Annotated in this window: 91 protein-coding genes (1 of these 91 running past the window's edge); 31 read left to right on the top strand and 60 right to left on the bottom strand. The window is 72.6% G+C overall.

Annotated features, from left to right (window positions below; genetic code table 11):
• The 30 genes from FXF51_RS20360 to FXF51_RS20225 all read right to left on the bottom strand — a co-directional run.
• Positions 1-2368: the 5' portion of a DUF4157 domain-containing protein gene (locus FXF51_RS20360; protein WP_148436100.1), read on the bottom strand. 1157 nt of this gene lie to the left of the window's left edge; the window shows 2368 of its 3525 coding nt (coding positions 1-2368); the start codon lies at positions 2366-2368; the stop codon falls past the left edge of the window.
• 1 nt (position 2369) lies between these two features.
• On the bottom strand, positions 2370-5447 hold the full coding sequence (locus FXF51_RS20355; protein ID WP_148436099.1) for a hypothetical protein: 3078 nt from the start codon (positions 5445-5447) through the stop codon (positions 2370-2372).
• Positions 5444-6742, bottom strand: coding sequence for a hypothetical protein (locus tag FXF51_RS20350; RefSeq protein ID WP_148436098.1), 1299 nt, complete (start codon positions 6740-6742; stop codon positions 5444-5446). The genes FXF51_RS20355 and FXF51_RS20350 overlap by 4 nt, the downstream gene beginning before the upstream one ends.
• Position 6743: 1 nt before the next feature.
• The gene (locus FXF51_RS20345) at positions 6744-7892 is read right to left on the bottom strand and encodes a hypothetical protein (protein ID WP_148436097.1); all 1149 of its coding nucleotides are present in this window, start codon (positions 7890-7892) and stop codon (positions 6744-6746) included.
• Complete coding sequence (locus FXF51_RS20340; RefSeq protein WP_148436096.1) at positions 7889-9991, bottom strand: ATP-binding protein; 2103 nt, start codon at positions 9989-9991, stop codon at positions 7889-7891. Before FXF51_RS20340 ends, FXF51_RS20345 begins: the two co-directional genes overlap by 4 nt.
• Positions 9984-11597 carry a hypothetical protein gene (locus FXF51_RS20335; protein ID WP_187414466.1) on the bottom strand — a complete coding sequence of 538 codons (1614 nt, stop codon included), beginning with the start codon at positions 11595-11597 and terminating at the stop codon, positions 9984-9986. Before FXF51_RS20335 ends, FXF51_RS20340 begins: the two co-directional genes overlap by 8 nt.
• Entirely contained in the window at positions 11594-13939 is a 2346-nt protein-coding gene (locus tag FXF51_RS20330) for a phage tail protein I (protein ID WP_148436094.1), read from the bottom strand. The genes FXF51_RS20335 and FXF51_RS20330 overlap by 4 nt, the downstream gene beginning before the upstream one ends.
• Positions 13939-16266: a putative baseplate assembly protein gene (locus FXF51_RS20325; protein WP_148436093.1), complete on the bottom strand. Its 2328-nt coding sequence runs from the start codon at positions 16264-16266 to the stop codon at positions 13939-13941. Before FXF51_RS20325 ends, FXF51_RS20330 begins: the two co-directional genes overlap by 1 nt.
• A gap of 1 nt (position 16267) precedes the next feature.
• On the bottom strand, positions 16268-16720 hold the full coding sequence (locus FXF51_RS20320) for a GPW/gp25 family protein (RefSeq protein ID WP_222871380.1): 453 nt from the start codon (positions 16718-16720) through the stop codon (positions 16268-16270).
• Positions 16717-18405: a hypothetical protein gene (locus FXF51_RS20315; RefSeq protein WP_148436092.1), complete on the bottom strand. Its 1689-nt coding sequence runs from the start codon at positions 18403-18405 to the stop codon at positions 16717-16719. Before FXF51_RS20315 ends, FXF51_RS20320 begins: the two co-directional genes overlap by 4 nt.
• Positions 18402-19049 (bottom strand): phage baseplate assembly protein V, encoded by a 648-nt coding sequence (locus FXF51_RS20310; RefSeq protein WP_148436091.1) that lies wholly within the window; start codon positions 19047-19049, stop codon positions 18402-18404. The genes FXF51_RS20315 and FXF51_RS20310 overlap by 4 nt, the downstream gene beginning before the upstream one ends.
• 15 nt (positions 19050-19064) lie before the next feature.
• A complete protein-coding gene (locus FXF51_RS20305) occupies positions 19065-20147 on the bottom strand; it encodes a phage late control D family protein (RefSeq protein WP_148436090.1) in 1083 nt (360 codons plus the stop codon).
• Complete coding sequence (locus FXF51_RS20300; protein ID WP_148436089.1) at positions 20140-20325, bottom strand: hypothetical protein; 186 nt, start codon at positions 20323-20325, stop codon at positions 20140-20142. Before FXF51_RS20300 ends, FXF51_RS20305 begins: the two co-directional genes overlap by 8 nt.
• Positions 20322-21614, bottom strand: a complete 1293-nt coding sequence (locus FXF51_RS20295) for a hypothetical protein (protein ID WP_148436088.1) — start codon at positions 21612-21614, stop codon at positions 20322-20324. The genes FXF51_RS20300 and FXF51_RS20295 overlap by 4 nt, the downstream gene beginning before the upstream one ends.
• Positions 21614-22132 (bottom strand): phage tail protein, encoded by a 519-nt coding sequence (locus FXF51_RS20290; RefSeq protein WP_148436087.1) that lies wholly within the window; start codon positions 22130-22132, stop codon positions 21614-21616. The genes FXF51_RS20295 and FXF51_RS20290 overlap by 1 nt, the downstream gene beginning before the upstream one ends.
• Positions 22125-24212 (bottom strand): phage tail sheath C-terminal domain-containing protein, encoded by a 2088-nt coding sequence (locus tag FXF51_RS20285; RefSeq protein ID WP_148436086.1) that lies wholly within the window; start codon positions 24210-24212, stop codon positions 22125-22127. Before FXF51_RS20285 ends, FXF51_RS20290 begins: the two co-directional genes overlap by 8 nt.
• On the bottom strand, positions 24209-24673 hold the full coding sequence (locus FXF51_RS20280; protein ID WP_148436085.1) for a phage tail protein: 465 nt from the start codon (positions 24671-24673) through the stop codon (positions 24209-24211). Before FXF51_RS20280 ends, FXF51_RS20285 begins: the two co-directional genes overlap by 4 nt.
• 26 nt (positions 24674-24699) lie before the next feature.
• Positions 24700-26538, bottom strand: a complete 1839-nt coding sequence (locus tag FXF51_RS20275) for a phage tail sheath subtilisin-like domain-containing protein (RefSeq protein WP_148436084.1) — start codon at positions 26536-26538, stop codon at positions 24700-24702.
• A gap of 15 nt (positions 26539-26553) precedes the next feature.
• Complete coding sequence (locus tag FXF51_RS20270; protein ID WP_148436083.1) at positions 26554-27402, bottom strand: hypothetical protein; 849 nt, start codon at positions 27400-27402, stop codon at positions 26554-26556.
• A complete protein-coding gene (locus tag FXF51_RS20265) occupies positions 27399-27989 on the bottom strand; it encodes a DUF4255 domain-containing protein (protein WP_148436082.1) in 591 nt (196 codons plus the stop codon). Before FXF51_RS20265 ends, FXF51_RS20270 begins: the two co-directional genes overlap by 4 nt.
• A 43-nt stretch (positions 27990-28032) precedes the next feature.
• Positions 28033-28785 (bottom strand): BTAD domain-containing putative transcriptional regulator, encoded by a 753-nt coding sequence (locus FXF51_RS20260; RefSeq protein WP_148436081.1) that lies wholly within the window; start codon positions 28783-28785, stop codon positions 28033-28035.
• Entirely contained in the window at positions 28772-28912 is a 141-nt protein-coding gene (locus FXF51_RS60865; RefSeq protein WP_187414465.1) for a hypothetical protein, read from the bottom strand. The genes FXF51_RS20260 and FXF51_RS60865 overlap by 14 nt, the downstream gene beginning before the upstream one ends.
• 301 nt (positions 28913-29213) lie before the next feature.
• Complete coding sequence (locus FXF51_RS20255) at positions 29214-30503, bottom strand: ArsB/NhaD family transporter (protein ID WP_148436080.1); 1290 nt, start codon at positions 30501-30503, stop codon at positions 29214-29216.
• Entirely contained in the window at positions 30500-30628 is a 129-nt protein-coding gene (locus tag FXF51_RS62695; RefSeq protein WP_262379684.1) for a hypothetical protein, read from the bottom strand. Before FXF51_RS62695 ends, FXF51_RS20255 begins: the two co-directional genes overlap by 4 nt.
• Positions 30629-30978: 350 nt before the next feature.
• A complete protein-coding gene (locus FXF51_RS20250; protein ID WP_148436079.1) occupies positions 30979-31923 on the bottom strand; it encodes a DUF6777 domain-containing protein in 945 nt (314 codons plus the stop codon).
• A gap of 108 nt (positions 31924-32031) precedes the next feature.
• Positions 32032-33417, bottom strand: coding sequence for an FAD-binding oxidoreductase (locus FXF51_RS20245; protein WP_222871379.1), 1386 nt, complete (start codon positions 33415-33417; stop codon positions 32032-32034).
• Positions 33418-33453: 36 nt separating this feature from the next.
• Complete coding sequence (locus FXF51_RS20240) at positions 33454-34521, bottom strand: class I SAM-dependent methyltransferase (RefSeq protein ID WP_222871378.1); 1068 nt, start codon at positions 34519-34521, stop codon at positions 33454-33456.
• Positions 34518-34952 (bottom strand): cupin domain-containing protein, encoded by a 435-nt coding sequence (locus tag FXF51_RS20235; protein ID WP_148436078.1) that lies wholly within the window; start codon positions 34950-34952, stop codon positions 34518-34520. The genes FXF51_RS20240 and FXF51_RS20235 overlap by 4 nt, the downstream gene beginning before the upstream one ends.
• A 25-nt stretch (positions 34953-34977) precedes the next feature.
• Positions 34978-36183 carry a cytochrome P450 family protein gene (locus FXF51_RS20230; protein ID WP_148436077.1) on the bottom strand — a complete coding sequence of 402 codons (1206 nt, stop codon included), beginning with the start codon at positions 36181-36183 and terminating at the stop codon, positions 34978-34980.
• Between the two features lie 187 nt (positions 36184-36370).
• Positions 36371-38353 carry a SpoIIE family protein phosphatase gene (locus FXF51_RS20225; protein WP_187414464.1) on the bottom strand — a complete coding sequence of 661 codons (1983 nt, stop codon included), beginning with the start codon at positions 38351-38353 and terminating at the stop codon, positions 36371-36373.
• A gap of 208 nt (positions 38354-38561) precedes the next feature.
• Here FXF51_RS20225 and FXF51_RS20220 point away from each other — a divergent pair, with 208 nt between their 5' ends.
• Both FXF51_RS20220 and FXF51_RS20215 read left to right on the top strand, forming a co-directional pair.
• Positions 38562-39341 carry an SDR family NAD(P)-dependent oxidoreductase gene (locus FXF51_RS20220; protein WP_148436075.1) on the top strand — a complete coding sequence of 260 codons (780 nt, stop codon included), beginning with the start codon at positions 38562-38564 and terminating at the stop codon, positions 39339-39341.
• Positions 39342-39521: 180 nt separating this feature from the next.
• Positions 39522-43196, top strand: a complete 3675-nt coding sequence (locus tag FXF51_RS20215) for a helix-turn-helix domain-containing protein (RefSeq protein ID WP_148436074.1) — start codon at positions 39522-39524, stop codon at positions 43194-43196.
• Between the two features lie 117 nt (positions 43197-43313).
• Here FXF51_RS20215 and FXF51_RS20210 read toward each other — a convergent pair whose 3' ends face one another.
• The 5 genes from FXF51_RS20210 to FXF51_RS20190 form a co-directional block, all read right to left on the bottom strand.
• Complete coding sequence (locus FXF51_RS20210) at positions 43314-46043, bottom strand: S8 family serine peptidase (protein ID WP_148436073.1); 2730 nt, start codon at positions 46041-46043, stop codon at positions 43314-43316.
• Position 46044: 1 nt separating this feature from the next.
• Positions 46045-47232 carry a hypothetical protein gene (locus FXF51_RS20205; RefSeq protein WP_148436072.1) on the bottom strand — a complete coding sequence of 396 codons (1188 nt, stop codon included), beginning with the start codon at positions 47230-47232 and terminating at the stop codon, positions 46045-46047.
• Positions 47233-47241: 9 nt separating this feature from the next.
• The gene (locus tag FXF51_RS20200; protein WP_148436071.1) at positions 47242-48372 is read right to left on the bottom strand and encodes a peptidase S8; all 1131 of its coding nucleotides are present in this window, start codon (positions 48370-48372) and stop codon (positions 47242-47244) included.
• Positions 48369-50615, bottom strand: a complete 2247-nt coding sequence (locus FXF51_RS20195) for a hypothetical protein (RefSeq protein WP_148436070.1) — start codon at positions 50613-50615, stop codon at positions 48369-48371. Before FXF51_RS20195 ends, FXF51_RS20200 begins: the two co-directional genes overlap by 4 nt.
• 156 nt (positions 50616-50771) lie before the next feature.
• Positions 50772-53576: an ATP-binding protein gene (locus FXF51_RS20190; protein ID WP_148436214.1), complete on the bottom strand. Its 2805-nt coding sequence runs from the start codon at positions 53574-53576 to the stop codon at positions 50772-50774.
• Between the two features lie 147 nt (positions 53577-53723).
• Here FXF51_RS20190 and FXF51_RS20185 point away from each other — a divergent pair, with 147 nt between their 5' ends.
• Positions 53724-54194 (top strand): hypothetical protein, encoded by a 471-nt coding sequence (locus FXF51_RS20185; protein WP_148436069.1) that lies wholly within the window; start codon positions 53724-53726, stop codon positions 54192-54194.
• A gap of 124 nt (positions 54195-54318) precedes the next feature.
• Here the strand turns inward: FXF51_RS20185 and dgoD are convergent, their stop codons facing one another.
• The 6 genes from dgoD to FXF51_RS20155 are packed head-to-tail and all read right to left on the bottom strand — an operon-like array spanning position 54319 to position 60644.
• Positions 54319-55464 carry a galactonate dehydratase gene (gene dgoD / locus FXF51_RS20180; RefSeq protein WP_148436068.1) on the bottom strand — a complete coding sequence of 382 codons (1146 nt, stop codon included), beginning with the start codon at positions 55462-55464 and terminating at the stop codon, positions 54319-54321.
• Between the two features lie 11 nt (positions 55465-55475).
• The gene (locus FXF51_RS20175) at positions 55476-56228 is read right to left on the bottom strand and encodes an SDR family NAD(P)-dependent oxidoreductase (protein WP_148436067.1); all 753 of its coding nucleotides are present in this window, start codon (positions 56226-56228) and stop codon (positions 55476-55478) included.
• A 52-nt stretch (positions 56229-56280) separates the two neighbouring features.
• Complete coding sequence (locus FXF51_RS20170; protein WP_148436066.1) at positions 56281-57519, bottom strand: cellulase-like family protein; 1239 nt, start codon at positions 57517-57519, stop codon at positions 56281-56283.
• Between the two features lie 14 nt (positions 57520-57533).
• Positions 57534-58430 (bottom strand): carbohydrate ABC transporter permease, encoded by an 897-nt coding sequence (locus FXF51_RS20165; RefSeq protein WP_222871377.1) that lies wholly within the window; start codon positions 58428-58430, stop codon positions 57534-57536.
• A complete protein-coding gene (locus FXF51_RS20160) occupies positions 58427-59308 on the bottom strand; it encodes a carbohydrate ABC transporter permease (RefSeq protein ID WP_148436065.1) in 882 nt (293 codons plus the stop codon). The genes FXF51_RS20165 and FXF51_RS20160 overlap by 4 nt, the downstream gene beginning before the upstream one ends.
• 1 nt (position 59309) lies before the next feature.
• Positions 59310-60644: an ABC transporter substrate-binding protein gene (locus FXF51_RS20155; protein ID WP_222871376.1), complete on the bottom strand. Its 1335-nt coding sequence runs from the start codon at positions 60642-60644 to the stop codon at positions 59310-59312.
• Positions 60645-60810: 166 nt separating this feature from the next.
• Here FXF51_RS20155 and FXF51_RS20150 point away from each other — a divergent pair, with 166 nt between their 5' ends.
• On the top strand, positions 60811-61530 hold the full coding sequence (locus FXF51_RS20150) for a FadR/GntR family transcriptional regulator (protein WP_148436064.1): 720 nt from the start codon (positions 60811-60813) through the stop codon (positions 61528-61530).
• Positions 61531-61552: 22 nt separating this feature from the next.
• Here the strand turns inward: FXF51_RS20150 and FXF51_RS62690 are convergent, their stop codons facing one another.
• Genes FXF51_RS62690 through FXF51_RS20135 form a run of 3 tightly spaced genes read right to left on the bottom strand, consistent with a single transcriptional unit; the run spans position 61553 to position 65683 of the window.
• Complete coding sequence (locus FXF51_RS62690) at positions 61553-62713, bottom strand: sugar kinase (RefSeq protein ID WP_187414463.1); 1161 nt, start codon at positions 62711-62713, stop codon at positions 61553-61555.
• A complete protein-coding gene (locus FXF51_RS20140) occupies positions 62706-63344 on the bottom strand; it encodes a bifunctional 4-hydroxy-2-oxoglutarate aldolase/2-dehydro-3-deoxy-phosphogluconate aldolase (protein ID WP_148436063.1) in 639 nt (212 codons plus the stop codon). Before FXF51_RS20140 ends, FXF51_RS62690 begins: the two co-directional genes overlap by 8 nt.
• Positions 63341-65683 carry a beta-galactosidase gene (locus tag FXF51_RS20135; RefSeq protein WP_262379681.1) on the bottom strand — a complete coding sequence of 781 codons (2343 nt, stop codon included), beginning with the start codon at positions 65681-65683 and terminating at the stop codon, positions 63341-63343. The genes FXF51_RS20140 and FXF51_RS20135 overlap by 4 nt, the downstream gene beginning before the upstream one ends.
• A gap of 85 nt (positions 65684-65768) precedes the next feature.
• Here FXF51_RS20135 and FXF51_RS63785 point away from each other — a divergent pair, with 85 nt between their 5' ends.
• Entirely contained in the window at positions 65769-65924 is a 156-nt protein-coding gene (locus tag FXF51_RS63785) for a nitroreductase/quinone reductase family protein (protein WP_187414462.1), read from the top strand.
• On the opposite strand, the gene FXF51_RS20125 is transcribed toward FXF51_RS63785, so the two are convergent.
• Positions 65914-69645, bottom strand: coding sequence for an RICIN domain-containing protein (locus tag FXF51_RS20125; protein WP_148436061.1), 3732 nt, complete (start codon positions 69643-69645; stop codon positions 65914-65916). The genes FXF51_RS63785 and FXF51_RS20125 overlap by 11 nt on opposite strands.
• Before the next feature lie 175 nt (positions 69646-69820).
• Positions 69821-70165, bottom strand: coding sequence for a hypothetical protein (locus FXF51_RS20120; RefSeq protein WP_148436060.1), 345 nt, complete (start codon positions 70163-70165; stop codon positions 69821-69823).
• A 195-nt stretch (positions 70166-70360) separates the two neighbouring features.
• Here FXF51_RS20120 and FXF51_RS20115 point away from each other — a divergent pair, with 195 nt between their 5' ends.
• Positions 70361-72346: an AAA family ATPase gene (locus FXF51_RS20115; RefSeq protein ID WP_187414461.1), complete on the top strand. Its 1986-nt coding sequence runs from the start codon at positions 70361-70363 to the stop codon at positions 72344-72346.
• Positions 72347-72414: 68 nt separating this feature from the next.
• Here the strand turns inward: FXF51_RS20115 and FXF51_RS63780 are convergent, their stop codons facing one another.
• Complete coding sequence (locus tag FXF51_RS63780; protein ID WP_411268367.1) at positions 72415-72513, bottom strand: hypothetical protein; 99 nt, start codon at positions 72511-72513, stop codon at positions 72415-72417.
• 333 nt (positions 72514-72846) lie between these two features.
• Between FXF51_RS63780 and FXF51_RS20105 the strand changes: the two genes are divergently transcribed.
• Both FXF51_RS20105 and FXF51_RS20100 read left to right on the top strand, forming a co-directional pair.
• Positions 72847-74094, top strand: a complete 1248-nt coding sequence (locus FXF51_RS20105; protein WP_187414460.1) for an MFS transporter — start codon at positions 72847-72849, stop codon at positions 74092-74094.
• 203 nt (positions 74095-74297) lie between these two features.
• Positions 74298-75458 carry a ThiF family adenylyltransferase gene (locus FXF51_RS20100; protein ID WP_148436057.1) on the top strand — a complete coding sequence of 387 codons (1161 nt, stop codon included), beginning with the start codon at positions 74298-74300 and terminating at the stop codon, positions 75456-75458.
• Between the two features lie 39 nt (positions 75459-75497).
• Here FXF51_RS20100 and FXF51_RS20095 read toward each other — a convergent pair whose 3' ends face one another.
• On the bottom strand, positions 75498-76682 hold the full coding sequence (locus tag FXF51_RS20095) for a DUF2786 domain-containing protein (protein ID WP_187414459.1): 1185 nt from the start codon (positions 76680-76682) through the stop codon (positions 75498-75500).
• 177 nt (positions 76683-76859) lie between these two features.
• Between FXF51_RS20095 and FXF51_RS20090 the strand changes: the two genes are divergently transcribed.
• Both FXF51_RS20090 and FXF51_RS20085 read left to right on the top strand, forming a co-directional pair.
• Entirely contained in the window at positions 76860-78113 is a 1254-nt protein-coding gene (locus FXF51_RS20090; RefSeq protein WP_148436055.1) for a hypothetical protein, read from the top strand.
• Positions 78114-78312: 199 nt separating this feature from the next.
• A complete protein-coding gene (locus FXF51_RS20085; RefSeq protein ID WP_148436054.1) occupies positions 78313-80580 on the top strand; it encodes an ATP-binding protein in 2268 nt (755 codons plus the stop codon).
• Here FXF51_RS20085 and FXF51_RS20080 read toward each other — a convergent pair.
• Positions 80564-81520 (bottom strand): alpha/beta hydrolase, encoded by a 957-nt coding sequence (locus tag FXF51_RS20080; protein ID WP_148436053.1) that lies wholly within the window; start codon positions 81518-81520, stop codon positions 80564-80566. The genes FXF51_RS20085 and FXF51_RS20080 overlap by 17 nt on opposite strands.
• Before the next feature lie 196 nt (positions 81521-81716).
• Between FXF51_RS20080 and FXF51_RS20075 the strand changes: the two genes are divergently transcribed.
• From FXF51_RS20075 to FXF51_RS20065, 3 genes are all read left to right on the top strand, one after another.
• The gene (locus FXF51_RS20075) at positions 81717-82442 is read left to right on the top strand and encodes an alpha/beta fold hydrolase (protein WP_148436052.1); all 726 of its coding nucleotides are present in this window, start codon (positions 81717-81719) and stop codon (positions 82440-82442) included.
• 1 nt (position 82443) lies between these two features.
• Complete coding sequence (locus FXF51_RS20070) at positions 82444-83229, top strand: LysR substrate-binding domain-containing protein (RefSeq protein WP_148436051.1); 786 nt, start codon at positions 82444-82446, stop codon at positions 83227-83229.
• Between the two features lie 86 nt (positions 83230-83315).
• On the top strand, positions 83316-83747 hold the full coding sequence (locus FXF51_RS20065) for a hypothetical protein (protein ID WP_148436050.1): 432 nt from the start codon (positions 83316-83318) through the stop codon (positions 83745-83747).
• Between the two features lie 13 nt (positions 83748-83760).
• Here FXF51_RS20065 and FXF51_RS20060 read toward each other — a convergent pair whose 3' ends face one another.
• Complete coding sequence (locus tag FXF51_RS20060; protein WP_148436049.1) at positions 83761-84792, bottom strand: NAD(P)H-dependent flavin oxidoreductase; 1032 nt, start codon at positions 84790-84792, stop codon at positions 83761-83763.
• 174 nt (positions 84793-84966) lie between these two features.
• Between FXF51_RS20060 and FXF51_RS20055 the strand changes: the two genes are divergently transcribed.
• Positions 84967-86505: a long-chain-fatty-acid--CoA ligase gene (locus tag FXF51_RS20055; protein WP_148436048.1), complete on the top strand. Its 1539-nt coding sequence runs from the start codon at positions 84967-84969 to the stop codon at positions 86503-86505.
• A 19-nt stretch (positions 86506-86524) separates the two neighbouring features.
• On the opposite strand, the gene FXF51_RS20050 is transcribed toward FXF51_RS20055, so the two are convergent.
• Positions 86525-87445 (bottom strand): helix-turn-helix transcriptional regulator, encoded by a 921-nt coding sequence (locus FXF51_RS20050; protein WP_262379703.1) that lies wholly within the window; start codon positions 87443-87445, stop codon positions 86525-86527.
• An 82-nt stretch (positions 87446-87527) separates the two neighbouring features.
• Entirely contained in the window at positions 87528-88508 is a 981-nt protein-coding gene (locus FXF51_RS20045; RefSeq protein ID WP_148436046.1) for an aldo/keto reductase, read from the bottom strand.
• Between the two features lie 114 nt (positions 88509-88622).
• Here FXF51_RS20045 and FXF51_RS20040 point away from each other — a divergent pair, with 114 nt between their 5' ends.
• From FXF51_RS20040 to FXF51_RS20030, 3 genes are all read left to right on the top strand, one after another.
• Positions 88623-89213, top strand: a complete 591-nt coding sequence (locus tag FXF51_RS20040) for a TetR family transcriptional regulator (RefSeq protein ID WP_148436045.1) — start codon at positions 88623-88625, stop codon at positions 89211-89213.
• 158 nt (positions 89214-89371) lie between these two features.
• Positions 89372-91741: a DUF4132 domain-containing protein gene (locus FXF51_RS20035; RefSeq protein WP_148436044.1), complete on the top strand. Its 2370-nt coding sequence runs from the start codon at positions 89372-89374 to the stop codon at positions 91739-91741.
• A gap of 98 nt (positions 91742-91839) precedes the next feature.
• Entirely contained in the window at positions 91840-93282 is a 1443-nt protein-coding gene (locus FXF51_RS20030) for a beta-propeller fold lactonase family protein (RefSeq protein ID WP_148436043.1), read from the top strand.
• 31 nt (positions 93283-93313) lie between these two features.
• Here the strand turns inward: FXF51_RS20030 and FXF51_RS20025 are convergent, their stop codons facing one another.
• From FXF51_RS20025 to FXF51_RS20015, 3 genes are all read right to left on the bottom strand, one after another.
• Positions 93314-94159, bottom strand: a complete 846-nt coding sequence (locus tag FXF51_RS20025) for a BTAD domain-containing putative transcriptional regulator (RefSeq protein ID WP_148436042.1) — start codon at positions 94157-94159, stop codon at positions 93314-93316.
• A 110-nt stretch (positions 94160-94269) separates the two neighbouring features.
• Complete coding sequence (locus FXF51_RS20020) at positions 94270-95388, bottom strand: lactonase family protein (protein WP_148436041.1); 1119 nt, start codon at positions 95386-95388, stop codon at positions 94270-94272.
• Between the two features lie 43 nt (positions 95389-95431).
• The gene (locus tag FXF51_RS20015; protein WP_148436040.1) at positions 95432-96412 is read right to left on the bottom strand and encodes a GntR family transcriptional regulator; all 981 of its coding nucleotides are present in this window, start codon (positions 96410-96412) and stop codon (positions 95432-95434) included.
• A 112-nt stretch (positions 96413-96524) separates the two neighbouring features.
• Here FXF51_RS20015 and FXF51_RS20010 point away from each other — a divergent pair, with 112 nt between their 5' ends.
• Together FXF51_RS20010 and FXF51_RS20005 are read left to right on the top strand one after the other, a co-directional pair.
• A complete protein-coding gene (locus FXF51_RS20010) occupies positions 96525-97628 on the top strand; it encodes a hypothetical protein (protein ID WP_148436039.1) in 1104 nt (367 codons plus the stop codon).
• A 50-nt stretch (positions 97629-97678) separates the two neighbouring features.
• On the top strand, positions 97679-99040 hold the full coding sequence (locus tag FXF51_RS20005) for a hypothetical protein (protein ID WP_148436038.1): 1362 nt from the start codon (positions 97679-97681) through the stop codon (positions 99038-99040).
• A 184-nt stretch (positions 99041-99224) separates the two neighbouring features.
• Here FXF51_RS20005 and FXF51_RS20000 read toward each other — a convergent pair whose 3' ends face one another.
• Positions 99225-99434, bottom strand: coding sequence for a hypothetical protein (locus tag FXF51_RS20000; RefSeq protein ID WP_148436037.1), 210 nt, complete (start codon positions 99432-99434; stop codon positions 99225-99227).
• Positions 99435-99529: 95 nt separating this feature from the next.
• Between FXF51_RS20000 and FXF51_RS19995 the strand changes: the two genes are divergently transcribed.
• Positions 99530-100075, top strand: coding sequence for a hypothetical protein (locus FXF51_RS19995; protein ID WP_148436036.1), 546 nt, complete (start codon positions 99530-99532; stop codon positions 100073-100075).
• A 69-nt stretch (positions 100076-100144) separates the two neighbouring features.
• Here FXF51_RS19995 and FXF51_RS19990 read toward each other — a convergent pair whose 3' ends face one another.
• The gene (locus tag FXF51_RS19990; RefSeq protein WP_148436035.1) at positions 100145-101410 is read right to left on the bottom strand and encodes a serine hydrolase domain-containing protein; all 1266 of its coding nucleotides are present in this window, start codon (positions 101408-101410) and stop codon (positions 100145-100147) included.
• A gap of 91 nt (positions 101411-101501) precedes the next feature.
• Here FXF51_RS19990 and FXF51_RS19985 point away from each other — a divergent pair, with 91 nt between their 5' ends.
• Complete coding sequence (locus tag FXF51_RS19985; protein ID WP_148436034.1) at positions 101502-102026, top strand: PadR family transcriptional regulator; 525 nt, start codon at positions 101502-101504, stop codon at positions 102024-102026.
• Positions 102027-102086: 60 nt separating this feature from the next.
• On the opposite strand, the gene FXF51_RS19980 is transcribed toward FXF51_RS19985, so the two are convergent.
• Positions 102087-102572: a hypothetical protein gene (locus tag FXF51_RS19980; RefSeq protein ID WP_148436033.1), complete on the bottom strand. Its 486-nt coding sequence runs from the start codon at positions 102570-102572 to the stop codon at positions 102087-102089.
• Between the two features lie 271 nt (positions 102573-102843).
• Here FXF51_RS19980 and FXF51_RS19975 point away from each other — a divergent pair, with 271 nt between their 5' ends.
• On the top strand, positions 102844-103194 hold the full coding sequence (locus FXF51_RS19975; RefSeq protein WP_148436032.1) for an STAS domain-containing protein: 351 nt from the start codon (positions 102844-102846) through the stop codon (positions 103192-103194).
• Positions 103195-103294: 100 nt separating this feature from the next.
• Entirely contained in the window at positions 103295-103780 is a 486-nt protein-coding gene (locus FXF51_RS19970; RefSeq protein ID WP_148436031.1) for a DUF2231 domain-containing protein, read from the top strand.
• A gap of 124 nt (positions 103781-103904) precedes the next feature.
• Here the strand turns inward: FXF51_RS19970 and FXF51_RS19965 are convergent, their stop codons facing one another.
• On the bottom strand, positions 103905-104492 hold the full coding sequence (locus FXF51_RS19965; RefSeq protein WP_187414458.1) for a TetR/AcrR family transcriptional regulator: 588 nt from the start codon (positions 104490-104492) through the stop codon (positions 103905-103907).
• Positions 104493-104590: 98 nt separating this feature from the next.
• On the opposite strand from FXF51_RS19965, the gene FXF51_RS19960 reads away from it, so the two are divergent.
• The 5 genes from FXF51_RS19960 (at position 104591) to FXF51_RS19940 (ending at position 109039) form a co-directional block, all read left to right on the top strand.
• The gene (locus tag FXF51_RS19960) at positions 104591-105052 is read left to right on the top strand and encodes a DUF2867 domain-containing protein (protein ID WP_148436029.1); all 462 of its coding nucleotides are present in this window, start codon (positions 104591-104593) and stop codon (positions 105050-105052) included.
• A gap of 69 nt (positions 105053-105121) precedes the next feature.
• Positions 105122-106018, top strand: a complete 897-nt coding sequence (locus FXF51_RS19955) for an aminoglycoside phosphotransferase family protein (RefSeq protein ID WP_148436028.1) — start codon at positions 105122-105124, stop codon at positions 106016-106018.
• A gap of 137 nt (positions 106019-106155) precedes the next feature.
• Positions 106156-107664, top strand: coding sequence for a serine hydrolase domain-containing protein (locus FXF51_RS19950; protein WP_262379679.1), 1509 nt, complete (start codon positions 106156-106158; stop codon positions 107662-107664).
• An 89-nt stretch (positions 107665-107753) separates the two neighbouring features.
• Entirely contained in the window at positions 107754-108536 is a 783-nt protein-coding gene (locus FXF51_RS19945; RefSeq protein WP_262379678.1) for a MerR family transcriptional regulator, read from the top strand.
• Positions 108537-108604: 68 nt separating this feature from the next.
• Positions 108605-109039, top strand: a complete 435-nt coding sequence (locus FXF51_RS19940; protein ID WP_148436026.1) for an SRPBCC family protein — start codon at positions 108605-108607, stop codon at positions 109037-109039.
• Between the two features lie 145 nt (positions 109040-109184).
• Here FXF51_RS19940 and FXF51_RS19935 read toward each other — a convergent pair whose 3' ends face one another.
• Entirely contained in the window at positions 109185-110612 is a 1428-nt protein-coding gene (locus tag FXF51_RS19935; protein WP_148436025.1) for an endo-1,4-beta-xylanase, read from the bottom strand.
• A 318-nt stretch (positions 110613-110930) separates the two neighbouring features.
• Here FXF51_RS19935 and FXF51_RS19930 point away from each other — a divergent pair, with 318 nt between their 5' ends.
• The 3 genes from FXF51_RS19930 to FXF51_RS19920 all read left to right on the top strand — a co-directional run.
• Positions 110931-112241, top strand: a complete 1311-nt coding sequence (locus FXF51_RS19930; RefSeq protein ID WP_148436024.1) for a PHB depolymerase family esterase — start codon at positions 110931-110933, stop codon at positions 112239-112241.
• A gap of 2 nt (positions 112242-112243) precedes the next feature.
• On the top strand, positions 112244-114040 hold the full coding sequence (locus FXF51_RS19925; protein WP_148436023.1) for a family 43 glycosylhydrolase: 1797 nt from the start codon (positions 112244-112246) through the stop codon (positions 114038-114040).
• A gap of 17 nt (positions 114041-114057) precedes the next feature.
• A partial coding sequence (locus FXF51_RS19920; protein WP_148436022.1) for an alpha-galactosidase occupies positions 114058-115343 on the top strand: 1286 nt, incomplete at its 3' end.

The following is a 115343-nucleotide window of genomic DNA, read 5'->3' as shown; positions in this document are numbered from 1 at the left end:
CCCTTTCAACCCCCTTGAGGCTGGTCTCGAACTCCCCGGCGGCACTGACCGTCTCATCGTCGACGCTCACCTTGGCAGCGGCCCGCCTGATGCCGGAGATCTTGTTCGGCCCGACCTCGAGCTCACCGCGCACCCCCCACCTGCTGTCGCGGTAGGAGAGCCCGAGCCGAGCCTTCGTGAACATCTTCGTGTCGAAGTTGAGCTCGCCCTCCAGGGCGAACGACGGTTCGCCGGCCTTCGAACTCGAGCCAGCGGCGATGAAGCCCGTGGCGAGCTTCTCGATCTCGAAGTCGACCCGGCCCGCGACGACGATCCCCTGAGTGCCCGCGGACAGCGCGAGGTGTCCGCCCATCACCTTGAAGGGACCGGGCAGATTCAGGTCTCCGCCGGCGAGGAGCGCCTCGACCGCGAGGTTTCCGCCCTCCAGAACCATCGCCACCTCAAGGCCCTTGAGCAGGCTGCTCTCAGGGAGGATGACACCTCGGCCGACCAGCCCGTCGTGCACGTCGAACGCGAGGTCGGCGAAGTTGATCGGGCTCAACGGCTTGTATCTGGGGATCTTGTCGCGGAGGGCGAGGTTCGTCACCGAAGCGGCGTAGCGCAGGCCGGGCAGTCCCATCAAATCGACCGTGAAGGTCATCGGGTCGAATTGGCCGGCGTTCGACTTCGCTCGGCCGGTGATCCCGCCGACCTTGGCGGCTGTCCCGCCGGCACCCGGATCCTTGAAATCGATGTGCGTGGCCGTGAAAGTGACGTCCTTACGCGGACGGCGTTCCCACTCCCCGGCGGCCACGTTCCCCTTGTCGTCGATCTCGGCCTTCTGGTGCCGCCCGCCGTACGAACTGCTGAAGAGCATCAGCGTGTTGGGGGTGCCGGCGATCTTCTTGTGCTCGGCGGCTGTCAGGGCCTTAAGTCCGGCGACCAGCGCCGGTGACCTCAGTTCGGCCGACGTCCACGAGTGATCCTCCGACGCCACGTCCTCGCCGCTCGACACCGCCTCGGCGAATGTGACCTTGAATGACTTCTGCACCGTGGAGGCGTACGGGGCTGGTTTGAGATACGGACGGGCATTTTTCATGAACTTCTCGATCTGCTCGTCCATGGCCATGCTCATCGTGCGGCCTGCTTTTCGATTCAGCTCTGATTCGAAAAGCCATAGATTGTTGATGTTGTCGTATGCGGAGGCCGGTTCCTCGTCGGCGAAGAGTTGAACGTCCCTTCTGTGATCCACATCGAATCGGCGGTACCGGCGCTCACCTTTCGTCCACAGGGGGCGAACGACACGTTCCGCGATTTTTCCCGCCGATCCGATGTAGTAGTCCCACTGCTTATTCGTTCCGGATTTGGCCACAAGATCCGGCGCGTTCGCGGGCCGGCCGGTGAGTTCGGCGAGATGCCGGCCGACCTCTTGCTCTACGTGACCGAGATGCTCTTTGTCCCAGATGCTCCTCTGCTGGGTCTCGGGGCGCTTGCCACGTCGGCGACCGAAGTTCTTGCCGACCACCTTCGCCTTCCAGTCCGGGAAGACCACCTTCGCCAGGTGGAGAGTCTTGTCGCCGACGTCTATCTCGCCCTGAGGATCCACTCCCGCAGGTGCCTTCCAGATCGGCCCCTGCTGCCCCGCAGGAACAGCCGTGGAGCTTCGGCGGACCACCGCGCGGCCGAGGCTGGGACGCTGCTGGGCGACGTGCGCCAGTTCGTGGACGAGCAGCCGCTTGCCCGAAGGCGTGGACGGGGCGTAGGCGCCGGCCCGGAAGTAGATGTCCGAGCCGATCGTGAAGGCCAACGCGTTCAGATCGCGCGCCGCCTGGTCGGCGGTGCTGTCGTCGTGGATGCGGACGTCATCGAACGGGCGGCGGAAGGCGTTCTCCATCTCGGTGCGCAGCGCGTCGGGCAGCATCGATCCGCGGCCCCTGGTGTCGTCCAGATGTTGCTGCACCTGGTCGGTGACCACCGGTTCCCCGGCTGGTGATTCGGGTTCGGGGGCGGGCTCGGGTTCGGGAGGCGGCATGGTCTGGCGGCTGACTCGTTCCTGCACCGGTCCGGGGACGCCGATCGGAGTGGTCGAGTCCGGGATCAACCCGGCGGCCGGCGAGGTGGACGGGGATCGCTGGTCGAGCCGGCGCATCACCCGGTCGGCCGTGGCGTCGGCGGCGCGCTCGGCGGGTGCGTCGGCGGCGCCGACCACAGCTTTGGCCCGCACCGCCATTCCGCCCAGGCCACCGCCCAGGCGACCGCCCCGCCCACCGGCCAGGCCGCCGGACGGTGCGGCGGGCGCGGCCGTCGTGCCGTCCTGCTTCTCGGTCTGTGGGGCGGGGCGGCTGTCCGGCTTGCGTTCGCCGTCGAGGGACGCGACTTCACTGCCCATGTCAGACCGCCGCGTCCGAGACGATCAGGAAGAGGAAGGCGACCGGATCGTCCTCCGCACGCGTATAGGACACCTGTATCGGATCGTGCTTGGTCAGCGAACGCACCTCGTCACGTCCCGCCAATGCCAGCTGGACCTGGCCGGCCAGGTCCAGCATCTCCTCGCGTTCGCCGTCGCTCAGCAGGGGATGCGTCCAGATCACGGTCTCGACCCGGACGGCCTCCAGCGCGGAAGCCTGATTCGCGCGGAACGTGTCGAGCTGGGCGAGCACGCCGGCGATGCGCAGGCTGTCCGGCCCGCCCTCGCCCAGCGCGGCGAACGCCTCGGCGCCGGTGTCGACCGCCGGGTCCGGCCGGCGAACGGCGTCGATCTCGTCCTGGTTGGCCTCGGACACGAACACGGCCTTGACGGCGAGCGCTCGCACCGGGGGCGGCGTGGGGGCGTACGTGATGAGAAAGGCGCTGCCCGAGATCCCGGGCCCGGGCCGGAGTCCGGACGGCGGGATGACGGGAACCGCCGGCAGCGCCGGATCCGGGACGACTCCCGGCGGCAGCGCCGACAGCAGCGCCCGCAACCTGCCGGCACCGACGAGCGGCCCGAGCGCTCCCGGCGCGGCGGCGTATCCGGCCAGGGCGATCGCGTTCGCGCCACCGGCGGACCGATAGCGCTGCTGCCACGACGGGCCAGGTGTGAGCAGCGTCGTCGTGCCGCCCTCGAACACCACCTCGCTCGCCTGCCACCCGTCCGGCCACTCGTCGGGGCTGCCGGTGAGGAGGATCCGCGCGGCCTCTCGCGCGTCGCCGGAGCCGGGCATGGTCAGCACCTGGACGGTGACGGTGTCCACGGCGATCGGCGTGACCGGGTCGCCTTCGCAGCTCTCGCGGCGGCGCCGGCGGAACAGCACCCAATCCTGGGTGGCCTGGACGGTCGCCGCCGGCCGATCCCCGGCGGGGAAGAGCCGCCGGTACTCGTCGGGCGCCCACTCCGGGTCGGTGTGAACGCCGCCCAGCAGGGACAGAGCGGCCGCGGCCGACTGATGGTAGGCGTTGCCCGGCTCGGCGACGGCCGGCTCCTGCAGCGCTGTCAGCGCGGCGGCCGGTGTGTGGGCGACCGCGCGGCTCGTGCCGATGCTCGCCTCGGCCCGGACGGGCTCACCCCTGAAGTGCAGACCGGCGACCAGCCCGCTCTCGTCGCGCGCGGTCAGGGTCACGCCGTCCTGGGTCGTGCGGGACAGACGGAGCTTGCGCAGCTCGAAGGTGCCGCCTGTGCCGGTGCCGCCGGGGCCGCCGGTCGAGAGGGCGAAATAGCCGGACGCCGACACGACGCTCTCACCGCCGGCCGCCGAGTCCCACGCGAGCGTCCCGGAGATCCGCAGGTTGAAGCTGACCGGCGTGGTGCTCGGCCGGTAGACATCGATCTCCAGGAGGAAGCCGGTCGAGTCCTGTCTGCTGGTGAACCGGAACGGATCGTCGTCCACCCGCAGGTGCGCCCACACGGCGGTCACCCGGTCGTTCCCCGCTGCCAGAGCGCCGAGCGCAGGCCGCCGGCGGCTGCGCGCACGGACCTCCGTGATCTGCGCCAGATCGACCAGGCGGCGCAGCTGAGCAGGGCTGGGCGCGGCGGCCGGCGGCGCGTTCCGTATCGTGGCCAGGAAGGTGTCCAGCCCGTCCAGGCCGGGCACGTCGCCGCGCAGGAAGCGGGCCAGCGCCTCGATGTTCGGCGGGGCCGAGCTCGACAGCGCGCCGCGCACCTCGAAGCCGCGGCCCGTCTCGGCGCGTCCCACGCCCTGCCCGCGCAGCGTCCCCGGCGGGTTGGGCTCGCTCTCGTCGAGCGCCGCCCTGGTGTCGTTGCCGAACGCGAAGTCCACCGCGAAGCCCAGGCCGGGCTCGGTGGCGGTGACCGTCCCGTCAGGAACGAGGACGTCGACCTCCTCGCGAGCCGTCTCGTCACGCAGGCCCCGCAGCAGCGAGATGCGCTCCATGTGCTGGGCCCGCTCGAACTCGTGCGGGATCTGGTCGCGCCGCACCGCGCAGAGCCACAGGCGCACGCCAGGACCGAACTGCGCGGCGAGCCGGTCCCGCAGGTCCTGGGCCGCGGGCGGCACCGGCAGGTAACCGGCGGCGGGCAGCTCGACGAAGCCGCGGTCGAGGAGCTGCTGCACCGAGCCGCCCGGCGCGGCGGGGGCGGCGGAGAGCTGATCCTGGAACTGCAGCACCTGGGCGAGGAACACAGCGGCGGGCCGCTGCTCGAGCTGGCCGGCCCAATAGCCGGCGGACGGGGTCTGCACGGCTTCCCGGCAGGCCGTCCACCGGTCGAGCAGGGTGATGGCGGTGCCGTTCCAGCCGAGCACGCCGACGGCCACCGTGTCGTCGCCGGCCTGCTGCGCGGCGCCGGCCCCCCAGAGCGTGGAGCCGAGCAACGGCGCGCTCACGCGCCCGGCGGCGGCGCGTTCGGCCGCGAAACGCGCCGACGCGACCTGCGAGCGCAGGTGCGTGGCCGGGCGGGTCACGCCGGCGACCGTCCACGGCTGGACGTCCGCGGAGAGCGGGCGCAGAAGGAGGGTCACGCCGTCCGCCCGGTACGGGCTGTCGGTGGTCGATCCGCACCCGTCGCACAGGCGCCCGAACACCTCGCCCGTCCCGGTCAGTGTGGCGGCCGGACGCAGGCACACCTCGTAGAGCGCCGTGCCGGCGACCGTGTCACCCGCGGGCCGTGTCACGGATGTCTCGGCCGCGCACTCGGCGAAGGCCGCCTCGGGATCGGCCGGTGCCGGCGCCGTGGTGGCTGTTCCGAGCAGGTCGGGCACCTCTGCGCTGACGTCGTGGGGCAGGTAGAGGATCTGGCCGCGGGGCGTCCTGGCCAGTCCGGCGGCCAGGTGCAGCTTCCCCCCGCCCAGCCCGGTGACGCCGAACCCCCAGGCCGTGCCGGAGGCGGTCACGCGGTTGGACAGCTCCACGTAGGCACGCTGGCTGTCGCGTTCCCTGTTGAGGTCGTCGGCGCGCAGGAACCTGCCGTCGTAGTAGTTGAGGTTCACGACCCCGCCCTCGTCGGGCGTGAAGGTGCGGCCCTCCACGGTCATGACGGTCCTCCTGACTCGGTCGGCTGTTCGGGTGCGAGCGGTTCGGCAGGCCGTATCACCAGCCGCCGCGCCACGTCACGGCCCTGGGCGCGCGAGGCCGGCGGGTCGCCGACGAGCCCGGCCAGCGGCACCGGCTGACCGTTCACCAGGCCGGCCAGTGGCTTGGCGCCGGTTCCGCTGAGCACCAGCCGGTAGGTGACCGGCGCGGCCGGCTCGGGAAGGTCGAAGGCGATCGTGCTGTCCGTTCCGTCGTCGTCGAACCGCGTACCGGCCGGAGGGACGTGCTCACCCCAGCCGCCGTCCTGGTCGAATGGATACAGGCCCAGTGAGTCCCACACGGTCGCCTCGACGACCCGCCCGCGGAACTCGACCGTCACCCGTGTCCCGGCGACCCGGATCCTCCGCACGCGCGGACCTCCGGCGTCGCTCGCGCACCGTCCTGAGCCGGTGCTGCCGCGGTCGAGGAGTTCGGCGAGCAGCTCGGACAGCATCCAGGTGGGCATGTGGGTGCGCCGCACGGACAGGTCGACGACCGGTGCCTCCAGCCGCCACTTCCGGTCGGCGACCTTGACGACCCGCATCCCGGGCAGGTCGGCGAGCAGCACCTCGCCTGGCTCGTCCTCGGGGAACAGCTTCGTGCTCTCCGCCTGGGCGTCCGGCGCGTGACCGGGCGGCCGCAGCGTGGCCACATGTCGCGCGAGCACCTCGCGGAACTCGGCGAGCCGGGTGTCGCGGTGGTCGGCCCCTTCCGGCAGGAGGCCGTCACGGACGTACCGCCGGAGCGCAGGGAAGGCCTCTGCGCGATCGTCCGGCGGACGCGACGTGTACGGCTTCAGCTCGAGCCGCGCCATCTCCAGGATCCGTGAGTACGCCGGTGAACGATCGGACCCGGCGTACCCCTGCTGGATCGACGGCACAGGCCGGGACAGGCAGGCCTCGTGCCGGACGACCAGCCGGGCGTCGAACGGCGCGCTCGTCTCGTCCGGCGCCCCGAGCCACGCGTGCACGTCGAGGCACATCGGCGACCCGGTGGCCACCTCGCGCCCCAGCCCGTCCACGGCCAGGCCGGCGCCGACGACCAACTCGGGGACCTCCTCCGCGACCGAGACGGGGAAGCCCCAGACGACACCCCTGCCGTGCAGCCAGGCCTGATGCAGGGCGGCCTTGCCGCGGGGGTTGGCGGCCAGCACCTGAAAGTCGGAGACGCCGAGCAGCATGCCGAAATGCACGGCGAGCGCGGTGAAGGGGTCGACGTCGAGCGCGGCGGCGGGCGGCGCGGGCTGCGCGGTGGTCATCTCACTCACCTCGCAGGACGGCGGCGCGGCGGCGCTCGGCGGGGGCAGGCGCGGCGGCCACGGCGGCGTCCGCCACCTGCGCCGCCACGGCCGCGGCCGCCCCGGCCCGGCGCCGCGCCTCCTCGGCGGCGAGAGCGGCGGCGAGGTCGCGGTCCGCGTCGATCAGCCGCTGCCGTAACAGGCCCGGGTTGCCCGCCTGTACCCGGTTCAGCTCGGAGACGGCGTCGAGCAGCTCGACGATCAGGGTGATGCGGTCGTCCGTGAGCGTCAGCAGCCATCGCTCGTACGCCCCGGTGACGCCGTCGGCGACCTCCTTGGCGGCCTCGTTCGTCCGGGACTGGCCGGGCGACGCCACGGCGACGCGCGCCGCCTCCACCTTGAGCGCCGCCGCGGCGACCCGGGCCGGCGCGGCCGCCGCGGCTTCGACGGCGGCGCGCGCCGTGGCCAGGGCATTCTCCGCTCCGGCGACCGCGCCTCTCGTGGCGGCCAGTGCGGCCAGCGCGGCGGCGGCGTCGTGTCCGAGCCGCGTCGAGGTCGCGTCGGCCTCCCGGACGGCGTCGTTGACGCGGGCCACCATGTGGTCGCCGCCGAGCAGCACGCCCAGCCGGGTGACCGCCTCGGCCACCGCTCCGGCCAGCTGCCGCACCTCGGCCACGGCCTGCGGATGGGCGGTGGCGAGGTCGGCGAGCCGCTTGGCGTCCGCGTCGGTGTCGGCCTTCGCCGCCTCGTGCAGCTGCCGGGCCGTCTGGAGGGCGCCGGTGATCTGTTCGGCGGCGGCCGCGGCGCGGACGGCGGCCGAGTCGGCCCCGATCTTCGCCTGCTTGGCGTCCTGTTCGTCCAGGCCGGTCCGGATCTGCTCGCCCCGGTTCACGTCGAGGGCCAGTTCGATCACGTGGCGTTCTGGACCCGTCGTCGCGGCCGCGAGCTGCTGGCGCAGAACGGACTCATCCTGACGGAGGGTGGCTCCGGCGGCGGTGATCGTGGTGAGAGCGGTGGCCGCCGCGACGGCGTCGGCCGTGGCCGCGGCGACCACGTCCTTCTGCGCCGTCGCGGCGGCATCGAGGCGGGCGGCCTCCTTCGCGCGGAACGTCGTGACGGCGGTCGCGCCGGTGGATGACGCGGTGGTTTCTGGGGTGGTGGGAGTCGTCACGATGGGACCCTTCGGATCGGCGGCCCGCCGGACGGATCAGGCGGCGGGCCTGGAAAGGACAAGCCGGCCTTGGCGTGCTCTCGCCGGATCGCATGGACCAGGTGGGGCAGGCCCAGCACCCGCCGGCCGGGATCCGGCTCGGCGGCGGCGAGGAAGGCGGCAGCGAGGGCGGCGTTGCGGATGAGCGCGCCGGGAAGCGGGTAGAGCGCGGCGAGCAACGGCAGGTCGAGGTCGCGGGCGATGGGCGCGCGCCCGGGCAGGTGACGCCGCCACAAATCCAGCCGGGCGGGTTCGTCGGGCAGGTCGAACGGCACCATGAACTCGATGCGCCGCGCGAACGCGACGTCCAGGTTCTGCCGCAGGTTCGTCGCGAGGACGGCCACGCCGGTGAACCGTTCGAGCCGGCCGAGCAGGTAGGCGGTCTCCAGGTTGGCGTACCGGTCGCGGGCGTCGGCCACCTCGGTGCGCTTGCCGAACAGCGCGTCCGCCTCGTCGAACAGCACCACGGCGCCGTCGCGCTCGGCGGCGTCGAACACGGCCGCGAGGTTCTTCTCGGTCTCGCCGATCCACTTCGACACCAGGCGGGACAGGTCGACGACCAGCAGATCGCGACCGAGCTCCGCGGCGAGCACCTCGGCGGCGAGCGTCTTGCCGGTGCCCGGCGGCCCGGCGAACAGCAACCGCAGCCCGTACGTGCCCGGGCCGCCGAAGCCCCAGTCGCCGAGCACCTCGGCCTGCCGATGCATGCGGTCCGCGGCCTCACGCAACTGGGCCAGGCGATCGGCGGGCAGCACCAGATCGTCCCATCCGGCCCGAGGGTGCACCAGCGAGGCGCCGGGCGGCACCGTTCCGGCGGCGCGGGCGTCCACACGGTCGCTCAGCCGCTCCCACCCGGTCTGCCCGCCTACCAGCCCGCCTACCAGCCCGTCCGCCAGCCCGTCCGCCAGCCCGTCCGCCAGCCACCCCGCCCGCCCGCCCACCAGCCCGTCGTGCAGCCGGACGTCTGCGGCGGCCAGCTCCACGTCGCCGGGTTCGATGGTCGCAGGGCCGAACGGCGCGGGCGGCTCGCCCAGCTCGGGCAGGGCCGCGGCCAGCGCCGCCCGCCGGTCCTGGCCCGGATGCGGGCCGGACGGAAGCTCGAGCACCGGGCGCGGCCAGGTGCGTACGTCCCGCCCCGGCAAGGCGAAGAGCAGCGGCACGGGCAGCCGCGGCAGGGACGGCCCCGCACAGGTGCCGGAGGCGCAGAGCACCGGGACGACGCCCCGCACCAGCGCGAGCAGCAGCACCGCGCTGACCGTGGCGACGTCGGCACGAGCGAGCCGCAGGACGACGGGCTTGCGGCCGGTCGCCGTCACCAGGGCGGCGAGCCGCCCGGCGAGTGCCTCCGGCCGGACGCCCGGGAGCAGAACGGTCACCGCGGCGTCCGATTCGATCGCCCGGCGCGCGCCGCTCACCGCGGGATGGGCGAGCCACGCCGCGGATCCCCAAGCGGGGAAGGGGCCAGGCAAGGGCTCGGCGGCCTCGGGCCAGCCGGGCAGGCCGGCCAGCGCGTCCCACAGCAGCGGCGCGGGACACAGGCTGCGTTCCGGGAACGGCAGGTGCGGCCCGGCGGCCACGACAGCGCCCGCGGCGGCGAGCGGTCCGGTGGCGAGCTTTTTGGCGAGGCGCGGACGTGGGGACGGGGCGCCACTCTCGCCGAGCGCGAGCCCGCTGTGCTCGGCGAGAGTGGCGGCCAGACCCGCCGTCGCCCACGGCTCACCGCGCGGGTGCAGTCCGCGCAGGATCGCGGCCGTACCCTCGTGCTGGTGCCCGAGCAGGGCCAGCATCAGCAGGTCACGGTCGGCGGCGTCGAGCGTGAGCCCGGCGGACAGGCGGTCGACGGGCTCGGCCGGCGCGCTGGGCAGCGCGAGGCAGCCGCCGTCGGGCGCGCCGGGCAGGGCGGGTGCGGGCAGCGACCGCAGGAAGCGGGCGCCGTCCTCGTCACCCAGCCGGTCGAGGACGCCGGCGAGCCGGGCGGCCATCCGCGCCAGAGCGTCATCCAGCCGGCCGGCCGGTGCGGCGGCGGGCCCGCCGTAGCTGCTCAGAACCGGTTCAGCCATAGCGGTACCGCACGACGCAACTGAGCCAGGGGACGAAACCCGGGTCGAGGTCGAGGCCGGCCCGGCGGATGTCGACGTCCACGTCGTCGAGATCGAGGAGCACGTCGATCCAGCCGGGTTCCGCCTCGATCACGGCGGTCCGATGACAGACGAAGGCGAGCAGCGCCTCGTCGCTGTCCGGGGGCAGCAACGGGCGCAGCGCCTTCGCCACCTCATCGACGATCGGCTCGAGATCCTCCGGCCGCGGCGGCGGGTCCGGCGGCTCGGCGTCCGGGGGCAGGCCGGCGAAGGCGAGGACGGCGGGGTCGTCAGGGCGGGCGAGCCCGGCGGCGGGCGCTGCCCGGCGGCAGATCCGGCGGCCGAGCTCGTGCAGTGCCGGGCGCGACTCGCCGCCGTGACGGTCAGGGTCGCCGGCCACCCGGTCCGGCAGGCCGAGGTCGCCGATCACTGGGATCAGGAACAGCAGGCCGCCCCAACGGGTCCGCCAGATCCGGCCGGGTACGGCGACCCCCGGCGGCACGGGCTCAACGCCGGCCGTGCGAGTGGAGCGGCGGTCCGAGCCGGGGCGGGGCTGCTCCGAGGTGGCCGCATCTCGGGCCGGTCGCTGCCCGGCTGCGGTTCCTGTGACGTCGTGCGCGCCGGGGCGCGGGCCGGAGTGCGGGTCGGGGTGCGGGCCGGGGTGCGGGCCGGGGTGCGGCCGGTCGGCGGACGCGGTGTCGCCCTCGGCGCGATCGCCCTGGACGGGATGTCCGGTGCCGGCCGGTGTGGCACCGCCGGCGCGTTCCCGAGCGCCGGCGATGCGTCCGGCGACCTCGGCGAGCACCGCGCCCGCGGCCGGTCCGCGGGCGATCCCCGGGTCGGCCTCCAGGACGGCGAGGGCGGCCAGCGCCGCGGCCTCCCGCACCCCGGCCCGGCGATCCCGCGGCAGTGCTCCGATCAGGACGGACCGCCGGGCGACCGCCGCGCCTGCGAGCGTACGCGCAGGCGAGGTCGGCGGCGATGGCACGCGCCATCCCTCGCCGGTCACGCTGCGCCAGGCCGCCCGGGCGAGCCCGGCCAGCGTGGCGGACGTCGTGGCGTTGACCAGCTCGGGCAGCAGCCCCGCCGCGGCCACGGCGGTCACCAGCCCGGCCACGGTGTGCGGCTCCTCCTCCGCCAACACCGGGAGCATCTCGGCGAGCACCTCCCGGGCAGGAGCGTCCGCGTCGACGGGCGGCCACAGGCCGAGCGTGTGCCACGCCCAGAGCCGGCCGCGATCGCCGCGCAGGACGCCGATCGTGAGGTCCTGCCGCGCCTGCACGGCGCTGCGATACCGGACGACGTTCGCCCCGCCGGCGGCGAGGGCGGCCGACAGCGCCAGCGTGGCCGCCTTCCCCCACCGCTCGGCCAGGTCGGCATCGTCACGGTCCCAGGCCAGGCGCAGATCCGGCACCCGTACGTGGCGCACGCAGACCAGCCGGTCGCGGTCGGCGTCCGTGCTCAGCCCGCCTGGCAGCCCGTGCTCCACCAGCGAGCCGGTCAAGGCGGCCAGCCGGTCGTGGCCCCGGGCGCCGGGGTCGGCGTCGACCCGCCACCGCAGGGCGAGCCGGTCGATCCGGTCGTTCATGGGTCGATCACCGTCCCCTGGCCCAGTTCGGCAGCGCCGACGCGGATGCCGGTCCGGCCGCGTCCGAGGACGCCGTCGCGGCCGAGCTCCGGCGTGCCGGCCGGTCCCGAACGGGTGCCGGCGCGTAGCGGCCGGACCCCTGACCCGGATCCCACCGCGCTCGAGATCCCCGCGTGCAGGCTCATCCCGACGCGCATCCCCAGACCGAGACAGCAGACCTCGGCCAGCGTGTGCGCCGGGCGGTGCAGGTCGAGCAGGTCGCGGACGACGCGGAGCTGCTCGTCGCCGGGCAGGCCGGGGAGCAACACCGTGAACCTGTGCGCGGAGGACCGGCCCGCCACCCCCGCGGGTTCGGGGCCTTCCGCGGAGGTGGTGGGGCCGCCCGCCACCCGCCAGCCGCCGCCGAGGACGGCGTCGAACGGACCGGGCCGCCCGGTCGCGTTCCCGACGGCGGCGGCGCGCCCGCGCAGCCGGAAGGACTCCAGGATCACGACCGGCTCGCCCAGGTAGATCTCCAGTGTGCGGCGCAGGGCGGCCACCGTGCCGCGTAGCCGGAACAGGCCGGCCGCCTCGGCCAGCAGGGTCCGCCGGGCCCGCTCCGGCCAGCGCGTGTCGAGGGTGAGCCCGATCAGCGAGGCCAGCCAGGGCAGCAGTTCCGCGGGGGCGCCGTGCGGGTCGAGGAGCAGGTCGCGCTGCACGGCGCGGGCCTCGATGTCGCCGAGCTGGCCGTCGATGACGGCCAGGAAACGGCGCAGCAGGTCGGCGCTCGCGGGGTCCCGGCGATAGGTGCGGGGCAGCTTGGCGACGAGGTCCCGGCCGGGGATCTCGGCACGCAGCGCGCGGATCCGCGGCGTTGACGCGCCGGTGCCGGTGAGCCGCAGCCAGATGCGCAGATGGCGGCCGGGCGGCGCCACGATCGGCGCCTCGAGCACCTCGTACCGGTCGCCCGGCGTCTGCGGAGCCCAGGGCAGCTCCCGCCCCGTCTCACGCCGGTGCAGAGGACGCCACCCGTCCGGCGCGACCTGGGGGAGCGGGTCGTCGGCGGTGGCGGCCGTGAACAGCAGCGTCGTGTCCGGCGGCACGCAGGCCTCGACGAAGACCCGCCCCCACCGGAGCCCGTACGCCAGGCCGTCCAGGCTGGGCGTGGCGGCGATCCCCTCGCGGAGGTGGCGGGCCCGCTGCGGCACGGCGGCCCGGAACGCGGCACGCCCGGAGTAGCCGATGCCGCCGTCGGGCGTCCGCACGATGCCCCGGCCGTCGTAGCCGCGTGCCCGCAGCGCCGGTCCTGGACGCAGGCCGTCCTCGTCCGGCACCCACGTCAGCAGGTGATCGCCCGGCGGGCCCGCGACGACGAGCCGCCCGTGGCCGTCCACCGCGAGGTCCCGTGCGCCGGGAATCCGCAGCACGCCGGGATGCGCGGCCGGCTCCCCGGCCAGCACGCGCAGGACATGCCCCGTGTCGCCGTCGCGTAGCAGGATCCACACCGCGCCGTCGGGTGCCACCGCCACCCGCGACGGCCGGGCCTGCGGCGGCACCGGCCAGGCGCCGGCCGGCCCGGGGCGAGGGGCGAGCAGTGCGGCGGCCGGGGGCTCCAGGGGCTGCGGGGACGGCAGACCGATCGCGTCCAGCCGCATCAGCGGCGCGCTGCGGGAGGCGGTCAGGACGTGGACGACGCGTCCGCCGCTTCCGGCGAGCCCGACCTGCGCCGACGACACCGACGACACCGACGATGCGGACGCCATCGACGACGCGGACGACGCGGACGACGCGGACGACGCCGAGAACGTCGGGGACGTCGGGGACGTCGGGGACGTCGGGGACGCTGAGGGCGCCGGGGACGGCGGCAGGGTGACCGTTCGCAGCAGACGTCCATCGGCCAGGTCGAGGACGGCGATCCGCCCGGTTGCGCCGTCCAGCACGAAGAGGTGATCGTCGGAGTCGGTGGCCAGCGCCCGCGCCCGTAGCGGCCACTCCGGGCCGGGCCCCGCGGCGACGAACCCCGCACGGGGCGCGCGGGAAGCACTGCCGAGCAGGTCGACGGGGTCTCCCGGCCCAGGCCACGGCAGGCGCTGGATCTGCCCGCGGTCCGGGTCCCCGCGGTACAGGCGGCCGTCGCGGTCGAAGGCGAGGCCGCCCGGCTCGGGCTGGGACGCCCCGGCGGTGAAGCCCGGCACCGGCTGCTCAGACTCGGTGGCGAGCAGCACATCGGCCGTCTCGAAGTCGATCCGGGTGGTCTCATCGGTGTGCCAGGCCTTGGCCGTTCCGCCGACGGGCACGAATCGGCGCACGCCGGGATCGGTGAGGTACGGGCTCGGCGGCGCGGCCACGATGTCTGGTGTCATCAGCACTCGTCCTTCGGCACGGGCACCGGCACCGGGGCCGGCGCGTCCGGGTCCAGCGGCTGCGGGGCGCCGGAACCGGCCTCGGGCGGGCGGCCGGCGACCACGGTCAGCGCGGTGAGCGCCGGGACCTCCCACGGGCGCAGCCTGACCGTCCCCGGCACCGGCTGCGGCCCGGAGACGTCGGCGACCAGCGCCTCTTCGACATACTCGACGCCCTCGACCTGCAGCACCGCCGCCTCGAGTTCGGGCCCGTGCACGCGGCGTCCGAGGGGCCAGCCGGCGCCCTCCGGCCCGAACGGCGGCAGCGGAGACAGGTACTGGCGGAGCACGAGTTCAGCCCACCGCCGTACGCCGATGGCGCTGTAGCCGGTCTTCACCGCGATCCCGACCGACACCGCCACGGCGCGGTAGACGGGCGGCACCACGTACAGCTCAGTGGTGACCAGGCGGCGGGGATCGAGGTGCTCGAACACGGCCTGGAGCAGCGTGGCGCCGGCGGCCGGCGCGTCCGGGTGGCGCGGGTCGCGGGCCGGCCACACCATCACGGTGACCGCCCCGGCCGCGTCGAGGTCGCGAGTGGCGGGGTCGAAGTGCGGCAGGCACTCCGCCCGGCCCACACCGGGGATCATCGCCAGCTCCCGGAAGTCGCCGGCGGTGACGGCGCGGTCGCGGCGCGCCAGCTCGCCGGGGATCCGCTCCAGCGCGCGAGCGAGCGGTTCGGCCTCCTCGCCGCCGGTGGTGGGCAGCGGGTTGGTCACGCGTACGCCGGGAGGATCGTCGATCCGATCGATCAGTTCCGCGGCGACGTTGCCCCGCGTGCCACCGCCGTGGCGGTATCCCGCGGCGCGTACCAGGGCACCGGCCGGCAGCACCCGGCCGCGGACGCCGTCGCCGCACTGCAGGCGTCCGGCTGCGGCGTCGAGCAGCAGGTGCCGGTCGTCGCGCCCGCTCGCGGCCAGCGAGCCGACGATCGTCCACTCCTGCCAGTTGACGCCGTCCTCGCGCACCTCGATCCGCGGCGAGCCGGGCACCACGGCCGGGTTCGCCAGGGCCAGTTCCTGGTGGCTGATGCCTTGGCCGGTGCCGAGCACCTCGTTGGCGGCCTGCGCCACCTGCTCGACGTCGGCCACGTTGATCCCGGCCCAGGTCAGCACGCCGGAGCCCGGCGGGCCTTCGCGCGGGAAGGCGCGCAGCCAGAAGACCGCCGGCGGGTGTCCGTCGAGGCGGGGCGGGCTGTCGCGTACGCCGGCCAGGTCGTCGTCGATGGGCGGCAGGACGCCCACGTCGGCGAGGCGCGGGGGCGGCAGCTGCAGGGCCACGCTGCCGGCGACTCGCAGGCCGGTCGTGGTGTCGCGCACGACGGTCACCGGCAGATAGGTGCCGTCGGCCAGCGACACCTCCCAGATCAGGGCGTTGTCGGCCGCTTCGGTGAGGCGCGCCGGGGCGGCGGCGGGTGTCTCGGCCCCGGTGATGGCGGTGAGGCGCTCCGGGGTGGCACTGGGTGTCCCGGCCCCGGTGATGGCGGTGAGGCGCTCCGGGGCGGCAGCGGATGTCTCGGCGGCGGCGATCGCGGTGATGCCGCCGGCCGCGGCCGGGGCGAACGTCTGCGTCGGCAGGAGAACCGCGCCGCCGCTGGGCTCGACGGCCGCGGTGGCGAAGCCGAGCACGAGCGGACCGGTCGCGAGCGGGCCGCGTTCGGTGAGCAGCCCCGCCACGACCGCCGGGTCGTCACCAGGCGGCTGTACGGCGATCCACAGCGTCCGGTCCACCGCGGGGCGGATGTCGAGTCCGGCCAGGCCCGGCTCGCCGGCCTCGCGGCGCAGCACCTTCTCGTCGTACGGCGCTGCCTGCGCCGGATCGAGGCCGGCGAGCTCCAGCAGCTGGTGGTACTCGGCGCGCAACATCGGGTCGGCGGGCACGTCCGCGCGCGCCTTGACGACCGCGGTGACCATGGCGGGAAGCACAGTCACGTCGTTGCCGACGCGGAACGGCACGTCGCCGGCGCTGACCGTGGCGCCGAGCGGCACCGGCACGGGAGCCCCGCCCTCGTCGGCCAGCGTGAAGCGGACCAGGCCGGTCGCCCGCTCGGGCGGGTACGGCGGAACCTGGAGCAGGCGCAGCAACCACAACCGGGTCTGGTCGGGAATCTGGTTGAACCGGAAGAGCAGGCTCTCGCCCAGGTGCGCGACCAGTTCGAGCAGGGTGATGCCGGGGTCGCTCTCACCGAGGTCGGTCCACTCGGGAGCGTAGACGGGGATGCGCGCCCGCAGTTCGGCCAGCAACTGCTCGTACGAGCGGTCGTCCAGCACCGGGAACGGAAGCGCCATGTCAGGCTCCGGCCACGTCGAGGGTGAAGCGGAGGCCGCCGTCGCTCTGGTCCCGGACGTGCAGGTAGCTGATCGAGACCAGCACGGTGGCGGGGTCGTCCGTCGTGGTGACGTCCACGGCGGTCAGCTCGATCCGCGGCTCCCAGGCGGTCAGGGCGGCGGTGACGTCCCGGGCGATGGCGGCCCGGGTGGCCGGGTTGTTCGGCTCCATCAGGTAGCGGCTCAGCCCGCAGCCGAAGTCCGGGCGCATCACCCGCTCGCCCGGCTCGGTGTCGAGGATCAGCAGGATCGACTGGCGGACCAGGGCGGCGCCACTCTGCCAGGCGAAGCCGCGCGTGCCGGGCGTGCCCGGCGTGGCGGGCGTGGCGGGCGTGGCGGGCGTGGCGGGCGTGGCGGTCGGCACCGGCGGGAAGGCCCATCCGGTGCCCAGGCGCGCGCCGATCGGGGTGGTCACGGCGTCACCACCTCGTTCCGCTCGACGCGGGCGGCGAAGACCCGGGGATGCTGCCCGGCTTCCTGGGCGAGCGCGGCGCGTCCGAGTACCGCGTAGGTGGCGGCGTCGATCCCGCCCTTCCCGTGGGCCTCCCGTATCTCCTGGCCCAGTGGTCTGTTCTGCGGTTCGAGGTCGTCGAGCAGGTCGGCCATCGCCTTGACGAACGTCGGCCGGTTGACCACTGCCGCCGCGACGGTCCCGTTGATGTCCAGGCCGTCGCCGAGCCTCTCGAAGTCGTCGATCAGATCCTGGCCGAGGGGCACGTCCGGCGGCAGGCAGAAGCGCAGCGCGAGCATCCACCAGAGCTGGAAGACGAGGACGACGATCGGCAGGAACAGCTGGAGCACGAAGAACGCCACGATGGTGATCAGGGGCACGGCGAAGGAGCACACCTGCGGGAAGGCGTTCGGCGGTTCCTTACGCACCGCCTTGAGGTCCTCGGTGCGGAAGGCGAGCGCGGAGCCTGGCGGCGAGCGGAAACGCAGGCCGCCGGCGCCACCGGGGCCGAGCCGCAACGCGTCGGCCTTCAACTGCGCGAGGTCGGGCAGTTGCACCGTGGCCGGGCGGTGGGCGCAGCCCTCGAGGTCGAAGTGGCCGGCCAGCCGGTAGGGCTCGGTGGGCTCGGACCAGAAGATCGGGCAAAGGCAGTGCCCGCCGTCGCGCGGGCACTCGGGGCGATGCCGGCGCGCGAAGCAGCGGATCTCGTAGTCGTCGCCGTCGTCGAAGCGCGGCCCGCCGGTCGTGTCGATGTCGCCCGAGCCGGTGGGCACCACGCCGAAGTAGAGCGTCTGAAGAGCGGCGTCGGATCCGGGTCGTGCCGGATCGGCCAGCACGGAGGCCAGCGGGTAGGCCGCCTCGGCCAGGTGCTCCGGCAGCTCCTCGACCGGCGTCCAGGAGCCGACGCCGGTCAGCGGGGTGCGCGTCCCGGCGGCTCCGGAGTCGCCGCACGCGGGCATCGGGCCGGGCACGCCGGCGGCGTCGACGCCGGCCGGGATCCAGCCCGAGAGCGTACGGGTCGGGGCTCCCGCCTCCTGGGCCACCTCACGGACGCGTTCCCGGGCGGCCCGTTCCGCCTCGGCCAGCGCGGAGAGCCGGTGCTGCAGCAGGTTCCGCCGCAGTCCGGTCTCACCGAGCAGCCGCCGCTCGGCGATCCGGGCCCGCCCCCGGGCACGGGCCCAGTGGCGCAACCGGGTGGCCGCCTCGCCGTCCGGACCACCGGGGAGGTCGGCGGTGCGGCGCCGGACCACGAAGCCGGCCTCGCAGACGTCGTCGGCCCGTGCCCGGGGGAAGCCGGCCGCGTCGCAGTGCAGGGCGCAGACCACCAGATAGTGCCGGTGATGGGTGGGCAGGTAGAGCTTGCGGATCCCGCCCGCCGTGGTGCGCTGCGGCAGGCCGCCGGGACGCTTCTCGCTGAGGGTGGCCACCCGGTCGGAGTCGTCGATGAACTCGAGGCGTCGTTGCGGGTCGGAGAGGAACGTGTTCACCAGGTCAGGCCCGTCGTACTTCTGCAGCACGGGCGCCTGCAGCCGCACCGCGCGTCGCTGGGCCTCCTCGCCGGGCGCGGGAACGCCGCCCAGGCGCGGCCAGTGCCACCAGGGCGCCACCACGCGCCAGTCGTGGGTGAGGAGGGCGTCGGCGGCGGTCACCAGACGTTCCCCGCGCCCGGGCTGTACGACGGCGACACGACGGCGGCGGAGGCGATCAGGCTGGTGCAGCTCACCATGCCGTCGAAGGTGGCCGTGGCGGCGTGGACGTTCAGGGCCGCCGCCGTGACGTCCACCGTCCCCATGGTGCTGATCGTGACCATGCCGGCGCTGTCGATCGTGATCCTCGACCGGTTGGCGTGCCGGATCTCGATCGTCCCGGCGCCGTCGTCGATGACCACGGTGTGCCCGCGGCCGCTGGCCAGCGTCACCTTGGCGGCCGAGGCCTTGTCGTCGAACTCCAGCACCGCCCCGGACCTGCTCTTGATCATGCGCTTGTCATTGGGCCGCGCCGGCGTGACGGGCATCATCTCCTTGCCGTTCCAGCATGACCCCACGACGTACGGCCGCTCGAGGTCGCCGAACTCGAAGCCGACCACCACCTGGGTGCCGACCGCGGGCAGCGCGACGAAGCCCTGATCGTGGTCGGCGTACGGGGTCAGCAGCGTCGCCCAGTAGCGGGCGCGCGCCCCGTCGCCGGCCAGCCACGGAAACCGCACCTGCACGCGTGCCTGCCGCTTGCCGTCGACCACGTCGGTGACCAGCGCCGGATACAGACCGAACCAGGTCCGGCATTCCTCGCTCATCACGGTCCTTCCGGCTCAGGCGGCGTTGACGGTGGGGCGCTCGGCGGTGAAACGCGTACGCATGCCGCTGGTGAGGTCGTAGCTGTGGTGGAAGCCGGTGACGTAGTAGCCGTCACCGTCGAACGGGCGGCCGCAGCGAGCCAGGCGCACCCGGCTGCCGACGACCAGCTGCGGCGTGCCCGCGGTCGTGCCGCGCACCTGCACGAAGGCCCGGCTGCGGCGCAGCATCTCGGCCCTGGCCAGCGCCCGTGCCACCGGCTCGGCGAGCGGGACGTCCCGGATCCGCCGGCCGGGCAGGTCGCCGAACGCGCGGCGAAGCGTCTGCGGCCCCGTCCGGCCTCCGGTGATCTCGGTGTCCACGGTGGAGGACGGCGCCTCCGCGTCGATGGCGGCGCGGGCGCGGGCGTCGTACCCGGAGACACGCACCGCGGTGCACTGATGGGCCAGGTCGGCGCGCACCGCGACGTCGATGAGGTCGCTGCCGCGGGTGAGGGTCACCTGGGTGCCGGGCCGCCGGTCGCGCGTGGCCAGGTGGACGACGCCGTCGCCGGCCCACAGCTCGGCCTGCAGCCGCCGGGCCCGCTCGCGCAGGAACGCCAGGTCGCTCTGGTTCAGCTGCTGCACCGACTCGTAGGTCGGGCCGTCGAGCGAGATGTCCGCCTTGAGACCATGGCGCCGGACCACCCGTCCGGCCACGTCGGCGTCGGTGCACGAGGTGTACGTCTCGCTGTGCTGCCGCAGACGCAGGCGCATGAGGTCGTCCTCGGCCAGCACGGTCACCACCGGCACGTCGCCCTCGGTGAACCGCACCTCGAGCGCGGACACCGATCCGGCGAAGACGATCCGCTCGTTGCCGGGCGGCCCGAGCGTCACCTGGAGGCGCTTGCCGAAATCCAGGGTGCCGCCGTCGAGGTACTCGACGACGTCGTTGCTCGAACGGCGGCGCGGCGCGGTGGCCAGGAAGCAGGCGCTGAGCGTACGCAGGCCGAGGACGTCCTCGGCGACGTCCAGCCGCACCAGGTCGCGTCCCAGTTCGGGCTCGTGGGCGCCATCGGCGGAGAAGACCGGCGCCGTCGCGGCGAAGGCGGGCTCAGTCATCGAAGCCTCCGCCCGCGGTGCGTGCCCGGTCGCGGTGGCGTTCTTCGGCGAGCTCGGCGAAGCGCTGCGCTTCGTGCCAGCCGGGTGTTCTGGCGGGCGCACCGGCCGGAGCCTGTGCGACCGGCGGGACGCCGGTCAGCTCCACCTGGCTCGTCAGCTCTGCCACGTGCACGGTCACGACGCACCTCCGCATCCGCCACCGGCCCGGTCCGGGTCCTCGCGTAACGCCAGCCAGCCGGCCACGGTGGGGTCGGCGGTCCGCGGCGGCTCCACCGCGCCCGCGACTGCTCGCCGGCCTCCACTCACCAGTCCGGCGGTGACGGCGTGGCCGACGGGGGTACGCGGGCGCAGCGGGACACCGAAGCCGTAGCCGACCGCCCGCGGGTCGGACGACGCGAGGCCGGACATCGCGGGGCCGGACATCGCGGGGCCGGACATTGCGGGGCCGGATGACGCGGGGCCGGACGACGTGGCGCCGGATGGCGTGGCTGACGACCGGCCTGGGACGAAGTCCTGCCGGGTCGCCTGGGCGGCGGCGCCGGCGTCGGCGGTGGCTGCGGCGGCGAGGACCCGGGTGAGCCCGCCCGCGCTGGCGAGCGCCGCGCCGTCGAGGCTCGCGAGGTCCTGGGGCGGGACCGCCGCTCCGGTCGTCACGCCGAGGCCCGGGCCGGCGCTGAGGGCGCTGGAGAAGTCGACGGGCAGACCGGCGGGCAGGCTGAGCGGGTCGGTGATGCCCTGGAGTCCCTTCCAGGCGTGCGGATCAAGCCCCATCCGGACCGCCAGGTCCGGCGCGCTCTCCCCGGCCAGCGCGGTCGCGCTGCGATCCGGCGGCGGTGCGGGCGGCCCGCCCAGCGTGCCCGGCGAGCCCGGCATGCCTGGTGTGCCCGTCGAACCCGCCGGTGTGCCGGGCGGGTTCCCGGCGGGCGCGGCCCCGGCTCCAGCGCCGGGCGGCACCGGCGGCGTCGCCCCCGCGCCCGTGTTGGCACCCGAGCCGGCCAGCGTGGCGTCGAACTCGGGGCGCTGCTCCTTGATGGTCACCGCGCACTTGGCGCGCAGCGGCACCCCGTTGCGGGCGAAGAAGTCGAAGTCCTGGTTGAGCACGGTCATGACCCCGACGACCGAGAACGAGCCGTAGGTGAACCGCACGCGGGGCGGGACGGCCTTGGCCTGCTTCATCGCGGGCAGCACGAACCGCTCCAGCTGACGGGTCCGGGTTCGCACGTCCAGCGGCGACTCGGTGGTGCCCTCGTCGGCGGTGTCGAAGACGAGGTCGAACGAGAGCGTGGAGGTCGAGCCCTGATACTGCGCCTTCTGCCTGCCGGCGTCCTTGCCGAAGTCGGCGGTGCTGGCCATCTGGAGCCGCAGGGTCGCCGGGTTGATCTGCACCGTGATCCGCGCGCCGTTCGAGGCCCGCTGCGTGCCGGGCCCGTCGACGACCTCCTCGAGCACGGCCTTGGCGAACTCCATCAGGGCACCTCCAACCGCAGGCCCTCGTGGGCGATCTGCAACTCCTCGATGGCGATCTCCCCGGTCCGGCCGTTCAGAGCGGGGCCGACCAGCTTGGCGGGCAGGCCGCGGACGAACTTCCAGCCGCCCACCGGCTGGTGCCGCCCGTCCAGCAACTGGATGGTGCCGTCGTAGCGGCGCAGCGGACGCACGCCGTCCACGACGTCGGCGAACCAGCGCCACAGCGCGCCGTCGACGCCGCCGCCGGCCCCGCCGCCGCCCCCGCCGCCGGCAGGGTGCAGCATGCCGCGGCGCAGCGTGATCCGGGCGAGCTTGACCCGGCCGGCGCGTTGCACCACGCCGTCGTTCCGGCCGCCCTCCACGTACTCGGCGACGTCCATCTCGAGGTCGAGCCCGGTGCACTCCTGGAAGGCGCCGCCGCCGAGCACGGGACCGGTGCCCCCGCCGGTGCCCGGGCCGGCCGGTGACTGGTTGAGGGTGACCCGGAACCGGAACGCCCGGGCGAACTCGTCAGGCACGGCACACCGCCGTTCCGGTTCCCGGTGCAGGCTGGGCGAGGCCGCCGCCTGCTCCCGCGAAGGAGGCCGGCGGCAGAACCGCCCCTCCCAGGAGCAACTGCGGCTCGCCGGCGCCGGTGGCGTCGAGTGCCACACGGACCAGCACGAACTCGAGTGGCGCGGCGGGGGCGACCCCGACCTCGACGACCAGGCGGCCTGGCCCGGTGGCGTCCGGCTCGCCGACCGTGACGAACCACGAGTCAGCCGGCGTGCCGCCGGCGAACGCGCCCGCGTCGGACAGCTCGCCGAGAAGCTGTTCGAGGTGCCGCCGGACGCCGGACCGCAGCGTCTCCCCGGCCGGCTCGAACACGGTCCAGCCGAGCTGGCGCAGCACGACCCGTTCGATCTCCAGGAGCAGCCGGCGGGTGGTGAGCCGGTCCAGCGCCGGCTCGGCGCTCAGCGTGCGGGCGCCGGTGAGGCGTACGCCGTCGGGCGTCATCGCGAACACGTTGACGCCGAGCCGGTGGAACCGGTCGTGCGCGCCCGGAGGTACGGCGGTCGCGAGGCCGACGACCTGGGCGGCCGGCTCGTTGGCGGGGCCGCGGGCGAGGCCCTGGCGCAGCTCGCAGCGGGCGATGATGCCGGCCGCGACGGCGGAGGGCGGGATCTGCTTGAGACGCCGGGTGGCCGTGTGGCCGAGGACGCGCAGCCAGGGATGATAGGCGGCGGCGAACGAGGAGGAGAACCGGGAGCGCCAGCGCAGCACGGTGGCGTCGTCGATACCCGGCGGCACGTCGAGGAGCGCGACCACCCGCAGCTCCTCCGCGAGGTCCACGAGCCGCTGCTGGCGGTCGGCGAGTGCGGCGAGACCGTCAGTGCCGGAGACGTCGAGCATCAGCCCTCCGAGGCGAGGCTTGCCCCCGGCAGGTTCCTGCGAGGGCGCGGGCGGCGCCTGGCAAGGACGGAAACGGGGGTCGCCGGCGGGCGGGGACGAATCCGGCTCCGCCAACGGCGGGAGGGCGAACAGATCGGGCACGACCAGGGAGGCCACCTCGTCGGCGTCGGCCAGCCTGCGGACGCCGTCCTCGTCGTCGAGCAGGTCGCCGGCCGTGACCTGGTCCGAGCGGTCTTCCCCCACGAGTCCGGGGATCGGGGTGCCCCGTGCCAGGTCAAGGCTGGTCGGCGGCAGGATGTCACCGAAGCGGCCCTCCAGCGGGGCGACCAGCCGCGCGTCGCGGTGCAGGACGTCGGCGACGTACCGCGGGTGGGCGGCCGACAGGCCCAGGCCGGTGAACAGCTCGCGGCGGCGGCGCCGCGGGTCAGGGTCGGTCACCTCCAGGCGGCCCTCCACCAGCTCCACGGTGGTGCCAGGCCCGGCTGGACGGCCCGGCTCGCAGATCGCGACCAGGTCGGTCCCGGCGTCCTGCGCGTGGCCGCGCCTTTCCACGAGCCGCACGACGACGATGGCGGCCGTGGCGGTCGTGGTGCCCGTGGTGCCGCTGGTGCCCGTGGTGCGCGCGGCGGTCAGGCGCAGCACGCTGCCCGGCACGACGGCCGAGCCGGGGCCGAGCACGATCTCGGTCGCGCCGGCCCGGCCGGTCACCGTCGCCGTCAGCACCCGGGTCACGTACGACCAGGTGATGAGCAGCCGGTTGCCCCAGCAGCCCTCGTTGCGGGCGCGCAGGCCGAGACCGGGAAGGACGCTGAACGCGGCACAGCCCGGCGGCGGCCTCAGCTCTCCGGGAGGGTCCTGCGCCGCCGCGACGACCCGCACGATGTACGCCCGCCGGCCGCCCTGGGCGAAATACGCCGCGACAGCGTCCGGCAGCAGCCCCGGCCCCTCGAACTCGCCGAACAGTTCCGCGTACTCATCCCAGCTCTCCACCGGGACGGGCACAGAACGGCGATGGCTGACCTCGCGGCCGGAAGCGGCGACATCGGCGACATCGTCGACCCTTTCGTACGCAGGCCCGCGCGGCGCGATCCCCACGAACGCCGCCACGTCGAGGCGTTCCACGGCCGCCCGAGGCTGCGGCACCTCGGGCAGGTAGTAGACGCCGGGCGCACCCAGCACCAGCGCGTCATCGGTGCGGATGCTCACGGCCGGAACTCGATCCGCTCGGCGACCAGGTGCAGCTCCTCCATCGCCACCTCACCGCCGCCCTTGGCGACCAGCGTCGGGCCGACCCACTTCTTCGGCTGAGCGTTGATCAGCGTGAAGATCGACGCCTGCGCGTTGGCCTCGTCGTTGAGAGTGATCGTGACCGAGCGCGGCATGTACTTGCCGTCCCGCACCTCCTTGAACCACTCGAACAGATCGGTCGAGCCGTACAGCCCGCGCTTGAGCGTGACCTCGTCGACCTTGTACGTGTTGGGAATCTTCCGGACGGTGTTGTACTTGTCCTCGCCCTCGCGGTAGTCCGAGTAGTTGATCTCGGAGCCGAGACCGGACACGTCGGAACAGTGGCCGTCGAACGCCCGGCCTCCGCCTACGGTGGAAGCCGCGAACTCGACCTTGAACCGGAAGGCGCCGTACGGGCGGCGATCGGGGCGCTCGGGCATCGGTGGGTCCCTTCTAACAGAACGCGTCAGCCGCGGGCGTCCGCGGTGAACTGGCCGATCCGGAAGATCACGAACTCCGCGGGCTTGACGGGCGCGACGCCGATCAGGCAGATCAGCCGTCCGTTGTCGAGGTCGTTCTGGGTCATGGTGGAGCGGTCGCAGCGCACGAAGTACGCCTCCTCGGGCGACGCGCCGAGCAGCGCGCCGTTGCGCCACTGCACCTCGAGGAAGTCCTCGACGGTCCGGGTCAGGTTGCGCCAGAGGGCCTCGCCGTTCGGCTCGAACACGGCCCACTGGGTCGAGAGGTCGATCGAGTGCTCCAGGAAGATGAACAGGCGGCGTACGTTGACGTACAGCCATTCCGGGTTGGAGCTCAGCGTGCGGGCGCCCCACACCCGGTTGCCCCGGCCGGCGAAGAAACGCAGCGCGTTGATGTGCTCAGGGTTGAGCACCTGGTTGCGGCCGGTGTTGATGTTCATCTCGAGCCGGCTCAGCCCGTAGACCACCTCGTTGGCCGGTGCCTTGAACACGCCGCGGGTGACATCGTTGCGGGCGTAGACGCCGGTGACGAAGCCCGACGGCGGCAGCATGATCCGGGGCGTCGGCACGCCGGGGGCGGGCGGCCCGCTCGGGTCGAGGATCTCCACCCACGGGTGGTACAGCGCGGCGTACGTGGAGTCGAAGTTGCCGCGGAACGCGCGGATCTCGGTGAGGGAGGCGCCTTCCGGGCCGTCTACGACGGCGATCCGGTAGCGGGCCCGCTCGGCGTGGCGGATCAGGTTCTGCGTGGCGAGTGCACGCTGGCCGGGATCGGTGATGCCGCCCGCATCCGGAGCCGCGACGATCGCGATGTCGTCGATCTCTGCCAGCGCCTGCAGCCCGGTCGCCTTCCTCGCGGCGTCGTCCGGGTCGGCCTCGTCGCCCAGCAGCGCCGCGGCCGTGATCGCCTCCCCGTCCAGGCCGCCGGTGAGGCGATACGTTCTCGCCGGTTCCCCGGTGCCGACCAGCGCGAACAACAGCTCGATCCGCGCCGTTCCCTCGTCCGGGAAGTCGTAGGCGAACCAGATCGGGCAGTCCTCGTCCTGCGGATCGTCACGGTCGAGCACCCGGCTCAGCGAGCGGCGGCCGTCGGGAGCGAGGCCGAGCCGCGGGTAGACCGTCTGCTGCCCGGCCCTGTCGGTGATCGTGACCGTGACCTCGACCGGCAGGAGCCAGGACGCGACCGGCGGCGGGGCCGGGCTGCCGCTCCTGTCCACGAAGGTCTGCGTGCCGTCCGGTTCGACCCGCAGGATCCGCAGCGCCGCCGGCGGGATCGCGTCGCCGGGCCTCGGCTGCCGGCCAGGATCGGTCATCTCCAGCAGCGCGCCCGGCTCGACCCCGTTGACCCGCGCCGTGGTGGTGCCGGCGTGGATGCCGACGTCACCGGAGCGGACCGCCGTGAACGTGACGGCGACGTTCCCATCCTCGCCCGGCCAGCGGGCGCGCAACCGCGCCAGCGACGGCGGGACCGTGGCGACCGGGATGTCCGGGGACACGGCCACGCCGGTGCCGTCCGCCGGATCGTAGACCCGGGAGACGTACAGCCGCTGACCGCCGTTGAGGAAGTAGGCACGGACGGCGTGCGCCAGGTACGGGATCGACTGGTCGGTGTCGTTGTACCGTTCGATGCCGCCGTACACTCGCTCGAACTCCGAGTAGTTCGTCACCAGCCGGGGCTCGCTCGACCGTGGCCCGCCCGTGTACTGCACCGGGCCGTAGCGCGTGCGGCCGGCGAAACCGGTGGTCGACGTGGACACCTCGGTGATGGTGCTCGCGCGAAAGCTGGTCTCTTCGACATAGACGCCGGGAGCCAGGTATTCGGGCATGGGAGCCTCTCAAGGTCAGGTGACGACGATGGGGTCGGAAGGCACGGCCCGGCCGCGCGTCAGCGTTCGCCGGGTGGTGACGCGATGGCCGTAACCGGCCGGAATCAGGTGGCCGGCCTCGACCGGATCGCCGGCCTCGAGCGCGGCCACCGGTTCGACCGGCAGCAGCCAGAGCGGGTCGGCGCGGGAGCGGGACGGTGACTCCACCGGCTCGCTCTCCGGTACGGCGTCACGGGCGTACACGGACACGTCGATGTCGATCGTCTCGGCGCGCGACGTGACGATCGGCACCGGCAGCTCGCCGACCACCAGAACGAACTCGCCATGACGGTCCGCGTGGGCGCGCCACCGCACCAGCCCGGTGCCCGCCAGGCCCGCCTCGATCCGCGCCCACGGGACCCCCGTCGCACTGCCGCGCACGACCCGGCCGAGCAGCGCCGTGGTACCCGGCGTGAGGCCCCGCAGGCGGCCGGGGAACAGCACAGGCCGGTGCGCCCGCGGCGGTTTCGCGGGCAGATCGTCGGCGGCCAGCACGTCCGCCAGAAGCGGCGCCGGGACGGACAACCGCCGCGGCACATACTGCTCCGCAGGGTCGATGATGCGGATCGGCAGGCGCGCCGCGGTGTCGGTGACCCGTGATCCGAACCGTACCGCGAACCGCCCGGTCCGGCTGCGCCGCAGGGCCGGCAGTCCCATCCCGTCGTCCGGCCGGTCCGGCACCGGATGCGGCAACGGCACCTTCTCGAGGAGCACGGTGACCGTCAGGCCGGGTTCGCGCAGCGGGTCCACCGCGTCCACCGGTTCGACGCCGAGCCGCAGCCGGAACACTCCCTCGGCCCATGCGGCGGGCAGGTACGCGTTCATCGCCCGGTCCCTGACCGAAGGCCGCGCACGGAGGTGAGCACCGGCGGCGGCGGCTCGCCGCCGTTCGTGGCGATCACGACGATGCGGGCGAGGTAGGGCACGCTGAGCCGGAAGTTGCAGCGCAGGCTGTCGAACGTCCGCATGAGGTCCTCGGTCGGCAGATCCTCGAGGAAGAACTGCACCGACTCGCCCGGCCCCCAGTCGCCGCCAGGCAGCAGCTGCGCCGCGCCGAGGCCGGCGGGCCGTTCCAGGATCTGCAGGGTGCGGCCGATCACCCGGTGCTCGTGCTCCGCATTGTCCGCCCAGGCGGTGAGCAGATAGTGCAGATCGAGCGGCAGGTAGGCGTTGCCGTCCTCGGCGCCCACGGCCGACCAGTCCGGCCGGGTCACCTTGTTGAAGTCGACCCGGTACAGCAGGATCGACAGCCCGGGCCGGGGCAGGGCCATGGCCGGCGGGTCGATGTCGTCGGTGCGCACGAGCACTGCCTGAGTCAGGGCTCCGTCCACTGGCTGCGTGGCCTGGTAGCCGGTGTTCAGCACGAGCTCGAGGCTCTTGCCCACCGCAGCGATCCCACCGAACCCGGCCATGCGGCCAGGGTTTCCGGCCGGCGTCACCCGGCCGTCACGCCGCTCAGCGCGCGGCTGAAGGCCGCACCGGTGAGTTGTGCAGGCCGACCAGCGCGGTGAGACCGGCGCTGGGCCGCACACCGAGCTCACGCGCCAGCAGGCGGCGGTAGTTACGGTAGACACGCCGCGCCTCACTGAGATTGCCCTCGGCGAGATGGGCGCTCACCAGCGCCTTCTGAGCGCTCTCGCGTAACGGCTCGGCGCACACGGCGGCCAGCGCCGCATCCACGGCCTCGTCATGACGGCCGGCGGCGGCACACCGCCGGGACAGTGCCTCCAGCGCGTGCAGGATCCGCTGCCGCAGCCGTTCCCGCTCGAAGATCACCCAGTCGTCGTGCCACCCTGGCAGCAGGTTGAGCGCCTCGGTCCGCCACTGGAGCCCGCGCAGCTCCGAGGTCGGCACCCGCGGATCGACCACCCGATCGGCCCAGGCGCACAGCAAGTCGGTGTCGACCACAGTGCCGCGCCGCAGGGTGAGGACCGGCTTGTCGCTGTCGATGACGTCGACCCGGGCGGTACGCAGCCGCCACAGCGCGGATCGCAGGTTGCCGGCGGCGCGCACATCGTCGCCGTGCGGCCACAGCGTCCCGGCGGCATGCCGGCGATCCACCTTGCCACCGCTGACAGCGACGAACACGAGCAGCCGCTTACTGCCCTCGGGCACCTCCAGCCTTCTTCCGCCGGAGTGCACATACGGGCCGCCCACCAGATGGACGACCGCTACAGCAGCGGACGGTGAGCCGTCACGATTGGTCATGGGCCCGAGCCCCCATGCGCGCCCGAAGCCGCGCGATGATCTCCGCAGCCGCCCACACCCCGCCCTCCGCGGCCGTCAGCAGCGTCACGTTCTCCACCGGTCCGGGCGCCAGTTCGGTGTCGTCCATCGCGCCTCCTCGAATGGTCCCTGCCCCATCCATCGAAGCTCCCTGGGACCCGTCTCCGCATCAGGGAAGTCCCCAGGTCGGCCGGCGCCAAGGGCCGGATCGGCTGGGCCGCCCCCTGCGTCGTAAGGCAGCTGGAAGGGCGACAGGCTCCGGATCCGGTCGCCGGGCTGCGGCAGATCGCCGAGCAGCCGCGGCATCCGTGCGGCGGGTTCGCCGATGCTGACGCCATGGGCCACCTCGGCTTCGGGCGCGGCGTCCGCTCCTGCTGGGGTGCCGCGCCGAGACGCAGATCGCAGAACGGTCACATGAGGTAGCGCACCCACAGGTACGGAGCGACGAGCACCACCGTGACCACCGTGACGACCAAGCCGTACCTGGTGAACTGCCAGAAGCTGATCGGGGTCCCGTTGCGGGCGGCGATGCCGAGGACGACGACGTTGGCGGCGGCGCCGACGGCGGTGGCGTTGCCGCCCAGGTCGGCGCCGAAGGCCAGCGCCCACCAGAGCACCTGCCCCGGCCCGTCCCCGGACGCCTGCACGAGCTGCTCGACGATCGGGCTCATCGTGGCCACGTAGGGGATGTTGTCCACGACGGCGGACAGGACGGCCGAGAGACCGAGCACCCCCATCGTCGTCACTTCGAGCTGCCCGTCGGTGGCGGCGACGGCGGCCCGGGACAGCTCGCCGATCACACCCGTCTCCACCAGCGCGCCGACCATGACGAACAATCCGGCGAAGAACACCAGCGTGGGCCACTCCACCTCGGCGATGGCCTGCTCGGTGGTCACCCTGGTCGCCGCCACCAGCACGCCCGCGCCCAGCAGCGCGACCACCGACGGCTCGTAGTGCAGCACCGGATGCAGCACGAACGCGGCCAGCACCAGCGCCAGCACGGCCAGCGACTGCCACAGCAGCCTGCGGTCGGCGATGGCCTCCCGCTCGTTCAGTGCCATCACCTCGGCCGCCCGCTCGGGGTCGTAGCGGAACGTCCGGCCGAACAGGAGGTGACACAGGCCGACGAACACCGCCATCAGCACGATGACCATCGGCGCCATGTGCACGAGGAAGTCGTTGAAGCTCAGGCCGCCGCGGCTGGCGATGATGATGTTCGGCGGGTCGCCGACGAGCGTGGCGGCGCCGCCGATGTTGGACGCCATCGCCTCGGCGATGAGGAACGGGATCGGGTTGACCGCGAGCCGTTCGCACACCAGGAACGTCACCGGCGCGATGAGCAGCACGGTGGTGACGTTGTCCAGCAGCGCTGAGGCGCCCGCGGTGATCAGCACCAGCAGCACCATCAGCCGGAACGGCCGGCCGCGGGCGCGTTTGGCGGCCCAGATGGCCAGGTACTCGAACACGCCGGTCTGCTTCAGCACCCCCACGATGATCATCATGCCGAGCAGCAGGAAGATCACGTTCCAGTCGATGCCGGAGTGCTCGGAGAAGAACGCCGCCTCGGCGCCGGTGGCGTGGACGGCCAGCATGATGCCGGCGCCGCCGAGCGCGGCGGCCACGCGGTGGATCTTCTCGGTGGCGATCAGCGCGTACGCGGCCAGGAACACCGCCACGCTCACCCAGGACAGCACGCTCACGTCGCGAGCACCCGGTCCGGCAGGACCTCCGGCGTCACCGCGCCCGGCGGCATCCGTACGGGCCCGGCCACGGGAGCGTCCATGGGGAGGGCGGGCAGGTCGGGCGTCAGGTCACGGGCGGGCACCGGCACATCCTTCGCAGGTCAGCGGGAAAGGACTGCCGACCAGACTTCCCGGCGCACCTGTAGAGAACCTATCAAGCGCCGTGAAGATCGCATAGGCGGGGCGTCCCGCTCGCCGTGGGCGTCCGTCAAGGACGCGGCTGTCACCCGCGTCGCTGGGCTGGGGATTCACGGCGCGAGGGCCGCGCCGGGCCGAGTGGCGCGGCTCGGCATGATGATGAAGAGGGTGTGTCGCGAGGCGTGGCCGTACGAGAGGGTGCGCTGGGACAAGCAGTTCGCCGCAGAAGGACGGGCTTCGACCGGTGCACGGGAGGGGTGTGACGAGGTCGAAGCCCTGCGGCGACCTGACGCTGTCAGGTGCTGGGATCAGGTGACGGCGAATCCGAGGCGGCCGGGTCGCCGGTCGGGGAATCGGTCGGGGAATCGGTCGGGACGTCCGTCGGGGCGTCCGCCGGAGGGTCTGTCGGGTCGTCGGTGGGCTCCGACGGCTCCGGGCACGGGCTGAGTGTGGTGGCCTGCGGGTCCGTGGACGCGGGGCACGGGGTGGGCGTCTCGTCCGGGTTCGGCGTGGGTGTCGGCGCGCTGTCCTGCTCGCCTTCCGTGCCGGTCGGCCGGTCGAACGCCTCTCCGGTCGCCTGGCCGGTTTCCGGATCGAGCTGGGCGAGCTTGATCGACGGCTGCTCGTCGCCCTCCTCGATCACCGCCACCTTCTTCCTGGAGAAGTGCTTCCACTTCTTGCCCTTGTACTTGGCCCGGTCGATGTCCACGTCGCCATCCGGCGGAAGCAGCGGGTTGCCGCAGTCGCACTTGACGACCGGCGTTCCCGTACTGTCCACCAGAACCGCGATGCCCGCCTGCAGCAGCGCGTGGAACGCCGTGCTCCCGCCCTTGCGGTAGCCGTGGTTCTTCACGAGCACGTCGCGCCGCAGCACGACCGAGGTGAGCTTGCCGACACGGCCGGGGATGTCGGCCACGTCCATGCCGAGCACGTCCGCCCACGCGGCGGCCTTGTCCGGATTGTTCTTGAGGTACGTGATCAGCTTCTTCTTCGAGCACTGGGTCGATCTGGTCGTCCCGCCGTAGAGGCCGGCGCGGTCCCCGGCCACGGCGCCTCCGGCCCCCGCGATGACGTTCATGAGATTGCCCGCGCCGATGTCGAAGAACGCGTCGTCTCCCAGAACGCCCGCGGCGACCAGCGTGACGGTGCGGACGGTGGCCGCCGTGCAGGACGCGACGGCCAGCGTCATCGCCAACAGGGCGGCCAGTGTGACCAGGAGGCCTCTCCTGGATGTGTACATGCGGTCCCCTCTCCGTCTCCGAAGCGAGGGACCAGCGTCCGGCCACCCCCTTGCAGGCGGGTTGGAACGGTTGAAGGACGCTTTCAGACGTAGCCGAGGCTCAACCGGTCACAGGCCGGGACGGATGTTGTGGTTGAGCCGGAACAGGTTGGCCGGGTCGACGCGCTGCTTCAGCGAAACGAGCCTGCGGTGCACCTCCGGCGTGTAGCCCTGCTCGACGCCGTCCACGTCGGACATGAAGCTGAGCAGGGTGTACCCGGTGCACCACGGCCGCAGCCGTTCGATCGCCGCGGACAGGGCCGCGTCGACCCGCTCGGCGTCGTCCGTCCCGCCGATGTTGGCCATGAAGAGGGTGAAGGCGCCGTCCCGGCACGAGATCGCGTTCGGCACCTCGGGCTGACGGGCGAGCGCCCCACCGAGGTGCCGGACCTCCAGCAGGTCCGGAGGGGCCGTCGTCCCCCCGGCGACGGCGAGCAGGGCGTCGATCGTGTCGGCGGTCAGTTCGCGCAGGAGTCCGCCGCGTTCCTGGACGGAGGCCGGGTCGAGCGGGTCGGAGTGGATGGACGCGCAGTCGGCGTACGGCATCTCCCGCACCAGGTCCACGATCGGCGTCGCGACGGCGCGCAGCGGCTCGACCAGGGCGGCGCCGTCGGAGCCTGTGCAGCAGACGCGGATGCTGACGACCTGCTTGCCGCGCAGAGGCTCCGGCAGGACCGGAATGTCGGGCATGCGGACAAGCGCGGCGGAGGACGACACCGTTTCCGGGACGGTCTCCACCCACGCGCGGTAGGCGTTGAGCACGGCGGCGGCGCTCTGGAACGGGAAGACGAGGGAGCCCGCGTAGAGGGTGGTGACCGGGAAGAGGTCGAGCTCGACGGCGGTGACGATGCCGAAGTTGCCCTTTCCGCCGCGCAGGCCGAAGAACAGCTCAGGGTCGCTGCCGGCGGTGACCGTGCGGAACCGGCCGTCGGCGGTCACCACCTCGATGCCGCGGACGTGGTCGGCGGCGAATCCGTGGGCGCGGCCGAGCGTGGGGCTGTGCCCGCCGGCCAGCACGAAGCCGATGACGCCCACAGTCGGGCTGGCCCCGTTCAACGGCGCGAGCCCGAACTTGGTGATCTCCCCGACGGCCTCTCCCCAGCGCACCCCGGCCTCGATCCGGGCGGTACGCGCCTCGGCGTCCACGGTGATGCCGCGCAGCGCCCGGGTGCTGACCAGCACCGCGTCCGGCCCGATCGGCACCGGCTGCACCGCGTGCCCGGTGGACATGGCGGCGATCGGCGCGCCCTTGGCCGCCGCCAGCCGTACCGCGGCCTGGACGTCGCGCGCCGACGCCGCGGCGATGACCACGCCCGGCCGGACGTCGCCTCTCAGATTGAAGGTACGCGTCTCCTCCGCGTACCCGTCGTCGCCGGGCAGCAGCGCCCGGCCTTGCAGATCGACGGGCAGCTCTCGAAGTTCGAAGTTCGAAGCGTCGTCGCTGTGGTGTCGCACGGAATGGGCTCCTCGTACGTTGCGCAGAAAAAGGGGTCAGTGGCGGACGTCGTAGACGCGGTTGGCGGGGCCCTGCGCGGCCAGCTTCCAGCTGCGCAGCCCGGCCTCGTGCGCGATGGCCCGCAGGGCGTCCTCGCCGGCGTGGTTGCCCAGCGCGTGCGGCCCCCTCTGGGCCACCGCCCCGGGCAGGCACAGCGTCGCGGACGTCGCGGTGAACGACCGGCCGATCGTGTGGACGTTGTCCTGGGGCGCGGCGGCGGCGTTCGGCTCGACCAGCATGCAGGCGCCGCCGGCGGCCAGCGCGCGGGCGGCCCGCCGGAGGGCGGCGCCGGGGTCGCCGAGGTCGTGCAGGCAGTCGAAGAAGGTGATCAGGCCGTAGTCGCCGCCGGGGAAGTCGTCCGCCCCCGCGACCTCGAAGGTCACCCGATCGGCCAGGCCCTGCTCCCGGGCCGCGTGCCGCGCCCGCTCGACGGAGGGGGCGTGGAAGTCGAAGCCGTGGAAGCGCGAGTCCGGGAACGCCCGCGCCATGAGCAGCGTGCTGTGGCCGAAGCCGCAGCCCACGTCGGCGACGGACATGCCGCGCTCCAGCCCCGCCACGACGCCGTCGAGGGCGGGCAGCCACTCCGGCACCAGGGCCGCCGCGTACCCGGGACGGAAGAAGGCGGCCACCCCCTCGTACAGCGCCGGCCCGTGCTCCTCCCAGCCGACGCCCGCGCCGGTGCGGTAGGCCTCCACCAGCGCGTCCTCGGTGGCGTACAGCGACTGGAGCATGGTGAACGCCCCGGCCGAGTACGTCGGCGCGCTGGGGTCCGCGAGCACGGCGGCGTGCTCGTCGGGGAGCAGGTAGTCGCCGGTGCCCGGGTCGTAGCGCACGTACTGGCCGGCCACCTGGGCGGCCAGCCATTCCCGGACGTACCGCTCATCGAGGCCGGTGCGGGTGGCGAGGCCGTGCGAGGTCAGGGGCCCGGCTCCGGCCATCGCCTCGTAGAGCCCGAGGCGCACGCCGATCGACGTGCACAGCCCGGCGAAGGCGGCACCGCTGTCGATCATCACCCGTTCCAGGAACTCCAGCACCCGATCCTGGTCGACTGTGTTGGCGCTCACTGGACGTCACACCCAGGGGCGGGGGCGTCGGTGGAAAGAGGCGCGCCGTGGGGGACCAGGTAGGCGACGTCGAGCACGACGGGCTTCTTGCCGAGGTTGCGGCCGATGTGCACGTACCTCCGGCCGCCCGGCTCGGTGATCGTGCCGCCCTTCCGGTAGACCCCGTCCGGCTCGCACGAGGAGTCGAAGTGGCTCAGCGTGCCGTTCTGGACGACGCCGAAGACGGTGTGCTGGTGGTAGTGCCAGCCGGTGCTCTGCCCCGGAGGCAGAGTGATCCGCCGGACGATGTAGTCCATGCCGTTCGCGGTGGTCTGCGAGATCACCACGCTGGTGACCCCGGAGCCGCCCGGGGTCGCGGAGGCGGGGCCCCCGATGAGGGAGACGCCGGCGATCAGGCCGGCGGTCAGAGTCCAGCTGAGCGACTTGCGCACGTGTCGATTACCTTTCTCGATGCTCTCAGCGCAGGCGTACGGGCAGCGCGGAGAGGCCGTTCATGATCATGGAAGCGTTGCGGGCCGGCGTGCCGGGACCGGCGTCGAGGCGCAGGCCGGGGAAGCGGTCGAGGAGCGTGCCGATGGCGATGCGGGCCTCGACGCGGGCGAGCGGCGCGCCGACGCAGTAGTGCACGCCGTGCCCGAAGGCCGTGTGGACGGCGCCCTGCCGGGTCAGGTCCAGCTCGCCGGGGTCGGGGAAGCAGGCCGGGTCGCGGTTGGCGGCCTGGAGGGCGACGACGACGCTCTGGCCCGCCTCGATGGTCGTCCCGCCCATCTCGATCCGCTCGGCCGCCACGTACGGCAGCGTGGTCTGCGCCGGGGCGTCGTAGCGCAGCAGCTCCTCGATCGCCGGTTCGAGGAGGGCCGGGTCGCCGCGGAGCAGGCCGAGCTGGTCGGGGTTGCGCAGCAGCGCGTACACGCCGTTGCCGATGAGGTTGACCGTCGTCTCGTGCCCGGCGATCACCAGCAGGAAGATCATCGATGTGAGTTCGTCCTCGCTGAGCCGCTCCTCGCCGTCCCGGGCCGCGATCAGGTCGGAGAGCAGGTCGTCGCGCGGCGTGACGCGCTTGCTCGCGACCAGGTCGCGGGCGAAGGCGAGCAGGGCGTGCAGAGCGTCCGCGTACTGCTCGAACGTGCAGGTCATGGGCGCGACGATGAGAGCCGTCCACTCCCGGAAGCTCTCCCGGAACTCCTCCGGAACGCCGAGCAGCTCGCTGATGACGCCGATCGGCAGCGGGTAGGCCAGCGCGGACATGAGGTCGGCCGACTCGGCGCCGTCGAGCGCCGACAGCAGCTCGTCGGTCATCTCCTGGACGCGCGGGGTCAGCCACTCGACCCTGCGCCGGGTGAACACCGCGGTCACCAGCCTGCGCAGCCGGACGTGGTCCGCTCCGTTGAGGTTCAGCATGTGCGAGTAGACGCCGCGGGCCAGATCCTCGGGCAGCCTGTCCGCGTACGCGCCGTTCCGCCAGCCGCCCTTGACCAGCCGCGGATCCGACAGCAGCGCGCGCGCCTCCTCGTGCCCGGTGATCAGCCACCCCGGCGCCCCCGCCAGGGTCGTCACCGGGTGCACGGGCCCCCTGCTCATCAGCTCCGCGTAGATCGCGTCACGCTCGCCGTCGAGTACGGCGGTGAACGGGCTGACGCTCAGAGGCTGAACCGTGGACATTGACCCCCCATGACTGTCCCGCCTTCGCCGGCATCAGGAGGCGAGCGGGACCGTTCGTAGACGCCGGTAGCTTGCCAGGAGGGGTCATACGCTGCGCATATCACTCAAAGACGGGGCGTAGGCACCCGGCGTCAACAGGACGTCTAGCGCCGCTCGAAGAGACCGCGGCACCCCGCCCGCGCCGGGGTCAGTCCTGGATGCGGGCGATGAGCAGGGCGATGTCGTCCTCGGCGGGCGCGTCGCCCACGATGGCGCGCATCACGGCCGTGCACACGTGCTCGGGCGTCGCCGACCGCAGGGCCGCGCGGGCCAGGGCGTCGCCGAGCCGGGCCATGCCGGCGTCCAGGTCGGCGTGCCGGGTCTCGATCAGGCCGTCGGTGTAGAGGGCCAGCAGGGTGCCGGCCGGCAGGTGCAGGTCGCGTGAGCCGAAGGCGCCCAGCCCGACGCCGATCGGGGTGCCGGCGGGCAGCGACGGGAACGTCACCTCGCCGGACGGGGCCACGATCGCGGGCGGCGGATGCCCGGCCGCGGCCATGGTGCAGGAGCCCGTCCGCGGATCGTAGACCGCGTACAGGCAGGTGGCGCTTGTGGCGTCGAAGCCGCGGGCGTCCTCGGCCATCAGCTGGTCGAGGTGGGTGAGCAGCTCGTCCGGCGGCAGGTCCAGGTGGGCCAGGGTGCGGACGGCGGTGCGCAGCCGTCCCATGCTGGCCGCGGCGTTGATGCCGTGCCCGGTAACGTCGCCGACGACCAGGGCGATCCGGCCGCCGGGCAGCGGGATGGTGTCGTACCAGTCGCCGCCCACGCCTTCCTGCGCGTCGGAGGGCAGGTAACGCGAGGCCACCTCGACGGCGCCGCTGCCGCACAGGTCGTGCGGGAGCAGCTCGCGCTGGAGCGCGAGCGCGGTCAGCCGCTCGCGCGTGTAGCGGCGCGCGTTGTCCAGGCTCAGCGCCGCCCGGGTGACCAGCTCCTGGGCCAGGAACAGGTCGTCCCTGGTGAACGGGGCCGGGTTGGACGTGCGCGCGAACGCCGCGACGCCGAGCACGTCGCCGCGCGCCTCCAGGGCGATGACGATCAGCGAGTGCATGCCGGTGGCGTGGACGGTCCGCGCCCGGTCGGGGTCCAGCTCCAGCCAGGTGCCGGGCGAGGTGTCCAGCACCGGCTCGAAGTGCGGCCGGCGCGACCGCAGGACCTGCGTGAACGGGGAGCGCGGCGGCACGGACACGGTCTCGTTGCGCTCCCACAGCCACTCGGGCATCCCCTCGTGCACCGAGGCCGCGCCGGCCCGCCGGAAGACGGGGCTGCCGGCCCGCGCCGCGGCCAGCCGCTGCTGCGGCTCGATGCCGGGCACCATCGCCTCCGGCAGATCGACGGTCACGTAGTCGGCGAGGACCGGGACGGCCAGCTCGGCCAGCTCCTGAGCGGTGTTCATCACGTCCAGGGTGCTGCCGAGCCGGACGCTGGCCTCGCGCAGCAGGTCGAGGTGGTCGCGCGCCTTGCTGTTGCTGAAGTCCAGCGCCACCGAGCACACGCCCAGCACCCGGCCGTCCGCGCCCTCCAGCGGCAGCAGCGAGACGGACAGCGCCCGCTCCTGACTCCGGTACGACCAGCGGGCCTCCCGGTCGATCGTGGGCCGGCCGTCGGCGAGCACCTCACGCATCGCCTCCTGCACCGCCCGCGTGTCGATGCCCGGGATGACCTCGGTCAGGGAGCGGCCGATCCGGTAGTACGGGTAGCCCTCGCTGAGCTGCTCGGCCGCCTCGTTGAACCAGACGCAGCGCAGGTCCTTGTCCCAGATGGCCATGGCGACGGGGAAACTGCTGATGAGCGACTCCAGCAGGGCGCCGGTGTCGGTGGACAGGTCGACGGCCGCCGGGATCGCCGACACCAGCCAGCACTCCCGCCGGTTCCCGGCCTCGTCGCCCAGGGTGAGCGGCGCGGCCTCGGCACGCACGATGACCACCTCGCCGTCGCGCCGCCGCACCTCCGTCAGTCCCGTGCGGGGCACGAACGCGCCGGGGCGTTCGCGGTCGCCGGGCGGCAGCAGCGTGCCGATGGGCCGGCCGAGGACGTCGGCGACGAGGTAGCCGGTGAGCTCCTCGGCGGCCCTGGTCCACCCGATCACCGTGCCGGCGCCGTCCATGACGGCGACCGCCGGGGTCGCCCCTCTCATGTCATCACCCATCCTCGGTGGGGGACGAGTTCGCTCCAGAATTTTCACACTAGCCCCGCCTACCTGCGGTTATTTCCCGCCTTGGCGGAAGCTTTGTCGCGACATGTACGGCTCGGGCGGCAGCACGACCACGAATCGTGAATGGGACGGATACGCGGTCTCGATACCGTCTCAGGACCGCATACACGTACCTGCATCAGGGGGACTCATGGATCTGCAGCTCGCCGGGCGGCGCGCCGTCGTCACAGGTGGCAGCCGCGGCATCGGGCTGGCCGCGGGCCGCGCGCTCGCCGCCGAGGGCGCCGCCGTGGCACTGGTCGCCAGGAACGCCCGCGACGTCCAGGACCAGGCGGCCCGCCTGGCCAAGGAGACCGGCGCCCAGGTCATCGGCCTCACCGCGGACACCGGCGACGACGCGTCCGTCACCGCCATGGCGCAGGCCGTCGTCCGCGAACTCGGCGCGGTGGACATCCTGGTCAACAACGCCGCCGCCACCAACCGGGGCGCGATCCCCGACGACGACCTGGAAGCCGAGATCAACGTCAAGGTGCGCGGCTACCTCCGCTGCGTCCGCGCGTTCGCCCCGGCCATGGCGGAACGCGGCTGGGGGCGCGTCATCAACGTCGCCGGGCTCGCCGCCCGCCAGAGCGGCTCCATCACCGGCTCGGTCCGCAACGTGGCCGTCGCCGCCATGACCAAGAACCTGGCCGACGAGCTCGGGCCCAGCGGCGTCAACGTCACCGTGGTGCACCCCGGCGCCACCCGTACCGAGACCATGCTGAACATCGTCGGCGAGCTGGCGGCCGGGAGCGGGACCACCGCGGAGGAGTTTGAGAGCCGGATGGCGGCCTCCGTCTCCATCGGACGGCTGGTACGGCCTGAGGAGGTCGCGGCGGTCATCGCGTTCCTCGCCAGCCCGCTCAGCGTCGCCATCAACGGCGACGCGGTGATCGCCAGTGGCGGCGCGCGGGGGGCCATTCACTACTGAGCCGGGGATGCCCACCGACGCGTAGTCGCCCACGTGGTCCTGGTGGAAGGGCCGGGGCGGGGCGTGCGGCGGGCGCTCGTCGAACAGCACATCGCCCTGGTCAGCCGAGTGCCGCCACGATTTCCGTACAAGTCCGTACGCGGTGTGTAACCAATCGGCTGCTCACACCGACATGCAGATGTGCCCGAGCCCGATGAGCCGCAGCCGTCCAGGATCAGGACCCGCCGCGACTTCGCCGAAGAGCTGACCCGGTTGCGTGAGCGCGCCGGCCTGACCGTCCGCCAGGTGGCGACGAAGGTCGGCGTGCAGGGCGCGCACAGCACGATCGGCGACTGGTTCGCCGGGCGGGGGCTGCCGTCCACCACCTCCCGCGAGCTGCTGGTCAAGGTGCTGAACGCGTGCGGCGAGGACGACCAGGAGCGGGTCGAGGAGTGGCTGGCCGGCTGGCGGCGGGCCAGGCAGCGGCGGGGCGCGTCGCGGTCGGGGCCGCCGCCGTACCGGGGTCTGGCCGCCTACCAGCCCGACAGCGCCGGCTGGTTCTTCGGCCGGGCCGAGCAGACCGAGCTGCTGATCGGCGCGGTGAAGGAGCTGGCCGGGCGCGGCGGCGGCGTGCAACTGCTGGTCGGGCCGTCGGGGTCGGGGAAGTCCTCGCTGATCGGCGCGGGCCTGATCGCCGCCCTGGAGACGGGAACGGTCCACACGCCCGGAGTCAGGCCGATGGACACGCTCAAGGAGCTGGCGGGGCCGCTGATCGTGCTCGACCAGTTCGAGGAGCTGTTCACGCTGTGCCAGGACGAGGCGGAGCGGCGCGCCTTCGTCGCCGGCGTGCACGCCCTCGCCCGCGGCAGCGTCGTCGTGCTGGGCCTGCGCTCGGATTTCTACACCCAGGCGCTCGACCACCCGGAGCTGGTGGCCGCCACCGCGGGCCAGCTCACGCTCGGCCCGATGAACGAGAAGGGGCTGCGAGCGGCCATCGCGGAGCCTGCCCGCAAGGCCGGCCTCGCCCTCGAACCGGGGCTGACCGACCTGATCCTGCGCGATCTCAGGGCGCGCGACGCGGCCCCGCCCGCGGGCGCGCTGCCGCTGCTGTCCCACGCCCTGTACGCCACCTGGCGGCACGGCCAGGGCGCCATGATCACCATCGCCGACTACGATGCGGTCGGCGGCATCGCCGGGGCGATCGCGCTCAGCGCGGACACCGCCTGCGCCGGGCTGACCGAGCCGCAGCGCGCGCTGGCCAGGCGGCTGCTGCTGCAACTGGTGCACGTCGCCGACGACACCGCTGACGCCCGCCGCCGCGTGGCCAGGCACCACCTGCCCAAAGGCGCCGAGGAGGTCCTGGACCGCTTCATCGCCCAGCGGCTGCTCACCGCCGACCAGGAGACCGTCGAGATCAGCCACGAGGCGCTGCTCACCGCCTGGCCGCTGCTGGTTTCGTGGCTGAAGGAGGACAGGGCCGCGCTGCTGGCCGGCCGCAGGGTGGCCGCGGACGCCGCCGCCTGGGACCGCGAGGACCGCGACCCCGCCTCGCTCTACCAGGGCAACCGCCTGGCCGCCGCCCAGGAGTGGAGCACCGTCACGACGCATCCGCCCGACGCGCTCACCGCCGAGTTCCTCGACGCGTCGAGAGAGCTGGCGCGGCGGCGGGCGCGGGCCGCCCGCGCCGGAGCGCGACGGCTGCGGCGGCTGGCCGCCGGACTCGGGGTGCTGCTGGTGGTGGCCTGCGTCACCGGCGTCGCCGCGTACAACGAGGCCGAGACCGCGAGCGAGCAGCGCGACATCGCCCTGTCCCGCCAGGTCGCCCAGCAGGCGTCCGCCGTCCGCGCCGCCGACCCGGCGCTGGCCGCCCGGCTCGCCCAGGCCGCGTACGCGCTCGCGCCCACCACCGAGGCGCGCGGCGGGCTGCTCAGCGCGTTCGGCACGCCGTTCAACCTGCGGCTCAGCGGCCACACCGACTACGTGCACGACGTCGAGTACGCGCCCGGCGGGCGGGTCCTGGCCAGCGCGGGCAAGGATGGGACCGTGCGGCTGTGGGACGTGGGCACGCCGCACCGGCCGCGCCCGCTCGCCGTCCTGACCGGGCATGCCGGCGAGGTCGGCGCGCTCGCCTTCACGCCCGACGGGCGGAGGCTCGCCAGCGGCGGCGACGACGGGACGGTCCGCATCTGGGACGTGGCCACCGCCCGCCCCCTGCGGACCCTGCCCGCCGCCGGGGGAGCCGTCTACGAGCTGGCGTTCACTCCGGACGGGCGGCTGCTCGCCTCCGGGGGCGCCAAGGGGGAGATCGTGCTGAGTGACGCGGCCACGGGGCGGCCGGTGACCACGTTGCGCGGGGACCAGGGCACGGTGCTCAGCCTGGCCGTCAACGCTCACCTGGTGGCCGGGGCGGGGGACGACGGCACGGTGAGCCTGTGGGACCTGGGCGGGAGACCACCTCTCCCGCTGCGTGACCCGATCGCGACACTCACCGGACACACCGGCCGGGTCACCTCGGTCGCGTTCGGCCCCGACCCGGACCGCCTGGTCACGGCGGGGGAGGACAGCACGCCACGGGTGTGGGACCTGGCCCGGCCGAGCCACCCGCGCCTCCGCTTCACGCTCCCCGGCCACCGCTGGACCGTCTACGGCGCCGTCTTCTCCCCGGACGGAGCCACCATCGCCACCGCGGGCGACGACAACACCGCCCGCCTCTGGGACGCCTCCGACGGCAGGCCACTCCAGACGCTCACCCCGCGCCCCGGCGCGCCGATCGACACCGGGGCGATGTCCGACGTCGCCTTCAGCCCGGACGGCCACACCCTGGCGACCGCCTCCTACGACCACCTGCTCCGCCTGTGGGACCTGCCGGGCCCCGCCTTGACCGGCGGCGGGCGCACGCGTCCGGTCTGGGGCGCCCCCGACGGCCGCACGGTGATCACCGGCAGCGGCGACCGCGCGCTGCGCTGGGACGTCGGCGACCCGCACCGCCCGGTGAGCCGGTTGCAGGTCCGCACCGAGGGCCTGGTCAAGCTGTCGGCGGACGGGTCGCTCATGGTCACAGCGGGCCCTGGTGGAACGGTGCGGCTGTGGAGCCTCAAGGGCCCCGCCCCCGCCCTGCTGGCGACCATGAGCGCCGGGGTGGCACCACCGGACAGCGCCGAGTTCAGCGCCGACCGGCGGGTGCTCGCCGTCACCGCCACCCGCGACCTCGTGATCCGGGTCTGGGACATCAGCGACCCCGCCCACCCGCGCGAGACCCGGCCGCTCGCCGGACACACCGGCTTCGTGAACTCCATCGCCTTCGCCCCGCGAGGCCGCCTGCTCGCCTCCTTCGGCTACGACAGGACCGCCCGCCTGTGGGACCTCGCCGACGTGGGCCGTCCCGTCCCCGTGGCGGTGCTGCGGGGGCACGCCAACGCCGTCTACCACGGCGTCTTCAGCCCCGACGGGCGCACGCTGGCCACCGGCAGCCAGGACACCACCGTCCGGCTGTGGGACGTCACCCGCCCCGGCCGCCCGACGGCGTCGGCGGTCCTGGACGGCCACGGCACCTACGTGGACTCGCTGGCCTTCAGCGGCGACGGCCGCCTGCTCGCGACCGGCGGCGGTGAGCCCACCGTGCATCTGTGGGACGTCTCCGACCCCCGCGCCCCCGCCCGCTGGGCTGCCCTGACCGGTGGTGAAGGGCCTGTGATCGGCCTGCTGTTCGCCGGCCGCCTGCTGGTCAGCGGCGGAGCCGACCACCCGGCCCGGCTGTGGGCCGTCGATCCGGTGCACGCGGACCGGGACGTCTGCGTCAGGGCGTACCCGGCCCTGACGGCCCGGCAGTGGGAGAGCCACTTCCCCGGCGTCGCCCGGCAGGAGCCGTGCCGTTGAGAGCCGCCGACGCGCCGCACCCCCGGCAGCCGAGCGACCAAGGCCAAGGAGCGGCCAAGGGCGCGGGCGGTCGGGGTGCGGGCGGTCAGGGGTGCGGGCGGTCAGGGGTGCGGGCGGTCAGGACGCGGTGAGTTTCACGTCGAGCTCGCTGATCCGGTCGGCGGTGACGGCGGCGGTGGCGGTCCTGACGGCGTAGCCGCTCTTGGTGACGGTCACCTCCCGATCACCGGTCTGCGCGGAGAACAGCCAGTAGGCGCCGGAGGCGTCGGTGGTGGCCGTGCGCCCGCCGGAGGCGACCGCCGCCCCCCGCACGGGCTCGCCGGTGGCGGCGTCGGTGACGACGCCGGTCACCAGGCCGCCCTCGGTCTTCCGGCAGGCGCGGTCGCCGACGTAGACGTCGTCCACGGCCCACCAGCCCGAGCGGTTGCCCCGGTAGTGGAAGCGGACCTGGGCCTTGGCCTGCCCCGCCGCCTGCGGGATCGGCACCACCTGCGCCGCCGGGCCTGGAGCGCCGGGGAAGCCCTTGCGGGTCCACACCGTCGTCCAGGTACGGCCGCCGTCCAGGCTGAGGTCGGCCCAGGCGATGGCGTTGACGCCGGGCTTGAGGTCGGCCGCGAACTCCAGCACCGGGCTGGTGTGCCCGGCCAGGCTCAGCACCGGGCTGGTCAGGTAGGTGTCCTGGACGTGCCCCTTGCCGGAGTGGTCGGAGTCGACGATGGCGAACGCGCCGCTCCCGCCGGTCCTGTTCTCGCGGGCGCCGGGGTCGTCGAAGACCCAGCCCGGCTGGAAGGCGAACCCGGGGAAGCCGGGATCGACGTCGGTGACCTGCCAGCCGGTGGGCTTGCCAGAAGTGAACGGCTCGGGCGTGCCCGCCCTGCTCGCCGTGTAGCCGGGGGCCGCGCACGTGAGGGCGGCGGGCAGGGCGGCGTCCACGGTCTGGTCCGCCGCCCCCAGGCTGACCTGCCTGGTGACCGGGTCGTAGCCGGGCACGGCCGGGGTGATGCGCAGCGTGTAGGCGGTGGAGGGCAGCAGGGACAGGGACCAGCGGCCGGTGACCGCGTCCGCGGCGGCGTCCCAGGTGTGGCCCTTGCCGTCGTCGGCGGTCACCTTGGCGCCCAGGGGCCAGCCGTGGCCTGAGCCGTCGGTGAGCGTGCCCGACAGGGTCCTGCGCTCGGTCGGGGCGAGCGGGACGTCCTGCTCGGCCGAGCCGTCCTTGGTCACCTGGACGGTCGCGGTGGCCTCCTGGTAGCCGAAGGCGCTCACCTTGAGCCGATATTCACCGGCCAGCAGCTTGAAGGTGTACGCGCCGTCCCGGCCGGAGGCCGACTCGCGGTTGAGCTGCCCGCTGAGCGACACGGTGGCGTCCGCGAGCGGCTCGCCGGTGGCGGCGTCGGTGACGGCGCCCGAGAGCGTGCCCAGGCCCTGGGCGCCCGCCCGCACCAGCGCCAGCGCGTCCAGGCGGCCCTCGCCGTAGACGTTGTTGTCGGCCGCGTCGCCGCCGCACTGCGGGTCGGCGGTGTCGATGGCGGTCAGGTCCAGCAGCGTACGGGTGGCCTCGATGTCGCGGGCCAGCGACGGGTTGGCCGACCACAGCAGCGCCACCGCGCCCGACGCGTGCGGCGCGGCCATCGAGGTGCCCGACATCGTGGCGTAGCCGCCGCCCCTGACCGCGGAGCGGACGTCCACGCCGGGAGCCGAGATGTTCGGCTTGATCTGCCCGTCCTGGCCGTCCCCCCGGCTGGAGAAGGAGGCGATCGTGTTGGCGCTGTCGTAGGCGCCCACGGAGTAGTTGAGCGTACGGCTGCCCGGGGTGCCCGAGGTCCGGCACTCGGGCCCTTCGTTGCCGTTGGACCACACGCCGAAGATGCCGGACGCCGCCCAGGCCTCCTGGATCTCCTCGAACATCGGCTCGTTGGTGGGCAGGCTGCTGCCCCAGGAGTTGTTGACGATGTGCGGGCGCTTGGCCGGGTCGGGGTTCTGCCCGGCCGCGTCGGTGGGCGCCAGCATCCACTGGCCGGCCCGCATCAGGTCCAGGTCGGCGCAGCCGCCGGCCTGGCAGCCGCTGGCGGCGATCCACCTGGCCCTGGGCGCGACGCCGATCTGGTTGCCCTGGCCGTCGTCGCCCGCGATGGTGCCCATGGTGTGCGAGCCGTGGTTGTGGCCGTCGCACGGGCCGGGCTCGTCGCAGTTCCCGGCCGCGTCGTAGAAGTTGTAGTCGTGGGTGAAGGTGCCGTCGCCGTTGTTGCCCCGGTAGGAGCCGATCAGCGCCGGGTGGGTGTAATCCACGCCGGTGTCGACGTTGGCCACCACGATGTCCTCGCCGCGCGCGCCGTACTGCTGCCACACCTGGTCGGCCTTGATGTTGGCCACGCCCCACTCCACGGCGGCGGCCGTCGCGGCGGCGGCCTTGGTCTCCACCGGCAGGGCCACCGGGTAGGTCCTGGGCGTCCGGACCTCGCTCACCCCGTCCAGCGCCGCTAACTTCCTGGCCAGGCTCAGGGGGACGTCGCGGACGTACACGGCGTTGGCCGCCCAGAAGGTCTCGCTCTTGCGGCCCTCGGCCTTCAGCAGCTTGCGCAGCGGGGCCTGCGAGCGGTCGGCCGTGTCCCGCAGGGCACGCACGACCTGCTGGCCGCGCGCGGTGCGGGTCCTGGCCCGCTCCGCGCTCGTGGTGTCGGCCTTCTCGGACAGCAGCACCCACAGGTCGGTGCGGTCCTTGGCGGAGTAGGCCGCCAGCACCTCCCCGCCCAGCGGGCCAGGATCGACGGGCGCGGTGGCCGCCGCAGGGACGGGGGCCAGGAGAGAGGCGGCCATGAGCGCGCCCACCGTCAAAGAGATGATCTTCATGTCAGCGTCCTTCGCAGCTCAGGTGCGCGACGAGTGGCTGGGAAGAGGACTCCCAGCCGCTGCCGTTGAGGATCTGGCCGGTCGCCCAGACGTCCTTGGGCCCCGAGCCGGTCAGCGCCACGTAGATGTACTTCGAGCCGGGCGGCTGAACGCCCTCGGGCCGCACGTCCGTCCAGGACGTGCCGTCCCAGTGCTGCAGCGGGGGCTGTGTCCGGCCGTCGGCCGCCCCCATCGTGGTGATCCACACGTCGTCGGGGCCGGCGGCGTGGACGGCCATGGGCATGGTCCAGGCCGCCGACGGCGTGAGTGCGCTGCTCCAGGACTTGCCGTCCCAGTGCAGCGCCACAGGGGCTGAGGCGTTGGTCTTCCGCTCGAAGCCGACCGCCCAGACGTCGTCGGCGGCACGAGCGCTGACGGAGAGGAGCTCGGCGAGCACCCCGGGCACGCCGGGCAGCTCCGTCCACGACTTCCCGTCGTAGTGCAGGATCAGCGACTCGATCCGCCCGGGGTCGGTGAACTGCCTGCCGACCGCCCAGACGTCGTCGCGGGAGCGCGCGGACACGGCGCGCAGGGTCGCGTTCGCCCGGGTCAGCGCCGGGTGGTCGACGTTCTTCCACACTCTGCCGTTCCACTGCTGGATGGCGGCGCCGGCGGATTCCTCGCTCTGTGTGGTGTACTCACCGACGGCCCAGGCGGCCGAGGGTGAGACCGAGTCGATGGCCTGGAGGCTGGGCCTGGTCGCCGCGGGGTCGGGGGAGGTCGCGGTGGGCACGAAGTTCCACCGCCCGCCGTACAGGCGCGCGAAGACCGGGACGCCGCTGCCGTAGGTGTCGCCGTGGCGGAACTGGTAGCGCGCCCACCCGCTGGACTTCGAGTCGAAGGTCGTCTCCCAGACGCCGCCATGGGCCATGGCCGCGTGCGGGATCTGCTTGGGCAGTAACTTGATCGACCTGCCGTCCGAGGTCAGGGTGGTGGAGGTGCGGTCACCCTGGGTGGACAACATCACCTGCTTGGACGAGACGGACGACGCCTGCGCCACCGAGTAGCCGCCGTCGGGGATGGCGGGCACGTCGAGCAACTTCCAGGCCGGGGTGCAGGCGGTGGAGGCCGCCGTCGCCGCGCCGGTCGTGAGCGCGGTGGTCAAGGTCATCGCGGCCAGGGCGACCGCGGTTCTGCGTATGCTGCGCACGAATGCTCCTCAGAAGGCGCCGATGCCGTTGGGTACGCCCATGCCGGTGGGCCCGTCGTATCCGCGCCTGGCGGTGCACAGCGGCGCGCCGCCGCAGGACCCGTTGGCGCCGGAGGTGATGTCGAACAGGTACTGGCCGGAGCCGTAGAGCTTCTGGCCGGGCACGATCTCCTGGCCGTTGTCGCCCAGCGCGTACACGCCGCCGATCAGCGCGACGCTGATCGGGGTGCCGCTGACGCCGATCCAGCCACCCCAGGTGCTGCTCTCGTAGAGCTGCACGGGCGAGCGGGCGTCGCCCACCGCGGCCACGTCGGCGACCGTGCGCTTGGCGCCGCACTGCCCCTTCGGCTGCCAGGCCGGGCGCGCCTCGTACACCGAGCAGCCCGAGCCGGAGTCCGCGGAGGCCATCTCGCTCCAGCCGCGCGGGTTGCCCGGGTCACGCCACAGGGTGGTCGCGCCCACCGCGATCACCGATCCGTAGGCGGCCGGAACCAGCTGCCTGCCCACGCCGTTGCCGAACCCGCTGCCACCGCCCGCGACGATCGGGACACCCGGATGGTCGTAGTGCGCCGCGTCGGCCCGCTGGCCGGCGTATTCGTAGAAGCCGGTCATCACCGAGACCGCGTCGGCGCCCTGTGCGACCGCCTGGTCGACCGCGGCGCCCACGCTGGCCGGCGTCTCGTCGTCGGCCTCGACCAGCAGCAGCCTGCAGTTGGGGCAGGCGGCCGAGGCCATGTCGAGCCCGGCCGCGGTGTGCAGCCCGTAGCCGTTGTGCGTCGGCGGCCTGTCGGCGCCGCCGCGCTGGTTCACGTGGCGGAAGCAGGGGAACACCTCGTCGCACGGCGGCAGGTCGTTGCCCTTGCGGTACTCGTTCAGATCGCGCTCGGCGCTGGGATGGCCGTACGGGACCACGACCGCGAGGGTCTGACCGCCGCCCAGCCAGGAGGAGGGCAGCTTGTAGGCGTCCTGGAGGTCCGCTGCCCTGAGGCCGTCGCTGACGTCCGCGTCAGTCTCGGCGGCGGTGACCTTGAGCAGGCAGTCGGGGGTCGCGCAGTCGGCGGCGGCCTGAGCCGACGCCGGCACCAGCAGGGTCAGGCCGAGCACGATCGCGGGGAGCAGCCGGGAGATGATCACGGTCACTGGTCCTTCGGTGCGAGCCGGTAGGCGCGGAGGCTGGTCTGCTCGACGGCGTTGCCGTCGCGGTCGGCGGCCTTGATCCGCAAAGCGGCGTACTCACCGCCGGTGGGACTGGTGAGGGTCGTGGTGAAGCGGCCGTCGCGTCCCCGGGTCGCGGGCTGGGGCTCCGACCACGTCGTGCCGCCGTCGTAGGAGACGGAGACGGTGGCGTTCACCCTGCCGGGGTCGGCCTGGTACTGCTGGTGCCGCACCGTGAAGGCCACCTCGAACGGCTCGCCGGCGGGGGTGGCGTTGTCCACGTCCAGCGGCAGGTCGGGCCGTACGAACAGCAGGGGCAGGAACGAGCAGCGGCGGGTGGGGTCGGGCGCGCACTGCACCTGGTCCGGCAGGTCGGCCGCCCGGTCGCGGCTCGTGGTGCGGAAGGTCCAGTCGGTGGTGCTGGTGGCGCCCTCCACGCCGGGGTTGTCGCCGGTCACCTTCAGCCGGTACTCGGCGGGCTCCGGCAGCAGCGGCAGGTCCAGCAAGTGCGTGAGGCGCTTGCCGTCGCCCCGGGTCGCCGAGGTGAAGGCGAGCGCGCCGTCGCGGTAGAACTCCACCTGTGCGGGGCCGTCGAGGGACGAGCGGTAGTGGCCGGGGGTGGAGTCGGCGTACGGGTCGAGGTACAGCAGGCCCAGATCGTCCTGCCGGCAGGCCACGCACACCTGCTGCAGCGCGGTGGTGACGTTCGTGTCAGGCGTGCCCTGGATCCCGATCAGGGCCTCCTGTGTGAACGGCGCGTTGCTGGAGGGCACCTGCGGCCCCTTGTTCCAGGTCTCGGCGATGCGCTGGCCCGGCCGGATGAGCCGGCGCTCCCCGAGCAGGCGCAGCCCCAGGTCCGGTCGCAGGATGGGCTCCCAGACGACCTTGCCGGGGGCGTTGCTGTACCAGTAGTCGGTGCGCCTGCCGCCGTCCAGGGGAGCGGTGACGCCGAACGTGGTCTGCGTCCACGGCAGGTAGACCATGCTGAAGAACTCCTGGTGCTGGGAGGCGGCTCCAGGGGTGTTGTGGATCGTGGAGTCCACGCTCGTCAGGTCCGAGCGCCTGACGTTGCGGGTGAGCGAGGCCGGCACGCCGCCGGGCTCGTGGAAGACCGCCTTGTACGTGGGGTCGTTCCCGGTGGGACCGCCGACCGAGGTCATGGCGAGGAAGTCCAGGCTGCCCTTGGTCACCCGCTTGGTGGGGGTGGCGTACAGGACGTGGACCCCGAAGTCCCCGCCCGAGACCAGGCGCATGAGGAACAGCGCCGTGACCGAGTTGCCGAAGGGCGGGTTGCCGACCTGGTCGCCCTGGACGGTGGTGCGGTTGTAGGTGATGAGGTCGTACTGCGTGCGCCCGGTTCCTGGCACGCCCTCGAACGTCGCCTTGTACGGCACGGCCTTGCGCGCGTCCAGCGTGAGCGCCATGTCCTCGGTGACGGAGAACTCCGGCTCGATCACCAGGGCACCGGTGGAGCCCCAATCCAGGACGGGTCCGGTCAGGACGCTGGCCTCGATGCTGTAGTCGCCCGCCGGCACGCTGAAGACGGCCTGGGAGGTGCCCTCCACGCCGCTGCCCACCTGGAACATCGTGAACGTCGGGTCGTCCAGGCTGTGGATGGTGCCGAGCATGACGCCGGGCTTGCCGTCGCGGTCGATGGAGTCGACGGTGACCGTGTGGTACTCGGGATAGCCGGCCTGCGCCGCCATTGGATCGGCGGGCAGGGCGGGGGCGCCCTCGGGCTGGGCCAGCGTGATGCGGCCGGTTCCCGGCTTCCGCCCGGCCTGCCACGCCCCGGCCAGCTCCCGGCCGAAGCCTTCCGCGTCCTTCTTGGGCAGGGATCTGGACCGCGCGCCGAGCGTGGCCACGCCACCCGGCTCGACCTCGACCGGCACGGCGTCGGCGTGCGCGTCGTCCAGGCCCGCGCGCACCAGGTAGCTGACGTTGAACAGGCGGACGTCCAGCGTCCCGCCGAGGAACGGGGCGGCCTCTGCGGGGATGACGTACTCGTCGCCGTTCAGGGCGAGCTGGGCGAACACGCCGTCACCCGGGTCGATGACGGTGGCGCCGCCGGTGGGGTCCACCCGCACCTTGTCGCCGGTCACCAGCGTGACAGTGGTGCCGGGCCCGGCCTTCTGCGGGGGTTCTGTCGTGGCTTCGGCGGCGCCGAGCCCGGTGATCAGCGTGAGCGCGAGACAGGCCGCGCCCAGCCGGGAGGTTAACTTGATCATGCCTTGACCCAGCCGTCCTTGTCGTCTTCGCCGCCGTCTTCTTCGGGCGCGAGCTCCTCGTCCTCGTTCTCGATGGGCTCGTTCTCGGGCTCGTCTTCATCGGGCATGCGAAGATCGTGACGAACGGGGTGATCGGCTAGCTATGCGGGAGATCCCTCATTCCGCCGTGACGGCGTCCCCCATACGGGCCAGCTCGATCCGCGAGCGCAGGCCCAGCTTGCGCAGGACGGCGCTGAGATGCCGCTCCACCGTCTTGGCCGACAGGAACAGCTCCTGCGCGATCTCCTTGTTGGTCAGCCCGGACGCGGCCAGCCGGGCGACGTCCCGCTCGCGGGGTGACAGGTTGTCGCCGTAGCCGCGGGTGCCGCCCCGGTGCCTGGCGGGCAGCGACAGGCCGCGCTCGCGAGCCAGGCGGGCCGCACGGTCCAGGTCCCAGCGGGCGCCGAGCGTCTCGTAGGCGTCGATGGCCCGCCTGAGCTGCTCGTCGGTTCCGGCCCGCTCCCTGGCCTGGGCCGCCTCGTACGGGCACTGGACGGCCTCGTACAGGTCGGCCGCGGCGGCGAAGTGGCCGCCGCGGGGGTCGAGGAAGCCGCGGGCGTGCCGCAGCGCGGCGGGGGCCAGCGGCGCGGCCAGGCCCGCGATCGCCCGTTCTGCGCGGGTCACCAGGCCCGCGGCCTCCTCGGCGCGCCCGGCCGCCACCATCGCCTCGGTCAGGGCGGGCAGGATCCGCACCTCCGAGGGCCGCAGGCCGCGCTCGAACCACGACTCGACCAGCGGCAGGACCTCCGCCACCGTCCCGCCGGGCTCGCCGCGCGCGACGGCCTGCCGCAGCAGCGCGGTGACCAGCAGCGACGTCTCGTCCACGATACCCGGGACCTCCGTCATCACCTGGCGGATGCCGGACTCGGCGCCGGCCGCGTCGGTGCGGGCCAGCGCCAGGCAGGCGGCCACGGTCGCTGCCGCGTACCTGTCCTTGGGCCGCTCGCTGAGCCGCTCGGCCAGCAGGGCCGTCTCGGTGGTCAGCCCGTCCCAGGAACCCGCGCAGTAGTCGGCCACCGCCAGCGCGGAACGGCACCGGTCGATCATGTCCCCGCCGCTCACCTCGGCCAGGGGGGCCGCGCTCTCCAGGGCTACACGTAAGATCGTCTGCGCCTGGACGTGGTCACCGACGAACGCCAGCGCGGAGCCGATCGAGTAGTAGGCGTTGACCTTCGCCCGGTGCCAGGACCGGTGCCCGAGGCTCCCGCGCACCTCCTCGATCAGCTCGACCCAGCGCGGGTCACCCATCAGCACCATACTGCTGGTGATCTTGCCGAGCACGAAGATCTGCAGGTGCGTGTTCCTGACCGCGGGCAGGACGGCCAGCGTCCTGTCCATCCAGTGCCGGTCGGCGGTTCTGGCGTCCCGCCCCATGCTCAGGACGGTCATCATCCGCACCGCCAGCTCGGGCTGGGCCTCGACGTCCAGGTCCGCCACCGCCGGGGCCAGCTCCTCGAACCAGGAGCCGGAGCCCTGTCCCGTCGCGTCCTTCAGATAGAGCAGCAGCAGGGTCAGCTCGGCGCGCGTCACCGGTGCGGAGACCTGGTCCAGCGCCAGCGCCAGCAGATCGATGACGTCGGGGATGTGCAGCAGCCCCTCGGCCGCCCAGCCGAGCTTGACCGTCAGCCGCCCGCGGTGCTCCGCCTCCAACGGGGCGTGCCGCAGCACCGCCTCCAGAATCCTGACGACCTCCGCGTCGTCGCCCAGCCGCCGCGCCTGGTCGGCGGCCCGTTCGGCGGCCTCCACCCAGGCCGCCATGTGCCCGGCGCGCCGGTGGTGGTGCGCCAGTTGCCCCAGCGGCACCGACGGCATCACCTCCACCGCGGTGGCGGCCCTCGCGTGCAGGTCGCGCCGCCTGGCCGCCGGGATGTCCTCGTACACCGCCTGCGCCGCCAGCACGTGCCTGAACGCCGCCGTCTCGCCGCGCGCGGCCAGCAGCCCGTGCTCCACCGCCTCGTCCAGCCCGTCCAGCGCGCTCTCGTACGGCAGGCGGGCGGTGGCCGCCAGCACCTCGACGGGCATCGGCTCGTGCAGCACCGAGGCCGCCCTGACCACCGCCTCGGCCTGCGGCGACAGGCGGCTCACCCGCTCCAGCACCGGGTCGCGCACCCCGGCCGGCACGTCCAGCCTGGCGATGGTCCTGCGCGCCCACTCGCCGCCCCGGTGCATGAGCGTCCCGCGCTGGCGCAGCAGCGCCACCAGCTCCTGCACCGCCAGCGGGACGCCGGAGGCCCGCTCGCACAGGTGCTCGGCGAAATCCAGCGAGATCTCCTCGGCGTCCAGGATCGCCGCCGCCAGCGCCCTGGTCTGCGCCACGTCCATGGGCGCCAGCCGTACGCGGGCGTGGGCGACGGCCCGCGGCAGGCGGGCCGTCACCGCCCGCAGGTCGGCCGAGGCCTCCTCGGCGCGGTAGGTCAGCACCACGGCCAGGTCCGGCGGCGGGGCGGACAGCAGGTAGCCGAGGAACTCCACGGTCTGCTCGTCGGCCCAGTGCAGATCCTCCACCACCAGCACGGCCTGGCCCAGCGCGCGCAGGATCTCACCCAGGCCGCGGAACACCCGGTGGCGCTCGCCCGCGCGGTCGTCCAGCGGCTCGGGCGGCTCCGGCAGCCGCTCGGCCAGCTCCGGCAGGAGCGGGCGCAGCGCGCCCGCGACCGGTGACAGGCCGGTCAGGTCGTCGGGCACCTCGCGCAGCGCCTCGACGATCGGGCCCAGCGGGAACGGCTCCCTGATCCTGGCGCAGCCGCCGGTCAGGACGCGGAGACCGGTGCGGGGCAGCTCGCCCACCAGGCGGGTCTTGCCCATGCCCGCCTCGCCCTCGACCACCGCCACCGATGGGGTGTTGGAGACGGTCTCGGTCAGGAGGGCCAGCTCACCGGCGCGGCCGACGAGCGTCGGCGAGATCATCGGCCGCTGATGCATCACGTCTGTTCCCCGCTCGACCAAGGCCTAGATCACACAAATACCACAAAATCCCCTTTCCGGTCCGCCCTTTCCCATGGGGGCCGGGCGGTGTCCTCCTCCGCCCGCTCCCGGGCGGCGTAGGCTGGGTCACCTGGGACATTTCGCATGTCGGCAAAGGAAGGAGGTGCGATCATCGCCACCCGTCCCGTCTCCCCGTCCGAGCAGCCGGCGCGGCTGTCAGGCCGCCGGGTCAGCGAGGCGAAGCTGGGCTCGCGCGGCCAGTCGGCCACGGACGCGGCCCCCTGGATCTGCCCGCACGGATCGCACGCCGGCAACGGCTGTGTCGCCTGCTACCACGCCTTCTCCCAGGCGGATCCGGCGTTGCCGACGTGGACGATCGCGGTGTGGTTCACCTCGGAGCGACCCGTGCCGATCAGAGTACTCAAGGACGTGCGCCGCCACGGCGATCGCTTCGCGCTCGACCAGCCGTCCACCCCGCTGGTCTACCTCCTCAGCGGGCAGTCGCGGGCGGCCACGGGCACGGAGGCGATCGCCGGGCTGGTCGGGTTCCTGCTCGACAACCGGAACATCGTGGACGCGTTCACCGTGACGGAGATCCGCGCCGTCACGTCCTGACGGGTGCCCGTGCCTCCGCCCGTGGACGAGCGGCTTGACGGCGTGCGTCTCGATCAGCACCCACGGTGCTGCGGTCGCTCCCTCATGAGGAACCAGACCGGCACCGGCGTCCAGCGCGGGTCCGTCACCACTCGGCGAAGGAGCCGTCAGGGTGCCGCCACAGCGGGCTGCGCCAGCGGTGCCCCCGCCGCGCCATCCGCTCCACCTCGCCCTCGTCGACCTCGATGCCGAGCCCGGGCCGGGTGGTGCGGCCGGCGTACCCGCCGGGGAAGGTCAGCGGGGCGGGATCGACGAGGTAGTCCAGGACGTCGTTGCCCTCGTTGTAGTGGATGCCGACGCTCTGCTCCTGGATGAGGAAGTTGGGGACGGCGAAGGCGAGCTGCAGGCTGGCGGCCAGCGAGATGGGGCCGAGCGGGCAGTGCGGGGCCATGGTGACGTCGTAGGTCTCGGCCATGGCGGCGATCCGGCGGACCTCCGAGATTCCGCCGGCGTGGCTCACGTCCGGCTGGGCGACCGCGATGCCGTGCCCGATGACGTCGCGGAAGTCCCACCGCGAGTACAGCCGCTCGCCGGTGGCGAGCGGGATGGAGGTGCTCGCGGCGAGCGCGGCCAGGTTGCGCGAGTGCTCGGGCAGCACCGCCTCCTCCACGAACAGCGGCAGGTACGGCTCCAGCAGCGGCAGCAGCCGCCTGGCCATGGCGGTGGAGGCCCGGCCGTGCAGGTCCACCACCAGGTCGTGGTGCTCGCCGATCACCTCGCGCACGGCGGCGACGCGCTGGACGACCTCCATGGTGCGGGCCGGGGTGTCGATCGCGGTCAGCTCGCCGGAGCCGTTCATCTTGACGGCGGTGAACCCGGCCTCGATCTGGGCCGCCGCCAGCTCGGCCACCTCGGCGGGCCGGTCGCCGCCGATCCAGGCGTACATGCGGGCCTTCTCCCGGACGGGGCCGCCCAGCAACTGGTGCACCGGCAGCCCGGCCGCCTTGCCCGCGATGTCCCACAGCGCCTGGTCGATGCCGGCGACCGCGCTGGACAGCACCGGGCCGCCCCGGTAGAAGCCGCCCTTGGTGAGCACCTGCCAGTGGTCCTCGATGCGCAGCGGGTCCTCGCCGATCAGGTGGTCGGCCAGCTCGGCGACGGCGGCCCGGACGGTCTCGGCCCGGCCCTCGACGACCGGCTCGCCCCAGCCGGTGACGCCCTCGTCGGTGCGGATCCGCAGGAACAGCCAGCGGGGCGGGACGAGGAAGGTGTCCATGGAGACGATCTTCATGAAGGTCCGTTCTAGGAGGAGGTGGTGGAGATGCTCCAGCCGCCGTCGACGTTCAGGCAGGCGCCGGTGACGAAGGACGCCTCCGGAGCGGCGAGGAACGCGACGGCCGCGGCCACCTCGTCGGGGGTGCCGAACCGGCCCGCCGGGGTCTCCGCGATGGTCGCGGCCCGGCCCTGCTCGCCGATGCCGTCCCAGGCGGGGCTCATGATCGGGCCGGGCACGACCGCGTTGACGCGGACGCGCGGGGCGTACTCGACGGCGAGCTGCCTGGTCAGTGACTGCAGGCCGCCCTTGGCGGCGGCGTAGGGCGCGCAGCCGGGGACGCCGGTCTGGGCGTGCACCGAGGAGGTGATGACGAGCGCGCCGGCGGTCTCGGCCAGCAGCGGGCAGAACGTGCGCGCCGCCAGGTAGGCCGCCTTGAGCGAGACGTCGATCTGCAGGTCCCAGTCTGCCTCCGGCATCTCGTGCGCGGGGCGGGCGGGCACGACCCGGCCTGGGCCGTTGGCGTGCAGCACGTCCAGGCGGCCGAACCGGTCACGCACTTCGTCGAGACAGGCGGCCCAGTCGCGGGCGGAGGCGACGTCCAGGTGCACGAAGGCGGCCCGTTCGCCGATCGCGGCGGCCACTTCGCGGCCCTGCTCGCCGGCGATGTCGGCCAGCAGCACCCGCGCCCCCTCGGCGGCCAGGCGGCGGGCGGTGGCCGCGCCGATGCCCGAAGCCGCGCCGGTGACCAGGGCCGCCCTGCCCTCGAACCGGCCGATCATCGCCGCCCCCCGAAGAAGCGGCCGTCCAGCCGCCCTCCGGAAACGCGGCCGTTCATCGCCGCCCCGCGAACAGCGCGTTGGCGGTGACCTGCAAGTCCACGTCTGCCCACATCGGATGGTGCGGGGCCGCGTTGGAGCAGACCACGGTGCCCCACGCGCCGACCCGCCGGGCGTGCTCAACCGCGTCCAGGCAGATCCCGGCCCCCACAGGCCCCTCCTCGAAAGTGCCGCGCAGCGGGGTGTAGCCGACCCAGCCCTCGCCGAACACCAGCGGCAGGTCACGGGCGGCGGCCCAGTCGGCGGCCACCTCGATCCAGATCCGCAGCCTCTCCGCCATGCCGTAGTGGTACCCCGCGTGCCGGTCGTACAGCCAGCGGTCGAACCGGGCCGGATCACACCAGTCGTGCAGGTACACCTCGCGCGCCGGCACCACCGTGGCCGCGCTGCGCCACTCCTGCTCCGGATGCCAGTCCGCCAGGTCGGGGGCGTCCGGGCGGAGCAGTTCCCGCCGGGCGCGCTCCTGCGGGAACGGCACGGCGGTGTCGCGCAGCGCGAACGCGCCGATGAGCTCGTCCAGGACGCCGTAGACGTACGGGTGGAAGACGGCGACGTCGACGTTGGCCGGGATGCCGCGCATCTCGGCGTGCGGCACCCGCGCGTAGTTCACCGTCACGGGGGTGTCCGGGTGGCGGGCCTTGAACGTGTCGAGGGCCTCCTCCAGGTACGGCCGCAGGCCGAGCACCTTCGGCTCGCCGGGGGAGAGCGCTTCGGTGAGCCAGGTGGACTGGATCTCGTTGTGCAGCTCGACGAACGCGATCTGCTCGGCCAGGCCGTGCCCGGCCACGAAGTCCACCAGGCCGGCGAGGGCCCCGGCCAGCGCGTTCGCGCGCCGCTCGGCCGGCACGGCGCGCAACGCCTCGTACCAGGCGGGGCCGGTCAGGAAGCTGGAGCTCTGCTGGTACTCCCAGGAGGAGACGATCACCTGGCAGCCGTGCCGCCGGGCGGCCTGGAACAGCGCCAGCAGGTGTGCGCGGCCGTCCAGCGTCGCGCTCTCGCGGACGTCGTACCAGCGGGTGCCGAGGCCGTAACCGCGCCCGAAGGGGGCGAAGGTCAGCGCGGAGGTGTCCAGCCCGGATCCGAACAGCAGGTACGGCATCGCGCAGACGCGCACGGTGTTGTATCCGCGCGCCACCGCCTCGGTGAAGGCACGGTCGAGATCCTCGAAGGGTTCTCCGGGGCCGGTCCTGGTGTACCAGGTGAAGTCCCAGAGCGTGATGGTCAGCTTGGACAAGAGGTCGCACTCCCTCAGGATTTGACGGCGCCCGCGGTCAGGCCGTCGAGCAGTTGCTTGCGCAGCAGGATGAACATGATCAGGCTGGGGACGGCGGCGATGACGCTGCCGGCCAGCACCAGGTCGACCTGGCGGCCCTCGGCGGCGTACAGCGACTGGATGCCCAGCGGCAACGTGTACTGGGATGGTTCGGAGACCACGATGAGCGGCCAGAGGAAGCTGTTGTAGCTGTTGAGGAAGCTCCACACGGCCAGCGCGCCCAGCGCCGGGCGCAGCAGCGGCAGCACCACGCGGGTGAACAGCCCGAACTCGCTCGCGCCGTCGATGCGGGCCGCCTCCAGCACCGAGTCGGGCACGGCCTGCTCGGCGTACTGGCGCATCATGAAGATGCCGAACGCGGGCGCCACCCACGGCACGATCAGGCTGAAGTAGACGTTGGTGACACCGGCCTTGACGAGCATGACGAACAGCGGCACGACGATCACCGCGAACGGCACCGCCATGGAGCTGAACATCACGTCGAACAGCAGCCGCTTGCCGCGGAAACGGTACTTGGCGAAGGCGAACCCGGCCAGCGCGCACACGAACACCGACACCGCGGTGGACACCACCGCCACTGTGGTGCTGGTCGCGAACCAGCCCCAGAACGGCTGCGTCTCCAGCAGGCGGGTGTAGTTCTCCAGCGTGAACGGCGACGGCAGCGGCTGCGGCGGGTAGGTGAAGATGTCGCCGCGACGCTTGAACGACGAGCTGAGCGCCCACAGCAGCGGCAGCACGAACATCACCACGAGGGCGACCAGCAGCACGTACACCAGCCGGGGCTGGCGCTCGGCCGGGCCCTTGGAGCGGTGCGCGGTAGCCCGGCGGGCACCCGGTCCGGCCGGGGCGCGCTTGGTCTGCACGGCGCTCACTTCTCCCTCCCCACTCCGAAGGCGGCGTTGGCGGCGCGTCCGATGAGGAAGACGATGACGAACATCACGACACCGGCCGCGGCCGCGTAGCCGAGCTGCTGGCGGGTGAACGCCTCCCGGTAGATGAACATCGCCACCGACAGCGTCGCCTCGCCCGGGCCGCCCTTGGTCAGCAGCATGGGCTCCTCCAGGATCTGCGCGGTACCGACCATGACCGTGACGGCGACGAACGCGGTGACGGGCTTGAGCATGGGCAGGGTGACGTGGAGAAAGCTGTGCACCCGGCCGGCGCCGTCGATGCTGGCCGCCTCGTACAGCTCGCGCGGAATGTTCTTCAGCCCGGCCAGGAAGAAGATCGTCAGGTAGCCGGTCCAGCGCCACAGCACCAGCAGCATCACGCTGACCTTCGCCCAGGAGGGCTCACCCAGCCAGTCGATGCCGCCCCAGCCGAAAAAGCCCCGGAGCGCGGCGTTGAAGAGGCCGTATTCGCGGTCGTAGAACAGCGTGAAGATGAGCGCGATGATGATCGGCGACAGCACGACGGGGATGAAGAACGTCAGCCGGAAGAAGTCACGGCCGCGCAGCCCGCGCGCGTTGAGCCCCTGGGCGATCAGCAGCGCGGCCGGCACCACGACGCACACCGAGAACACCACGTACAGCACAGTGTTGACGACCGAGGTCAGGAAGCTGGCGTCGCCGAACAGCCGGGCGTAGTTGTCCAGCCCGACCCACAGCGGAGTGCCGAGCCCGGCCCATTCGGTCAGGCTCAGGTAGCCGCCGATGCCGATCGGGACGATCAGGAACAGCGCGTACAGCAGGTAGAAGGGGGAGATGAAGGCGTAGGGCGCCAGCGCTCGCCGGCGCGCGACGGACAGCACCTCAGTCGCCCTTCTTGCTGTTGTAGGCGGCCGTCGCCTCCTTGATCGCCTCGGCGGGCTTCTTCTTGCCCTGCAGCGTCTCCAGCATGGGGCCGCCCAGCGCTTCGATGAGCACGTTGAGCTGGGCGCTCTGGTAGAAGACCGGGCTGTCCGCCGAGGCGGGCGTGTAGACGTCGAACAGGCGCTGCCCGCCCAGGTACTCGTCCTCGAAGCCGAGGAAGTCCTGGTCCTGGTACAGCGACTTGAGGGTGGGCAGGAAGCCGCCCTGCTGGAAGCGCAGCAGCTGCCCTTCCTTGGTCAGGTAGGTCTGCTTGAGCAGCTCGGTGGCGGCCCCGGTGGTGGGCTTGTCCTTGAGCACGGCGAAGCCGGTGCCGCCGAGCGCGGAGGCGATGTGGCCGCCACCGGCGAACCTGGGCAGATTGCGCATCCGCCACTTGCCCTTCTGCTCGGGCACGTTGGTCTGCAGGCCGTAGATGTTGTACCAGTTCGGCATCACGGTGGCGATGAGCTTGTCGTTCTTGAGCGCGGCGGTGTTCGGCGCGCCGTACGGGTCGGGCAGGGCCAGCAGGAAACCGCTGGCGACGCCCTTGGCCATGAAGTCGAGCACCTCGACGGCCTCGGGGGAGTCCAGGATGAGGTTGCCGCTCTGGTCGTAGTAGCCGCCGCCACGCTGCAGCAGCAACTGCAGGAACATGTTCGTGACGGAGGTGTTGTCGCCCGTGGCGACGGTGCCGAGCGACTGCCCGGTCTTCTTGTGCAGCCGGGCGCCGATCTCGGCGAGCTCCTCCCAGGTGCCGATGTCTTCCGGAATGTCGTTCTTCTTGAACTCGTCCTCGCGGTAGTACAGGACACTGAGACAGGTGTCGGACTCCAGCGCGTACAGCTTGCCGTCGATGCTGTACGGGGCGGTGCGCAGCAGGTCGTCCTTGACCGGGGCGACGACGCTGTCCAGGTCGAGCAGAAGCTGCTTGCCGATGCCGCCGGTCATGACCCGTGGGAAGACACTGATCACGATTCCGATCATGTCCGGGGTTCCGGTGCCGGCCGCGCCCTGCGAGACCATCTTGGTGACCAGTGCCTCGCTGTCGGCCTGGGTGGTCTTCAGCGTGTAGTCGAAGGCGCCCTTCGGTGCGGCGCTGAGCCGCTTGGCCGACTCCGTGAAGGTCTTCACATAGCCCGGGTCGTGCGTCCAGAAGTTGATCGTCACGGCGCCCGACGTGACCGCCGGGCCGCCGCCGGTCCCGGCCCCGCAGGCGCTGAGCACCGGCGCGGCGAGCAGACCACCGCCGATCAGGCCGGTCCGGCGCAGGAAGGTCCGGCGCGTCACGTCGCTCATCGTCGACTCCTTCGTTGGGGGTGGGTGCCCGGATACGGGACTTGACGAGCAGGATGCCGCCCCGCCTCGCCCGAAGTCAACAATAAATATGATTATTTCGTGGACTAGTATGCTTTGAGAGCGATGGGGGCGGTGGCCGGGAGTGCGGGCGTGGCATGATTCCGCCATGACGGAGATCGGGAGAGCCGGCGCGCACGACCGGGTGGTCAGCAGCCTGGGCACAGCCATCGTCAACGGCGACCTCGCGCCGGACGAGGACCTCGACGTGGTGGCGCTGCAGGACCGTTTCGCGGTCAGCAGGACAGCCGTGCGCGAGGCGCTGCGCGTACTGGCCGCCAAGGGCCTGGTCGGAGCCCGGCCCCGGCGCGGCACCTTCGTCGCGCCGCGCGAGCAGTGGGCGCTCCTGGACGCCGACGTGCTGCGCTGGCGCTTCGCCGACCGGGTGGACGAGACGTTCCTGGACGAGCTGGGCGAGGTACGGCTGACCGTCGAGCCGGCCGTCGCCCGCATGGCGGCGCTGCGCCGCACCGATCGCGACCTGGCCGACCTGGAGGACGCCCTGGCCGCCATGCGGGAGGCGGCGGGCCGGCCGGCCGTCGATCACGTGGAGGCCGACCTGGCCTTCCACCACGCCCTGCTGCGGGCCGCGCACAACGAGCTGATGGCGCGGATGGCCACCGCGATCGAGGCGGGGCTGCGGCTGCGCGACCAGTTCGTGCACGCGACGCTCACCAGCGAATCCGCCGACAAGCACGCCGAGGTGCTGCTCGCCGTGCGCAAGCAGCGGCCCAAGGCGGCCGAGACCGCGATGCGGGCGCTCATCGAGCGGTCGATCGCGGACGTCGACCTGGCCAAGAAGGTGCACGGCGAGCAGGCCGGACACTGAACGACCGTGGCGGGCCGGGCTGTCAGCGGGCTACGCCGTCGCTTGCCGCCAGCAGGTCAAGCTCGTGTCGTCGCGGCAGCCCCTCCCAGTCGCCCCACGTCGCCACGGCGAACGCGCCGCACGTCACGGCGCGCTCCGCGCGGCCGGCCAGGTCGAGCCCGTCCAGCCGCCCGGACAGGTAGCCCGCGACGAACGCGTCGCCCGCCCCGACCGGGTCCACCTCGCTGACCGCACGGGCGGGCACCCGCAGCGCCACGCTCCCATCGGTGACGTACGCGCCCTCCCGCCCCAGCTTGATGACCACCTCACGCGGCCCCAGCTCCAGCAGCAGCCGCGCCAGCACACCGGGATCATCCCCATCGGCCCGCGCTCCCGGCGCCCCTCCCACCCGCGCTCCCGGCGCCCCTCCCACCCGCGCTCCCGGCGCCCCGTCCGCTCCCGCTCCCGGCGCCCCGTCCGCTCCCGCTCCCGGCGCCCCGTCCGCTCCCGCTCCCGGCGTCCCGTCCGCTCCCGCTCCCGGCGTCCCGTCCGCTCCCGATTCCGGCGCCCCGCCCGCTCGCGCCTGCGGCGGCCGGCCCGCGACGAGCCGGGCTTCCTCCAGACCGGCGAACACCACCTCGGCCCGCCCGGCGAGCCGCCGCAGCACCTCACCGGCCTGCTCGGGCGGCCACAGCAGCGCACGGTAGTTGACGTCGAAGCTGACCGGCACGCCCGCTTCCCCGGCCACCGCCACCGCCCGCTCCACCGCCGCCGCGGGCCCGGGGCCGAGCGCCGGCGTGATCCCCGTCAGATGCAGCACGTCCGCTGAGCTGATCGCCTCGGCGGCGACGTCGCCGGGTGAGAGCCGCACCCCCGCCCCCTCCCTGCGGTGGTAGGCGACCACCACCCGATCGGCGGTCCGCCGGTGACGCGTCATGTGCCCGGTGGGCCGGTCGCCGTCGCGCACCGTACGGGAGACGTCCACGCCCTCGCCCCGCATCGACGTCAGGATCATGTCCGCCGCCGCGTCCCGGCCGAGCCGCCCCAGCCAGGTGGCCCGGTGCCCGAGCCTGGCCACCCCGATCGCGACGGTCGCCTCCGCCCCGGCGTAGGACAGGGTGGCCGCCGCGCCGGGCGACGGCGTGCCGATGCCGGACACCCGCGTCACCGCCATGACCTCGCCCAAGGTGACCAGCTCACCCATCCGAGCTCCTTCGTCCGGCGATCTCGGCCAGCCGCCCGGCGCGGGCGGCCAGCGCCGCCAGGTCGCCGTCCGCGCACGCCTCACCCAGCAGCGGCGAGCCCATCCCCACGGCTCGCGCCCCCGCCCGCAGGTAGCCGGGGACGTCCTCGACGCGGACGCCTCCCACCGGCACCAGCGGGATCTGCGGCAGCGGGGCCAGCACGTCCTTGACGTATCCGGGGCCGCCCGCCGCACCGGCGGGGAAGACCTTGACCATGGCGGCCCCCTGCGACCACGCCTGCACGATCTCCGTCGGCGTGAACGCCCCCGGCAGGACGGGGACGCCGAGCCGCCGCCCTTCCGCGATCACCTCGGGCAGCACGGCCGGTGTGATCAGGTAACCGGCGCCGGCGTCCACGGCCCGGCGCGCCGAGGCCGCGTCGAGCACCGTGCCCGCCCCGACCGCCACGCCCTGGAGCCCGGCCGCCCATCGGATGGCCTCGGCCGCGCCGGGAGTCGTCATGGTGATCTCCATCGCGCGGACCCCGGCACCCGCCAAGGTCTCCATCACCGTGTTGAGGTGGCGGGACTCCGCGGCTCTGATGATGGCGATGACGGGCAGCGCGGCCAGCGCCTCGTCCAGCGTCGTCACCGCTCGTCCCCGGCGATCACCGTGCGGGGCACCGGGACGAGGGTGACCGAGCGCAGCTCCAGGGCGGGACGAACGGCGGGCCGCACCTGGGGCGAGAGGAACACGGGGGCGTCCCCGCCCAGCGGGAGCAGCCTCAGCTCGATCCCGTGCTCCAGGACCTGCTCGCGGAAGCGGCGCAGCCCGATCTCCCACGCGGGGCCGTACCAGAACTGGTCGGCCACCAGCTCGCCGCCGATGTAGGCGCGGCCCACGTCGCCGGCCCAGTCCAGACGCAGCAGCACCTCCTCCTCGCCCGTGAACGCCTCCGGGGGGACGGTGACGCGGTACACGGCGGCCTGCTCGAAGTCCGCGTCGGTGGGCGCGGAAGCCCGTCCGGACGCGGGATCGATCACCGCTTCCCGGACCGGGCCCGCCTGCTCGACCTCCTCCACCTTCACCTCGGCCACCTGCCCGGCGGCGGCAGGCGCGGCCACCAGAGCGAACACGCCATCTCTGCGCGCCGCGAAGGCCGGAGCGGGGAAGACCCGCACGTCGGCGGACCCCTGGCCGTAGACCACCAGCCGGTCCCCGTCGATCACCACGGGCCGCTCGCTCAGCACCAGCCGGTCAGCCCCCCAGAGCCGCCCCTGGAAAGCGGTCAGGGCCTCCGCGGCGTCCAGCACCAGGACAGCCGCGCTCCCACCGGCGGCGTCACGCACCCGCACCAGGCATCCGGCACCCGGCGCGAGATCGGTGACGACCAGGCGGTCACCGTCGTGCTCCACCGTCGCAGGCCCCTCGACCCCGGTGACGGTGGCGGCGTCGAAGACGAGCTCCACCGGGATGTCCGCTGTCCGGCAGAAGACGTGCACCGGCTCGTCGGCGTCCAGCACCCCCATGGGCTGCGCGGTGGCGCTCAGCAGCAGGCTGCCGCCGACCGGGCGGGCGAGCGGCCAGACGAAGTACGCCCTGGACGGCACCGTCACCGGCTCGCGCGGCACGACCAGCTCGCGGCCGTCCAGCTCGACCGCGAACCGCACGTCCTCGTGCGCGGGCAGCGTCTCGACCGGCTGGTGGTTGTTGACGAACAGGAATCCCGAACGGCCGTCGGAGCGTACGCACCAGCGCAGCGTCCGCCGGTCGGCGGTGTCGCCGGGGGCGTCCTGCGGCATCGCCAGCGTCATGGTGGCCAGGTCAGGGCCGTCGGCGGCCAGCCACAGATGCTGGAGCCGCAGATGGTGGAAGGACTCGCGGAACTGGCCGTACTCGCCGAGCGGCGCCTGGAAGTCGTAGCTGATCACCGGGCAGTCGTTGGGGTAGCCGGTGGCGTGCGACTCCTGCAGCGTGGACAGCGCGCCGAGCTTCTGGGACGCCCCGTGGTACATGTAGTAGCCCTGCCACACCGACCCGCTGCCCAGCTTCACCAGCCCGAGCGCGGCGATGTCGGCGGCCTCGATGATCGGCCGGCGGTGGTAGGAGGTGTACATGCCGCCGCCCAGCTCGCAGGTGGCGAACGGGTAGCGCGCCAGATGGCTCTCGTCCGAGCCGGTCACCTCGGTGGTGCGCAGGTCCGAGCCGATGGAGTCGTCGTCGCGGCCGGGGCCGAAGAAGTAGTGGGCCCGGCTCTGCTGCGGCCAGCCGTCGTGGGCGGTGTCCCACGCGGCCTCCGGGTACCCGCCGAACAGCGGGATCACCTCGTCCGGCGGCAACTGCGCGTGCCCCCACCCGGTCGCCGTCCACAACGGGGCGTCGATGCCCGCCGCCTGCGCGAGGCGCTTCAGCGTGACGAGATGGCCGGGCTGGTCGTACAGCTCGTTCTCCACCTGCACTCCCACCACCGGGCCGCCGTGCTCGCGCGTCAGGCCGGCGAGCCGGCCGCCGATCTGCTCGAACAGCGGCCTGACCAGGCCGAGGTAGCGAGGATCATCGGTACGCGGCACGCAGTCGGCCGCCAGCACCCAGTCGGGGAAGCCGCCGTTGCGCGACTCCCCGTGCCCCCACGGCCCGATCCGCACCACCACGTCCAGTCCCAGCTCAGCACAGACGGACACGAAACGGCGCAGGTCGCGGTCGCCGCTCCAGTCGAAGACGCCGCGCCGTTCCTCGTGCAGGTTCCAGAAGATGTACGTGGCGACCGCCGTCACCCCGCCCGCTCGCACCTTCAGCAGCTCTTCCCGCCATTCGGCCGCGGGGTAGCGGGCGTAGTGGAACTCTCCCATGATCGGGAACCAGGGTTCGCCGCCCCGGCTCAGGTGCCGGGAGTTCACGGTGATCGCATCGGGGCGGTGGGGGAGGTCTCCCAGGTGGAGATGGCCTTCCATGGGTGGGGGGAGCTGGCTCGGGATGTCGAGTCGTCGCACGGCTGCACCTTTCCTTCAGGGCCCTACAGCGGCTGTACAGTACTATGAATTAGGGAAAAAATACTACTAATTCTTGTGGATTCAGGTGCCGGCACCCCCGCAGTGGTACCACAACCTGACCGCACGCCCCGAGGTCACGGTCCAGCCGCGCGGCCGGCGAGAGGTCGCCGCCGGTCATCCGCTGGTCGCCCGCGAAGGGGCCCGGACGGCGCTGTCCGGGCCTCCTTCGATCACTCCGTGACCCGCAACAACGCCCAGACCTGCGGAGAGAAGCTGGGCGCGATGGTGAGCTGGGCGTTCTCCCCGTTCGCGGTGAGGAACATGCGCTCATCCGTCCCGAGGGCGAACGAGTGGTTGTTCAGCGAACGGCCGCCACCCTGCGGGTCCAGGGTGTCGCACCACAGGTAGCCGTCGTCGTCGGGCTGGAAGGCGTTCAGCGTGACCCCGTTGCCGATCAGCGGCACCGTCGTGGAGGCCGTCGAGTTGAGGTACTTGCCGCGGTAGATGAGGTACCGGCAGTCCTCCCCGCCGGTCCGGCCCGCGGACACCGGGGTGAAGCGCTCGTTGGGCTCGTCGGTGTCGGCGTACAGGATCACCCGGGTGTTCTCCGCGGTGGAGGCGCCCTCGACGTTGACGACGAACCGCAACCCCGAAGGCTCGTGCAGGGCGACCTCGAGGAGATGGTCCGCCTCGCCGGGGTCCTGGAGGAACCAGCGCTGGGCGGCGGAGCCGTCGGCGTCGCGGCCCGCCAGCGCGGCGCCGCCGCCGACCGCCGTGAGGAGCTGGTCGGTGACCAGGTTCTGCAGGGTCCAGGTGCCGTCGCCCTGGTAGACCGGGCGCCAGAGCTGGTCGGCCGCCTCGTTCGGCCACAGGACGGTCCGCGCGTCGCGGACGCTGCCCTCCTGGCCCAGATAGCGGGCGCTCAGCTGGTGGACCAGCCGGTAGTAGCCGGGGAACTCGGGCTCGAACGCCAGATTCCAGGTCTGCGCCGGCAGATTGGCCGGGTCGAGGGCCACGTCGCCGACCACGTGCGTGCTGCCCTGAGGGCCGGCCACGTTGGTGGTGCTCGCGTTGCGAAGTACAGCCGTCTCCCGCGGTGCCGGTACTTGTTCCGTTCCCGAGGGTTCGGGGGGATCCGGCAGGTCGCCGATCTCGTACACCACCGGGTAGTGGTCCGACAGCAGCATGCGGTCGGCCACGGCCGACGCGGTGACGACAGGGGCGTTGGCGGCGGTCGGCGTGACCGCGTAGTCCAGGCGCCTGGACGGGATGCGGTTGCCGTTCTCGTCCTGGCGCGGCTGAGTGGGATGCGTCGGCGCCGGCGGGGCATGCACGATGAACTGGCCGGTCAGCGCGTTGCGCAGGTTGTCCGGGTCGCGGTTGAAGTCGCCCATGACGATCCAGGGCAGCGCCGTCCCGTTGGGGCCCGCGGTGGCCATGCGGGTCCTGATGGCGTCCAGCAGGCCGGGCATGTCGCCGCCACCCGTCGCGAATCCGTGCACCGTGAAGTAGGTGACGCCGTCGATGGTGACGCCGAGCGCGGGCCTGGCCCCCTGGATGGCGGACGCGACGACGAACACGTTCTCGGCTCTCGCGCGGGTGGCGATGGCTAGGTTGACCCGGTTGGGCGGGTTGTGGCCGGAGGTGTCCGTGTGCAGCCAGTAGAGGTGTCCCTGCGGCCGGCTCGCCGTCCCGCCGTAGCGGAACTCGCGGACCGGAGGCTGGGAGCCGTCCGCGCGGGTGAAGGCGTTCTGCGGGATGTCCTGCTGGTGCGTGCCGCCCGCGGGCGGGCTGCCCGCCTCTTGCAGGAGGACGATTCCGGCGTCGTTCTGCGCCGCGAGCTGCAGCACCCCTTGCTGGTACTTGGACTCGTACTCGCCGCTGACGTCGTCGCCCCAGCCGCCGGCCCTGGTGCCCGCGCCCTGCATGTTCCAGGTCACCACCCTGCGGCTGTTGGCGTCGCGGGGGTCGAGCTGGCCGGCGTCGCGCAGGAACAGCGAGGGCCGCCTGCCCGCCGCGAAGCTCACCACGCCCTGCCCGGCGAAGTCGAGGGTCTCCCGGCCGGTCCAGTCGGGGATCGGCTGGCCGCCCTGGCTCAGCGGCGCGAACCGGCGCGGGTCGGCGTTGTCGGAGCCGAACTGGAAGGCGGTGCCGGCGCTGCCCGACGAGTACGGCGAATACTGGACGAACTCCCCGCCCGGTGTGGTCTGCTTGATCAGCGTGTTGTGGTGGAAGACGTTCTGCGGCCCCGAGGACCCCGACCACTTGGCCGCCTTGGGCCCGGCCCCCCACCAGATCGGGTACCAGGTTCCCTCCTCGGTCTCGCCGCCCTCCCCGCCGCAGTTGGCCTCACAGTTGCCCGAACGGTGCGCGTACGGGACCGTCACGGTGTTCTGCTCGAACAGGTTGTAACGCTCCCACCCGCCGTGCAGGTTCAGGTCGGAGTCCAGGTCGTTGCGGAAGGCGACGTTGCCGCTGGCCGACCACTGGAAGGTGAAGTGACGCAGGTTCCTGCTGTGGTTGTAGGCGTACAGGGAGTCCCACACGCGGCTGCCGCGCAGGTAGCCGTTGCCGCCCTTGCCCTTGTTCCAGGCGCCGTCGAAGGAGTTGCGCTCGATCTGCAGGTTGCGCGCCACCTCGGTGACGACCGGGTGTGAGCCGGTCATCGTGCCGTTCAGGTCGCGCGCCCAGTTGTTGGCGGCCCATTTGAAGACGATGCCGTGCATCGCGTACTCGGGCGCCATGTTGCCGTAGTTGTTCACGGCCTGGGCGGGGGTCGGCGCGTACGTGCCGCCGCTCAGCTTCGGCAGGCCGCTCATGTCCTGGGTGAAGGCGAAGCTCTCGAAACCGACGCCTTCCACGATTCTCAGCGGCGTGACCTTGCTGGCGAACGGGGTGTCGCCGAACAGCGGGGGAGAGCCGTCGGAGGTGGAGTCGACGGGAAGGTCGTACTCCAGCGGGCGGTCCAGCATGATCGTCTTGGCGGTCGTGTCCTTCTGGACGACCCGGAACATCTGCTGGCGCATGTGCAGGTTCTCCATCAGGCTCCGGTCGCTGACGCCCTGCTGCGCGTAGAAGTTCAGGCTGTTGGCGGCGCCCACCCAGACGTAGCCGCCCAGCGTGAACCTGCTCATGTCGGCGTTCGCGATCAGTTGCACGATGCGGTGGCCCTGCCGGGCGGAGAAGCCCGGATCGTCGGATCGGGGGCCCAGCTTGACGCCGGAGACCCAGTGCTGGTTGACGCTGCCCTCGAACAGGTCCTTGCGGTTGGCCGGCGCGCTGGACCACTCGTTCTGGTACCTGTCGGCCACGTCGCGGGTCTGGACTCTCAGCATGCCCCGGCCCGGCCAGATCCAGCCGCCCTTGCCGACGTCGTTGCCGCTGCCGTACTCCATGCCGTCCTGGTTCCAGCGGCTGCCGTCGGCGGTCACCGTGTCGTAGCGGGTGTTGAGGTCCGGCCGGAACACCAGCCGGGTGCCGCCCGCGCCGGAGCCCTGCCCGCGCAGGATGAGGAAGCTGGCGTCGACGTAGATCTGCCGGGACACGTCGATGCGTCCGGACGGCAGCGAGATGAGCGAGAGACGGTGGTAGTTGGCCTGCGGTGAGCACTGGCTCTTGATGTGGTCGATCGCGTTCTGGAGGCCCGTGGTGTCGTCGGCGCCGTCGTCCGGGACCACCCCGTAGGCGGAGGTGAGCTGTTGCGCCGTGATGCGGCATGCGGGGTCGCCGGACACGTCGCCGTCGCCGGGCAGCCGCTGGCCGCCCAGGTAGCCGACGCGCGACCAGTCCGGCAGGCCGGGAGCTGGAAGCGAGCGGTTGGCGTAGCTCAAATCAGGGTCGGCCGCGGCCGAGACGGTCGCCGAGACGCTTGCCGCGGCGGGCGCCGCCGCGGCGAGCGCCGGCGCTGGTAACGGCAGGAGCAGGCCGGACAGGAGAACGGCCACTGGTCGTAGGTGTTTCACGTGACCCTCGTTTCTACGACATGGCGCTGGTCGTGCTGGAGGCGGCGGGGCCGACGCGACGACCCCGCCGCCGGAAGGGCCATAGCCCGGCGGCACTCAGCGCCATGGAGGATGCGGGTGCGGGGGAGTGGAAGGGCGGCGAGTCAGGGCGCGCCCGGCACTCCGCCTCGCCGTGTCAGTACCAGGGGGAGCAGCTGTAGGTCCCGGAGTAGTGCTCGCAGACCCGTGCTCTCCAGATGTCCTTGGAGACGTTGCGGCTGGCGGAGACTCCGTGCCCGACGTACATGGTGCCGCCTGTCCCGTCGTAGTGCTCCCAGACGATGCGGCCTCCCGCGGCGCCGTTGCTCCACACCCAGACCCAGGCCTGGGCCCCGTTGCCGGGGTTGTTGTCGTACTCGCCCTGGGTGCTCATGTAGTAGATCTTGGTGGAGGCCGAGGCGGGCTGGGCGGCGAGAGCCGTGCCCGCGACGGCCAGCGTCAGCGCGACGGCCGTGGCCCTGAGGGTGTTCTTGACCTTCATCTGCTTTCCCCTTTCCTGCTCTTCTGGCGGTGGGACGGGGAGCTCACTCCTCCCTCCGGAGTTTCATCGCGGGAAAGGGTCCGTCGCTTGCGTCAAATGACGCAATCGCCGCCGATGGACAAGGCGGAGGCGGGAGGGGAGGATGTCGGCGGTCCGTCGGCGCGGCTCACCGCTGCCTGGCACCGTGGAGGCCCGATGGCGACACACCCCCTGGTGGGGCGGGACAGCGAGCTGACGGAACTACGCGCTCTGCTCGATCGCCTCCCCGAGCGGGGCGGGACGTGCATCCTGCGCGGCGAGGCGGGGGTGGGCAAGTCCGCCCTGCTGTCGGCGGCCACCGCCGAGGTGGCCGGGCGAGATCTGCGGGTGCTGAGCGTCACGGCGGTCCAGGCCGAGTTCCGCCTTCCCTTCGCCGGCCTGGACGCGCTGGTGCGCCAGCTCACCGGCAGTGCCGCCATGCCCGAGGAGGACAGCCCCTACCAGGTCGCCCTCACCGTCCTGACGACGCTCACCGACGCCGCCGGCGGTCAGCCGCTGGTCCTGGCGGTGGAGGACGCGCAGTGGCTGGACCGGCCGAGCTGGGAGGCCCTGACGTTCGTCGGACGGCGGTTGCGGGCCGATCCGGTCCTGCTGCTGATGGCGATGCGGGACGGCGAGGAGTGCGAGGCCAGGCTGGCCGGGGCCGGGCTGCCCGAGCTGCGCGTCGAACCGCTGGACCAGGCGCACGCCACCGCGCTGCTCGACCGCCACGCGCCCGGCCTACGTCCCGACCTGCGCGCCAGGGTCCTCGCCGAGGCGGCGGGCAACCCGCTCGGCCTGATGGAGCTCGCCGTCGTCGCGGCCCGGTTCGGCGCGGACACGCTGCCGCCCGCCTCGCTGCCGCTCACCACCCGGCTGGAGCGCACGTTCGGCGTCGTGGTCGCCGAACTTCCCGCTCCGGCACGGTCGCTGCTGCTGGTCGCCGCGCTCAACGACGGGGACCGGCTGGACGAGATCCTCGCCGCCGGCTCGCTCGTCACGGAATCACCCGCCGCGGGCTCCCCAGCCACGGGTGAGCCAGCCACGGGCGATCCGGTCACGGGTGAGCCGGTCAGCCCCGCGACGCTCGAACCGGCCGTCTCCGCCCGCCTGCTGGACATCGACCCCGTCTACCGGGTGCGCTTCCGCCACCCGCTGGTCCGCTCGTCGATATGTCAGCAAGCAGGCCCGGCGCAACGACGGCGGACGCACGCCGCGCTCGCGCAGGTGCTGCAGGACGCCGACCGCCGGGTGTGGCACCGCGCGGCCGCGACGATGGGACCCGACGAGGAACTCGCCGCCGAGCTGACCGTCGTGGCCGAGCGGGCACGCCGCCGCGGGGCGCTGGCCACGTCGGTGGCGGCACTGGAACGAGCGGCGCGGCTGCGCGCCGGCCCCGCGGACCGGGCCGGCCTGCTCCTGGAGGCCGCGGAGACGGCGTACGACCTCGGCGACGCCAAGGCCTACGCCCAGCTGGTACGTGTCGTCGCCGAGCACGACCTGCCCCCGGCCGAGCGGGTACGCCTGCACTGGCTGCAGGAGATCGCGACCGGTGGCTGGTCGGGCGCCGACCGGCTCATGAGTCACGCGACCATCGCCCAGCGGATGCTCCAGGCCGGCGACCCCGAGCGCGCACTGCGGGCGCTGGCCGCCATCAGCCTGAGGTGCTGGTGGTCCAACCCGGGACCCGCCCTTCGCGAGGCCATGCTCACCGTGGCCGATCGGCTCGGCCTCGACCCGCTGGACGCTCGCCTGGTCAACGTTCTGGCGCTCGCGGCCCCGGTCGAGCGGGGAGCCGTGGTGGTCGAGCGGCTGTCACACCTGATGTCCCAGGTCGAGCTGGACCCGGAGCGGCTGTTCCTGCTCGGTGTGGCCGCGGGCGCGGTGGGAGCGCCTGACACCGCCGGCGTCTTCCTGACCGGCGCCGTCGCGGGGCTGCGTGACCAGAGACGGCTGGGCCTGCTGGCTCAGGCCCTCACGAACCAGGCGTGGTCGGCGACGCAGATGGGCGACACGGTCCTGGGCCTGACCGCGGCCATGGAGGCGGGCAGCCTCGCGGCGGAGACTGGCCAGGGCCGCTGGGTGCTGACCGCCGACCTGCTGCGCGGCCAGGCCGAAGCGCTGCGCGGCAACGGCGAGGTGGCCCGGACCCTCATCGCCTGACCTGCTCCGCCCTTCACCCGAGCGCGCCCGATCAACGTGACTGCTTCTCCTGGTCCTGATGGCGTTGATCACCGGGCGTGCCGGATGGCGCCGGTGTGGTGCAGGCGGACGTTGTGCTGCGCCCAGCGAGCACGGAAGCCGGAGCTGCGGGTGGACAACTCGCCGATGAGCTGGGTGCCGCCGTCCGAGGCGGAGCAGCGCCGCCCTCCATCCCATCAACCGGCGCGGCACCGCCGACGAGATCGCCCAAGCCGTCCTGCGGCTGTGCAGCCCCGTCCAGCAGCAGTGGACCGTCCGCCGACGGCCGCGGCGCTCCCATCCACCGGACCAGACCTCATCACCCCGTCATTCCCGCGATGACGATCTGACCTGCGCGAACGGTGCCACGCGCGACCTCGGCGGGGCGATCCGATCCGCATAGATGTCACAGGAGACTCATCCGCTGCCAGCGAACCCGCGAATCCCTCATGCTCAACCGCAAACAGATCGCGAGGTCGTTCATGCCAAGCCCCACGCCGCGCAGCATGATCCGGCCCGGCAGGCGTCTCAGCCTGCCGCCGCTGGCACTGCTGATCACCGGCCAGGCGCTGTCGGGGCTGGGCGACCGCTTCTTCGTCGTCGCGTTGCCGGCGATTCTCCTGCAACGGTACGGCACGGGGACTCTGGCGCTGGTCCTCACGGTTTACGGCGCGGCGCGGCTCGCGGGGCTGTTTCTCGGCGGTCCCTTCGCGGACCGGTTCCCCCCGCGTCAGATCATGCTGACGGCCGACGTGGCCCGCGCGGTCGTCATCGGGGTCCTGTGCCTGCTGGCGTGGACGGGCAGGGCCGGAGTGTGGGAGCTGTGCGCGGCCACCGCGATACTCGGCCTGGCTTCTGGAACGTTCCTGCCTGCCAGCTTCTCCATCATCCCGGCCATCGTCGACGAGTCGCGCATCCAGCGGGCGACCAGCCTCAACTACGCGACCACGCAGGCCGTCGCCCTCGGCGGCCCGGTGATCGCGGGCGTCGCCGTCGCCCGTTTCGGCGCCGGGCCCGCGCTGGCGGTGGATGCGATCTCCTATCTCGTGTCCGTGGTGACGCTCTGGCTCATGAGACGACCGGCGAACGACGCGATGGCGCCTGCGGCGCGCGCGGCCGGGCTGCGTGGCGTCATGCGGGAACTTCCGCTGCTGAAGGTCATCATGACGCTGGCCGCCGTCGGCAACATCGGTTTCGCCGGGGTCCTGGAGGTCGGCCTGCCGGCTCTGCTGCACCAGACCGTCGCACCGTTCGCCGCGGCGTACGGGATCGTGCTGGGCGCCTTCGGGCTCGGGGCGCTGCTGGGCAGCCTTCTCGTGGGGGCGCGGCCGACGCCGCGGAACCCGGTGCGGCTGGCGGTCGCGCTACTGCTCCCGCAGGCCGTCATGCTGGCCGCGGCCGGGCTCACCGCCGGAGCCACGCTGACCACGCTGCTGTTCCTCGGCGTCGGCTTCACCAACGCGGCCGCCAACGTGCTGCTGATGGCCGTGGTGCAGACCGCGGTTCCCGCCGAGGTCCGCGGGCGCGTGTTCGCGGCGCTGCTCGTGGCCTCGATCGGCTTCTTCCCCGTGGGGGCTCTCCTCGCGGGTCTCCTGGCTTCCGCCACCGGGCCGCGCGCGGTGTTTCTCCTCGCGGCGGCCCTGGTGGCGGTGACAAGCCTGGCCGGCCTCATGTCCCGGCCGGTCAGGTTCTTCTCGAGAGGAGGTGAACCACATGCGGTACGAGATTGACCTCTCCGGCGACACGCCCGAGCTCGAAGGTGACAACAACTGGGTGTTCTTCTAAACCCAGGCGCGGAACACAGGTGTGACGGTTCCGGGAGCCGGCGGCTCGTGCCGGCTCCCGGAACCCCGCCCGCCCTGAGGGACGGCCGACAACAAGTGTGGAGGAATACGCGATGGCATACCCCCTTTCCTTGGACCGACACATTCGCGTGAAGCCCATCTATCCGAAATACCGGCTGGACGACGGGTGCTTCCGCATCGGCGCGCAAGCCGGCGTGACGGTGGAGATCTCCGACCCGTACGGCGAATTGTGGACCCTGGTCAACGCGCTGGACGGCGCCCGGCCGCTCGGCGAGGTCGTTGCCGTCGTCCGCGAGGCGTTCCCGCACCTCGGCCTCGATGACGTGCTCGACGCCGTGCGCGACCTGGACGGACGCGGCTTCGTCGAGGACGCCGAGCCGACCGCGTACGACGGTGACGACCTGAGCCGTTATGTGGGCAACATCAACTACTTCAGCCACTACGACCGGCTGTCCTCACACCGGGGCGCCGTGCAGGACCGGTTGCGTGCGGCGCACTGCGTCCTGTTCGGCCTCGGCGGCGGCGGGTCGTACATCCTGCCGTTGCTGCTGGGCGCGGGCTTCGGCAAGATCACGGCCGTCGACTACGACCGGGTCGAGCGGACCAACCTCAACAGGCAGTTCCTCTACCGGGAGAGCGACCTGGGCTCCTACAAGAGCGAGGCTGCCGCGCGGCTCGCCGGTCAGCTCAACCCCGACGTCGCCTTCGTCCCCGTACAGCAGAGGATCGAGTCGGCGACCCAGGCCGCCGAGCTGGTGCGGGGAGCCGACGTGGCGATCTGCGCGATCGACGAGCCGCCCTTCATCGCGCAGCGGCGGGTCAACGCCGGCTGCGTGCGGGAATCCGTCCCGTACGTCGGCGGCGGCTCGTTCGTCACCCGCGGCCGGATGTTCACCGTCCGGCCCTTCGAGACCGGCTGCCTGGACTGCCTGCATCTGTACTACCGTCGCAACGACCCGAGGTACCTCACCAAGCTCGGGGCGGCTCTGCGCTCCGGCCTCGGGAGCGTCACGATCGCGTTCCCGCCGCACATCGCCCTGGTCGCGGCGATGATCGCAGGCGAGGCGATTCGGCTGGTCACCGGGCATGCCGAGCCCATCGCGCTGGCCCGGCAGATCGACGTCCACTTCGAGACCGGTGCGCTGCAGGTGATGTCCTCGTGGCCGCGCGACGAGATCGGCTGCCCGGTCTGCGGCGCCGGCGCCGACGCGGGGGAGTTCGAGGTGTGGCGCGCCGGCGTCTCCTCGCCGGAGGGTTTTGACGAGCTTGCCCTTGAGCGCGAGACCTGAGGATCTCCGGCCGTGCCGCCTGTGCGAGCCCTCGCGGTGCTATCGGTCGCGCGTCCCGAGGCTGGCTTGATCGGCGGCGGTCCGGCCGGCCGCCCAGCCCTCCCGGTCCCAGGCCGTGCGCATCCTGTGTGAGACCAGGTTCGGGAACAGGCGCTCGACCGCCTGCTCCACCTCCTGTTCGCGGGCCGCCAGCACCGGCACCAGGTCGGTGCCCCTGCTGGCGCTCTCCTGCGCGACCGCGTCCGCCGTGGCCTCGGCGAGCCGCTCGCCGATCCTGGACGCGAACGCCGACAGGAACGACTGGCGGAACGTCTTGTTCCTGGACCGGCCGGTGCCGTGCTTCTTGGTGCCCGAGTTCACCAGCGCGGTCTGCGCCTGCACCAGCAGCGAGGTGAACAGCATCTCCACCCAGGACAGGTCCGCCCCGAACCCCAGCACGGTGGCGAACCCCAGCTCCTGCGACCAGATCACCCGGCATCTGTTGGCCTCGGCGACGAGGTTGAGCAGCACGAGCTTGGGCTGCTCGTACGGCGCGTCGACGCCGACCCGGATGCCCGCCGGGGCCTCGCCTCCGCCCGGCTGCGCGTCCAGCATCGCCGCGTCGATGCTGTACTTCGCCATCAGGCTCTGCGCCGCCGACGTGAACGTCTGCGCCTCCGCCTCGTACGTCGTCGACTCCGCCTTGGCCAGCAGCGCCCGTACCCGGGCCAGCGTCTTCTCGCTGACCGTGTGCGAGCGTGCCCGGACCGGACGGCGAGCGGCCCCGGGCGGCGGGCCCAGCGACTCCAGCCGGGGCAGCCCGGTCAGCGATCCCAGCAGTTCCAGCACACCGGAGACGGTCACCAGCCGAAGGGCCCCGTCGCGGGCCTGCCGCGCCGCCAGGTAGCCGCCCTTCCACCACACCGTGGCCTCAAGGCCGGCGAGCTGGTCGCGCCAGCGCTCGTCCACCGTGGCCGGCGCGTAGGCGCGCAGCTCCCAGGCTATGAGGTCGGCCGCCACCCGGCCGTGCCAGTCGGTCAGCCGCCTGGCCGCGATCCTGACCACGTCGGCGGGCTGCCAGCCGTTGCGCCACAACCCGGAGATCGCCCGGGTCACGGCCTCCACCAGCACGCGGTCGGCGTCGTCGCGGTCGGCCAGGAAGGCGGCGGCGGAGTCGAAGGCCGCCTGGTCCTCGCGGGTGAGCGCCTCCATCGCCGTGCCGATCAGCTCGTTGGCCTTGCTCACCCGTGCCCGTCCGCCTTGAAGAGAGTCCGCCAGAACTCTACCGTGACCGGGGTGCTGACCGGCTGGTGCTGAAGGCGGTGCCACTCGCCGGAGGCGGGCATGTTGACGCCCTCTGTGCGGCATGTTGTGATCCACACATGCGTACTTCATGCTCATTTAGTAGGAAATGAGGTGGTTATGGGGTTACTTCAGCGTGCCGCCGCGGTAGTCATGTTCCTGGTGAGCGCGGCAGGCATCCAGGCCGTGCAGAGCGGACCGGCACAGGCGGCACTGCCCACCGCCGCCGTCGCGCTCGGCGACAGCTTCGTCAGCGGTGAGGGCGCGGGCGACTACCAGCCCGTCGTCGACGCCTCCGGCACGGCACAGGCCTTCCCCGGCTGGTCGGCGCCCAACAGCAACGCCTACTTCTGCCACCGGTCGGCGAACGCCTCCGTGTTCGCGGCGTCGCTCCCCGGCATCCAGCAACGTTTCAACCTCGCGTGCTCCGGCGCCCAGCCCGCCGACGTCTCCGCCCCCTCAAGCGCCAGGGCCGAGGGCCGCGCCGTCGCCTCGCAACTCGACCAGCTGCGCTCCATCGCGCAGACGCACGACATCGACGTCGTCCTCGTCGGCCTCGGCTCCAACAACACCCAGTTCACCTTCGGCGACGTGGCCACCCTGTGCGCCAACCGCTTCATCGCCGACGCCTGGACAGGCTGGTGGGAGTTCTGGGCCTATCTGAAGGGCGAGGTGCCGCAGAAGCCCTGCACCGCCGCGGACCTGGCCACCGACGCCGAGGTCGCCGCCGCCACCACCGAGACCACCGCCGCCCTGCGCCAGATCCTCGACACCCTCGCCCAGATCGACGCCGACGGCGTCCACCAGGTGATCCTGCAGACCTACACCAACCCGCTGCCGCCCGAGCTCGCCCCGCAGTACCACGACGAGGACAACCGCACCGACACCCGCGACAAGTTCCGCGCCCTCGGCGCCGAGCGCTACGCCGCCGGGTGCCCGATCCACCGCGCGAGCCTCGCCCCTGGGCACGTCTTCTCCCGGAACCTCGGCTCCCTGGTCAAGAACGCGCAGGCCACGCTGGCAGCCGAACGCCCGGCGGCCGACCTGCGCGTACTGGACGTCCAGCAGGCCTTCGACGGAGCCAGGCTCTGCGAGAATGCGGGCAGCCCGGCGGGCGCGCTCGCGACACCGGTGCGGGTGCAGGACGGGCCGTCCGGCACGTTCATCACCAGCCTGTCCGGCTGGGACAAGATCGGCATCCAGCGGGCGGCGAACACCTGCGTCACCTACTTCCAGACCTGCCAGGAGTCGTGGCACCCCAACGCCGCGGGCCACACGGTCCTCGGCCGGTGCCTGACCGGCGCCTTCACCGCTGTGCCCCGCGCGATCGTCACGTGCGCTCGCAACGCGAACGGCACGCTCACCATCTCCTGACGTCCTCCTGACGTCACCGCGGCTCGCGTCCGGCTCTCTGAAGCCGGACGTGTCGCGGGGCAGGCTGCCGGTCCCGCACACCCACCTCGGCGGCCCCCGCCCGTCCGCGGCCGTGGTGGCGCATCTCTCCCGGTCAGAGGCTCAAAGGCCCTCAGCGAGCGGATAGTGTTCTGCGAGATCCGGGAGATGAGGGAGACGAGTGGCGGAGTCGTTCGGCGAGTTGCTGCGGAGCATGCGGCACGCGGCCAGGCTGACGATCGAGGAGCTCTCCCACGCCTCCGGCGTCAGCGTACGCGCCATCGGCGACATGGAGCGCGGCACCAGCAGAGGCCCGCAGCGGCGTACCGTGCAGGCGCTGGCCGAGGCGCTGCGGCTCGACGAGGAGCGGCAGGCGAGCCTGTCGGAGGCCGCCAGGGCGGGCCGCCCGCGGCAGGAGGCCCGCGCGCCGGGCGCGTGCGAGCTGCCCCGCGGCGTCGGCGACTTCACCGGACGGACGCGCGAGCTCGGCCTGCTGCGTGACCTGGTCGTACAGGAAGAGGACGCCGTCGTGGCGGCGATGTCGGGAGCGGCCGGCATCGGCAAGACCGCGCTGGCCGTACGGGCGGCCGCCCACCTCGCCGGCCTGTTCCCCGACGGCTGCTTCTACCTGGATCTGCGCGGCATGGACGCGGCCCCGCTGGAACCCGCTACGGCGCTGTCGCGGCTGCTCAAGGCCCTGGGTGTGGCCGAGCGGCGCATCCCCGCCGACGAGGAGGACCGCGCGGGCAACTACCGGGCGCTGCTGCGCGAGCGGCGCTGCCTGGTTATCCTGGACAACGCGGCGCACGAGAGCCAGGTACGCCCGCTGCTGCCGTCGGGCGGCCCCGTCATGACGTTGATCACCAGCCGCCGGCCGCTCGCCGGGCTGGAGGGCGTGCACCAGCTCCCACTGGAGCACCTGGCCGCCGGGGAGGCGACCGAGCTGCTGCGCGGCATCGTGGGCGCCGAACGCGCGCAGGCCGACCCGGACGGGGTGGCGCGGGTGGCGAGCCTGTGCGAGAACCTGCCGCTGGCGCTGCGCATCGCCGGCAACCGGCTGCAGAGCAGACCCGCCTGGACACCCGGGCAGCTGGCCGCCCTGCTCAGCGACGAGGGACGGCGGGTGGAGTCGCTCGCCGCCGGTGACCTGTCGGTGGCGGCGGCCTTCGCGCTGTCGTACCGGCAGCTGTCCGTTCCCGCCCGGCGCGGCTTCCGCCGCCTGGCGCTGGCCGCGGCGCCGGACTTCGGGGTGCCGCTGACGGCGGTCCTGGCCGAGCTGGGCCCGGCCGAGGCCGAGGACGCGCTGGAGGAGCTGGTCGACCTCGGTCTGCTGCAGTCGCCGTACCCGGGCCGTTACCGGTTCCACGACCTGGTGCGGCTGTTCGCGCGTTCCCGGCTGTCGGAGGAGGAGCCCGTCGCCGGGCAGGAGCTGGCGCGGCGGCGGATGGACGCGTGGCTGCTGGAGATCGCCACCGTGGCCGGACGCTGGTTCGAGCCCGACTACGGGGCGCCGCCGCCCGGCTGGGACTCGCTGGTCGAGCTGGACGATCAGCAGCAGGCCAGGGAGTGGCTCATGGCCGAGGGCGAGGCGTGGCTGGCGGCGCTGCGTGAGACGGCCCGGCTCGGCGAGCACGCCCGCGTGGTCGAGGTGGCCGAGGCCATGCACTGGTTCTCCGACCTGTGGATGCACTGGGGGCACTGGCCCGAGGTGTTCGGCCTGTCGTCGCGGGCCGCCCGCGCGATGGGCGACCCGGTGCAGGAGGCCGCGCACCTCAACTACCTGTCGTGGGCGCAGACGTACTGCCTGGCCCGTTACGGCGAGGCGGAGGCGACCGCCCTGCGCGCCCTGGAGCTGGCCCGCCGGAGCGGCGACGTACGCCAGCAGGGCTGGTCGCTCACGTACGCGACCTGGGCGCTGTGGGGACGCGACGACCAGCCGGGCAAGGAGACGGCGCTGGAGCACAGCCGCCGGTCGGCGGAGTGCTTCGAGCAGGCCGGGGACGCCGACGGCCACGCCCAGGCCCTGGTCGGCGTCGGCAACTGCCTGCGCAGGCTCGGCCGGCTGGAGGAGTCGCTGCGGCACTGCCTGGCGACGGTGGAACGGCTGCGCGACCCCTCGTTCGGCGGCTCGCCCGCCATCACCAACCACGCGATCGGCGCGGCGCTGGACGTGGTGGGCGAGTCCTACCTCCAGCTGGGACGCTGGCAGGAGGCCGCCGACCACTACCAGCAGGCGCTGTCGGAGCTGCGCACCCGCCCGATCGGCCGGGCCCTGGCGCTGTCGCTGACCAACCTGGGCCAGGCGCTGGTGCGGCTCGGCCGGCCCGGCGCGGCCCGCGAGGCGTTCGCCGAGGCCGTCGAGCTGTACGAGGCGGCAGCCGACACCGCGCGGGCGGCCGCGGTGATCGAGGAGCTGGACCGCCTGGCGGAGTTCAGCTCGCAGAAGTGAGCGCCCGGCGGAGCGTGCCGATGGCCAGCTCGATCGCCGAGGCGGCCGCCTGCGTCCCGCGCAGCGCGTCGAGCATCACGAAGTCGTGGATGATCCCCTGGTACCGCACGGCCGTCACCGCCACCCCCGCCTCGCGCAGCTTGTTCGCGTACGCCTCGCCCTCGTCGCGCAGCACGTCGGCCTCGCCGGTGATGACCAGTGCGGGCGGCAGGCCGGTCAGGTCCTCGGTGGTGGCGCGCAGCGGGGAGGCGGTGATCTCGGCCCGTTCCTGCGGGGAGGTGGTGTACTGGTCCCAGAACCACTGCATCCCGTCGCGGCGCAGGAAGTAGCCCTCGGCGAACTGCTGGTAGGAGCCGGTGTCGAAGGACGCATCCGTGACCGGGTAGAACAGCACCTGCTGACGCAGCGTCAGCCCGCCGCGCTGCTTGGCCATCAGGGTCAGGGCGGCGGTCATGTTGCCGCCGACCGAGTCGCCGGCCACCGCGATCCGGCTCGCGTCCAGGTCCTTGGACGCGCCCTGCTCGACGACCCAGCGGGCGACCGTCCAGTTCTGCTCGATGGCCACCGGGTAGCGGTGCTCGGGCGAGAGGTCGTACTCGGGGAAGACGACGGCGGCGCCGGCGCCCACGGCGAGCTCGCGGACCAGCCGGTCATGGGTGCGGGCGTTGCCGAACACCCAGCCGGCGCCGTGGATGTAGACGATCACCGGGAGGGCGCCCGTGCTGCCCGCGGGCCTGACGATGCGGGCCTTGACCCGGCCCGTGGGGCCGCCGGGCACCGTCACCCACTCCTCGTCCACGTCGGGCTTGGCGACCGGGCCGGACTGCACCTCGTCCACGGCCTTGCGGCCCTGCTCCGGAGGAAGCTGGAAGAGGTACGGCGGCTGCGCGGTCGCCTCGGCGAAGGCTTGCGCGGCAGGTTCCAGGACAGGCTTGCTCATGTTCGCTCCAAAGGCATGAAAAGGGGCGGGGCTCCGGCATAGGAGGGGAGCTCCCGTTTCGCTCCACATCCAAGCAAGCGCCCCCAGCGCAGCACGAGGCAGAACCACAGGCAGAAGTACGTTTCCGCCTCGTACCCGCTCGTCGCGGCCTGTTTGGATCGCCACCCGGAACACCTTCCATCTGAGGAGCATTCGCATGCCACACAGCAGCACCCCGACCGTCGTGCTCGTCCACGGAGCGTTCGCCGACGCGGCGAGCTGGTCGGGCGTCATCACCGAGTTGCAGCAGCACGGCGTCCCCGTGGTGGCGCCGCCCAACCCGCTGCGCGGCCTGCCCGCCGACGCGGCCTACGTCGCCTCCGTGGCGTCCGGGATCGACGGGCCCGTCGTCCTGGCCGGGCACTCCTACGGCGGCGCCGTCATCACCGTGGCCGGTGCGGCGCAGAACGTCGCCGGTCTCGTCTACGTGGCCGCCTACGTCCCCGACGAGGGCGAGAGCCTGGGCGAGCTGCAGGGACGCTTCGCCGAGCCGCCGCTCGCCGCCAGCCTGCGCCAGTCCGCCTACCCTGGCGAGGACGGCCGGGACGCCGTCGAGTTCACCATCGACCCGCAGGCGTTCCCGCGGGTCTTCGCCGCGGACGTGCCCGAGGAGGTCACCCGCGTGCTGGCGGTGGCGCAGCGCCCGCTGGCCGCCGCCGCCTTCACCGACCAGGCGAGCACGGCGGCCTGGCGCACCAAGCCGGCCTGGGCCGTGATCGCCGGCGCCGACCAGGCGATCAACCCCGAGGTTCAGCGGTTCGGGGCCGCGCGGGCGGGGGCGAGCGGCGTGGAGGTCGCGGGGGCTTCGCACGCGGTGGCGGTGTCACGTCCCAAGGAGGTCGCCGCCGTGATCCTCGAAGCGGTCCGCGCGCTGTCGGCCTGACCTGACGGAGGCGGCCCCCGCCTCGCTCGCCCGGACGAGCGGCGGGCCAGCAGGAATCCGGCCAGCGCGGCCGCGAGCCCGGCCAGCCCGGCCGCTGCTGCACCGGTCGCCGTCCGGCGTCTCGCCGACGGGGGCGGGGGAGGAGCTGCTGCCGTACGCCGACCGCATTCTCGCGCTCTCCGCGCAGGCGCTCACCGAAGCCGGGCGCGCGCTCACCGGCCACTGCGGCGTCGGGCTGCACGAGGACCTCGCCGCCGCCCAGCTCCCGCAGGCCCTCGCCGACCTCGCCCACGTGCACCCCGGCACCACGCTGGAGGTGCTCACCCTGCCCAAGACCGCGATCCGGGAGGCCTACGACGCGGGCCGCATCCAACTCGTGCTCGACGAGGTGCCGGACCTTCCCGGGCCGCCCCGCTGGACGGTGCGCCGCCCGCTGGTCTGGGCGGTCGGTCAGGGCGTGGACGTGACCACCGACCCGCTGCCGGTGGTGCTGTTCTCCAACCCCTGCTTCTGGCGAACGGCGGTGCTGGAGGCGCTGGAGCGCACCGATCGGCGGTGGCGGACGGTGTTCGAGAGCAACAGCCTGGTCGGCGTGCTCGCCGCGCTCCGGGCCGGGCTCGGCGTCGCGGCGCTCATGCCCTCGAACCTCGAACCGTCCATGGCCTGCCACGACGAGGATGCCTTGCCCGCGCTGCCGGACGTCGAGCTCGGCCTCGCGCGGCACCCGCGGACCGAGGGGGATCCGCTGATCGACGCCGTGGAGGTCGCGCTGCGACGCATGATCTGAGCGCTGGGCCACTTCCTGCACGTCCTGCGGCTGACGTCGTGGCGCTTGATCTGTTCAAGTGTGGCGGCGGATGTGACGATGACCGGATGGATGTGGCGTTACAGGCTCTGGGCGTGGCCTCGCTCTTGATGACCGTCTACGTGTTCCCGGTTCTGGAGCGCCGCCGCGCCGCCGGCACCAGGGCGAAGGTGGAGGCCGCACTGGCCGTCGGCGCCGAGGTCGGCCCACTCAGGCTCGTCGTCGCGGTGGCCGTGCGTGAGGGCGCCTCGTGGCGGACGGGCACCCTCCGGTACGCCGAGCGCCGCATGACCTGGCGCAGGCGTCACGAGGAGCTCGACCTGACCGACGCGTCCGTCCGATCCTGGCGGGAGCTCGAGAAGCCGGAGCGGAAGAAGGTGCGCCCGTACCCGATGCGCGTGGCGCTCCTCTGCTCCCACCCCGAGCTCGGCGACTTCGAGCTGACGGCGGCCCCGGACGACCTGGCGGTGGTGGCCGGGCTGCTCGGCGCCGAGAAGTGATCGGCGGGACGGCCTACTCGGCGGCGGCCCCTGATCCGAAACGGGTCAGAACTGCCTCGGCCTGCTCCATCATGTCCGTCACGATCCGCGCGGCGGGTTTGATGTCGTGGATCAGGCCCACGCCCTGCCCCATCAGCCAGGGCATCTCCTCCCAGTCGGCTTCGGTCTCCGCGACCGCCAGCGTCAGCGGGAACTTGCGCACCGGCGTCCGCCGCCCCTGGACGACCGTGGTGCCGACCTCGTCCAGGGAGCCGAGGTCGGCCGGGATCTCCGCCAGGCGGTGGTCCCACTCGGCGACCACCCGGTTGCGGTGCAGCCGCATCGGGTTGAAGCGCGGGAACTCCGGCCCGAAGATCGACGTCAGCACCGCGCTGTCCCCGGCGGCGGCCACCAGCCGCCGGTGGTGCTCGGGATGGACGCGGGCCTCGCGCGAGGCGACCATCCGGGTGCCGACCCACACCCCGTCCGCGCCCAGGCAGAGTGCGGCGGCGACCTGACGGCCGTCGGTGATCCCGCCCGCGGCCAGGACCAGCGCCCGCCCGCCCACGGCGTCCACGACGGCCGGCACGCCGACCATGGTCGGCAGGCCACCGTAGTTGTGACCGCCTGCCTCCCAGCCCTGGGCGATGACGACCTCGGCCCCGTCGTTCACGGCGAGCCTGGCGGCGTCGGCGGAGCCGACCTGCTCCCACACCGACACCCCGGCCTCGCGCAGCAGTTTCACCTGGTCGGCCGGGGGATGGCCCCAGTGGAAGGAGACGATCGGCACCCGCTCCGCCACGCACACCTCGACCAGCTCGCCGGTGGGGAAGAAGCTGATGAGGTTGACGTGGAACGGCCGGCCGCCGGTGCGCTCCCTGACCTCGCGGATCATCTCCCGCAGCCGGTCCGGGGGCAGGAGCGCGGCGCCGATCGCGCCGATCCCGCCGGCGTTGGTGACCGCCGCCGTGAACTCGGGCGTCTCGGCGACGAAGGCCATTCCCGCGCAGACGAACGGGTACGGGATGGCGTACTTCGCGGTAAGTCTGGTGGACAGCACGGACATGACGGCGTCCTTCCTCGCGACCCTGCGCCCATCGTCCCGCCTCGCGGGCCGCTTGCCCAGCAGGGGGACAGGCACACCGCGCGGCCGGACGGAGTCGGCACGTTCGTACAAGTCCCGCCGGCACCCGCCGGAGCATGCTGGGGACGGACGACGCGTTCCGACGAGAGGGTCACGATGCTCAACCTGTCGATCATCCTGGAGGACAGCGCCCGCAACGCTCCCGACCGTACCGCCCTGGTCCTCGGCGACCTGCGCCTGCCGTACTCCATGGTGGACTCCGTCGCGAACCAGGTGGCCGGCCTGCTGGTGGCGCGGGGGATCGGCAAGGGCGACAAGGTGGCGCTGCTCTGCCCGAACCTGCCCTACTTCCCGTTCGTCTACTTCGGCATCCTCAAGGCGGGGGCGACCGTGGTCCCGCTCAGCGTGCTGCTGCGGCCACGCGAGATCACCTACCACCTGACCGACAGCGACGCCAAGGCGCTGTTCTGCTTCGAGGGCACCGCCGAGCTGCCGACAGGGGAGCGGGGGCGGGAGGGCTTCGACGGCGCGCGGGGGTGTGAGCACTTCTTCGTCCTGCCCGCCACGCCGCTGGCCACGGAGTCGGAGCACGGCGAGTCGTTCTGGGCGGCGCTGGACGGGATGCCCGGACAGTTCGAGACGGTACGAACCGGGCCGGACGACGTCGCGGCCATCCTCTACACCTCCGGCACCACCGGCCGGCCCAAGGGCGCCGAGCTCACCCACGCGAACCTGCTGCTCAACGCCGTCGTCAGCGACCAGATGTTCCCCGTCGACCCCGAGGGTGACGTCTCGCTCGCCGTGCTGCCGCTGTTCCACTCCTTCGGCCAGACCTCCGTCATGAACGTGAGCCTGCGCCGCCGCGCCACCCTCGTGCTGCTGCCGCGCTTCGAGCCCGGCCAGGCGCTGGAGCTGATGCGCGAGGAGAAGGTGACGATGTTCGCCGGGGTGCCCACGATGTACTGGGCGATGCTGTCGAAGATCCACGCGGACGGGATCGAGGTGCCCAGGTCGCTGCGGGTGGCGGTGTCGGGGGCGGCCGCCTGCCCGGTCGAGGTGCTCAAGGACTTCGAGGCCACGTTCGGCATCCCGATCCTGGAGGGGTACGGCCTGTCGGAGACGTCCCCCGCGGCCTGCTTCAACCAGCTCAGCCGGCCCACCAAGCCCGGCACCATCGGCTTCCCCCTGTGGGGGGTGGAGATGCGGCTGGTGGACGGCGACTGGAACACCGTCGAGGGCGAGGGGCCCGGCGAGATCGCCGTCCGCGGTCACAACGTCATGAAGGGCTACTACGGGCGGCCCGAGGACACCGCCGAGGTGCTGCGGGACGGCTGGTTCCGCACCGGCGACGTCGCCACCCGCGACGAGGACGGCTACTACGCCATCGTCGACCGCACCAAGGACATGATCATCCGGGGTGGTCTCAACGTCTACCCGCGCGAGGTGGAGGAGGTGCTGATGACGCACCCGGCGGTCTCGCTGGCGGCGGTGGTCGGCGTGCCGCACGCCTCGCACGGTGAGGAGGTCAAGGCGTACGTCATCCCGTCGGCCGGCGCGAACGTGACCGAGGCCGAGCTGGGCGCCTGGTGCAGGGAGAACATGGCGGCCTACAAGTACCCGCGGATCATCGAGTTCCGTGACAGCCTGCCGATGGGGGCGACCGGCAAGATCCTCAAGCGTGAGCTGCGCTCGTAGCCGTGCGCTCCGGAGTCCCTCAGGGCAGCCAGTCGATCGCGGCGGCCAGCTCGGAGGGCGCGTTCCCGAAGGTGCGGCGGAAGGCGCGGGTGAAGTGGGGGCCGTCGGTGAATCCGGCGGTGTGCGCCGCCGCCGTCAGCGTCTCGCCGGCGGCCACCCGGTCGATGGCCTGCCTCAGGCGCAGCCATCGCACGTACGGCCGGAGCGGGATGCCCACGTGTGCGCTGAACAGGTGCGCCAGGCGGCTCGGCGACAGGTGGACGGCGTCCGCGACGGCGCGCAGCCGTACCGGCCCTGACGGCAGGAGCGCGGGGATGACGGCGATCGCCGCCTCCACCGCAGGGTGGAGCGGGACGTCACCGGCACCGCCGCGGCCGCTCCACGCCTCCACCGTCCGCAGCGCGCTCGCCGCCTCGGCGGAACGCGCGTGACCGGCCGGCGGCTCGGCGAACATCACCGGCCGCCTGCCCTCGCGGCCCCCGCGGCCTTCCGGTCGCCTGCCCTCGCGACCTTCCGGCCACCTGCTGCTGCGGCCTTCCGGCCACCTGCTGCTGCGGCCTTCCGGCTGTGCGCCCACAGGCCCCCGTCCGACCGGCGGAAGGTCGTGGACGGGCCTGTCGCCGGCGGACGGCGACCAGGTCGCGGCCCTCACCCCCGCGCCGGAACGCGCGAGCAGGAACCGCCCCGGCGAACTACGCGGATCCAGATGAACGAGCAGCGCGTCGCGAGCCCCGCTCAGCACCGTGTGCCCGACGTCGGGCGGGATGACGGCGATCCCCGTGGTCACCCGTTCGCCGAGGGCGTCGCCCATGGTGAACGGCTCGGTGGCGACGATGAGCTGAACCGCGTGGTGCGCGTGCAACGCGTTCCCGCCGACCGTGCCGCCGTACAGCATGAGCCCGGGACGCAGGAGGCACCAGCCGCGCCAGGGATGCGCCATCACGACCGCCCTCCAGGCCCGCGACCGGGGGCCGCTCGACGATCATACGTTCCTGCCGCGGAACACGTCCCGGGCCCGCCGCTCAGACCCACATCGGCAGGGCCTGCTCCACGTAGCGGGCGCCGAACCCGCCGGTGGGCAGGATCTCGGCGACGGCGTTGAGGTCCGCCTCGGTGAGGAGGAGGCCGGCGGCGCCGGCGTTCTCCGCCATCCGCTCGGGGCTGCGGGTGCCGGGGATGGGCACGATGTCCTCGCCCTGCGTGAGGATCCAGGCCAGCGCGAGCTGGGACACGCTCGCGCCCTTGGCCGCCGCCAGCTCGGTCAGCTTCCGGACGGCCGACACGTTCTTCTCGAAGTTGCCCGGCTGCCAGCGCGGATCGGCGTTGCGCATGTCGGTGGGGTCGTACTGGCCGGCGGGCTTGGCGGTGCCGGTGATGAACCCGCGGCCGAGCGGCGAGTAGGCGACGAACCCGATGCCCAGCTCGCGCAGCACCGGGAACAGCTCCTCGACGTCCCGCTCGAACAGCGAGTACTCGGTCTGCAGGACGGAGACCGGCTGGACGGCGTGCGCCTTGCGGATCGTCCGCGGGCCGGCCTCCGACAGGCCGAAGTACCTGACCTTGCCCGCGTCGATCAGCTCCTTGACGGTGCCGGCGACGTCCTCGATCGGCACGGCCGGGTCCACGCGGTGCTGGTAGAGGACGTCGAGGTGGTCGACGCCGAGGTGGCGCAGGCTGTCGTCGGCGACCTTGCGGATGTTGTCGGGGCGGCTGTTGAGGCCGCTGATCTTCCCTCCGGTCAGGTCGAAGCCGAACTTGGTGGCCAGGACGACCTCGTCGCGGAAGTCCTTGACCGCCTTGCCGACCAGGATCTCGTTGGAGCCGGTGCCCCAGCCGTACAGCTCGGCGGTGTCGAAGAAGGTGACGCCCAGCTCGTACGCGCGGCGGATGGCGGCGATGCCCGTCTGCTCGTCGCTGGGGCCGTAGGCCATGGTCAGCCCCATCGAACCGTAGCCGATGGCCGAGACGGTCAGGCCCTGACGGCCCAGAGTGCGCTGCTGCACGGCGAATCCCTCTCTGCAAGAACAGAACCAAACGGTTTGGTATTGCCTTCCCTCACCATACTCCTCTCTCTCACCTGGCCGAACCGAACGGTTCGGATCACTAAGGTGAGAGACATGGCCAGCACCGACTCCACCCGCGACCGCATCGTCGCCGCCGCCCAGGCCGAGTTCGCCCGGCACGGCATCGCCGGCGCCCGGGTGGACCGGATCGCCAAGGCCGCCCGCAGCAGCAAGGAACGCGTCTACGCCTACTTCCGCAGCAAGGAGGAGCTGTACGGCTTCGTGGCGGCGCGGGAGCTGGCGGTCGCCGCCGAGGCCATCCACCTCGACCCCACCGACCTGCCCGCCTACGCCGGGCAGATGTTCGACTACTTCACCGCCCACCCCGACCGCTACCGCTTCATCGCCTGGGGCCGCCTGGAGCTGACGTCCGCACCCGCCGAAGGCTCGCCCGACCTCTACCGCCGGGCCATCCTCGGCAAGGTCGAGAAGATCCGCCGGGCCCAGCAGGCCGGTGACCTCGACCCGAGCTGGGACCCGATCGACGTGATGGCCCTCATCACCCAGATCGCCGTCACCTGGATCGACCAGTCCGAACTCGCCGCCCTCACCCGCCACGCCGCCGCCGACCCGGCCCTGGCGGCCCGCCGCGCCGCCGTCATGCGCGCCGTCACCACGATCTTCCCGCCCGCACGTGAATCCTGAACGGCGGGCTGAGCGCGCCGATCGGCGCGTCAACGGGCCACGTAACGGGGTGTGCGGATCGCCGTCGCGGTAGGCGCCTGAAGCGTGGAAGGCGCGGCGGCGTCCGCGGTGGCCCTGTGATCGGAAATCGTCGGCCGCTCTCCCTACACTGACCCGCCATGACCACTGAGACGCCGGACTCCGCCACGTCTTCCGCAACGGAGCCGCTGATACCGGCCGATCCCCACGGCGAGGACCCGGGCATCGGTTCCTGGTTCGACACCGGCGCCGCCGAACGGCTCAGGGGCGCGGCCACGCGGGCCTCGGCCGCCTCCCGGGTGGAGGAGGCCGTGCGGCTGCTGTCCCGTCCCGACGGCGAACGCGACGCGGGCACGGCCATGATCATCACCGACGACGTCACCGACGCCTGGACCCCCGAGGCCGCCGGGATGTTCCTCGACGAAGCCGCCCGCCAATGGACGTACTGCCACGGCAAGCTCTCGTTCATCCTGCGGTGCCGGCTCGACGCCGGTCACACCCTCACGCCCGAGCAGGTCGCGGGCGTCCGGCGGGTGGCCCTGGTGGGGTGGCGGCGCGAGGTGGTGCTGGCGCCGCTCGTCGAGCAGATCCGATCACCCCTGCTCAATCCGGGCGAGCCCTGGGCCGACCGGATCCTGTCCGAGGAGCTGGACGAGACCTGGACCGCCCTGCTCGAACACGCGCTGACCGCGTCGGGCTCCAAGCCGTCCGTCAGGTGGGCGCGCGCCGCCGGCGCCCTGCTGGAGCGGGCCGGCGCCGAGACGGCCAGGGCCCGGCTCACGGGCTGGCTGTCGCTCGTCGGCCGCCCCCGGTCCCTTCCCCTGGACGGCGACTACGAGCATCACACCGACCCGTACAACGCGGTCGCGCTGCGCGGGCTCATCTGGATGCTCGGCTGCCTGCCCGCGCAGCCCGGCACCAGCCGGATGCTGGCCGCGCTGGCCGAGTCCGCGCTGCGCAAGGTTCCGCACCTCGGGCCGCGTCACGCCCCCACCGCCACCTCCGCCATCCACGCCCTGGCCAGGCTCGACGGCGACGACGCCCTGGCGCAGCTGGCGCGACTGGCGGTCACCGTGACGCACCGGGGCACGCTCAAGGTGCTCGACGGCGTCCTCGACGCCAAGGCCAGGGCGCTCGGCGTCTCCCGCGAGGAGGTCGCGGAACTCGGCGTGCCCGACTACGGCCTGACCGAGGTCGGCCGGCTCGTCCAGACCGTCGGGGGCACCACCGCCGAGCTGACCGTGACCGTCGGCAAGGCGGCCCTGAGCTGGCGCAACGACAAGGGCAGAACGGTCAAGTCGCCGCCCGCGAGCGTCCGTGCCGGGCACGCGGAGGAGCTCGCCGCCCTCAAGGGCGTCGTCAAGGACGTCAACAAGATGCTCACCGCCCAGTCCGAGCGCCTCGATCGCCTGTTCCTCGCCCAGCGGTCCTGGACGTACGGGAGCTGGCGGGCCCGCTACCTCGACCATCCGCTGCTCGGCACCCTGGCCAGACGGCTGATCTGGCTGGCCGGCGACGTCCCGTGCCTGTGGACCGAGGGCGCGTTACGCGACCTCGACGGCGCGCAGGTCCGCCCCGGCCCTGAGGCGGACGTCCGGCTCTGGCACCCGATCGGCCGCGACCCCGCCGAGGTGCTGAGCTGGCGGCGCCACCTGGAACGGCACGAGATCACCCAGCCGTTCAAGCAGGCGCATCGCGAGGTCTACCTCCTCACCGGAGCCGAGCGGACGGCCGGTGGCCACTCCACCCGTTTCGCCGGACATGTCCTGCGCCAGCACCAGCTCCACGCGCTGGCCCGCGCCCGCGGCTGGCGGCACGACCTGCACATGGCCGTCGACGGCGGCTTCCCGCCCGCCACCCGCGACCTGCCCGGCTGGGGCGTGCGGGCGGAGTTCTGGTGCGGCCCCGACCACCGCACCGGCGACTGGACGCCCTCCGGCGCCTACCTCCACGTCGTCACCGGCGAGCTGCGCTTCTACCCGCCCGGCGCCGAGACGCACCACGGCGGCTTCATCGACCCCCGCCACACCCCGCCGCTTCCGCTGACGCGGATCCCGCCGCTGGTGTTCAGCGAGGTCATGCGCGACGCCGACCTGTTCGTGGGCGTGGCCAGCGTCGGCGCCGACCCCACCTGGCAGGACGGCGGGCCGTTCGGCGACTACTGGACGTCCTACGGTTTCGGGCCGCTCCCGGCCACCGCCCGCACCCGCCACGATCTGCTGTCGCGCCTCCTGCCCCGCCTGGCCATCGCCGACCGGTGCTTCCTGGACGACCGGTTCCTGCACGTCCGGGGTGATCTGCGCTCATACAAGATCCACCTGGGGTCGGGCAACATCCTCATGTCACCGAACGACACGTACCTGTGCATCGTGCCCACGGGCGGGAGCGGGGCGCGGGTGTTCCTGCCGTTCGAGGGCGATGAGGTGCTGGCCGTCATCCTGTCGAAGGCGATGATGCTGGCCGACGACACCGCCATCCGCGACTCCTCCATCACCGCGCAACTGCGCTGAACCGGCGTGGCGGTGTGTGGGGTTTGTGTACGGGATGCATGGGCCCAGCCCGGAGGATGCCTGGGACGACGGAATCCAGAGTTCGAGGTTGACTCGCCATGTCGAAGCTCCGACGTACCACACTGCTCTGCACCGCCCTGGCCCTGACCGTGACCCCCTTCACCGCCACCTCCGCCGCCACCCGGGTGGCCGCCGGGCCCGAGCGCTCGGTCTACGTGAACGGGCTGGTCTCCAGGGATGTGATGACGTTCCGCGTCCGGGCCGACGGCGGACTGGTGACCCCGCCGCGCACCGTGAACGCGGACGGCGGGACGCGCGGCACCGTCCTGTCGGCCGACGGCCGCACGGCGTACGTGGCCGTCGGCTTCGACCCCAACAAGGGGGACGACGCGCGCGTGATCAGGACGTACCGGATCGGCGCCGACGGCGGGCTGACCCCGTACGGCCCCGTCGTGGCCACCGGAACCGAACCCGTCAGCCTCGCCCTCACACCAGGCGGCGGCACGCTCTACGTGTCCAACCGGGTCGACAACACGATCTCGGCGTTCACCGTCGCCCCGGACGGCGCCCTGAGCCCGTTCGGCGAACCGGTGGCGAGCGGCGAGGTCCAGCCGAACGGCCTGGCCGTCACCCCGGACGGTCACTTCCTGTACGTCAGCCACCGCGGCAAGGACGCCGGCGACTTCGACGCGGTGACGACCTTCGCCATCGGCGCCGGCGGCGAACTGTCCCCGCGGCACGCCTCCACCCCGATCGGCAGGTCGGGCGGCGCCATGGCCGTCACCCCTGACGGGAAGTATCTTTACGTGCCCTGCTCCGATTCCGGAGACCTCTTCGCCTTCGCCATCGGCGCCGGCGGCGAGCTGAGCGAGGTCGCCGGCTCGCCGTTCGACCCGCCCGACCTGCCCATCTCGGCCGTGGCGACCCCCGACGGGCGGCACCTGTACGTCGCCGACGGCGGCCTCCTCCTCAGCGGCAGCAAGTCGATCACCACGTACGACATCGGCGCCGGCGGCGTGTTGCGGCACCGCGGCGAGGTGGACGCGCACAAGTCGCCCGTCGCGATGGCCCTGTCGCCGAGCGGGCGCCGCCTGTACGTCTCCAACATCGACTCCGACGACGTGTCCGGCTTCGCGGTGGACCCCGGCGGGGCCCTGACGGCGTTGCCCGGCTCGCCGTACGACATGGGCAAGGGCGACGAGCAGGCCGCGCTGCAGGCCGTCGCCGTCAGCCCGGACCAGGGGCCGGTGGCGTCCCTCACCTCGCGCGTCGAGGGGCTGCGGGTGTCCTTCTCCGCCGCCGCCTCGTCCGACCCTGACGGGCGGGTCGTCCGCTACGACTGGGACTTCGGCGATGGCGTGAAGCTGCCCGACGGGGGTGCGGCGCCGGTGCACACCTATGCGGTGCCCGGGAGGTACGCGGTCACGGTGACCGTCGTGGATGACGAGGGGTGTTCGGTGGCGACGGTCTACACGGGGCAGTCCGTGTCGTGCAACGGGTCGCCCAAGGCCAGGGCCACGCTGCCGGTCACCGTCCGGTAGCGGCCGGCCGCCATCGGCCGGCCGCCAGCGGTCAACGGCCTGCGGGAGGCCGGGCCCGGCCGGTTCGCCGCCGTCGATGGCGAGCCGACCGGGCCGGCCCTGCACCTCCAGCCGCATCCTGAGCGTCCGCGGTCAGGAGCGTCGCGTCGTTCTCCAGGATCGCCTGATGCAGCGCCACCAGCTCAGGCCCCGGATCCAGACCGAGCCCCTCGGCCAGCCGCGCCCGATGCTCCCGGTACAGCCGCAGCGCCTCCACCTGCCGCCCCGACCGGTACAGCGCGAGCATGACCTGACGACGCAGCCGTTCCCGCCCCGGATGCTCGTCCACGGCGGCCAGGAACTCGGCCGCCACCTCGCCGTGCCTCCCCAGCCGCAACTCCAGCTCGACGAACTCCTCCCGCGCCGTGAGGTACCGGTCGAGCAGGCGGGCACGGGCGGGCTCGACGTACGAGCCCGCCGCCCCGCCGAGCACCGGCCCCCGCCACAGCTCCAGCCCCGCCCGCAACGCGGCCGCCGCCCGGCCGGGTGACCAGCCGGCCGCCGCGACGGCCTCACGGCGGCGCAGCTCGAACAGCGCGTGATCGACCTGGCCGGCCGCGACGGTGAGCAGGTATCCGGCGGGGCCGCTGGACAACATCTCCTCGCCGCCGTGCGCGCGCAGTTGCGCCCGTACGGCCGACATCCCGTTCTGGATCTGACTGCGGGCCGACCGCGGTTCCGCGCCGCCCCACAGGGCCTCGATCAGTGCCTCGGCCGGTACGACCCGGTTGGCCCGTAGCAGCATGAACGCCAGCAGTCCCCGCGTCTGCGCCCGTCGCAGCACGTGCGTTCTGCCTGCCACCTGCACGCCTACCGGGCCGAGCACGGTGAAGAACATGAACCTACGCCTCCGGTGCTCGGCTCCTCAGCAGGGGGCCCACGCATTCGGCCGGCGCACCCCCATCAGCACACGCCCTTGCCGCGCGCCCCGTGTCCGTGCGCCTCTGGTCAGCGCGGCCCGACGGCCACGGACTGGAAGAGCGGACGGACCCCGCCCGTCGGCACGGCCTCCGTGATCGGTGCCAGCCTCCCGTCCGCCCCGACGGCGAACGAGATGAGCTCGGCGCGGAGCGTGCTGACGTAGGCCCGCCGCCCGTCAGGCGTCAGCGCGATGCCGACCGGGCCGCGACCGGCGTCGAAGGGAGCATCGGGGACGGCGATCAGCGCCCCGTCGGCGGCGATCGTGAACCCCCACACACTGGTGGCCGCGTCGAGATCAAGGTCCAGGCCCCCGCCGGCGACGTACAACCGCAGCCCGTCCGGTGTCACCGCGGCGCTGACGGGCACGTCCGGCGTGCTGTACGGCGAGCCGGGGACCGCCTTGAGCGAGCCGTCGGCGCCGACTGCGAAGCCGAAGAGCTGGCGGTCCGACACGCTGGTCAGCGCCTCGCACGCGACGTAGAGGAACCGCCCGTCCGGGGTGATCGACATGCCGAGCCCGCCGCGCTCGACCGGCACCGGCGCGCCGATCCTGCGCAGTGTGCCGTCGGTGCGCACCGCGAAGACGACGACGAAGCCGGGCGGCTTGGTGTCCTCCGCGGTGATCGCCGGTCGGCCGTGGCTGACGTACAGGTAGCGGCCGTCGGGCGTGATGGCGAGCCCGCGCGGGCTGTCCTGCCCGGTGACGGCGGGGGCGCCGAGGACGCGCAGGCGTCCGCCGTCGCCGATCGCGAACAGCGACACGGTGCCGTCATCCGTGTTGGCCGTGTAGAGAGCCCTGCCCGACGGCGCCACGACGCTCCCGACCGGGGACGCCCCCGTCCGCATGGGCGGCGCCAGCACGGCGAGCCGCCCGTCGTGACCCACCCGGTACTGGTGCACGTGGTCGTCCAGGGCCGTCGCTACGTACGCGGTGCGGCCGTCACGGGCGAACACGAGCTGCCGCGGCTGCCTGCCCGTCGCGACGAGCGGCGGGTCGAGCACCGGCCTGCCCTGCACGTCGAGGCGGAACAGCGAGATGTCGCCGGAGTCGCCGTTCGTGACGTAGAGCGTGCCGCTCGTGGCGCCTCCAGCCGGTACGCTCCCGGCCGATTCGGCGAACGGCGCGCGTGAACGCGTGAAGCGCATGATGTCTCCCCCGTCGAATGCTCCAGTGGAGCACGCGGCGCCATCATGGCTGCTTCACATCGGCTTCACCCCGAGGACGACCCGCGTCCCTGCTCACCATGACGGCGAACCCGTCGAGATGGCGTGCCAGGATGTACTCGAACATGCCGTCCAGGTCCGACACCGTCTCCTCGGGCAGCATGGCCAGCAGCGGGAATCGTCCGGTGCTGAGAAGTTCGCCGGCCCGCTCGCGCTGGAGCAGCCACCACCCGTCATGCGTCACGCCGGTCTCCTGCTCGGCTTCGGCCTCCTCCGCCATGGACAGCGCCACGGTGTGCACCAGCGCGGGCAGCGTGAGCGCTTCGCGGGCCCTGATCTCCATGGGCAACTCGAGCTCGTCGAGTGCGCGCAGGGTCCACTCGGTGTGGGCCATCATGTTGGGCACCAGCAAGGGACGGGTGAACGAGACGGCCCTGGGCAGCCAGAGGTGCCGCCGGGACAACTCCCACTGCCGGCGGGCGACGAGCTCCAGCTTGGCCCGCCACCCCTCCGGCCCCGGGACGGGCAGCTCCACCTCGCCGAAGACCTCGTCGGCCATCTGCGTCACCAGCTCGTCCTTGCCCGTCACGTGCCGGTACAGCGACATCGGGCCCGCGCCGAGCTCGGCCGCGAGCCGCCGCATGGACACCGCGCCGAGCCCTTCGGCGTCGGCGATCGCGATCGCGGTGCGCAGGACGTGCTCACGGTTCAGCGAGCCCTTGGGAACGCCGGCCTGCTGAACCGCTGGACCCGCCGGCCGCTCCCTTCTGCTCTCGCGCGCGCTGACCACCGTACCGGCGCCGACCCTCGCCTCGACCAGCCCCTCGTCACGCAGGGCCGCCACCACCTTGGTCGCGGTCGCGACCGCGACACCCCACCGCTGGGCGATCTGCCGGATGGACGGTACGCGCTCGCCCGGCCGCAGGTCTCCGGCCAGAATCCGGGTACGGAACTCCGCGACGATGCGCCGGTAGGGCGGATCCGGGCGTTGCTTGGCCGATGCCATGGCCTGCCTTCCCTCAATGTACTAGTTCACTACCTAGCACACTAGTGCACTTTGTGCCGCCTATGAACGGCTGAATCGCTCTTCGTTCAAGGTGTTCCCATACGATGTACGCATGACAATTGATACACCGTACGCAACCTGGCGAGGGCCCGGCATGCGGTCGTGGCACCGGCCGCTCACGATCATGGTGGCGGCCATGTCCGCGTTGGTGGTCGTCGCGAGCGCCGGTCTCCTCGCCGACGGTCGCGAGCTCCTGCAACAGTCGATCTGGGCCAAGCCGCTGAAGTTCGCGGTGTCGTTCGTCATGTACGGCGCGACGCTCGCCTGGCTGATCCCGAAACTGCGTCGGGCGCGGCGCACCATGTGGATCGCCGGAACAGTCTTCGCCGTCGCCGGGCTGATCGACGTCGGCTTCATCGTGGTGCAGGCCGCCCGCGGCACCTTCAGCCACTTCAACGCCGGCACCGACCCGTTCAACCAGATCGGGCAGCAGATCTTCTCCACCGGGGTGTTCGGGCTGTTCGGGGCGAGCCTGATCGTCGCCGTCATGCTGCTGTTCCAGCGCATCGGCGACGCGGCACTCACCTGGGCCCTGCGCGCCGGGCTCGGGCTGGCCGTTCTCGGCATGGCGCTGGCGTCCTTCATCACCGGGTGGACCTCGTCAGCCGGGCCCCGCACGGTCCAGGACGCCTACGGCAGGCCGGTCCCGCTGGTGGGCGGGCACGGGGTCGGGGCGCCGGACGGCGGCGGCATGCCGATCACGAACTGGAGCACCACGGGCGGCGACCTGCGCGTCCCGCACTTCATCGGCCTGCACTCCATCCAGGTGTTCGTGCTCACGGTGCTGCTCCTCACCGCCCTCGCCACCCGGATCGGGTTCTTGCGCCATGAACGCGTACGCGCGCAGTTCACCGGGGTCGTCATCCTGGGCTACAGCGCGGTGTTCACCATCACCGCCTGGCAGGCGCTGCGCGGCCAGTCGCTGATCCACCCCGACGCGGCCACCTGGACCGCGCTCGCGGCGACGGCCGTCACGACCGCGCTGCTGGCGGCCCTGGCCGTCGCGGCGGCCCGCCGCGCCGAGCTAGCGCATGCCGAGACGACGGCGCCCACCGGTCCCTGGGAACGAACCGGCAGCCCGAAGCACGCCCCTCTCCCGAGCCTGGGCCGGGACCCGTCACGCCGACCTCGCGAAAGCTGTAATCCGCGACACTGACGGGGGACCGGGGCGGGTCCACGCTGAGCCGACGACAAGGAAGGCGCGCGATGATCCCCATTCCCACTGCGGCGATGCTCGACGCGATCAGGTCCAGGACGGGCTACGTCGCCGAGTCGTACGTGAAGCTCGTCAACGGCGCGCGGCGCGATCTCCCCGACGACGAGGTGCTCAAGGACCTGCGCGCCCACTGGACCAAGGAGCTGTCCCCCACCTGGGTCCGACTCGCGGGGGACCTGACCACGAACCCCGCCGGACGGAAGGCCAGCGGCGAGGAGATGGCCAAGGGGCTGCCCCTGATCGTCGAAACGCTCAACCGCCTGCACGGCTGGGTTCCCGGCATCGCGAGGAACCCATGGTTCGACGGGCTGATCCAGAGAATCGAGAAGGAGGTCGTCGACCAGGTCGTCACGGGGAGCCCCGCGGCGGTGGAGAGCCTGAAGAGGTGCTTCGGGACGCGCGCGGACAAGGCCGCCGCGCGCTTCCCCGCCATCCTCGGCAAGTTCAAGGCCCTGCACGCGCAGACCGGCAAAGGCCCCGCAATGGGCTTCGTCTACGGCCCCGACCTGCCTGGCACGATGCGGGCCCTCGCTCATGGTCAAGGGGAGAAGGCCTGGGTCGAGGTGGGCAGGAGACTGCTCAACAACGTCGACGGCGACGCGGAGTCGGCGGCGGCGCTGCTGCACGAGGTGTCGCACACGCTCGCCCAGAACTACTACACGATCGACTTCGCCTACCGTGCGGTCAACGCGCACTACCTGCTCATCCCGGAGCTGGCCGAGGTCAACGCCGCCAACTACGAACAGGTGGCCGTCGACCTGCTCGGCGGCAAGCCCGGTCTCTCGGCTGCCGAGCTGGATCTGCTGCGCGGCGGCAAGGGCACGCTGCTGGAGCAGGTCCACGCGCTGATGTCGTCCCGGGTGATACGCGCCTGGATCCAGGCCCACAACCTCTACCGCGACTCCAAGGAGAAGCCGCTGCCCAGCTCCTCGTTGTCCGGCCTGGCGGCCATCCCGGACGGACCCGAGTACAAGGAGGTGGTCACCGGTCTGCTCGACGAGTTCAAGAAGCAGATGGACCTCCTGATCGACAGGGTCAACAAGCACCTGACCCTGGGCCGGGACAACGCGCTGCTGGGGCTCAAGGTGGTCTCCACGGCCACCGACACGGCGATCACGCTGCCCCCGGGCTGGGAGGGCGGGAAGACCCCCGATCAGCTCGCCGTGGCGTTGCTCGAAGTGGTGGCCAACGAACTGTGGCCGCAGATCACCACGCCGGGGGCGATACCTCCCGCGTACTCCAGCATGCAGATCGCTGGATACGCCTCAAGCGTGCAGATCCATGAGACGCCGGGGGTGCGGGAGCTGCTGAAGCTGTACTTCGACAGCATCACCAGGCCCGCCAAGGCCTGAGGCGAAGCGTCAGATGGTGCCCGCCACCTCGGGCGGAGGGTGACGCTGCCGGCCCCGCGACGTGGACCCTCGCCGGAAGTCAACCGGCCTCGTGGCCAGGCTCATGGCTCAACTGCCTCACCAGATCACTGAGGCTGTGTACGGCGGTCGCAGCCAGCGGAACGGCGTCAGCGCGCGTCGATGGTCATGCCGAGACCTTGGCAGGCCCTGCCGACATCGTCGCCGCCTCAGGACGGGTCCGCAGCCAGGCGACGACCGTGTCCTGAGCCTGCCGCAGCTCGACGGCCGAGAATCCCTTGCCGCCGACCAGGGTGACCTCCAGGGGAAGAGTCCTGGCCAGCTCCACGGCGCGAGCCGGATGCGCCCCTTGAAGCCGCCGACTTGGAGGGTTCATCCAACCTCCCCGTACGGCGGCGAACGTGCCCTCGAACCCCGCGCGGCACCCCCGGAGGGCTTCCCTTGGGCGCCGATCGTTGTCATGATCCAGCCATGAAGGACGGCGGCACCACACCCGCATACCAGGCGCGCTACGGCTGGGACCGCAAGACCATCGCCTTGGTAGCGGGCTGCGGCGTCTTCGCCGTGGCCATCCTGATCACGGACATGCCGCTGATCGCGAAGATACCGGGCGTGGTGCTTGCCGGCGCAGGCAGCCTCTACCTGGCGTACATGGCGTTCAGCCGCAAAGTCGCGTTCCAGGTGGACGAGACCGGCGTGCTGCTCGGCGGCAGCCCCGCCCGTTACAGCGCCACCACCGCCCACGTGCCCTGGGAGGACATCACGGGTGTCGTCCTCTGGCGCCAGGCCGCGGGCGGCGCCTCGGTGCCTTACGTCGGGGTCACCCGAAGGCAGGGAGCTCCGGCTCTGCCTGGGGACAACCCGAGGGCCCGTGCCGTCCTGCGGCATCTTGTGCCGGTGCCCGCCGACGTCGCGATCTCCTCCCGGACAGTGACCGGCTGGCGCCTCGACAAGGACCGCCTGGTCGCCGCCGTCTCCCACTTCGCACCCGGCATCCCGGTGAAGGAGCACTCCTGATCGCGTGAACACGACCCTTCGCTGACGGGCACAGGACGGTGGACCCTTGCGCTGCCAGGTTGGAGAAGATCAGGCGGCGGGGCGGGCGGTGACGTCGTGGCCCGCCCAGTTCAGCGCCACCTCGCCGGTCGCCCGGAAATCCAGCTCCACCTCACCTTTCATCCTGGCGAAGAAGCGCGTCTCGGACATGGGCCGCAGTTCGGTCCTGGCGAGCCCGTGCACCTGCACCATCAGCCGGTCGCCGGCGCGCGTGACCTCCATCGTGGAGGTACGGCCCAGGTGCCGCATCGTGTAACGGCCGGTGTACCGGTCGAGGACGTCCGGGTCGACAACGACGAAGGTCCGGCGGCTGGGCGGCTCGTACGGCTCGCCGCGGGCGATGGCCGCCAGGGCGGCCTCGATCTCGGTGAAGGCGGCGTTTTCGATGTTGGACAGCACGGTCACGAAGAGGTCGTCACGACGGTGGTGCGCGGAGACGCTGACGAAGCCGATGGTGCCGCCCGAGCTCTCGACCCGGTCCCCGCGTACCGCACACCCGTACCCGTAGCCGATCCCGTCGGCCGTGACGTGCGGCTTGACCAGCTCCGCGAGCGATTCGGGACGCAGCAGCCGGGGCAGGCCGCGGTTCCAGCGGTGCAGGTCCTCGACGGTGGAGTGCAGGGCCCCCGCGGCGTCCTGATGGGAATTGTGCAGGTACGGCGTGCGGGTGAGCCGGCCGTCACTCGCCATGTAGCCGACGGCGTGTCCCCGCCCGGGATCGTCGCTCAGGCCGCTGCGGTCCATGGCCAGGGGGGCGAGAACGTTCCTGCGGACGTACTCACCGTAGGTCAGGCCGGACGACCGCTCGATCACCTCACCGAGCAGGATCCATCCCGAGTTGCTGTAACTCATCCGCGCGCCGGGATCGAACAGCGGCGGCCGGTCCTTGAAGTCGGCGATGAGCGCCGCTCGCGTGCGCGGCGTTCCCATGATGCGGGTGAAGCCGTCGGTCGTGACGTAGTCGGGGATGCCTGAGGTGTTGGTCAGCAGGTGGTGCAGGGTGATCGCGTCGCCTTGCGGGTAGCCGGGCAGGTGGCGGCCGATCGGGTCGGTGACGCGAAGCCTGCCCTGTTCCTGTAGTCGCAGGATCGCGATCGCGGTGAAGGTCTTGGTCTGGGAGCCGATCCTGAACGCCGTCCGCGGCGTATTGGGCACAGCGTGCTCGTGGTCGGCGCGGCCGTACCCCTTGGCGAAAAGCCGCCTGCCCCGGCGGGCGACCAGCACCGCGCCGCTGAATCTGCCGAGCCGTGCGTACGCACGGACGAGCGTGTCCATTCTTCGCGCGAGCAAGAACATCACTCACCTCCACTTTGATTATTCAATTTTGACTATCAGAGCACGAGGCCGCTGATATGGTCAACCTTGACTATCGCGTGGAGGTGTTCGAGTGTCGTCGACCCGGCTGCTCGTCCTGGGAGTGCTCAACGAAGGCCCGCGGCACGGCTACGAGATCAACCAGCTCGTCATGGCCGGAGCGCTGGAGCAGTGGACCGACGTGAAGCCGGGGTCGGTCTACCACGCCCTGGCCAAGCTGGAAGCCGAAGGGCTGGCCGAGACACATGCGCAGGAGCGCACCGGTGACCGGCTGCGCCGCGTGTACGCGATCACCCCCGAAGGCCGCCACACGCTACGCGACCTGCTACGCAAGGCGCTGTCCGCACCCCCGCACTCCACCAGGTCCGACTTCGCGCTGGCGCTGCGCTGGCACGCGTTGCTGGATTCCGGCGAGGCGCGGGAGCTGGTCGCGGCCTCCTCCCGGGCGCTGGAGGGCCGGCGGGCGGAGATCGCCGCGGGGCGGGAAGCGAAGGCGGGGCTGTCGCCGCTGGCCGACGCGCTGTTCGAGAACGCCGAGGCGCACCTGGCCGCCGACGCCAAACTCCTGGAGGACCTCCGGCGCCTGCTCGACCGATGACAACGAGCCGTCGCCCGCATCACCTCTGAGCGGGCACCTTCCCAGAACGCGCTGACCCTCTCACCGCGCATCGCGCGGACCCGACATCCAGGCGATCAGGCCCATGAGAGTCAGGACGGGGATGGCGATCAATCCGGCGGAATGCCACGCAGGGGCCAGCACCTCAAGATCGCCATCATCGTTGAGCAGCCAGAACCGGGTCAGGGGAGAGAGCAGCACCGCCACGACCAGGGTCAGCTCGTACAGGATGAACCAGACGCCGGTCGGCACGGTCGACCTGGAGGGCGATCGATGGTTCAGCCGGTCGAGCACGGCGATGAGCGCCGCCTCGGCGGCCAGGATCAGCGTGATGCCGAGCGTCACATCCCGCGCGTGCGCAACCTCCAGCTCCACTTGTTCCAGCAACACGTCAGTCCATGGTTCGTCGTACCAGGGGTTGAGTTCTCCTGTCGTCGGAGCGATCGACTGGAGCGCGATCAGGTTGACCGCGGCGTACAGGACCGGGGCTCCCAGGGCGGCCGAATATATGAGGCGACGTACGTTCACGCGCTGTTGGATGCACAAAGTGGGCGTGAGGGTTCCGGAACTCGTGAGATCTCGGTGCGCTGCGTCAGCGCTCGTACGCGACTACTCAGGACGGCCGCCGTGGGACGTACGCCGTGACGATCCAGGACGTCAGGCTGGGTTTCCGGGCACGGTCCACGTCCTCAACCGGGGGGCCGGAAACAGGTAGGTCGTGGTTGAGGCGGCTTGCTGAGGGTACGGGAGGGGACTCGGCGCACCAGAGCGCCGGGCGCGCACCAGCTAGGAACCCTTCATGAGACTGGATCTCAGCGTGAGCCTGTCCGCAGGCGCACCCGTCGTCGGCGTAAGTGGCGAGGTCGATCTGCTGACCGCCGACGATCTGTACGAATTCCTCGCCACGGTGATCCGGCAACGCGGCCCGCGGCTGAGCGTGGACCTGCGGCGGGTGACCTTCATGGACTCGCGCGGCGCCACCGCCATGCTGCGGGCGCGCAGGCTGGCCCGTTCGCTCGGCGGGAACCTGACGCTGATCGGCCCCAGCGCTCCGGCGGCCCTGGTGCTGCGGGCCGTCCTGCCCGACCAGGACCTGGCTCCGCCAGGCCGGACGGCGGTGGCGGTGCCCTGCCGCCATCCGAGTGTGTAGCGACCAGGGCGGGGCTTCGTCTGGCGATGAGCCTGGGGCGGCATGGTCGCATCGGCGGAGGGTAGCCGCTGTCGTACCTTCCGGATGCGCAAGGAGCGTCATGGACAGCAAGGCCAAGGCATTGGGACACCCGGTGCATCCCATGCTCATCGTCTTCCCCCTGGGGCTGCTGGTCACAGCGGCCATCTTCGACATCCTCCACCTGATCACCAACGGCTCCGGCTTCCCGCTGGCCGCCGGTTACGCGATCGCCGCGGGGCTCATCGGCGGCGTGGTCGCGGGGGTGTTCGGTCTCATCGACTGGGTCGCCATCCCGGCCGGCAGCCGGGCCAAGCGGATCGGCGCCCTGCACGGGATCGGCAACGTGCTCGTTCTCCTGCTGTTCGCCGGTAGCTGGTGGCTGCGGACCGGCACCGACTGGGTTCCCACCGTCCCGGCCCTGATCCTGAGCTTCGCCGGGGTGGCCCTGGGAGCGGCGTCCGGCTGGATGGGCGGGGAACTGGTGGACCGCCTCGGCGTCGGGGTGGACGAGGGCGCGAACGTCAACGCGCCCAGCTCGCTGTCCGGCGGGCCCGCCACCCGCTGAACGTCCAGCGGGCGTCAGGCCCGCCACCTGCTCCACGCGCGGGCCTTCCTGGTGCGGCTGCCGCCGGCTCGCAGGAGCCCGGTCAAGGCGCGCTCCGGCGCCTCGTCGGGAGTAGGGGGCACCCCTACCCCTGAGGTCGGTCGCCGGGGGCCGGCCGGGGTCGGTTGAGCAGCAGGTCGCCGACGTGGGCGAGGACCTGGGCGCGGGTGCGTCCGCCGTGGTCGGCGGCCAGGAAGTGCGCGCCGATCGCCGCGCAGAAGGCCAGCACGCTGCGGGCCTCGACCTCGTCGGGGTCGGCGCAGAACGTGCCGATCATCTCGCGCAGCAGCTCCATGCGCCGGTTGTCGACCCGCCGCAGCCGCTCGGCGACCGCCTCGTCGTGCCGGGCCCAGCCGCGGACGGCGAGGTCGATGGGCAGCAGGCGGTCGTTGGAGAAGGTGAGCATGCCCGCCCGCTGGATCTTGGCCTTGGGATCGCCGCCCTCGCGTTCGACGCGCTCGATCACCTCGTCGATGCTCTCCCGTTCCCAGGCGTCCAGCATCGCGGTCAGCAGGGCGTCGCGGTCGGCGAAGTAGCCGTAGAAGCCGCCTTTCGTGACGCCGAGCCGCTTGGCCAGCGCCTCGACGCGGACGGCGTCCGGACCCCCGGCGGCCAGCGCCTGGAGCCCCGCCTCGACCCACTTGTCGCGTGGTGTGCGGATCGCGCCCACCATGTGTCCCACCTCACCCTGTCCGCCATCTATACGGTGCCGTATAAATGGGTCTAACCTCGCCTTATACGGTAGCGTATAGATGAACGGAGACCAGCGCGATGATCATCCCTGAGCCCGTCCGCGCACTCAGCCCCCTGTCCGACTACACCGACCACTACACGCTCTCCACCGGCGTGCGCGCCACCCCCGAGCAGTGGGCCCGGGCAATGTTCGGCGACGTGCCGAACGCCGCGGAACGGCTGATCTGGAGCGGCTGCCTCCGGCTGCGGCTCAGCCGGGAGCCTTCGCCGGAGACCGTGGCCGGATGGCGCATCGCCGAGCAAGGGCCGGACTGGATCCGGATGGAGGCCGCGTCCTGGTTCCTGACCGCCAACATCGTGGTGCGGGCCGTCGAGGGACAGGTGGCGGCGGCGACCTACCTGCGGTACGAGCGGCGGCTGGGAAAGGTGGTGTGGACGTTGTTGTCGCCGGTCCATCGGGCGCTGGTGCCGCGAATTCTGCGCATGGGCGTGGCCGCGCGCCAGAGGGTGGACGGCGGGCGAGCCGCGGGATACGCCTGACTCCCGGACATGGGCGTTGATCGGCAACGTGCCGGAGCCCGCCCCGCCACCTCGGTACTGTGACGTCGCATGACCGACACCGAGATCACCGCGGCCCTGGTCCGCGACCTGCTGCGGGAGCAACACCCAGACCTCGCGGACCTGCCCGTCCGCGAGGTGGCGGGCGGCTGGGGCAACCACATGTGGCGGCTCGGGGACGACCTGGCCGTGCGCATGCAGCGCATGGACCCCACCCCCGAACTCCAGCTCAAGGAGCGGCGATGGCTGCCCGTGCTGGCCCCGCGCCTGCCGCTCCCGGTGCCGGCCCCGGTGCGGTCCGGCGAGCCGTCCGAGCGCTTCCCCAAGCACTGGACGGTGATGACGTGGGTTCCCGGCGAGCCGCTGGACCACGCCTCGATCAGCCGCGGCGCCCACGCGGCCGGCACCCTGGCCGGTTTCCTCCGGGCGCTCCACGTGGAGGCGCCCGCCGAGGCCCCGGCCGGCACGGACTTCGGTGCCCACCCCAAGAGGTGCACCAGCGGGTTCGAGCGGTTCTTGCAGGCCATCGACCCGGACGCCGTCGGCGACGTCCGCGCGGTCCGGGCCGTCTGGGACGATGCCGTCGCGGCCCCCGAGTGGGAGGGCCCGCCGGTGTGGGTGCACGGTGACCTCCACCCCGCGAACGTGGTCGTCTCGGACGGGACGCTCTCGGGCGTGATCGACTTCGGCGCCTTGTTCGCCGGCGATCCGGCGTGGGACCTCGGCGCCGCGTGGGTGCTGCTCCCCGCGGGCGCGGCCGCACGCTTTTTCGACGCGTACGCGCAGGCGGACGAGGCGACGATCAGGCGCGCCCGCGGGCTGGCCGCGATGAAGAGCCTCTTCCTGATGCTCATGGGGCAGCACGGAGATCGGGGCCTTCCCGGCGGCAAACCGCACTGGGGGCCCGCGGGCCGGGCGGCACTCGATCGTGTACTGAAGTGCGGTTGAGGTTCCGCGGGCACGCTCGCCCTGGCACAGCATCTGTGAGACAGATCACCGTTGTGGTTGACCTCGGGTCAGGGTGCAAGCTCGGCGCAGCGGCGGCGACGCCGACCCGGACACGGCAACCCCGAAGGGCGCCCACCATGACGATCACCCTCTCCGACCAGGACAAGAGCACCCTGCGGATCGCCGCGTACGGCGCCGTGGCGCTGATGGCCACTGCCGCAGGCAAGCCCCACAGGATCGCCACCGACGGCGGCATCGCGCCGGCCACCGGCCTGATCGGGCACGTGCTCGCCGACCGGCCCGAGCCCAGGGACCTGGCAGGCACGTCCGTGGCCGAGATCGCCGGCCGCGTGCTGCCGGCCCTGACCGCGGCCATGAACCTCCTGAAGCAGCACGATCCGGCCGAGGCCGGCAACTTCCGCCGCACCGTCCTCGTCGCCGTCGAGACCGCCCAGACGCGCCGGCCCCGGCCGGGCCCCGCCACGACCGAGATGGCCCGCGAGATCACCGCTGCCCTCGACGCCGCCGGGCCGGACCGCCCCCAGCTGCGCACGATGATGGAGGAGATCGTCGAGTCCGGTTTTCTCGGGGTGACGCTGCGCGTGCGCGACGAGCGCGGCGAATGGGCGGGCAGCGCCGGGACGGCCGAGCTGGGCGGAACCGCGAAGCCGCCGGTCGACGGGCACGCCAGGATCGGCAGCAACACCAAGACCTTCACCGCGGCCCTGGTGCTGCGACTGGTGGCCGAGGGCAGCATCGAGCTGGACACCCCGGCCGCCGACTACCTGCCCGGGTTCGGGCTGGACCGGCGGATCACGGTGCGGATGCTGCTGCAGCACACCAGCGGCCTGTTCAACTTCGTCGGCGAGGTGTACGAGGACGGATCGATCGTGCACGGGGTCCCCGTGCCCTACGGCACCACGGGCAAGGAGTGGGTGGACAGCCGCTTCCACACCTACCGGCCCGAGGAGCTGGTACGGCTGGCGCTGTCCAAGCCGGCCCGGTTCGAGCCGGGGACGGGCTGGAGCTACTCCAACACCAACTACGTGCTGGCCCGGCTGCTGATCGAGCAGGTCACAGGCCGCCCGCTCGCGGAGGAGATGCGGCGGCTGATCCTGGAGCCGCTCGGCCTGCCGGGCACGGTGGTGCCGGACGCCTCGCCGGAGCTGCCCGAGCCGCACGCCCACATCTACTACCGCTACGAGGACGCCGGCCGCGAGCGGACGATCGACGTCACCCGCTACAACCCCTCCTGGGTCTCCACCGGCGGCGACATGATCTCCACCACCCAGGACCTGGCCACGTTCATCTCCGCGCTGATGAGCGGCAAGCTCCTGCCGGCGCCGCTGCTGGCCGAGATGTGCGCCCCGCACCCCACGGGCCTGCCGGACATGGACTACGGGCTGGGCTTGTTCGTCCAGAAGACGGATGGTGGCGGCACCGTCCTCACGCACAACGGCGGCAACGTCGGCTCCTCGACGCTGATGTACAGCACGCCCGACGGCAGCAGGACCCTGACCGCCGTACTGAACTGGGTGGACGACGCAGACCTGTCCATAACGGCGAAGTTCCGCCCCGCCCAGCACAGGCTCGTCAACGAGGTGTTCCGCGGTGAGCAGGCCGATCCGGCTCGGCGGGCGGACTGAACACCCATGACCCGGACGTTCCATCGTGGGACGCGGCCGGCGGTCGTCCGCCTGGCCGCCGAGCCCGAGCACAGGGCAGGATGGTGCCGATGAACGGAGTCACGATCGGGCAGGCGGCGGCATTCGTCGGCGTCACCGTCAAGACGGTGCGGCACTACCACAAGCTCGGCCTGGTGAAGGAGCCGGAACGCGACAGCTCCGGCTACCGGCGCTACGGCTCGGCCGAGCTGTTGCGGCTGGTCCAGGCCCGGACGCTGGCCGCCGCCGGGGTGCCGCTGGCCGAAGTCGGGCCCCTGCTCGACGCCGACCCCGCGCTGTTCACCGCCGCGCTCACCGACGTCGAGCGGCAGCTCACCGAACGGATAGAGGAGCTGGTCGCGCGCCGGGACATGCTGCACCGGCTCACCGACGGAGACCGGGCGCTGCTGCCCGACCGCGCCGTGGCGCTGCTGGAGCGGCTGTCCGGCCTCGGCCTCTCCGCGGACGAGGTGGCCGCCACCAGGGAGGGCTGGGTGCTGGCCAGAGCCCTGGTCCCGGAGGGCTTCGACGACTTCCTCACCCACGTCGAGCAAGCCCTCGACGACCCTCAGTACGTCGAGCTGAGCAAGCGCGCCATCGAAGCCGCGGCCTGGGAGCCGGACGACCCGCGCCTGGCCGAACTCGCCACCGCCGTCGCCGACCACTTCCTCGCCAACCCGGCACACCTGAAGATCGTGACCGGCCTGCAAGCGCGCACCGACGCCGCTGCCCGCTACCACCTGATCGCCCACCACGGCGAGGAGCAGGGCTCGGCCACGGCCCGGGGGGTCGCGATCGTCGAGGCCAAGCTCCGCGCCGCGGGCATCCACATCCCCCGGCCGGACACCCACTGACCGGAACCGGGGACGTCCACCTCCAGCCGCTGAGACGACGCCCGCGGGCCGCCTCGTATCATCGCCGGATGATCGAACTTCAGGAGGCCGGGGAGATCGCCTGCCCGGCCGGACGCGTGTGGGCGATCGTCGCCGACTACGGTCGGGATCCACACTGGCGCAACGGCGTCGAGACGATGGCGCCGCGCCCCGAGGGCGTCGTCCGGGTGGGCACGACCACCGCCGAGGTGATGCGGTTCGCGGGCCGGACCTATCGCAACGGGGGCGAGGTCGTCCAGGTGGAGCCGGGCCGCTCGTTCGCCTGGCGCACCACGTCGGGGATCGACGCCGAGGGCGGCAGGCTCGTCGAGCCGCTCGGCGCGGACCGGTGCCGCTTCACCTTCCACGTGCGTGTCACCCCACGCGCGACCTCCGAGAAGTTGCTTGAGCCGGTGCTGAGGTGGTTGTTGCGGCGGTCGGTCCGCGCCGACATCCGCCGCTTGGCTGCTCTCTGCGGTCCATGACCGTACGACCGTCGCCGCCGCCTTGCGCGGCTTCCGGAGCGAGCTCACGAGCGATGAGCACGCCAGGACCGCCGGCGCCCGCCTCGAACGAACCTTCACAGGTCGTCGTCCGAGCCGTTGCCGGCGGTCGATGGCTAGGTGCGGCTCACGCGGTGGCCGGGTTGTAGGTCCACTTCTGGTTGTTGCCGGTGTGGCAGCTGTAGAGCTGCAGGCCGGTGCCGTTGGCGGTGCCGGCGCCTACGGCGTCCAGGCAGAGCCCGGACTGCACTCCGACGATGGTGCCGTCGGAGTTGATGCGCCATTTCTGGTTGTCGCCGCCCCAGCAGGAGTAGATCTGGATCCTGGCGCCGTTGCCTGTGCCCCCGGCGTCCAGGCACTTGCCGCCGGACCTCAGCTCCCCGGCCGAGGTCTGTGTCCATTGCTGGTTGGACTGGCCGTTGCAGTCCCACAGGTGCACCGCCGTGCCGTCGGTGGTGCTGGCGTTGGGCACGTCCACGCAGCGGCCTGAGGCCACGCCCTTGAGCTGTCCCGCGTTGCCGCCGGGCGTCGGCGAGGTGGTGCCGCCGTTGAGCGCGTTGAGTACCGAGGTGTAGGCGGGTTTCTTGTTGCCGTTGCCGTCGAAGAGCAGCGGGGCGGCGCCGGAGCCGAGCCAGGAGTCGGTGTCGCGCACCCCCCAGACGGTGACGCCGGTGCAGCGCGGCACGGCCAGGCAGTCGTTGACCACGTTGGCGTAGGTGGTGGCCGAGCCGCCCTGGATGTCGAGTTCGGTGATCTGGACGTCCACGCCGAGGGCGGCGAAACTCTGGATGGTAGTGCGGTAGTTGCTGTTGTAGGGGCTGTTGCTGTTGAAGTGGGATTGCAGGCCGACGCAGTCGATCGGGACGCCGCGGGCTTTGAAGTCGCGGACCATGTTGTAGACGCCTTGGGTCTTGGCCCAGGTCCAGTTGTCGATGTTGTAGTCGTTGTAGCAGAGCTTGGCGGCCGGGTCGGCGGCGCGGGCCGTGCGGAAGGCGACTTCGATCCAGTCGTTGCCGGTGCGTTGCAGGTTGGAGTCGCGCCGGCCGCCGGAGTTACCGTCGGCGTAGGCTTCGTTGACCACGTCCCAGGCGTAGATCTTGCCCTTGTAGTGGGCCATGACGCCGTTGATGTGGTTGATCATGGCCTGGCGCAGGGTGCTGCCGGACAGTGACTGCATCCAGCCCGGCTGCTGGGAGTGCCAGGCCAGGGTGTGGCCGCGGACCCGTTTGCCGTTCTGCACGGCCCAGTTGTAGACCCGGTCCCCGGCGGTGAAGTTGAACTGCCCCCGGTTGGGTTCGGTGGCGTCGATCTTCATCTCGTTCTCGGCGGTCACCATGTTGAACTCGCGGTTGGCGATCGTGGTGTAGGCGGAGTCGCCGAGTCTGCCGGAGGCGATGGCGGTCCCGAAGTAGCGGCCGCTCTGTGCGGCGGCCGCGCCGAGTGTGCTTTCGGCGGCGCCGGCCGGGACTGCCGTCGCCAGAGCCGTGACCAGGCCGAGCGCGCCGAGCGCACCGGCGATCAGAGCTCGTCGGGCGGGGGATGGGGGCATGCGCATGCTTGAGCCTCCGTACGCGAATCAGGGAGAGCACCCAAGTGTGGGAAGCGCCGCCGAAAGTTGTCAAGAATCAACTGAAAGTTTCGAGGCAGTGTGGCCCTGTCGCGGCTGAAACTATCGGCTGGGTCGCGCATGAAAGTTTCATGCGGACGCTCTAGCTGGTCGGGGTGAGAAACCGATGGTGAGCGTGCCCGCCTGCCGCCCACTCCGACTGGTCGCAAGCTAAGGCGTTCTTGACAGTACGTTTCCGCCTCGGGTTTGCTCCCTCGTGCCACCGGCCCAGCGTTTTTGTTAGCGCTAACAGTGAGAGGTGAGCCCATGCAGCGAAGCGAACTCCGTACCCGAAGAGGCGCCCTGGCGGCTCTGATCACGGTGGCGGTCACCGTGCTGTCGATGTTCCTCACAGCCGCGCCGCAGGCGTCGGCGGCGGTGCTGACCGAGGTGACTGGCTTCGGCAACAACCCCGGCAACCTGCGGATGTACCTCTACGCGCCGGACAGGCTGGCCTCCCGGCCGGGCGTCCTGGTCGCGATGCACGGCTGCAACGGCTGGGCGCAAGGCTTCCACCAGGGCACCGAGTTCGCCTCGCTGGCCGACCGGTACGGCTTCGTCGTCATCTACCCGCAGGCCAACAAGAGCGCCAACGGCCTGTCGAACTGCTTCGACGTGTGGTCGAACGAGGCCTTGCGGCACGGCGGCGGCAGCGACCCGGTGTCGATCGTCTCCATGGTGAGCTACGCGTTGCAGCGCTACAACGGCGACCCGCAGAAGGTGTTCGCCACCGGCTTCTCCTCCGGCGCCATGGAGACCCTCAACCTGCTCGCCACGTACCCGGACGTGTTCAAGGCCGGCGCGCCGTTCGCGGGCGTTCCGTACGGCTGCCTCGGCCCGGCCGGATGCGGCGACAAGAGCCCGCAGCAGTGGGGTGACCTGGCCAGGAACGCCTATCCCGGCTACACCGGGCCGCGCCCGCGGGTGATGGCCTGGCACGGCACCGCCGACGACGTCCTGCCGTACACGATGCTGCAGGAAGAGATCGACCAGTGGACCAACGTGCACGGGCTGAGCCAGACGCCCGCCTCCACTGACAGCCCGCAGTCCGGCTGGACCCGCCGGGTCTTCGGCTCCGGCCAGGTCGAGTCCTACACGATCAACGGCGCGGGCCACAACCTGCCGCACCCCGGAATGGCCGCTTACGCGATCCGCTTCTTCGGCCTGGACGACGGCTCCTCCACCCCCACCCCCACCCCCGGCGCCCCGATCAGAGGCGTGGCCTCCGGGCGCTGCGTGGACGTGCCCGGCGCGGCCACCGCCGACGGCACCGCCGTGCAACTGTGGGACTGCAACGGCCAGCCGAACCAGCAGTGGGCCGCCACCCCGGCCGGCGAACTGCGCGTCTACGGCAACAAGTGCCTGGATGCCGCAGGCACCGGCAACGGCACCCGAATTCAGATCTACGCCTGCCACGGCGGCGCCAACCAGCAGTGGCGGCTGAACGCCGACGGCACCATCACCGGCGTGCAGTCCGGGCTGTGCCTGGACGCGGTCGGCCAGGCCACCGCCAACGGCACCCGAATCCAGCTCTACACCTGCCACGGCGGCGCCAACCAGCGCTGGACCGGAAGGTGACCATGAAACGACTCGCGCTCGTGCTCATGGCGCTGCTCTGCGTCGTGACGACGGTCCCGGGCACGGCCAGGGCCGACAACCCGATCGTCCAGACGATCTACACCGCCGACCCCGCTCCGCTCGTGCACAACGGCCGGGTCTACCTCTACACCGGACACGACGAGGACGGCTCGACGTACTTCACCATGAAGGAGTGGCGGGTCTGGTCGTCCGCGGACCTGGTGAACTGGACCGACCACGGCTCGCCGATGAACGTCGCCACCTTCAGCTGGGCGAGCGCCGACGCGTGGGCGGGCCAGGCCGTCCACAGGAACGGCAAGTTCTACTGGTACGTCCCGGTGAAGGACCGGGCGAGCGGCCAGATGGCCATCGGCGTCGGCGTCTCCACCAGCCCCACCGGGCCCTTCACCGACGCGATCGGCCGCCCGCTCGTCAGGAACGGCGAGATCGACCCCACGGTCTTCATCGACGACAACGGGCAGGCCTACCTGTACTGGGGCAACCCCAACCTCTGGTACGTCAGGCTGAACGCCGACATGATCTCGTACTCCGGCAGCCCCACGCAGATCCCGCTCACCACCGCGGGCTTCGGCACTCGCACCGGCGACACCACCCGCCCCACCCTGTACGAAGAGGGCCCCTGGGTCTACAAGCGCAACGGCCTCTACTACAACGTGTTCGCCGCGAAATGCTGCTCGGAGTTCATCGCCTACTCGACGGCCCCCGGCCCGACCGGCCCCTGGACCTACCGCGGGACGGTCATGCCCACGCAGGGCGGCAGCTTCACCAACCACCCCGGGATCATCGACTTCAACGGCGGCTCGTACTTCTTCTACCACAACGGCGCCCTGCCGGGCGGCGGCGGCTTCACCCGCTCGGTGGCCGTGGAGAAGTTCACCTACAACGCCGACGGCACCATCCCGACGATCAACATGACCACGGCAGGAGCGCCCCAGGCGGCCGCCTTGGACCCCTACGTCCGCCAGGAGGCCGAGACGATCGCCTGGGGGTCCGGCGTGGAGACCGAACCCGCGAGCGAGGGCGGCATGAACGTCGGCTGGATCGAGAACGGCGACCACGTCAAGGTCAAAGGCGTCGCCTTCGGCTCCGGCGCGACGTCCTTCAGCGCGCGCGTGGCCTCGGCGACCAGCGGCGGCCGGATCGAGCTGCGCCTGGACGGGATCAACGGCCCCCTGGCCGGGACGTGCACCGTGCCGGGCACCGGCGGCTGGCAGACGTGGACGACGGTCACCTGCCCGGTGAACGGCGCGACGGGCACTCATGACCTGTACTTCCGCTACACCGGCGGCAGCGGCAACCTGTTCAACGTGGACTGGTGGCGTTTCACCGCCGGCGCCGGCGGGAATTTGCTGATCAACGGCGACATGGAGGGCGGCACCACGGGCTGGGGCGCCTCCGGCGGGGCCCTGTCGTCCGTCACCGCCCCGGTGCACGCAGGCACGCGGGCGCTGTCCATCACCGGGCGTACGACAGCATGGAACGGCATCACCCAGGACGTGACCGCCAAGCTCACCAACGGCAGGAGCCACACCACGAGCGTGTGGGTGCGGTCGCAGAGCGGCACGCCCAGCGCCAAGGCGACCCTCGCGGTCACCGCCGGCGGCACGACGAGCTACGTCCAGCTCACCCCGGCCACGCCGGTCAGCTCCGGCGGCTGGACCCGGCTCACCGGCACGGCGGCCGTCTCGTGGACCGGGACGCTGACCGGCGCCACCTTCTACGTCGAGACGACCGCGGGCACCGACGGCTTCTCGATCGACGACGCCTCGTTCGAGTAGCCCCAAGGAGGAGTCAGATGCGCAGGATCATGAGATGGTTCCTGGCGGTGTCCCTGGCCGCCGGTTCGCTGGTCGCGATCGGCAGCGGCACCTCGCCCGCCGCCGCGCTCGACAACGGGCTCGCCCGTACCCCGCAGATGGGCTGGAACGACTGGAACACCTTCTTCTGCAACGTCAACGAGAGCCTCATCCGGCAGACCGCGGACATCATGGTCTCCAGCGGCATGGCCGCGGCGGGCTACACCTACGTCAACATCGACGACTGCTGGTCCACCAGGAGCCGCGACGGCAACGGCAACCTGGTGCCGGATCCGCAGAAGTTCCCCAGCGGCATGAAGGCCCTGGCGGACTACGTCCACGCCAAGGGGCTCAAGCTCGGCATCTACTCCTCGGCGGGCACGACCACGTGCGCCGGCTACCCGGCCAGCCTCGGCTACGAGCAGCGCGACGCCGCGCTGTGGGCGTCCTGGGGGATCGACTACCTCAAGTACGACAACTGCGGCGACCACCAGGGCAGGACGGGGCAGCAGCGTTACACCGCGATGCGCGACGCGCTGGCCGCCACCGGCCGCCCGATCGTCTACAGCCTGTGCAACTGGGGTCAGGAGAACGTGTGGACCTGGGGGATGCCGGTGGGCAACTCCTGGCGCACGACGGGCGACATCGCCGCGAACTGGAACTCCGTCATGGGCATCCTGGACCAGCAGGTCGGGCTGGAGGCGTACTCGGGGCCCGGCGGCTGGAACGACCCCGACATGCTGGAGGTCGGCGTCGGCGCGCTCACGCCGACCGAGGGGCGGGCGCACTTCAGCCTGTGGTCGCTGCTGAACGCGCCGCTCATCGCGGGCAACGACCTGCGGTCGATGAGCGCCGAGACCCGCTCCATCCTGACGAACACCGAGGTCATCGCGGTCAACCAGGACTGGGGCGGCAGGCAGGGCCACAAGATCAGCGACAACGGTGATGTGGAGGTGTGGCGCAAGCCGATGTCCAACGGCTCGGCCGCGGTCGTCCTGCTCAACCGGGGCGCCACGACCACTACCGTGTCCACCACCGCCTCCGCCCTCGGCCTGGGCCCGGCGTCCTCCTACGCGGTGCGCGACCTGTGGGCGCACACGACGTCCTCCTCGTCCGGGACGATCAGCGCGTCGGTGCCCGGGCACGGGGCGGCCATGTTCACCGTCACCGGCGGCGGCCTCGTCCCCGCGGTCGCCATCAGAGGGGCCGGCTCGGGCCGCTGCCTGGACGTCACCGGCGCCTCGCAGGCCAACGGCGCGCAGGCGCAGATCTGGGACTGCAACGG

The sequence above is a fragment of the Nonomuraea sp. PA05 genome (genome assembly GCF_008086045.1).
GTDB lineage: Bacteria > Actinomycetota > Actinomycetes > Streptosporangiales > Streptosporangiaceae > Nonomuraea > Nonomuraea monospora.
The sequence above is the reverse complement of the archived record's forward strand: the minus strand, read 5'-3'. Positions and strand labels throughout refer to the sequence as shown.

Bases quoted from the DNA above. Each gene is read 5' to 3' on its own strand.
- FXF51_RS20355 (WP_148436099.1), bottom strand. From the start codon at position 5,447: ATGACCGTGGAGGGCCGCACCTTCACGCCCGACGAGGGCGGGGTCGTG.
- FXF51_RS20350 (WP_148436098.1), bottom strand. From the start codon at position 6,742: ATGACCACCGCGCAGCCCGCGCCGCCCGCCGCCGCGCTCGACGTCGAC.
- FXF51_RS20340 (WP_148436096.1), bottom strand. From the start codon at position 9,991: ATGGCTGAACCGGTTCTGAGCAGCTACGGCGGGCCCGCCGCCGCACCG.
- FXF51_RS20335 (WP_187414466.1), bottom strand. From the start codon at position 11,597: ATGAACGACCGGATCGACCGGCTCGCCCTGCGGTGGCGGGTCGACGCC.
- FXF51_RS20330 (WP_148436094.1), bottom strand. From the start codon at position 13,939: ATGACACCAGACATCGTGGCCGCGCCGCCGAGCCCGTACCTCACCGAT.
- FXF51_RS20325 (WP_148436093.1), bottom strand. From the start codon at position 16,266: ATGGCGCTTCCGTTCCCGGTGCTGGACGACCGCTCGTACGAGCAGTTG.
- FXF51_RS20310 (WP_148436091.1), bottom strand. From the start codon at position 19,049: ATGAGCGAGGAATGCCGGACCTGGTTCGGTCTGTATCCGGCGCTGGTC.
- FXF51_RS20305 (WP_148436090.1), bottom strand. From the start codon at position 20,147: ATGACTGAGCCCGCCTTCGCCGCGACGGCGCCGGTCTTCTCCGCCGAT.
- FXF51_RS20295 (WP_148436088.1), bottom strand. From the start codon at position 21,614: ATGGAGTTCGCCAAGGCCGTGCTCGAGGAGGTCGTCGACGGGCCCGGC.
- FXF51_RS20280 (WP_148436085.1), bottom strand. From the start codon at position 24,673: ATGCCCGAGCGCCCCGATCGCCGCCCGTACGGCGCCTTCCGGTTCAAG.
- FXF51_RS20275 (WP_148436084.1), bottom strand. From the start codon at position 26,538: ATGCCCGAATACCTGGCTCCCGGCGTCTATGTCGAAGAGACCAGCTTT.
- FXF51_RS20270 (WP_148436083.1), bottom strand. From the start codon at position 27,402: ATGAACGCGTACCTGCCCGCCGCATGGGCCGAGGGAGTGTTCCGGCTG.
- FXF51_RS20265 (WP_148436082.1), bottom strand. From the start codon at position 27,989: ATGGCCGGGTTCGGTGGGATCGCTGCGGTGGGCAAGAGCCTCGAGCTC.
- FXF51_RS20260 (WP_148436081.1), bottom strand. From the start codon at position 28,785: ATGACCAATCGTGACGGCTCACCGTCCGCTGCTGTAGCGGTCGTCCAT.
- FXF51_RS60865 (WP_187414465.1), bottom strand. From the start codon at position 28,912: ATGGACGACACCGAACTGGCGCCCGGACCGGTGGAGAACGTGACGCTG.
- FXF51_RS20250 (WP_148436079.1), bottom strand. From the start codon at position 31,923: ATGTACACATCCAGGAGAGGCCTCCTGGTCACACTGGCCGCCCTGTTG.
- FXF51_RS20230 (WP_148436077.1), bottom strand. From the start codon at position 36,183: ATGTCCACGGTTCAGCCTCTGAGCGTCAGCCCGTTCACCGCCGTACTC.
- FXF51_RS20225 (WP_187414464.1), bottom strand. From the start codon at position 38,353: ATGAGAGGGGCGACCCCGGCGGTCGCCGTCATGGACGGCGCCGGCACG.
- FXF51_RS20220 (WP_148436075.1), top strand. From the start codon at position 38,562: ATGGATCTGCAGCTCGCCGGGCGGCGCGCCGTCGTCACAGGTGGCAGC.
- FXF51_RS20210 (WP_148436073.1), bottom strand. From the start codon at position 46,043: ATGAAGATCATCTCTTTGACGGTGGGCGCGCTCATGGCCGCCTCTCTC.
- FXF51_RS20195 (WP_148436070.1), bottom strand. From the start codon at position 50,615: ATGATCAAGTTAACCTCCCGGCTGGGCGCGGCCTGTCTCGCGCTCACG.
- FXF51_RS20190 (WP_148436214.1), bottom strand. From the start codon at position 53,576: ATGCATCAGCGGCCGATGATCTCGCCGACGCTCGTCGGCCGCGCCGGT.
- FXF51_RS20185 (WP_148436069.1), top strand. From the start codon at position 53,724: ATGTCGGCAAAGGAAGGAGGTGCGATCATCGCCACCCGTCCCGTCTCC.
- dgoD (WP_148436068.1), bottom strand. From the start codon at position 55,464: ATGAAGATCGTCTCCATGGACACCTTCCTCGTCCCGCCCCGCTGGCTG.
- FXF51_RS20175 (WP_148436067.1), bottom strand. From the start codon at position 56,228: ATGATCGGCCGGTTCGAGGGCAGGGCGGCCCTGGTCACCGGCGCGGCT.
- FXF51_RS20155 (WP_222871376.1), bottom strand. From the start codon at position 60,644: ATGAGCGACGTGACGCGCCGGACCTTCCTGCGCCGGACCGGCCTGATC.
- FXF51_RS20150 (WP_148436064.1), top strand. From the start codon at position 60,811: ATGACGGAGATCGGGAGAGCCGGCGCGCACGACCGGGTGGTCAGCAGC.
- FXF51_RS62690 (WP_187414463.1), bottom strand. From the start codon at position 62,713: ATGGGTGAGCTGGTCACCTTGGGCGAGGTCATGGCGGTGACGCGGGTG.
- FXF51_RS20120 (WP_148436060.1), bottom strand. From the start codon at position 70,165: ATGAAGGTCAAGAACACCCTCAGGGCCACGGCCGTCGCGCTGACGCTG.
- FXF51_RS20115 (WP_187414461.1), top strand. From the start codon at position 70,361: ATGGCGACACACCCCCTGGTGGGGCGGGACAGCGAGCTGACGGAACTA.
- FXF51_RS20105 (WP_187414460.1), top strand. From the start codon at position 72,847: ATGCCAAGCCCCACGCCGCGCAGCATGATCCGGCCCGGCAGGCGTCTC.
- FXF51_RS20090 (WP_148436055.1), top strand. From the start codon at position 76,860: ATGGGGTTACTTCAGCGTGCCGCCGCGGTAGTCATGTTCCTGGTGAGC.
- FXF51_RS20080 (WP_148436053.1), bottom strand. From the start codon at position 81,520: ATGAGCAAGCCTGTCCTGGAACCTGCCGCGCAAGCCTTCGCCGAGGCG.
- FXF51_RS20075 (WP_148436052.1), top strand. From the start codon at position 81,717: ATGCCACACAGCAGCACCCCGACCGTCGTGCTCGTCCACGGAGCGTTC.
- FXF51_RS20065 (WP_148436050.1), top strand. From the start codon at position 83,316: ATGGATGTGGCGTTACAGGCTCTGGGCGTGGCCTCGCTCTTGATGACC.
- FXF51_RS20060 (WP_148436049.1), bottom strand. From the start codon at position 84,792: ATGTCCGTGCTGTCCACCAGACTTACCGCGAAGTACGCCATCCCGTAC.
- FXF51_RS20055 (WP_148436048.1), top strand. From the start codon at position 84,967: ATGCTCAACCTGTCGATCATCCTGGAGGACAGCGCCCGCAACGCTCCC.
- FXF51_RS20050 (WP_262379703.1), bottom strand. From the start codon at position 87,445: ATGGCGCATCCCTGGCGCGGCTGGTGCCTCCTGCGTCCCGGGCTCATG.
- FXF51_RS20040 (WP_148436045.1), top strand. From the start codon at position 88,623: ATGGCCAGCACCGACTCCACCCGCGACCGCATCGTCGCCGCCGCCCAG.
- FXF51_RS20035 (WP_148436044.1), top strand. From the start codon at position 89,372: ATGACCACTGAGACGCCGGACTCCGCCACGTCTTCCGCAACGGAGCCG.
- FXF51_RS20030 (WP_148436043.1), top strand. From the start codon at position 91,840: ATGTCGAAGCTCCGACGTACCACACTGCTCTGCACCGCCCTGGCCCTG.
- FXF51_RS20025 (WP_148436042.1), bottom strand. From the start codon at position 94,159: ATGTTCTTCACCGTGCTCGGCCCGGTAGGCGTGCAGGTGGCAGGCAGA.
- FXF51_RS20020 (WP_148436041.1), bottom strand. From the start codon at position 95,388: ATGCGCTTCACGCGTTCACGCGCGCCGTTCGCCGAATCGGCCGGGAGC.
- FXF51_RS20015 (WP_148436040.1), bottom strand. From the start codon at position 96,412: ATGGCATCGGCCAAGCAACGCCCGGATCCGCCCTACCGGCGCATCGTC.
- FXF51_RS20010 (WP_148436039.1), top strand. From the start codon at position 96,525: ATGACAATTGATACACCGTACGCAACCTGGCGAGGGCCCGGCATGCGG.
- FXF51_RS20005 (WP_148436038.1), top strand. From the start codon at position 97,679: ATGATCCCCATTCCCACTGCGGCGATGCTCGACGCGATCAGGTCCAGG.
- FXF51_RS20000 (WP_148436037.1), bottom strand. From the start codon at position 99,434: ATGAACCCTCCAAGTCGGCGGCTTCAAGGGGCGCATCCGGCTCGCGCC.
- FXF51_RS19995 (WP_148436036.1), top strand. From the start codon at position 99,530: ATGAAGGACGGCGGCACCACACCCGCATACCAGGCGCGCTACGGCTGG.
- FXF51_RS19990 (WP_148436035.1), bottom strand. From the start codon at position 101,410: ATGTTCTTGCTCGCGCGAAGAATGGACACGCTCGTCCGTGCGTACGCA.
- FXF51_RS19975 (WP_148436032.1), top strand. From the start codon at position 102,844: ATGAGACTGGATCTCAGCGTGAGCCTGTCCGCAGGCGCACCCGTCGTC.
- FXF51_RS19970 (WP_148436031.1), top strand. From the start codon at position 103,295: ATGGACAGCAAGGCCAAGGCATTGGGACACCCGGTGCATCCCATGCTC.
- FXF51_RS19965 (WP_187414458.1), bottom strand. From the start codon at position 104,492: ATGGTGGGCGCGATCCGCACACCACGCGACAAGTGGGTCGAGGCGGGG.
- FXF51_RS19960 (WP_148436029.1), top strand. From the start codon at position 104,591: ATGATCATCCCTGAGCCCGTCCGCGCACTCAGCCCCCTGTCCGACTAC.
- FXF51_RS19955 (WP_148436028.1), top strand. From the start codon at position 105,122: ATGACCGACACCGAGATCACCGCGGCCCTGGTCCGCGACCTGCTGCGG.
- FXF51_RS19950 (WP_262379679.1), top strand. From the start codon at position 106,156: ATGACGATCACCCTCTCCGACCAGGACAAGAGCACCCTGCGGATCGCC.
- FXF51_RS19945 (WP_262379678.1), top strand. From the start codon at position 107,754: ATGAACGGAGTCACGATCGGGCAGGCGGCGGCATTCGTCGGCGTCACC.
- FXF51_RS19940 (WP_148436026.1), top strand. From the start codon at position 108,605: ATGATCGAACTTCAGGAGGCCGGGGAGATCGCCTGCCCGGCCGGACGC.
- FXF51_RS19935 (WP_148436025.1), bottom strand. From the start codon at position 110,612: ATGCGCATGCCCCCATCCCCCGCCCGACGAGCTCTGATCGCCGGTGCG.
- FXF51_RS19930 (WP_148436024.1), top strand. From the start codon at position 110,931: ATGCAGCGAAGCGAACTCCGTACCCGAAGAGGCGCCCTGGCGGCTCTG.
- FXF51_RS19925 (WP_148436023.1), top strand. From the start codon at position 112,244: ATGAAACGACTCGCGCTCGTGCTCATGGCGCTGCTCTGCGTCGTGACG.